The organism is Janthinobacterium sp. 344 (assembly GCF_900112025.1).
Lineage (GTDB): Bacteria > Pseudomonadota > Gammaproteobacteria > Burkholderiales > Burkholderiaceae_D > Janthinobacterium.
Map to the genome: position 1 here is coordinate 1 of NZ_FOKL01000013.1, position 113,939 is coordinate 113,939.

At 63.6% G+C, this 113,939-nt stretch carries 107 protein-coding genes and 1 riboswitch (1 of these 108 running past the window's edge); of the genes, 39 read left to right on the forward strand and 68 right to left on the reverse strand.

Going from position 1 to position 113,939, the window contains the following annotated elements:
- The 11 genes from BM193_RS25520 to BM193_RS25570 form a co-directional block, all read right to left on the reverse strand.
- Nucleotides 1-593: alcohol dehydrogenase catalytic domain-containing protein (locus BM193_RS25520; RefSeq protein WP_175533423.1), on the reverse strand; the 593-nt coding region annotated here is incomplete at its 3' end.
- A 202-nt stretch (nt 594-795) separates the two neighbouring features.
- Nucleotides 796-1,431: an ANTAR domain-containing response regulator gene (locus BM193_RS25525; protein WP_092803856.1), complete on the reverse strand. Its 636-nt coding sequence runs from the start codon at nt 1,429-1,431 to the stop codon at nt 796-798.
- A gap of 67 nt (nt 1,432-1,498) precedes the next feature.
- On the reverse strand, nt 1,499-2,134 hold the full coding sequence (thiE, locus tag BM193_RS25530; protein ID WP_092803854.1) for a thiamine phosphate synthase: 636 nt from the start codon (nt 2,132-2,134) through the stop codon (nt 1,499-1,501).
- A gap of 10 nt (nt 2,135-2,144) precedes the next feature.
- Nucleotides 2,145-2,912 (reverse strand): hydroxymethylpyrimidine/phosphomethylpyrimidine kinase, encoded by a 768-nt coding sequence (locus BM193_RS25535; RefSeq protein WP_254786420.1) that lies wholly within the window; start codon nt 2,910-2,912, stop codon nt 2,145-2,147.
- Nucleotides 2,909-3,703, reverse strand: coding sequence for a thiazole synthase (locus tag BM193_RS25540; protein ID WP_092803851.1), 795 nt, complete (start codon nt 3,701-3,703; stop codon nt 2,909-2,911). Before BM193_RS25540 ends, BM193_RS25535 begins: the two co-directional genes overlap by 4 nt.
- 25 nt (nt 3,704-3,728) lie before the next feature.
- On the reverse strand, nt 3,729-3,941 hold the full coding sequence (thiS, locus tag BM193_RS25545) for a sulfur carrier protein ThiS (RefSeq protein WP_175533424.1): 213 nt from the start codon (nt 3,939-3,941) through the stop codon (nt 3,729-3,731).
- 11 nt (nt 3,942-3,952) lie between these two features.
- Nucleotides 3,953-5,866, reverse strand: a complete 1,914-nt coding sequence (thiC, locus tag BM193_RS25550; RefSeq protein WP_092803848.1) for a phosphomethylpyrimidine synthase ThiC — start codon at nt 5,864-5,866, stop codon at nt 3,953-3,955.
- Nucleotides 5,867-5,943: 77 nt separating this feature from the next.
- A riboswitch (TPP riboswitch) is annotated at nt 5,944-6,059 on the reverse strand.
- 84 nt (nt 6,060-6,143) lie between these two features.
- Entirely contained in the window at nt 6,144-6,398 is a 255-nt protein-coding gene (locus tag BM193_RS25555) for a hypothetical protein (RefSeq protein WP_092803845.1), read from the reverse strand.
- Nucleotides 6,399-6,437: 39 nt separating this feature from the next.
- Entirely contained in the window at nt 6,438-7,244 is an 807-nt protein-coding gene (locus BM193_RS25560; RefSeq protein ID WP_092803842.1) for a response regulator, read from the reverse strand.
- 28 nt (nt 7,245-7,272) lie between these two features.
- Entirely contained in the window at nt 7,273-9,177 is a 1,905-nt protein-coding gene (locus tag BM193_RS25565) for a hybrid sensor histidine kinase/response regulator (protein WP_254786421.1), read from the reverse strand.
- Nucleotides 9,178-9,221: 44 nt separating this feature from the next.
- Nucleotides 9,222-9,962, reverse strand: coding sequence for a Crp/Fnr family transcriptional regulator (locus tag BM193_RS25570; protein WP_092803836.1), 741 nt, complete (start codon nt 9,960-9,962; stop codon nt 9,222-9,224).
- Nucleotides 9,963-10,198: 236 nt separating this feature from the next.
- Between BM193_RS25570 and BM193_RS25575 the strand changes: the two genes are divergently transcribed.
- A complete protein-coding gene (locus tag BM193_RS25575) occupies nt 10,199-12,295 on the forward strand; it encodes a putative bifunctional diguanylate cyclase/phosphodiesterase (protein WP_092803833.1) in 2,097 nt (698 codons plus the stop codon).
- A 7-nt stretch (nt 12,296-12,302) separates the two neighbouring features.
- Here the strand turns inward: BM193_RS25575 and BM193_RS25580 are convergent, their stop codons facing one another.
- A complete protein-coding gene (locus BM193_RS25580; RefSeq protein WP_092803830.1) occupies nt 12,303-13,343 on the reverse strand; it encodes a porin in 1,041 nt (346 codons plus the stop codon).
- Between the two features lie 505 nt (nt 13,344-13,848).
- Between BM193_RS25580 and BM193_RS25585 the strand changes: the two genes are divergently transcribed.
- The 4 genes from BM193_RS25585 to BM193_RS25600 all read left to right on the forward strand — a co-directional run bounded on the left by BM193_RS25585 (nt 13,849) and on the right by BM193_RS25600 (nt 20,995).
- Nucleotides 13,849-16,656 (forward strand): valine--tRNA ligase, encoded by a 2,808-nt coding sequence (locus BM193_RS25585; protein ID WP_092803827.1) that lies wholly within the window; start codon nt 13,849-13,851, stop codon nt 16,654-16,656.
- Nucleotides 16,657-16,768: 112 nt separating this feature from the next.
- Entirely contained in the window at nt 16,769-17,236 is a 468-nt protein-coding gene (locus tag BM193_RS25590; RefSeq protein ID WP_092803824.1) for a DUF2147 domain-containing protein, read from the forward strand.
- A gap of 284 nt (nt 17,237-17,520) precedes the next feature.
- Entirely contained in the window at nt 17,521-19,833 is a 2,313-nt protein-coding gene (locus tag BM193_RS25595) for an Ig-like domain-containing protein (RefSeq protein ID WP_175533425.1), read from the forward strand.
- Nucleotides 19,834-19,846: 13 nt separating this feature from the next.
- Nucleotides 19,847-20,995, forward strand: coding sequence for an OmpA family protein (locus BM193_RS25600; protein WP_092803892.1), 1,149 nt, complete (start codon nt 19,847-19,849; stop codon nt 20,993-20,995).
- A 52-nt stretch (nt 20,996-21,047) separates the two neighbouring features.
- Here BM193_RS25600 and BM193_RS25605 read toward each other — a convergent pair whose 3' ends face one another.
- The 11 genes from BM193_RS25605 to tyrS form a co-directional block, all read right to left on the reverse strand.
- Nucleotides 21,048-21,515 (reverse strand): YaiI/YqxD family protein, encoded by a 468-nt coding sequence (locus tag BM193_RS25605; RefSeq protein ID WP_092803818.1) that lies wholly within the window; start codon nt 21,513-21,515, stop codon nt 21,048-21,050.
- Between the two features lie 32 nt (nt 21,516-21,547).
- Nucleotides 21,548-22,603: a Holliday junction branch migration DNA helicase RuvB gene (gene ruvB / locus BM193_RS25610; protein ID WP_092803816.1), complete on the reverse strand. Its 1,056-nt coding sequence runs from the start codon at nt 22,601-22,603 to the stop codon at nt 21,548-21,550.
- A gap of 6 nt (nt 22,604-22,609) precedes the next feature.
- On the reverse strand, nt 22,610-23,188 hold the full coding sequence (gene ruvA, locus BM193_RS25615; protein WP_034784779.1) for a Holliday junction branch migration protein RuvA: 579 nt from the start codon (nt 23,186-23,188) through the stop codon (nt 22,610-22,612).
- A gap of 35 nt (nt 23,189-23,223) precedes the next feature.
- Nucleotides 23,224-23,763, reverse strand: coding sequence for a crossover junction endodeoxyribonuclease RuvC (gene ruvC / locus BM193_RS25620; RefSeq protein ID WP_092803813.1), 540 nt, complete (start codon nt 23,761-23,763; stop codon nt 23,224-23,226).
- 190 nt (nt 23,764-23,953) lie between these two features.
- The gene (gene purH / locus BM193_RS25625) at nt 23,954-25,540 is read right to left on the reverse strand and encodes a bifunctional phosphoribosylaminoimidazolecarboxamide formyltransferase/IMP cyclohydrolase (protein ID WP_092803810.1); all 1,587 of its coding nucleotides are present in this window, start codon (nt 25,538-25,540) and stop codon (nt 23,954-23,956) included.
- 92 nt (nt 25,541-25,632) lie between these two features.
- Nucleotides 25,633-25,866 (reverse strand): helix-turn-helix domain-containing protein, encoded by a 234-nt coding sequence (locus BM193_RS25630; RefSeq protein WP_008445162.1) that lies wholly within the window; start codon nt 25,864-25,866, stop codon nt 25,633-25,635.
- 169 nt (nt 25,867-26,035) lie between these two features.
- Nucleotides 26,036-27,088, reverse strand: coding sequence for a tRNA dihydrouridine synthase DusB (gene dusB, locus BM193_RS25635; RefSeq protein WP_092803807.1), 1,053 nt, complete (start codon nt 27,086-27,088; stop codon nt 26,036-26,038).
- 148 nt (nt 27,089-27,236) lie between these two features.
- Entirely contained in the window at nt 27,237-27,881 is a 645-nt protein-coding gene (locus tag BM193_RS25640; protein ID WP_092803804.1) for a histidine phosphatase family protein, read from the reverse strand.
- The gene (locus BM193_RS25645; RefSeq protein ID WP_092803801.1) at nt 27,878-28,519 is read right to left on the reverse strand and encodes a YbhB/YbcL family Raf kinase inhibitor-like protein; all 642 of its coding nucleotides are present in this window, start codon (nt 28,517-28,519) and stop codon (nt 27,878-27,880) included. Before BM193_RS25645 ends, BM193_RS25640 begins: the two co-directional genes overlap by 4 nt.
- Before the next feature lie 26 nt (nt 28,520-28,545).
- Nucleotides 28,546-28,995, reverse strand: coding sequence for a D-aminoacyl-tRNA deacylase (gene dtd / locus BM193_RS25650; protein ID WP_092803798.1), 450 nt, complete (start codon nt 28,993-28,995; stop codon nt 28,546-28,548).
- A complete protein-coding gene (gene tyrS / locus BM193_RS25655) occupies nt 28,992-30,257 on the reverse strand; it encodes a tyrosine--tRNA ligase (RefSeq protein ID WP_092803795.1) in 1,266 nt (421 codons plus the stop codon). The genes dtd and tyrS overlap by 4 nt, the downstream gene beginning before the upstream one ends.
- Nucleotides 30,258-30,411: 154 nt before the next feature.
- Here tyrS and BM193_RS25660 point away from each other — a divergent pair, with 154 nt between their 5' ends.
- Together BM193_RS25660 and BM193_RS25665 are read left to right on the forward strand one after the other, a co-directional pair.
- Complete coding sequence (locus BM193_RS25660; protein WP_092803792.1) at nt 30,412-31,779, forward strand: M23 family metallopeptidase; 1,368 nt, start codon at nt 30,412-30,414, stop codon at nt 31,777-31,779.
- Nucleotides 31,780-31,917: 138 nt separating this feature from the next.
- Nucleotides 31,918-33,012 (forward strand): anhydro-N-acetylmuramic acid kinase, encoded by a 1,095-nt coding sequence (locus BM193_RS25665; RefSeq protein ID WP_092803789.1) that lies wholly within the window; start codon nt 31,918-31,920, stop codon nt 33,010-33,012.
- Nucleotides 33,013-33,180: 168 nt separating this feature from the next.
- Here the strand turns inward: BM193_RS25665 and erpA are convergent, their stop codons facing one another.
- From erpA to rplM, 5 genes are all read right to left on the reverse strand, one after another.
- Nucleotides 33,181-33,543 (reverse strand): iron-sulfur cluster insertion protein ErpA, encoded by a 363-nt coding sequence (gene erpA / locus BM193_RS25670; RefSeq protein ID WP_029496047.1) that lies wholly within the window; start codon nt 33,541-33,543, stop codon nt 33,181-33,183.
- A 205-nt stretch (nt 33,544-33,748) separates the two neighbouring features.
- Entirely contained in the window at nt 33,749-34,138 is a 390-nt protein-coding gene (locus BM193_RS25675; protein WP_092803785.1) for a bactofilin family protein, read from the reverse strand.
- A gap of 90 nt (nt 34,139-34,228) precedes the next feature.
- Complete coding sequence (argC, locus tag BM193_RS25680) at nt 34,229-35,266, reverse strand: N-acetyl-gamma-glutamyl-phosphate reductase (RefSeq protein ID WP_092803782.1); 1,038 nt, start codon at nt 35,264-35,266, stop codon at nt 34,229-34,231.
- 169 nt (nt 35,267-35,435) lie between these two features.
- Nucleotides 35,436-35,828 carry a 30S ribosomal protein S9 gene (gene rpsI / locus BM193_RS25685; protein WP_010393285.1) on the reverse strand — a complete coding sequence of 131 codons (393 nt, stop codon included), beginning with the start codon at nt 35,826-35,828 and terminating at the stop codon, nt 35,436-35,438.
- A gap of 9 nt (nt 35,829-35,837) precedes the next feature.
- Entirely contained in the window at nt 35,838-36,266 is a 429-nt protein-coding gene (gene rplM / locus BM193_RS25690) for a 50S ribosomal protein L13 (RefSeq protein ID WP_010393282.1), read from the reverse strand.
- Between the two features lie 225 nt (nt 36,267-36,491).
- Between rplM and BM193_RS25695 the strand changes: the two genes are divergently transcribed.
- Nucleotides 36,492-36,914: an OsmC family protein gene (locus BM193_RS25695; protein ID WP_092803779.1), complete on the forward strand. Its 423-nt coding sequence runs from the start codon at nt 36,492-36,494 to the stop codon at nt 36,912-36,914.
- 79 nt (nt 36,915-36,993) lie between these two features.
- Here BM193_RS25695 and coq7 read toward each other — a convergent pair whose 3' ends face one another.
- Together coq7 and BM193_RS25705 are read right to left on the reverse strand one after the other, a co-directional pair.
- Nucleotides 36,994-37,638 (reverse strand): 2-polyprenyl-3-methyl-6-methoxy-1,4-benzoquinone monooxygenase, encoded by a 645-nt coding sequence (coq7, locus tag BM193_RS25700; RefSeq protein WP_092803776.1) that lies wholly within the window; start codon nt 37,636-37,638, stop codon nt 36,994-36,996.
- A gap of 85 nt (nt 37,639-37,723) precedes the next feature.
- Nucleotides 37,724-38,155: a hypothetical protein gene (locus BM193_RS25705; protein ID WP_092803773.1), complete on the reverse strand. Its 432-nt coding sequence runs from the start codon at nt 38,153-38,155 to the stop codon at nt 37,724-37,726.
- Nucleotides 38,156-38,264: 109 nt separating this feature from the next.
- Here BM193_RS25705 and BM193_RS25710 point away from each other — a divergent pair, with 109 nt between their 5' ends.
- The 4 genes from BM193_RS25710 (at nt 38,265) to BM193_RS25725 (ending at nt 44,948) form a co-directional block, all read left to right on the forward strand.
- Nucleotides 38,265-39,083: an ABC transporter ATP-binding protein gene (locus BM193_RS25710; protein ID WP_254786422.1), complete on the forward strand. Its 819-nt coding sequence runs from the start codon at nt 38,265-38,267 to the stop codon at nt 39,081-39,083.
- A 3-nt stretch (nt 39,084-39,086) separates the two neighbouring features.
- Nucleotides 39,087-40,283 carry an ABC transporter permease gene (locus BM193_RS25715; RefSeq protein WP_092803770.1) on the forward strand — a complete coding sequence of 399 codons (1,197 nt, stop codon included), beginning with the start codon at nt 39,087-39,089 and terminating at the stop codon, nt 40,281-40,283.
- Between the two features lie 182 nt (nt 40,284-40,465).
- A complete protein-coding gene (locus BM193_RS25720) occupies nt 40,466-41,359 on the forward strand; it encodes an ABC transporter ATP-binding protein (RefSeq protein ID WP_092803767.1) in 894 nt (297 codons plus the stop codon).
- 10 nt (nt 41,360-41,369) lie between these two features.
- Nucleotides 41,370-44,948 (forward strand): ABC transporter permease/M1 family aminopeptidase, encoded by a 3,579-nt coding sequence (locus tag BM193_RS25725; RefSeq protein WP_092803886.1) that lies wholly within the window; start codon nt 41,370-41,372, stop codon nt 44,946-44,948.
- A gap of 56 nt (nt 44,949-45,004) precedes the next feature.
- Here the strand turns inward: BM193_RS25725 and BM193_RS25730 are convergent, their stop codons facing one another.
- The 5 genes from BM193_RS25730 to BM193_RS25750 all read right to left on the reverse strand — a co-directional run bounded on the left by BM193_RS25730 (nt 45,005) and on the right by BM193_RS25750 (nt 49,672).
- Entirely contained in the window at nt 45,005-45,379 is a 375-nt protein-coding gene (locus BM193_RS25730; RefSeq protein WP_139176361.1) for a hypothetical protein, read from the reverse strand.
- A 172-nt stretch (nt 45,380-45,551) separates the two neighbouring features.
- The gene (locus BM193_RS25735) at nt 45,552-47,018 is read right to left on the reverse strand and encodes a catalase (protein ID WP_092803760.1); all 1,467 of its coding nucleotides are present in this window, start codon (nt 47,016-47,018) and stop codon (nt 45,552-45,554) included.
- 93 nt (nt 47,019-47,111) lie between these two features.
- Entirely contained in the window at nt 47,112-47,768 is a 657-nt protein-coding gene (locus BM193_RS25740; RefSeq protein ID WP_092803883.1) for a DsbA family protein, read from the reverse strand.
- Nucleotides 47,769-47,782: 14 nt separating this feature from the next.
- A complete protein-coding gene (locus tag BM193_RS25745; RefSeq protein WP_092803756.1) occupies nt 47,783-48,652 on the reverse strand; it encodes an MBL fold metallo-hydrolase in 870 nt (289 codons plus the stop codon).
- Between the two features lie 87 nt (nt 48,653-48,739).
- Nucleotides 48,740-49,672, reverse strand: coding sequence for a LysR family transcriptional regulator (locus BM193_RS25750; protein ID WP_254786423.1), 933 nt, complete (start codon nt 49,670-49,672; stop codon nt 48,740-48,742).
- Nucleotides 49,673-49,768: 96 nt separating this feature from the next.
- On the opposite strand from BM193_RS25750, the gene BM193_RS25755 reads away from it, so the two are divergent.
- From BM193_RS25755 to BM193_RS25785, 7 genes are all read left to right on the forward strand, one after another.
- Nucleotides 49,769-50,458: a hypothetical protein gene (locus BM193_RS25755; RefSeq protein ID WP_254786424.1), complete on the forward strand. Its 690-nt coding sequence runs from the start codon at nt 49,769-49,771 to the stop codon at nt 50,456-50,458.
- A 165-nt stretch (nt 50,459-50,623) separates the two neighbouring features.
- The gene (locus BM193_RS25760) at nt 50,624-52,024 is read left to right on the forward strand and encodes an alkaline phosphatase (protein WP_254786427.1); all 1,401 of its coding nucleotides are present in this window, start codon (nt 50,624-50,626) and stop codon (nt 52,022-52,024) included.
- A 29-nt stretch (nt 52,025-52,053) separates the two neighbouring features.
- The gene (locus BM193_RS25765; RefSeq protein ID WP_092803753.1) at nt 52,054-53,454 is read left to right on the forward strand and encodes an alkaline phosphatase; all 1,401 of its coding nucleotides are present in this window, start codon (nt 52,054-52,056) and stop codon (nt 53,452-53,454) included.
- 76 nt (nt 53,455-53,530) lie between these two features.
- Nucleotides 53,531-54,247: a hypothetical protein gene (locus BM193_RS25770; protein WP_092803750.1), complete on the forward strand. Its 717-nt coding sequence runs from the start codon at nt 53,531-53,533 to the stop codon at nt 54,245-54,247.
- 64 nt (nt 54,248-54,311) lie between these two features.
- Complete coding sequence (pcaC, locus tag BM193_RS25775) at nt 54,312-54,710, forward strand: 4-carboxymuconolactone decarboxylase (protein ID WP_092803747.1); 399 nt, start codon at nt 54,312-54,314, stop codon at nt 54,708-54,710.
- A gap of 293 nt (nt 54,711-55,003) precedes the next feature.
- The gene (gene hutH / locus BM193_RS25780) at nt 55,004-56,656 is read left to right on the forward strand and encodes an HAL/PAL/TAL family ammonia-lyase (RefSeq protein ID WP_092803744.1); all 1,653 of its coding nucleotides are present in this window, start codon (nt 55,004-55,006) and stop codon (nt 56,654-56,656) included.
- Complete coding sequence (locus tag BM193_RS25785; RefSeq protein WP_092803741.1) at nt 56,653-57,606, forward strand: porin; 954 nt, start codon at nt 56,653-56,655, stop codon at nt 57,604-57,606. Before hutH ends, BM193_RS25785 begins: the two co-directional genes overlap by 4 nt.
- A 59-nt stretch (nt 57,607-57,665) precedes the next feature.
- On the opposite strand, the gene BM193_RS25790 is transcribed toward BM193_RS25785, so the two are convergent.
- The 3 genes from BM193_RS25790 to dprA form a co-directional block, all read right to left on the reverse strand.
- Nucleotides 57,666-60,332, reverse strand: coding sequence for a DNA topoisomerase III (locus BM193_RS25790; protein WP_092803738.1), 2,667 nt, complete (start codon nt 60,330-60,332; stop codon nt 57,666-57,668).
- Nucleotides 60,333-60,624: 292 nt separating this feature from the next.
- Nucleotides 60,625-61,089, reverse strand: coding sequence for a Smg family protein (locus BM193_RS25795; RefSeq protein WP_092803735.1), 465 nt, complete (start codon nt 61,087-61,089; stop codon nt 60,625-60,627).
- A gap of 94 nt (nt 61,090-61,183) precedes the next feature.
- Nucleotides 61,184-62,287: a DNA-processing protein DprA gene (gene dprA / locus BM193_RS25800; protein WP_092803733.1), complete on the reverse strand. Its 1,104-nt coding sequence runs from the start codon at nt 62,285-62,287 to the stop codon at nt 61,184-61,186.
- 315 nt (nt 62,288-62,602) lie between these two features.
- Between dprA and def the strand changes: the two genes are divergently transcribed.
- Nucleotides 62,603-63,145 (forward strand): peptide deformylase, encoded by a 543-nt coding sequence (gene def, locus BM193_RS25805; protein WP_092803730.1) that lies wholly within the window; start codon nt 62,603-62,605, stop codon nt 63,143-63,145.
- A 241-nt stretch (nt 63,146-63,386) separates the two neighbouring features.
- Nucleotides 63,387-64,343, forward strand: a complete 957-nt coding sequence (gene fmt / locus BM193_RS25810) for a methionyl-tRNA formyltransferase (RefSeq protein ID WP_092803727.1) — start codon at nt 63,387-63,389, stop codon at nt 64,341-64,343.
- A 73-nt stretch (nt 64,344-64,416) separates the two neighbouring features.
- On the opposite strand, the gene BM193_RS25815 is transcribed toward fmt, so the two are convergent.
- Complete coding sequence (locus tag BM193_RS25815) at nt 64,417-66,897, reverse strand: IPT/TIG domain-containing protein (RefSeq protein WP_139176358.1); 2,481 nt, start codon at nt 66,895-66,897, stop codon at nt 64,417-64,419.
- A gap of 664 nt (nt 66,898-67,561) precedes the next feature.
- Between BM193_RS25815 and metH the strand changes: the two genes are divergently transcribed.
- Nucleotides 67,562-71,356 (forward strand): methionine synthase, encoded by a 3,795-nt coding sequence (gene metH / locus BM193_RS25820; RefSeq protein ID WP_254786425.1) that lies wholly within the window; start codon nt 67,562-67,564, stop codon nt 71,354-71,356.
- A 130-nt stretch (nt 71,357-71,486) separates the two neighbouring features.
- Nucleotides 71,487-71,858, forward strand: coding sequence for an SPW repeat protein (locus tag BM193_RS25825; protein WP_092803721.1), 372 nt, complete (start codon nt 71,487-71,489; stop codon nt 71,856-71,858).
- Nucleotides 71,859-72,060: 202 nt separating this feature from the next.
- On the opposite strand, the gene BM193_RS25830 is transcribed toward BM193_RS25825, so the two are convergent.
- The 8 genes from BM193_RS25830 to rsmB form a co-directional block, all read right to left on the reverse strand.
- Nucleotides 72,061-73,341, reverse strand: a complete 1,281-nt coding sequence (locus tag BM193_RS25830; RefSeq protein ID WP_092803718.1) for an EAL and HDOD domain-containing protein — start codon at nt 73,339-73,341, stop codon at nt 72,061-72,063.
- A 137-nt stretch (nt 73,342-73,478) separates the two neighbouring features.
- Entirely contained in the window at nt 73,479-74,258 is a 780-nt protein-coding gene (locus BM193_RS25835) for a class II glutamine amidotransferase (protein ID WP_092803715.1), read from the reverse strand.
- A gap of 86 nt (nt 74,259-74,344) precedes the next feature.
- Complete coding sequence (locus tag BM193_RS25840; RefSeq protein WP_076568283.1) at nt 74,345-74,602, reverse strand: BTH_I0359 family protein; 258 nt, start codon at nt 74,600-74,602, stop codon at nt 74,345-74,347.
- 152 nt (nt 74,603-74,754) lie between these two features.
- Nucleotides 74,755-75,144, reverse strand: coding sequence for a GTPase (locus BM193_RS25845; protein ID WP_092803712.1), 390 nt, complete (start codon nt 75,142-75,144; stop codon nt 74,755-74,757).
- Nucleotides 75,141-75,860 (reverse strand): response regulator, encoded by a 720-nt coding sequence (locus BM193_RS25850; protein ID WP_092803709.1) that lies wholly within the window; start codon nt 75,858-75,860, stop codon nt 75,141-75,143. Before BM193_RS25850 ends, BM193_RS25845 begins: the two co-directional genes overlap by 4 nt.
- 97 nt (nt 75,861-75,957) lie before the next feature.
- On the reverse strand, nt 75,958-78,255 hold the full coding sequence (locus tag BM193_RS25855; protein WP_092803706.1) for a sensor histidine kinase: 2,298 nt from the start codon (nt 78,253-78,255) through the stop codon (nt 75,958-75,960).
- Complete coding sequence (locus tag BM193_RS25860) at nt 78,255-78,761, reverse strand: DUF4390 domain-containing protein (RefSeq protein WP_254786426.1); 507 nt, start codon at nt 78,759-78,761, stop codon at nt 78,255-78,257. The genes BM193_RS25855 and BM193_RS25860 overlap by 1 nt, the downstream gene beginning before the upstream one ends.
- A 97-nt stretch (nt 78,762-78,858) precedes the next feature.
- Nucleotides 78,859-80,277: a 16S rRNA (cytosine(967)-C(5))-methyltransferase RsmB gene (gene rsmB / locus BM193_RS25865; RefSeq protein WP_092803700.1), complete on the reverse strand. Its 1,419-nt coding sequence runs from the start codon at nt 80,275-80,277 to the stop codon at nt 78,859-78,861.
- Between the two features lie 373 nt (nt 80,278-80,650).
- Between rsmB and argS the strand changes: the two genes are divergently transcribed.
- From argS to BM193_RS25900, 7 genes are read left to right on the forward strand one after another with little or no spacing between them, the layout of a single operon-like run.
- Nucleotides 80,651-82,360: an arginine--tRNA ligase gene (argS, locus tag BM193_RS25870; protein ID WP_092803697.1), complete on the forward strand. Its 1,710-nt coding sequence runs from the start codon at nt 80,651-80,653 to the stop codon at nt 82,358-82,360.
- Nucleotides 82,361-82,380: 20 nt separating this feature from the next.
- Nucleotides 82,381-83,100 (forward strand): SPOR domain-containing protein, encoded by a 720-nt coding sequence (locus BM193_RS25875; RefSeq protein ID WP_092803695.1) that lies wholly within the window; start codon nt 82,381-82,383, stop codon nt 83,098-83,100.
- 9 nt (nt 83,101-83,109) lie between these two features.
- On the forward strand, nt 83,110-83,781 hold the full coding sequence (locus BM193_RS25880; RefSeq protein WP_092803692.1) for a thiol:disulfide interchange protein DsbA/DsbL: 672 nt from the start codon (nt 83,110-83,112) through the stop codon (nt 83,779-83,781).
- A gap of 37 nt (nt 83,782-83,818) precedes the next feature.
- A complete protein-coding gene (locus tag BM193_RS25885) occupies nt 83,819-84,580 on the forward strand; it encodes an SDR family oxidoreductase (RefSeq protein ID WP_092803689.1) in 762 nt (253 codons plus the stop codon).
- 9 nt (nt 84,581-84,589) lie between these two features.
- Nucleotides 84,590-85,384 carry a biotin--[acetyl-CoA-carboxylase] ligase gene (locus BM193_RS25890; RefSeq protein WP_092803686.1) on the forward strand — a complete coding sequence of 265 codons (795 nt, stop codon included), beginning with the start codon at nt 84,590-84,592 and terminating at the stop codon, nt 85,382-85,384.
- 4 nt (nt 85,385-85,388) lie between these two features.
- The gene (locus BM193_RS25895) at nt 85,389-86,165 is read left to right on the forward strand and encodes a type III pantothenate kinase (RefSeq protein WP_092803683.1); all 777 of its coding nucleotides are present in this window, start codon (nt 85,389-85,391) and stop codon (nt 86,163-86,165) included.
- A complete protein-coding gene (locus tag BM193_RS25900) occupies nt 86,159-86,851 on the forward strand; it encodes an SPOR domain-containing protein (RefSeq protein WP_092803680.1) in 693 nt (230 codons plus the stop codon). Before BM193_RS25895 ends, BM193_RS25900 begins: the two co-directional genes overlap by 7 nt.
- Before the next feature lie 119 nt (nt 86,852-86,970).
- Here BM193_RS25900 and BM193_RS25905 read toward each other — a convergent pair whose 3' ends face one another.
- From BM193_RS25905 to BM193_RS25930, 6 genes are all read right to left on the reverse strand, one after another.
- Nucleotides 86,971-88,011: a septal ring lytic transglycosylase RlpA family protein gene (locus BM193_RS25905; protein ID WP_092803677.1), complete on the reverse strand. Its 1,041-nt coding sequence runs from the start codon at nt 88,009-88,011 to the stop codon at nt 86,971-86,973.
- Nucleotides 88,011-89,126, reverse strand: coding sequence for a rod shape-determining protein RodA (rodA, locus tag BM193_RS25910; protein ID WP_092803674.1), 1,116 nt, complete (start codon nt 89,124-89,126; stop codon nt 88,011-88,013). The genes BM193_RS25905 and rodA overlap by 1 nt, the downstream gene beginning before the upstream one ends.
- 67 nt (nt 89,127-89,193) lie before the next feature.
- Nucleotides 89,194-91,167 carry a penicillin-binding protein 2 gene (gene mrdA / locus BM193_RS25915; protein WP_092803671.1) on the reverse strand — a complete coding sequence of 658 codons (1,974 nt, stop codon included), beginning with the start codon at nt 91,165-91,167 and terminating at the stop codon, nt 89,194-89,196.
- 12 nt (nt 91,168-91,179) lie between these two features.
- Nucleotides 91,180-91,692, reverse strand: coding sequence for a rod shape-determining protein MreD (gene mreD, locus BM193_RS25920; RefSeq protein WP_092803667.1), 513 nt, complete (start codon nt 91,690-91,692; stop codon nt 91,180-91,182).
- A complete protein-coding gene (gene mreC, locus BM193_RS25925; protein ID WP_092803664.1) occupies nt 91,689-92,768 on the reverse strand; it encodes a rod shape-determining protein MreC in 1,080 nt (359 codons plus the stop codon). Before mreC ends, mreD begins: the two co-directional genes overlap by 4 nt.
- Nucleotides 92,769-92,872: 104 nt before the next feature.
- Nucleotides 92,873-93,916 carry a rod shape-determining protein gene (locus BM193_RS25930; RefSeq protein ID WP_010393186.1) on the reverse strand — a complete coding sequence of 348 codons (1,044 nt, stop codon included), beginning with the start codon at nt 93,914-93,916 and terminating at the stop codon, nt 92,873-92,875.
- Nucleotides 93,917-94,267: 351 nt separating this feature from the next.
- Between BM193_RS25930 and gatC the strand changes: the two genes are divergently transcribed.
- The 6 genes from gatC to BM193_RS25960 all read left to right on the forward strand — a co-directional run bounded on the left by gatC (nt 94,268) and on the right by BM193_RS25960 (nt 100,569).
- Complete coding sequence (gene gatC, locus BM193_RS25935; RefSeq protein WP_092803661.1) at nt 94,268-94,570, forward strand: Asp-tRNA(Asn)/Glu-tRNA(Gln) amidotransferase subunit GatC; 303 nt, start codon at nt 94,268-94,270, stop codon at nt 94,568-94,570.
- Nucleotides 94,571-94,633: 63 nt separating this feature from the next.
- Entirely contained in the window at nt 94,634-96,118 is a 1,485-nt protein-coding gene (gene gatA / locus BM193_RS25940; protein ID WP_092803658.1) for an Asp-tRNA(Asn)/Glu-tRNA(Gln) amidotransferase subunit GatA, read from the forward strand.
- A 34-nt stretch (nt 96,119-96,152) separates the two neighbouring features.
- Nucleotides 96,153-97,628 (forward strand): Asp-tRNA(Asn)/Glu-tRNA(Gln) amidotransferase subunit GatB, encoded by a 1,476-nt coding sequence (gene gatB / locus BM193_RS25945; protein WP_302847690.1) that lies wholly within the window; start codon nt 96,153-96,155, stop codon nt 97,626-97,628.
- A 191-nt stretch (nt 97,629-97,819) separates the two neighbouring features.
- A complete protein-coding gene (locus BM193_RS25950; protein ID WP_092803652.1) occupies nt 97,820-98,203 on the forward strand; it encodes a BlaI/MecI/CopY family transcriptional regulator in 384 nt (127 codons plus the stop codon).
- Nucleotides 98,200-99,447, forward strand: a complete 1,248-nt coding sequence (locus BM193_RS25955) for a M56 family metallopeptidase (RefSeq protein ID WP_092803649.1) — start codon at nt 98,200-98,202, stop codon at nt 99,445-99,447. The genes BM193_RS25950 and BM193_RS25955 overlap by 4 nt, the downstream gene beginning before the upstream one ends.
- An 84-nt stretch (nt 99,448-99,531) precedes the next feature.
- The gene (locus BM193_RS25960; RefSeq protein ID WP_092803646.1) at nt 99,532-100,569 is read left to right on the forward strand and encodes an oxidoreductase; all 1,038 of its coding nucleotides are present in this window, start codon (nt 99,532-99,534) and stop codon (nt 100,567-100,569) included.
- A 6-nt stretch (nt 100,570-100,575) separates the two neighbouring features.
- Here BM193_RS25960 and BM193_RS25965 read toward each other — a convergent pair whose 3' ends face one another.
- The 5 genes from BM193_RS25965 to BM193_RS25985 all read right to left on the reverse strand — a co-directional run bounded on the left by BM193_RS25965 (nt 100,576) and on the right by BM193_RS25985 (nt 103,512).
- Nucleotides 100,576-100,905, reverse strand: a complete 330-nt coding sequence (locus BM193_RS25965; protein WP_092803642.1) for a hypothetical protein — start codon at nt 100,903-100,905, stop codon at nt 100,576-100,578.
- Complete coding sequence (locus BM193_RS25970) at nt 100,905-101,369, reverse strand: carboxypeptidase-like regulatory domain-containing protein (protein WP_139176356.1); 465 nt, start codon at nt 101,367-101,369, stop codon at nt 100,905-100,907. The genes BM193_RS25965 and BM193_RS25970 overlap by 1 nt, the downstream gene beginning before the upstream one ends.
- A 66-nt stretch (nt 101,370-101,435) precedes the next feature.
- Nucleotides 101,436-101,627 carry a YqaE/Pmp3 family membrane protein gene (locus BM193_RS25975; RefSeq protein WP_092803636.1) on the reverse strand — a complete coding sequence of 64 codons (192 nt, stop codon included), beginning with the start codon at nt 101,625-101,627 and terminating at the stop codon, nt 101,436-101,438.
- Between the two features lie 76 nt (nt 101,628-101,703).
- Nucleotides 101,704-102,597 carry an alpha/beta fold hydrolase gene (locus tag BM193_RS25980; protein WP_092803633.1) on the reverse strand — a complete coding sequence of 298 codons (894 nt, stop codon included), beginning with the start codon at nt 102,595-102,597 and terminating at the stop codon, nt 101,704-101,706.
- Nucleotides 102,598-102,618: 21 nt separating this feature from the next.
- Nucleotides 102,619-103,512 carry a LysR family transcriptional regulator gene (locus BM193_RS25985; protein ID WP_092803630.1) on the reverse strand — a complete coding sequence of 298 codons (894 nt, stop codon included), beginning with the start codon at nt 103,510-103,512 and terminating at the stop codon, nt 102,619-102,621.
- A 124-nt stretch (nt 103,513-103,636) separates the two neighbouring features.
- On the opposite strand from BM193_RS25985, the gene BM193_RS25990 reads away from it, so the two are divergent.
- Complete coding sequence (locus tag BM193_RS25990) at nt 103,637-104,380, forward strand: sulfite exporter TauE/SafE family protein (protein WP_092803868.1); 744 nt, start codon at nt 103,637-103,639, stop codon at nt 104,378-104,380.
- Nucleotides 104,377-104,625, forward strand: a complete 249-nt coding sequence (locus BM193_RS25995; RefSeq protein WP_175533426.1) for a GNAT family N-acetyltransferase — start codon at nt 104,377-104,379, stop codon at nt 104,623-104,625. Before BM193_RS25990 ends, BM193_RS25995 begins: the two co-directional genes overlap by 4 nt.
- A gap of 67 nt (nt 104,626-104,692) precedes the next feature.
- Here the strand turns inward: BM193_RS25995 and pyrE are convergent, their stop codons facing one another.
- On the reverse strand, nt 104,693-105,355 hold the full coding sequence (gene pyrE / locus BM193_RS26000; protein ID WP_092803624.1) for an orotate phosphoribosyltransferase: 663 nt from the start codon (nt 105,353-105,355) through the stop codon (nt 104,693-104,695).
- Between the two features lie 119 nt (nt 105,356-105,474).
- On the opposite strand from pyrE, the gene BM193_RS26005 reads away from it, so the two are divergent.
- Complete coding sequence (locus tag BM193_RS26005) at nt 105,475-106,251, forward strand: exodeoxyribonuclease III (protein WP_092803621.1); 777 nt, start codon at nt 105,475-105,477, stop codon at nt 106,249-106,251.
- A 6-nt stretch (nt 106,252-106,257) separates the two neighbouring features.
- Here the strand turns inward: BM193_RS26005 and BM193_RS26010 are convergent, their stop codons facing one another.
- The 9 genes from BM193_RS26010 to gshB all read right to left on the reverse strand — a co-directional run.
- Nucleotides 106,258-107,157 carry an RluA family pseudouridine synthase gene (locus tag BM193_RS26010; protein ID WP_092803618.1) on the reverse strand — a complete coding sequence of 300 codons (900 nt, stop codon included), beginning with the start codon at nt 107,155-107,157 and terminating at the stop codon, nt 106,258-106,260.
- 1 nt (nt 107,158) lies between these two features.
- Complete coding sequence (locus tag BM193_RS26015; protein ID WP_092803615.1) at nt 107,159-108,061, reverse strand: M48 family metallopeptidase; 903 nt, start codon at nt 108,059-108,061, stop codon at nt 107,159-107,161.
- A complete protein-coding gene (locus BM193_RS26020; protein WP_092803612.1) occupies nt 108,042-109,301 on the reverse strand; it encodes an AmpG family muropeptide MFS transporter in 1,260 nt (419 codons plus the stop codon). The genes BM193_RS26015 and BM193_RS26020 overlap by 20 nt, the downstream gene beginning before the upstream one ends.
- Nucleotides 109,301-109,912, reverse strand: a complete 612-nt coding sequence (metW, locus tag BM193_RS26025; protein WP_092803609.1) for a methionine biosynthesis protein MetW — start codon at nt 109,910-109,912, stop codon at nt 109,301-109,303. The genes BM193_RS26020 and metW overlap by 1 nt, the downstream gene beginning before the upstream one ends.
- Complete coding sequence (locus tag BM193_RS26030) at nt 109,909-111,108, reverse strand: homoserine O-succinyltransferase MetX (RefSeq protein ID WP_092803606.1); 1,200 nt, start codon at nt 111,106-111,108, stop codon at nt 109,909-109,911. Before BM193_RS26030 ends, metW begins: the two co-directional genes overlap by 4 nt.
- A 133-nt stretch (nt 111,109-111,241) precedes the next feature.
- Nucleotides 111,242-112,984 carry a phosphoenolpyruvate--protein phosphotransferase gene (gene ptsP / locus BM193_RS26035; RefSeq protein ID WP_092803865.1) on the reverse strand — a complete coding sequence of 581 codons (1,743 nt, stop codon included), beginning with the start codon at nt 112,982-112,984 and terminating at the stop codon, nt 111,242-111,244.
- Nucleotides 112,985-113,028: 44 nt separating this feature from the next.
- The gene (locus BM193_RS26040) at nt 113,029-113,298 is read right to left on the reverse strand and encodes an HPr family phosphocarrier protein (RefSeq protein WP_092803603.1); all 270 of its coding nucleotides are present in this window, start codon (nt 113,296-113,298) and stop codon (nt 113,029-113,031) included.
- Between the two features lie 91 nt (nt 113,299-113,389).
- Nucleotides 113,390-113,794 carry a PTS sugar transporter subunit IIA gene (locus tag BM193_RS26045; protein WP_131376741.1) on the reverse strand — a complete coding sequence of 135 codons (405 nt, stop codon included), beginning with the start codon at nt 113,792-113,794 and terminating at the stop codon, nt 113,390-113,392.
- 34 nt (nt 113,795-113,828) lie between these two features.
- Nucleotides 113,829-113,939, reverse strand: partial view of a glutathione synthase gene (gene gshB / locus BM193_RS26050; protein WP_092803597.1) — the 3' portion only. It continues 846 nt past the right edge of the window; 111 of the gene's 957 nt are visible here — the last part of the coding sequence; its start codon lies beyond the right edge, outside the window; it ends in the stop codon at nt 113,829-113,831.

The following is a 113,939-nucleotide window of genomic DNA, read 5'->3' on the forward strand; positions in this document are numbered from 1 at the left end:
ATGCCGCCCAGGCCGAACACGGCCACGTTGGCGCCCGCCTCGACCTTGGCCGAGAACAAGACGGCGCCCACGCCCGTCGTCACGCCGCAGCCGATGTAGCAGACCTTGTCGAACGGCGCGTCTTCACGGATCTTGGCGAGCGCGATTTCCGGCACGACGATGTAATTGGAAAAGGTGGACGTGCCCATGTAGTGGAACAGCGGCTGGCCGTTCAGCGAAAAACGGCTGGTGGCGTCCGGCATCAGGCCGCGCCCCTGGGTGGAGCGGATGGCCTGGCACAGGTTCGTCTTTTGCGACAGGCAGAATTTGCATTGGCGGCATTCCGGCGTGTACAGGGGGATGACGTGGTCATCCTTTTTCAGGGTCGTCACGCCCGGGCCCACGTCGACGACGACGCCGGCGCCTTCATGGCCGAGGATGGCGGGGAAGATACCCTCCGGATCGGCGCCGGAGAGCGTGTAGTAATCCGTGTGGCAGATGCCCGTGGCTTTCAGCTCGACCAGCACTTCGCCGGCGCGCGGGCCGGCCAGGTCGACTTCTTCGATGGTCAGCGGGGCGCCCGCCTTCCAGGCAATCGCGGCTTTGGTTTTCATGTGTGTCCTGTCAAAATATAAGGTGCGCTACAGAGCGCCATCATTGACCATGATAGCAAGACAAATCGCCGATGACGAGCGCACGCGCGTTCGGAACGCCACGACCTCAGCCAAAATTGTAGCGCGCGGCTGTGCGTTGTGGCCGAGAAGCGCAGCTGTGCGCACATCGCCGGCCGCAAAGCGCACCGCGCAGCAGCGTTTCTCAGACGTTCTTCTTGGCCCGGTTCAAGAAGGCGCCGTGCAAGCCGTTCAGGGTTTCCTCGGCCAGCAGCAGCTGGCTGGCGATTTCATTGATCTTGCGGCGGCTGGAACGGGCATGGTCGCGCAGCACTTCAAAGGCCGTGTTGCGGTCCGTCTGGAACTTGCCCATCAGGAGACCCACGGCCAGGCTCGTCTCGCGGCCGGCGGCCAGGGCCGCGTTCAGGTTCAATTCCGTGCGCCGCAGCTGGCGGATTTCATCGGCGCGCGCCAGGCCCGCTTCGAACGCGGGCATCAAACGGCCTTCGTCGACAGGTTTCACGACATAGCCGACGGCGCCGTAGGCGGCCGCCTGCTTGCCCGACTCGCTGTCGCCGCTGCCGGACAGGAACATGAACGGCACGGCCGTTTCGCCATGCAGGCGCTTGGCCAGTTCCAGGCCGGACATGCCCGGCATGTGGATATCGAGCAAGGCCAGGTCCGGCTCGCGCTGGGCGATCAGCTGCAGCGCCACTTCGGCCGAATGGGCCAGGGCCGTCTCGTAGCCGGCATGGCGCAGGACTTCGCCGAGAAATTCCAACAGGAGCTGGTCATCGTCAACGATCAGGATAAGGCGTTTCGCGGCGGCTGGCTGACTCATGGGTAAAGGGACCTCGGTAATGAATGATGTTCTTATTATATGCCGATTATCCGCGAAATCCGCCCGCTCACGCCTCGCCTGCGCGCGCAAACAGCAGATTGAATTGCTGCACCGCAATATCCACATCGTCCGCCGGGTCTCCGCGGCCAAAGACGCTGCTGATCGCCGCCACCATGTCGGCGCCGCGCGCCACCAGCGGCGCCGCGTTCTCCGGCGTCATGCCGCCGATCACCACGCACGGCAAGGCGATGTCGCGCTTGGCTTGCAGCACGATATCGAGGGGGGTCGTGACCGGATACTTTTTCACCAGCGAGGGATAGAAACCGCCAAAGGCCACGTAGCTGGCCCCGCCCGCCTGCGCCGCATGCGCCAGCGCCAGGTCGCCATAGCACGAGGCACCGATGATCTTGCCGGCGCCGAGGCGCGCGCGCACCTGCGCCACGGACGCGTCCGTGCCGCCCACGTGCACGCCGTCCGCGTCCAGTTCTTCGCACAGCGCGACAAAGTCGTTGATGATGAACGGCACGCCATACTTGCGCGCCAGGGTCAGCAAGGCGCCCGCCTGCTCGCGCCGTTGTTCCGCGTCGGCGCTCTTGTGGCGGTATTGCAGCAAGGCCACGCCTGCCTGCAAGGCTTGCTCGCTCACGTCGAGCAGGCGGTCGGTGTCGTCCCAATTCGGGGTGACGAGATACAGTCCACGCATGATGTTTTCCTTATTGAATGAATCGTTGCGGCATGAGTTGACCTGGCGCAATCGCATACGCGCCGGCCAGGGCCGCATGGCAATAGCTTTGCCCCAGATCAAGCGCTTCAGGCAAGGCCTGTCCCAGCGCCAGGCGCGCCGCGATGGCGGAGGCCAGGGTGCAGCCGCTGCCGTGGAACTCGCCGGGCAGGCGCTGCCAGCGCCATGCGCGCGCGCCGCCGGCGCGATCGAACCAGCGGTTGATGATCGTCTCGCCCTCGCCATGGCCGCCCGTCACCAGCACGTTCTGACAGCCTTGCGCAAGCATGTTTTCCGCGCCGCCCAGCGCCAGCGCTTCCGGTCCGTTCGGTACGATCACGGTAGTCAGTGGCAGCAAGGGCGCCAGCGCCAGCACGGCATCGTCCCGGCTGAGCACGTCGCCATGGCCGCTGGCCAGCACGGGATCGAGCACCACGGGCAGGTTCGGCCGGGCCTGGCGCAACCGCGCAATCACGTCCGCGATGACGGCCGCATTCGCGGCGCTGCCGGGGATGCCGATCTTCACGGCATCGATGGCGATCTTGTCGATCAGCGCCTGCGCCTGGCGGCGCAGCCACTCGGGCGCCACCGCCTCCACGCCAAACACGCGGTCATTGTCCTGCACCGTCAGCGCCGTGATCACGGGCAAGGCATGCGCGCCCTGGGCCGCAATGGCCAGGATATCGGCGGCGATGCCGGCGCCGCCCGACGGGTCGACGCCGGCAAACACCAGCACCGCCGGCACGCGCCCCGCCGTCACGCCAGGCGGCCCGCCATCGGCGACGACGGCGAGGCGGCGAATTTACGGGGCATACGCCCGGCCAGAAACGCTTCGCGCCCGGCCCGCACGGCCAGCTTCATGGCGCGCGCCATGCGCACGGGATCGCGCGCGCCGGCAATCGCCGTATTCATCAGCACGCCATCGCAACCAAGTTCCATGGCGATGGCCGCGTCCGACGCCGTGCCCACGCCCGCATCGACCAGCACGGGCACTTTCGCCTGGTCGATGATCAGCGACAAATTCCACGGATTCAAGATGCCCATCCCCGAGCCGATCAATGACGCCAGCGGCATGACGGCCACGCAGCCGATATCTTCCAGAATCTTCGCCTGGATGGGGTCGTCGCTGCAATAGACCATCACATCAAAGCCATCCTTGACCAGCGCCTCGGCCGCGATCAGCGTTTCCGGCATGTGCGGGAACAGGGTCTTCTCGTCGCCCAGCACTTCCAGCTTCACCAGGTTGCGCCCGCCCAGCAGCTCGCGCGCCAGCTGCAGGGTGTAGACGGCGTCCTTGGCGTTGTAGCAGCCGGCCGTGTTCGGGAGAATCGTGTACTGGTCGGGCGGCACGAAATCGAGCAGGCTGGGCGCATTCGGGTCTTGCCCGATGTTGACCCTGCGGATGGCCACCGTGATGATCTGCGCCTCGGCCGCATCGGTCGCTTCGCGCGTCTGCGGCAAGTCCTTGTACTTGCCGCTGCCCACCAGCAAGCGCGATTGGTATTGCTTGCCTGCGATGGTCAGCAGGTCGTTGTTTGTTGCGGTATGCATGTTCTGTTCCTTGTCTTTTCTCAACTTAACCGCCGCCGATGGCGCGGACGATCTCCACCTGGTCGCGGGTTTCCAGTACCCGCTGCGGCCACGCCTTGCGCGGCACCACAGTGCGGTTGACGGCCAGCGCCAGCGCCTGGTTTTCCAGCGACAGGGCGGCGATCAATTGGTCCAGGGTTTGCCCGGGCGGCACTTGGTGCGGCGCGCCGTTGAGCGTGATGGATATCAATGCAGGCATCACGCTCTCCTTCAGACCTTGCGGTACAGCTCGGCGCCGTTCTTGATGAACTCGATGGCCTTGATTTCCATGCCCTGCTTGAGCGCCTTGTCCTCGGCGATGCCCATGCCGGCCGCGTATTCGCGCACTTCCTGCGTGATCTTCATCGAACAGAAATGCGGGCCGCACATGGAGCAGAAATGCGCCACCTTGGCCGAATCCTTGGGCAAGGTTTCATCGTGGAATTCGCGCGCCTTGTCCGGATCCAGGCCGATATTGAACTGGTCGTCCCAGCGGAATTCAAAGCGCGCCTTCGACAGGGCATTGTCGCGGATCTGCGCGCCCGGATGGCCTTTCGCCAGGTCGGCCGCATGCGCCGCGATCTTGTAGGTGATGATGCCATCCTTGACGTCATTCTTGTTGGGCAGCCCCAGGTGCTCCTTCGGCGTCACGTAACACAGCATGGCCGTGCCGTACCAGCCGATCAAGGCCGCGCCGATGCCCGACGTGATGTGGTCGTAGCCGGGCGCGATATCGGTGGTCAGCGGCCCCAGGGTGTAGAACGGCGCTTCGCCGCACTGCTCCAGCTGCAAGTCCATGTTTTCCTTGATCAGCTGCATCGGCACGTGGCCCGGGCCCTCGATCATCACCTGCACATCGTGCTTCCAGGCGATCTGCGTCAGCTCGCCCAGGGTTTTCAGTTCGCCCAGCTGTGCCTCGTCATTGGCGTCGTAGATGGAGCCGGGGCGCAAGCCGTCGCCCAGCGAGAACGACACGTCATACGCCTTCATGATCTCGCAAATCTCTTCGAAATGCGTGTACAGGAACGATTCCTGGTGGTGCGCCAGACACCATTTCGCCATGATAGAGCCGCCGCGCGAAACGATGCCCGTCAATCGCTTGGCCGTCATCGGCACATAGCGCAGCAGCACGCCGGCGTGGATGGTGAAGTAGTCGACGCCCTGCTCGGCCTGCTCGATCAGGGTGTCGCGGAAGATTTCCCAAGTGAGATCCTCGGCCTTGCCGTTGACCTTTTCCAGCGCCTGGTAAATCGGCACGGTACCGATGGGCACGGGGCTGTTGCGGATGATCCATTCGCGCGTCTCGTGGATGTGTTTACCCGTGGACAGATCCATGACGTTGTCGCCGCCCCAGCGGATGGCCCAGGTCATCTTTTCCACTTCCTCGCCGATCGACGAGGTGACGGCCGAGTTGCCGATATTCGCATTGATTTTCACCAGGAAATTGCGGCCGATGATCATCGGCTCGACTTCCGGGTGGTTGATGTTGGTGGGGATGATGGCGCGGCCGCGGGCGATTTCCTCGCGCACGAATTCGGCCGTGATCTCGGCGGGAATGCTGGCGCCGTAAGCCTGGCCCGGGTGCTGGCGGCCCATCAGCTCGGCCAGGCGCTCGCCCATGGGGCCGGACGCCTTGAGTTCGCGCAAATACTCCTGCCGGCGCATGTTTTCGCGGATGGCGACGAATTCCATTTCCGGCGTGATGATGCCTTGCCGGGCGTAATGCATCTGCGTCACGTTCTTGCCGGCGATGGCGCGGCGCGGCTTGCGGTGCAGGTTGAAACGCAGCTCGGCCAGCTTCGGATCGGCCAGGCGCGCGATGCCATAGTCGGACGTCGGGCCCGGCAATTCTTCCGTATCGGCCCGCTCCATGATCCATGGCAGGCGCGGCGTATCGAGGCCCGAGCGGATGTCGATCTGCACATCCGGGTCCGTGTAGGGGCCGGAGGTATCGTACACGTAGATGGGCGGGTTCTTTTCGCCGCCGAACGACGCTTCCGTGTCGGACTGGCTGATTTCGCGCATGGGCACGCGGATGTCGGGGCGGCTGCCTTGCACGTAGATCTTGCGCGAATTGGGCAGCGGCGCGATGGCGGCTTCGTCGACCGTGGCGGTGGCGGAAAGAAATTTCGGATTGGCGTTCATTTTGGCTCCTTGGCTAGACTTTTTTAAGCCTGGAGCCAGCTAAGGAGGTTCGGATGCGCGCACGCGGAACTGCAGGTGCGGTCATCCTAAAGCTTCCCTTCGCTGGCATTATCCAGATCAGGTTCGGAGGGTATTTCTCACCCGCGCTTGCACCGTGTTTCCACAGCGAAAGGCAGGACCCCTAGCGTTTGCCGCCTTGCGGCAGCGAGCCAATTATACGTGTTTCACGCAGCGTGGCCAGATAATTTCGTGCCGGTGTCGTCTTTGTGTCTCTGTCTTATTTTTTCTTGCCCCAGCGCCAGCGCGTCGGCTCGCCCTTCAGCCAGCATACGCCGACGAGCGCGCCGGCGATCACGGCTTCGTAGACGATGTACAGCGCCAGCGAGTCCTGCGGCGGAAACAGGAAGGCGCCGCAGGCGAACAGCCCCAGCGCGGCCAGGAAGACCAGCCAGCCCTGCCAGGTGATGGGCATGCCCCAGCCCCAGCCATAGGTCTTGGCGGGGAACCAGTATTGCGGCGTCTTGTCAGCCATGATGCTTTCCTTGTCGATATCGATACCGGCAAGTATAAATCAGCCGCGCCGCAGCCGTTCGCTGACATCGAGGCCGATGCCCCGGTAGCCGATGAAGCGGCTGCCATTGTCGAACATCGGCTCGCCGCTGACCTGCAGGTATTGCATGCTGCCGTCCGCGTTCGTGCGGCTGTAGATGAAGTCGAGGAACGGTTCGCGCGCGGCAATTTTCGCGTCGAGCAGCGCGCGCTCGCTGGCGTTCCAGCGCTGCGGCTCTTCCTCGCTGCCGATGCCCAGCATCTCGGCCACGGGGCCGGAGAAGCGCGTCAGGTTGCCGTGCGCATCCTGTTCCCAGTACCAGTCGGACGACAGTTCCGTGAAGCGCTGGAAGCGTGCTTCGCTTTCGCGCAATTCCGCCGTGCGCTCTTCCACCATCTGTTCCAGCGACTTGCTGTACTGGCCCAGCTTCTGGTACAGCAGGCGCACTTCCAGCATGTTGTGGATGCGCGTCTTGACTTCCACCAGGTCGAAGGGCTTGCTGACGAAATCCTTCGCGCCCGCCTGCAGCGCGCGCAGCTTGTGGCCGGGCTGGGCCGTGATCACCAGCACGGGCAGGTAGCTGCCCGCCTCGATGTCGCGCAAGCCTTCCATGACTTCGAAGCCATCCATTTCCGGCATCTGCAAGTCGAGCAGGATCAGGTCGTAGCGGTGCTGCTGGTGCAGGGCGCGCACGGCTCGCGGGTCCATGGTGGAGGTGATGCGCGTATAGCCGGCGCTGCGCAGCACCTGCTCGAGCAGCAGGACATTGGTTTCCTGGTCATCGACGATGAGGATGCTGGCGTTCAGGATCTCGGTGGCGTGAAGCATGGCGGTATTCCTAAAAATGAATGCTGAATCAGCGTATTGCGTGAGTGTCGTCGGCCAGGCCATGCGCGGCCGCATGGTGCAGGGCCACGTCGAGCGCGTCCATGAATTCGACGACCTTGATCGGCTTGGTCAGGTAGCGGAAGAATCCCGCCTGCAAGCCTTTTTCCACGTCGCGCGGCACGGCGTTGGCCGACAGGGCCATGACGGGAATATGGCTGGTCAGGGGATCGCCGTGCAGGATATGCAGGGCGCCAAAGCCACTGATGCCGGGCAAGTTAATATCCATCAAGATGACATCGGGCTGATAGGTGCGCGCCAGGTCGATGCCCAGGTGCGCATCGATGGCCGTCAGCAGCTTCAGGTCGCTGCGGCGGGCGATCAACTGCTCCACCAGCGCCAGGTTGGCGGGATTGTCTTCCACGTACAGCAAGGTGCGCAGGCTTTCCTGCGGTTCCTGCATCTGCGGCAGCGCGTCGCCATGGCCCAGCACCAGTTCCGGCGCGCTGCTGGCGGCCAGCTCGAACCAGAACGTGGTGCCCACGCCCACCGTGCTGTCGACGCCGATGGTGCCGCCCATCAGTTCGACCAGCTGCTTGGTGACGACCAGGCCGATGCCCGTGCCTTCTTCCGTGCTGTTTTCCTGTCCCAGGCGGTTGAAGGGCTGGAACAGATGCTTGAGCTGGTGCGCATCGAGGCCGGCGCCGCTGTCGCGCACGCTGACCCGCACGCGCTCGCCATGCAGGCCGCAGTCGACGGTGACGGAACCGCCGCCCTGGTTGTACTTGATGGCGTTCGACAGCAGGTTGATCATCACCTGCTTGACGCGCGTGCGGTCCGCATGCACGTAGAAGGCCTGGCCGCAACGGGGGAAATGCATGCGGATGCCGCGTTTTTCCGCCTGCGGCGCGATCATCGCCTGGCAATCCTGCAGCACATCGAGCAGCGACATCGCCTCTTGCGACAGCGTGACCTTGCCCGATTCGATCATGGCCAGGTCGAGGATCTCGTTAATCAGACGCAACAGGTACCAGCCGCCCTTGAGTATCTGCTCGATCGAGCGCTGCTGGGGCGGGCTCGGCGGCGGTACGTCGGAAGCCATCAGCTGGGCAAAGCCCAGCACGGCATTCAATGGCGTGCGCAATTCGTGACTCATGCTCGACAGGAATTCGGACTTGGCGCGGTTGGCCTTTTCCGCCACCTGGCGCGCTTTCTTCAGCTCGGCGTTATTGCTTTCCACCAGCGAGCGCGTGTATTCCTGCTGCTCGCGCAGGCGCTGGTCCAGCAGCGCCTGTTCCGCCTCGACCTGCTTGCGCGCCGTGTTGTCGGTGCCGATCAGCAGGTAGCCGATGACCTTGTTCTGCGCGTCGCGCAGGGCCGTCACGGAGACGATGGCGGGAAAGCGGCTGCCATCCTTGCGGATATACGTCAGCTCATAAATGTCTTCGATGCCGCGCTTGGCCTTGAAGACCAGCGCTTCCACGCCCGGCGTGATGGGCGTATCGAGTTCGGCGCTCAGGGCGGCGGCGCGGGCGATGATTTCTTGCGCGTCGGAAATGCCAGCCGGCGTCAGCTTGTCGACCACCTCGCTCGCCTCGTAGCCCAGGATGCGCTCGGCGCCGACGTTGAAAATCTGGATCACGCCCTGCGCATCCGTGGCGATGCACGAGAAATTGGCGCTGTTGAAAATCGCATCCTGCAAGGCGCCCGCCTTGAGCACCTGGCGCGGCAGGCTGGCCGCCAGGGTGCGCCGGTACAGCGCCACCAGCAGCAACAGCAGCAGGAACACCAGCGCATCGATCAGGTAAGCCGTCTCGACGGGGCCTTGCCAGGCCAGGATGCCAACGGCCAGCAGCACGGCGGCGCTGAACGAAAACGCCAGCGCCATGGGCCAGCGCGACGGCGCGCGGGGAGGAAAGTTATCAACTGTATGCATGCAATGGTCCGGCTGGAACGACGATAAAAGAACGGAAGGGGCGTTCACTTGCCCTGGCGCTGGCGCACGTCCGACAGCAGGCGCGCGAATTCCTTCTTCACGACGCCATAGCATTCGCACACATTGTCTTCGAGGCCGGCGCGGTCCTGCACCGTGATATGGCCGCGGCGGTAACTGATCAGGCCGCGCGCCTGCAAGCGCCCGGCCGCTTCCGTCACGCCTTCGCGGCGCACGCCCAGCATGTTGGCGATCAGTTCCTGCGTCATGGTCAGCTCGCGGTTCGGCAAGCGGTCCATGGTCAGCAGCAGCCAGCGGCTCAGCTGCTGTTCCACCGTATGGTGGCGGTTGCAGACGGCCGTCTGCGACATTTGCGTGATCAGCGCCTGCGTGTAGCGCAGCAGCAAGCGCATGACGGGGCCGGCGCGGTCGAATTCTTCCATCAGCAGGTGCGCCTTCAGGCGGAAGCCGATGCCGCCCGTCTGCACCACGGCGCGGCTGGGCGTGGAGTTGCCGCCCATGAACAGCGACACGCCCACCATGCCCTCGTTGCCGACGCCGGCGATCTCGGACGAGCCGCCATTCTCCAGCAGATAGTGGATGGATACGATGGCGGTGGTGGGGAAATACACATGCTGCAGCTTGTCGCCCGAGTCATAGATCACATCGCCCAACAGCATGGAGACTTGCTCCAGATGGGGGGCCAGGCGCGCGAAATCGGCGTCGAGCATGGCGGCGAGCAAATGGTTTTGATTCGGGTTGTGCAGCTGGGCATGCGGACTCGACATGGGCAGGTTTCCTGGTTTCCAGTCGTCAGCTAGGGGATAGATGAAAGACGTCCGAACGAGGGTCGCCATGTTGTACAGCGTAACACAGTGTCTGCACAATGACGCGACTATATTTCTTATGGGCATGATGGTCTGTTCGCCAGCGTACGGACGCTGACCGGCCCCGCGCCCTACAGTCAGTCACTGCCAGGGCTGCCTGAACATGGGCCGGCCCGGCGCCTCCACCGGACGCCATCATGCAATCATTCTTCAAGCGCATTTCCATATCCGTCTCCACTTCCGCCCTGCTGACCCTGGCGGTCGGCCTGTGCCTGACCGCCTTGTGCTATGTCTCGGCGCGCCAGATCGAAGCGGAAAGCGCCCGGCTGCTGTGGCAGCACCATGCCAGCGGCCACTCGCTGAGCGCCGCCATGCTGCCCGCGCACGGGCTGACCCTCGATGCGAACCGCCGCGGCTCGCTGTACGTGCTGCTGGGCGGAATGCTGTCGAGCCTGCTGGCCACGGCGTATGTGTACCAGCTGGTGTCGCGCAACAGCGTGATTGCCCGCATCACGGGCGAACGCACGGCGGCCCTGCAGTTTGCCAACCTGCGCCTGTCCGAGGACATCGCCGCGCGCATGCGCAATGAAAAGTCGCTGCGCTTGCGCGAACGCATCATCGAGGTGTCGTCCAACGCCATCATCCTGTGCAGCGCCGACGCGCCCGGCTACCTGATCGAATACGTCAATCCCGCCTTCGAGCGCATCACGGGCTACGCGGCCAGCGAGGTCATCGGGCAGCGCCTGGCGGACTTGCAGGGGCCGGAACACGCGCGCCAGGACATGCATGCCATCATCGATGCCTTGCAGGAACAGCGCGAAGGCAAGGCCATCGTGCGCAATTTCCGCAAGGATGGCAGCACCTACTGGAGCGAACTGTTCGTCGCGCCCGTGCGCGACGATGGCGATGGCCCCGTCAGCCACTTCGTGGTGGCGCAATACGACATCAGCACCGTCATGCGCTTCGAGCAGGAACTGGAATTCCAGTCGCGCCACGATATCCTGACGGGCCTGGCCAACCGTTTATTGCTGCGCGAACGGCTGGAGCAGGCGATGGCCGTGGCGCGCCGCAGCACCCTGCCCCTGTGGGTGGTCTTCATCGACCTCGACCGTTTCAAGTTCGTCAACGACACCCTGGGCCACGACGCGGGCGATACCCTGCTGAAACTGATCGCCGACCGCCTGCGCGCGGCCACGCGCGAAGTCGACACGGTGGCGCGCCTGGGCGGCGACGAATTCGTGCTGCTGCTGCCGCAACATGCCAACAGCGACCCGGGCCAGGTGATCCTGCAGCGCGTGCTGGACGCCGTGGCCCAGCCGCTGCAAGTGGGCGGCCATGAGTTCTTTCTCACGTGCAGCATGGGCGTGGCCGCCTATCCCGACGATGGCGACAGCGCGGAAACCCTGATCAAGCATGCCGACATCGCCATGTACCGGGCCAAGGAGCAGGGTCGCAACCATTGGCAAAGCTACGCGCCGGCCATGAATGCCAGCATGCTGGCGCGGCTGAGCCTGGAAAGCGAGTTGCGCCATGCGCTCGAACGGGGCCAGTTCCACCTCGTGTACCAGCCGCAGGTCGAACTCGACAGCGGCACGGTGGTCGGCATGGAAGCGCTGCTGCGCTGGCAGCATCCCACCCTGGGCGCCATCGCGCCGGGCGACTTCATCCACCTGGCCGAGGAAATGGGCTTGATCGTGCCGATCGGCGCCTGGGCGCTGCAAACGGCCTGCGCACAGGCAAAAGCGTGGCAGCGGGCAGGACTGGGCGGCTTGCGCCTGGCCGTCAATTTATCTGCGCGGCAATTCCGGCAAGGCGGCCTGCTGCAGTCGGTGCGGGAAATATTGGCCGTGACGGGCCTGGAGCCGCGCTTCCTCGAGCTGGAGCTGACGGAAAGCATGATGATGCAGGATGTGGATCAGGCGATCGCCACCATGGGCAAGCTCAAGGCGCTGGGGCTGCAATTGTCGATCGACGACTTCGGCACCGGCTATTCCAGCCTGGCGCATTTGCGCCACTTCCCCATCGACGTGCTGAAGATCGACAAATCCTTCGTCAGCGACATCTTATACAGCGCCGACGACGCGGCCATCGTGCAAGCCATCATCGCCCTGGCGCACAGCCTGCGCCTGAAAGTCATCGCCGAAGGCGTGGAAACGGCGCAGCAGCTGGCGTTTTTGCGCCAGCACGGCTGCGACCAGATGCAGGGCTATCTGTTCAGCCGCCCGCTGGCCGCGCCCGCTTTTGAACAACTCTTGCGCCAGGGCAGCATGCTGCCAGCCCTGGCGACAGTGTGACAAGACGTTAAAACGCGTGGCGCAAGCCGATGTTGAAGGCGCGGTCGCCGCTGCCCACTTCGGTCGCGTTGCCGACCATGTAGGCGGCGTCGTTGCGGTTGCGGATGTGCGCGTAAGCCACATACACCTTGCTGCGCTTCGACAAGGCATACGTGGCGCCGATGGCCAGCTGCTGCGCGTCGCGGTTGGCCGCATCGCGGTCATCCTTGTGGATGAACGAGGCCAGCAGGGTCGTCGCGCCCAGCGGCACGGAGACGCCGACGATGGCGTCGCGGCTGTCCGTGGACTGGGCCGGCGCCTGCGCCGCGCCGTACGGATTTTCCGCAAAGAACATCGAACTGCCGTCGCCCGTGTTGCGGCCATAGCCGGCAAACGCCGTGGCCACGCCAAAGTTGTAGTTGCCCGCCAAAATGGTGTTGTTGACGTCGGCCTTGCCGACATCGCCGCCGCGGCTCTGGCGCGCCAGGCGCAGGGTCAGGGGACCGTTGACATAGCCCAGGGCCAGGCCCAGCGAGCGCTGGTCGGCGGCGATCCCCGTGTGTTCGCCCACGCCGTACATCACCGTGCCCGTGACGCCGCGCCATTCCGGCGAGGTGTAGCGCACGGTGTTGTCGATGCGCGTGGCCGAATAGCCGGCCAGGTTGGTCGAGGCGCCGGCCATGCCGCCCTCGAACGGGTCGGCCACGTCGGTGAGCGCCTGGCTTTGCAGGTTGTACTGGCGGCCCACGGTCAGCATGCCCAGCGGGCTGTTGATGCCGACGAAGGCCTGGCGGCCGAACAATTGCCCCGCCTGGTCCGAACGGCCCGTGTCGCTGAGCAGGCCCGCTTCCAGGGTGAACACGGCTTGCCAGCCGTCACCCAGCGCTTCCGTGCCCCGGAAACCGAGGCGCGAACCGGCCGAGACGCCACTCGTGAGCTTGCTGATGCCGCGCTCCTGCACCAGGCCCGCATCCATCAAACCATAGAGATCGACGGACGACTGGGCGTGGACGGCGGGCAAGGCGCCGATGGTGCTGAACGTGGCGAGTACGAGACAGATCTTTTTCATGGTGGTTTCCTTATGCAGGCAAAACCGGGAAAGCGTGCGGCCATGGCACAGCCGCAGGCGGGCAAGGCGCGCCGTGGATCAGTGCCGTATCGAAAGACGACTGGCCAGATAACAACATTCCTGGCTAAGCTGTGGCGGCGCGGCCGATGAACGATGGCGCGCGGTGGTCCGCCGTGAATGGTGCACCGCTGGCGGTGCGCGTGGCTCAGGCGCCCGGCCCGCAGGGGACGCACTGAATTGGCCGGCATCGTTGATGCGCTGGCCTGGTGGCGCGGACGAGAGCTGGGCATGCAGCCTGGTACAACCGCGTCCGCTGGCGCCGTCCGCAACGTTGAGGCAGGAGGCGCCGAGGCCGGCATTATAACATCGTCAGCTGTTTTAGCCCCGTTCCGTTGCCCGGCCATGGTCCGCAAAGCCGCCAAAACACTGAAAAAGGCGGCCGGCCACGCTGCAGGCGAGGCCGCGTCATCTATAATGGTTCCTTTTGCCAATCACACGCCAAATCATGGAATTAGCCAAGTCTTTCGAGCCCGCCGACATTGAACAATTCTGGCGCACCGAGTGGGAACAGCGCGGTTACTTTACCGCCACCCTCGATGCGGGAAAACCTTCCTTCAGCATCCAGTTGCCGCCGCCGAACGTCACCGGCACCCTGCACATGGGCCATGCGTTCAACCAGACCATCATGGATGGCCTGACCCGCTACCACCGCATGCTGGGCCACAACACGGCCTGGATTCCCGGCACCGACCACGCGGGCATCGCCACGCAAATCGTCGTGCAGCGCCAGCTGGACGCGCAAAAGATTTCGCGCCATGACTTGGGCCGCGAGAAATTCGTGGAAAAAGTGTGGGAATGGAAAGAAAAATCCGGCTCCATCATCACCGGCCAGATGCGCCGCCTGGGCGCCTCGGCCGACTGGCAGCGCGAATACTTCACGATGGATGAACCGCGCTCGAAAGTCGTCACCGACGTCTTCGTGCGCCTGTTCGAGCAAGGCCTGATCTACCGCGGCAAGCGCCTCGTCAACTGGGACCCCGTGCTGGGCACGGCTGTCTCGGACCTGGAAGTGGTGTCCGAGGAAGAAGACGGCTCCATGTGGTACATCAAATACCCGCTGGCCGACGGCAGCGGCTTCCTGACGGTGGCCACCACCCGTCCGGAAACCATGCTGGGCGACGTGGCCGTGGCCGTCGATCCGACGGACGAGCGCTACACGGCGCTGGTGGGCAAGATGCTCAAACTGCCGCTGACGGACCGCGAAATCCCCATCATCGCCGACGAGTACGTCGACAAGGAATTCGGCACGGGCTGCGTCAAGATTACCCCCGCGCACGACATGAACGATTATGCCGTGGGCCAGCGCCACAAACTGGCGCAGATCGTCATCCTGACCCTGGACGCGAAAATCACGGACGACGCGCCGGCCGCCTATCGCGGCATGGACCGCTTCGCCGCGCGCAAGCAGATCGTCGCCGACCTCGACGCGCAAGGCTTGCTGGAGCAAGTCAAGCCGCATAAATTGATGGTGCCGCGCGGCGACCGCACGGGCGTCGTCATCGAGCCGATGCTGACGGACCAGTGGTTCGTCGCCATGAGCAAGCCGGCCCCGGAAGGCACTTTCTTCCCGGGCAAGTCGATCGCCGAGACGGCGCTGGACAAGGTCGCCAATGGCGAAATCAAGTTCGTGCCGGAAAACTGGAGCACCACCTACAACCAGTGGCTCAACAACATCCAGGACTGGTGCATCTCGCGCCAGCTGTGGTGGGGCCATCAAATCCCCGCATGGTACGACGACGCGGGCAATATCTTCGTTGCCAAGACGGAAGCGGAAGCCATCGCCAAGGCGCAGGCCGCCGGCAGCACGGGCCCCTTGAAGCGCGACGACGACGTGCTCGACACGTGGTTCTCGTCCGCCCTGGTGCCGTTCTCGACCATGGGCTGGCCGGAAGACACCCCGGACATGAAGGCTTTCCTGCCCTCGTCCGTGCTGGTGACGGGTTTCGACATCATCTTCTTCTGGGTCGCGCGCATGGTCATGATGACGGCGCACTTCACGGGCAAGGTGCCGTTTGAAACCGTCTACGTGCACGGCCTGGTGCGCGATTCGACGGGGCAGAAGATGTCCAAGTCGAAGGGCAACACCTTGGACCCGATCGACCTGATCGACGGCATCGACCTGGAAGGCTTGATCGTCAAGCGCACCACGGGCCTGATGAACCCGCGCGACGCGGAAAAGATCACCAAGGCGACGCGCAAGGAATTCCCAGAAGGCATTTCCGCCTACGGCACGGATGCCGTGCGCTTCACCATGGCCAGCTATGCGTCCCTGGGCCGCAACATCAACTTCGACCTGGGCCGCTGCGAAGGCTACCGCAACTTCTGCAACAAGATGTGGAACGCCACGCGTTTCGTCATGATGAATACGGAAGGCAAGGATTGCACGGCGAACGACGCCGACCTGTCGCAGGCCGACAAGTGGATCATTTCCTTGCTGCAAAAAGCGGAACTGGACGTGGCCAAGGGCTTCGAGGACTTCCGTTTCGACAATATCGCCGCATCGATCTACAAATTCGTCTGGGACGAGTATTGCGACTGGTACCTGGAAGTGGCCAAGGTGCAAGTGCAGCAAGGCACGGAAGGCCAGCAGCGCGCCACCCGCCACACCCTGCTGCGCGTGCTGGAAGTGGTGCTGCGCCTGGCCCATCCGATCATTCCGTTCGTCACGGAAGCCCTGTGGCAGACGGTGGCGCCTTTGGCCGGCAAGACGCTCAAGGCGGAAGGTGATTCGATCATGATGCAGCCGTATCCGATCGCCAACACCGACAAGATCGATGAAAGCGCCGAAGCGTGGATGCAGCAGCTGAAAGCCTTGACGGACGCGACGCGCAACCTGCGCGGCGAAATGCAGATTTCTCCTTCCGTGCGCGTGCCGCTGATCGTCGAAGCGGGCAATGCCAGCGAGAAAGAAGCGCTGACCTCGTACGCGCCGTACATCCAGTCGCTGGGCAAGCTGGCCGAAGTGCAGATCGTCGATGCGCTGCCGGACTCGCCAGCGGCCGTCGCCATCGTCGGCACCACCAAGCTGATGCTGAAAGTGGAAATCGACGTGGCTGCCGAACGCGAGCGCCTGGGCAAGGAAATCGCCCGTATCGAAGCGGAAATTGCCAAGGTCAACAGCAAGTTGGGCAATGAAAGTTTTGTCGCGCGCGCCCCGGCCGCCATTGTTGCGCAAGAAAACGAGCGCTTGCTCAGTTTTTCGGCGACAATTGAAAAACTGCGCGAACAGTTTGCTAAACTAGCTAGCGCATAAGGCAAGGCTGGAAGAATGGCGCGGCGTCCCCGTGACGCCGCGCAGCACTGCTGCTCTTGCCTTGGTATATATACTGTTCGTGACAGATCAAAAAAACCACAGGAGACTAGCGATGCGTACATTTCTAAAAGCAAGCGTTCAAGCAAGCGTACTGGTGGCCGCCCTGGCCATCGCCGGCAGCGCCACCGCGCGCGACGGCAACTACACCCCCGTGGGCACGTGGAAAACCATCGACGATGCCAGCGGCAAGCCGAAGTCCCTCGTTGTCATCACGGAAAACAATGGCGTCTTGCAAGGCAAGATCGAAAAACTGTTCCGTGGCCCGACTGAAGATCAGAATCCCAAGTGCGACAAGTGCACGGGCGCCAACAAGGACCAGCCCATCGTCGGCCTGGTCATCCTGACGGGCCTGAAATATGACGGCAAGGAATGGACGGGTGGCGAAATCACGGACCCGGCCAGCGGCAAGGTCTACAAGAGCAAGGCAGAACTGCAGGAAGGCGGCACCAAGCTGCAAGTGCGCGGCTATGTCGGCGTGCCGATGTTCGGCCGCTCGCAGACGTGGGTGCGCGAAGAATAATCATTCCACACAGCAATATCGAAGCCGGCCCCGCGCCGGCTTTTTTACGTCTGGCGCCAGCGCCGCAGTGGTGCGCAGTGTTGTATTGCGGGCCGAACTAGGCCTGTTTGAAAATATTTCCAAAAATCAAGAACCTATGCGCGCCACCGAACATACGTGTAATTTCCTAAATGAAATAGTGCAGGTCTGTGACGCCATCGCCCTGTAGCGACGGGCGGCATGGCTCTGCCGGATGACCTCATCTGCGGATGCCCGGCAATGATTGCCATGCACAAAGGAAATATATGAATCTCTTCAAGCGATACTTGAACCCGCTGCTCGTCTCGGCAGGTTTGCTGGCCATGGCCGCCCTGGCCGGTTGCGGCGGCGGAGGCGACCAGGGCCGCGAGCCCATCCTCGGCTTGCCGGGCGCCACCCTGTCCAGCCTGGCGGTCACGCCAGCCACGGCCACGGTCGCCATCGGCGCGGGCCAGCAATTCACGGCCATCGCCACGTATAGCGACGGCTCGTCGCAAGACGTCAGCGCCAAGGCCGCCTGGGCTTCGGCCACGCCGGCCGCCGCCACCGTCAATGCCAGCAGCGGTGTCGCCGCCGGCGTGACCGCCGGCGGCAGCAGCATCAGCGCCACCTTCGGCGGCAAGAGCGCCACGGCGCAACTGACCGTCTCGCCGGCCACCCTGACAGCCATCGCCATCACGCCACTGACGCCCTCCGTCGCCATTGGCGGCACGCAGCAATTTGCCGTAACGGGCAGTTTCAGCGACAACTCCACGCGCGATGTCACTGCCGTGTCGACGTTTGCCGCGGCGACCCCGGCCACGGCAAGCATCACCGCCGGTGGACTGGCGCTGGGCAAGGTTGCCGGCACCACGCAGATCACCGCCACCACGGGCACCCTGACCGCCAGCACCGTGCTGACCGTCACGCCAGCCGTGCTGCTGTCGATCGCCGTCACGCCGCAAAACCCGACCGTGCTGATCGCCGCGACGCGCCAGCTGACCGTCATCGCCACCTACTCGGACGGCACCACGCCTGACGTCAGCGCCAGCAGCAGCTACAGCGCCGCCAATGCGGCGTCGGCCAAGGTCGGCGCCAACGGCCTGGTCACGGGCGTCGCCGTTGGCAGCAGCGTCATGACTGCCAGCTTCGGCGACAAGACGGCCAACACCACCGTCACCGTGCCAGCCGCCACCATGACAAGCATCGCCGTCACGCCAGCCACGGCCAGCATCACCGTCGGCGCCGCGCAGCAATTCATCGCCACCGCGACCTATTCGGATAACTCGACCGCCAACATCACGGCCAGCGCCCTGTGGACCACCGCGGCGCCTGCCACGGCTACCGTACTGAACACGGGCATCGCGACGGGCATCACCGCCGGCGCCGCCACCATCACCGCCACCTCCGGCAGCCTGTCGGGCAACGCCATCCTGACCGTCACCGCCGTGGTCGTGCCGCCACCCGTGGTCCTCGTGTCGATCGCCGTCACGCCGCAAAATCCGACCGTGCTGATCGCCGCAACGCGCCAGCTGGCCGTCATTGCCACCTACTCGGACAGCAGCACCGTCGACGTCACGGCCGGCAGCGCCTTTGTTTCCGCCACGCCCGCCTCGGCCAGCGTCGCCAGCGGCGGCCTGGTCACCGGTGTCAGCGCCGGCACCAGCGTGATGACTGCCAGCTTCAACGGCAAGAACGCCAGCACCACCGTGACCGTGCCTGCCGCTACCCTGGTCAGCATCGCCGTCACGCCAGCCACGGCCAGCATCGCTGTCGGCGGCGTCCAGCAATTCGTTGCCACCGCTACCTATTCCGATAACTCGAACGCCATCATCACCAACAGCGCCACTTGGACTTCGGGCACCATCGCCAGCGCCACGGTGCTGAACACGGGCATCGCCACCGGCCTGACCGCCGGTACCAGCACGATCACCGCCACATCCGGCGGCCAGTCGGGCAGCGCGCTGCTGACCGTCACGGCAGTGGCCATCCCGCCCGTCATCAACCCGATCAACCTGGGCCGCGCGGCATCGTTCGGCGTACTGGCCGGCACCTCGATCACCAACAACTCGGGCGGCACCACCTTGATCACGGGCGACGTCGGTTCGCCATCGCAAACCGTCGATCCGACCCAGGCGGCCGGCTTCAACAACTACAAGTCGGGCGCCATCCTGGCCGGCGCCATGACGGACCTGCAAGCGGCAATCACGGACGGCAACAGCCGCATCTGCGACGTCACCTTTGCCGGCGGCATCGATCTGGGCGGCCTGACCTTCGGCCCCGGCGTGTATTGCTACGCCGGCACGATCAGCATCACGGGCACCCTGACCCTGAACGGTCCCGGCGTGTATATCTTCCGCACGGCGCTGACCCTGAACTCGACGGTCAACTCGGTGGTTGCCCTGAACAACGGCGCCACCGCCGACAACGTCACCTGGCTGCCTGTCGGCCCGACCACCCTGGCCGCGAACAGCGTCTTCAAGGGCAACATCCTCGGCGAATCGGCCGCCATCACGGTGGGCGACAACACGACCCTGCTCAATGGCCGCGTGCTGACGGCTGCCGCCGTGACCCTGCGCAACAACCAGATCACCAAATAAACGGGACATGACCATGACTATCGCAAACACACTGGGCGCCCTGAGCGTGATGGCTGGCGCCTTGCTGGCCTCCCAATCGGCGCAGGCGCAGGACAACACCTTCATCAACCCGGACTGGGCCAACAGCGCCTGGTACATCGGCGCCGGCGTGGGCCAGTCGCGCGCCACCATCGACGAGCCGCGCCTGCGCGCCAGCCTGGCCGCCAACGGCGAAACCGTCACCGGTTTTGCCAAGGACCAGCGCGACACGGGCTATAAATTGTTTGTCGGCCGGCAATTGAACCAGTACGTCGCCGTGGAAGCCGGTTACTTTGACCTGGGCAAGTTCGATTTCCAGTCGACCACCAGCGGCAACGGCGTGCTCAACGGTGAAGCGGGCTTTCGCGGCGTGAACCTGGACTTGCTGGGCCAGCTGCCGCTGTCGCAGCGTTTATCTTTGCTGGGTCGGGTCGGCATGCACTACACCAAGACCAGCACCGACTTCAGCGGCAACCGACTGCTGGGCTCGTCCAATCTGCATGCCAGCGAGCGCAAGCTCAATGCCAAGCTGGGCCTGGGCCTGGAATACAAGTTCAGCGAAGCGCTGGCCCTGCGCGGCGAAGTGGAGCGCTACCGCGTGAACGATGCCGTGGGCAACCGTGGCGACGCGGACCTGTATTCCGTCAGCCTCGTGTATAAACTGGGCCGCCCGGCCAGCGCCACGCCCGCCTACCAGCCGGCGCCACCGGTGGCATTGCCGCCCATCAGCGAAACCATGCCGGCCCCAGTGGCCGAGGTCAAGCCGGCGCCGACGCCCGTCTCGGAAAAAGTGTCGTTTGCCGCGGAAGCGCTGTTTGATTTCGATCAATCGACGCTCAAGCCGCAAGGCAAGGCGGCGCTGGACCAGTTGCTGGGCCAGTTGACGGGCATGGACCTGGAAGTGATCGTCACGGTGGGCCATACGGATGCCGTCGGTTCTGATGCCTACAACCAGAAGCTGTCCTTGCGCCGCGCCGAAGCCGTCAAGGCTTACCTCGTCTCGCAAGGCGTGGAAACGAGCCGCGTCTATACGGAAGGCAAGGGCGAAACCCAGCCCGTTGCCGACAACACCAGCGCCGCCGGCCGCGCCAAGAACCGCCGCGTGACGGTGGAAGTGGTGGGCACGCGCAAAGCCATGCGCTAAGTGGCATGCGCACAAAAAAACCGGCTCGCGCCGGTTTTTTTTCGTCCACGCATTATTGCGCGGGAGCGGGCTTGCGGTGATGCTTGCTCAGATGCCGGTCCAGGCTGTTGGCGAACTGCTGCCGGTCCGACTGGCTGAAGGCGGCAGGCCCGCCCGTGTCGACGCCGCCGCTGCGCAATTCTTCCATGAAGGCGCGCATCGTCAATTGCTGGGCGATATTGTCCTTCGTATAAAACTCGCCGCGCGGATTGAGCGCATAGCCGCCTTTCGCCAGCACGTCGGCCGCCAGCGGGATGTCGCCCGTAATCACCAGGTCGCCGGGATTGAGCAGGCGCACGATTTCCTGGTCGGCCACGTCCGCGCCCGACGGCACTTGCACGGTGCGGATGAAGCGCGACGGCGGCACGCGCAAGCCCTGGTTCGCCACCAGGGTGACAGGCAACTCCAGGCGGTCGGCGACCCGGTACAAAATTTCCTTGATGACCACGGGACAGGCATCGGCGTCGATCCAAATTTGCATACCCGGCATGCCCGGCCTTCCCTCTTCCGCCATCACAGTTCCCATGCTTCGCCGCCCGGGCCCATGCGCGGCGCGCTGACGCCGAAATGCAGGTAGGCGGCCGGCGTGGCGACACGCCCGCGCGGCGTGCGCTGCAGAAAGCCTTGCTGGATCAGATACGGTTCCAGCACGTCCTCGATGGTATCGGCCGCTTCGCCGATGGCCGCGGCCAAATTCCCGATGCCGACGGGGCCGCCGCCGAACTTGAACAGCACGGCTTCGAGCAGCTTGCGGTCCATCACGTCGAAACCGGCGGAATCGACGTCGAGCATGGCCAGCGCGCGGTCGGCCACCACCTTGGTGATCGCGCCATTGCTTTTGACTTCCGCGAAATCGCGCACGCGGCGCAGCAGGCGGTTGGCGATGCGCGGCGTGCCGCGCGCGCGCTGGGCGATTTCAATCGCGCCTTCCGGGTCGATCGGGGCTTTCAGCAAAGCGGCGCTGCGCGTGACGATCTTCGTCAGTTCGCCCGTGTTATAAAACTCCAGCCGCGCGACGATGCCGAAACGGTCGCGCAGCGGGTTGGTCAGCATGCCGGCGCGCGTGGTGGCGCCAACCAGGGTAAACGGCTGCAGATCGAGCTTCACGGAGCGGGCGGCCGGGCCTTCGCCGATCATGATGTCGATTTGATAATCTTCCAATGCCGGATACAGGATCTCTTCCACCACGGGCGACAGGCGGTGGATTTCATCGATGAACAGGACGTCGTTCGCTTCCAGGTTCGTCAGGATCGCCGCCAGGTCGCCCGGACGTTCCAGCACGGGGCCGGAGGTCTGGCGCAAATTGACGCCCATTTCGCGCGCGATGATGTGCGCCAGGGTCGTCTTGCCCAGGCCCGGCGGGCCGAACAGCAAGGTGTGGTCGAGCGCTTCCTTGCGCTGGCGCGCGGCCGTGATGAAAATTTCCAGCTGGTCGCGGATCTTTTCCTGTCCCACGTACTCATCTAACTGCTTGGGCCGCAAGGCCCGTTCGATCGCTTCTTCGTTGTGCGAGATGGGCGCCGCGTCGATGATGCGCTGTTCCGTGAAGCTGTCGGTCTGGATGCTCATGCCCTATCAGCCTTTCGACAGCGCTTTCAGCGCCAGTTTGATGCCGTCGGAGACGCCGCTGCCAGCCGGCACGTTCTTCACGGCGGCCAGTGCTTCCTTGTCCGAATAGCCGAGCGCCACCAGGGCATTCAAGATATCCGATTGCGCGTCCGGCGCCGCATGGGCGCCGAGCGGGCCGAGATCCGCGCCGATCTTGCCCTTCAGTTCCAGCAGCAGGCGTTCGGCCGTCTTCTTGCCGATGCCCGGCACTTTCACGAGGCGGCCGGAATCCTGCAGGGTGATCGCTTGCGCCAGGTCGGCGATCGTCATGCCGGAGAGAATCGACAGCGCCATGCGCGCACCCACGCCCGTGATCTTGATCAGCTGGCGGAACACGGCCCGCTCGGCCGCATTGCCAAAGCCAAACAGCAAATGCGCATCTTCGCGGATGGCCTGGTGCGTGAACAGCACGACTTTTTCCCCCACATGGGGCAGGTTGTAAAACGTGCTCATCGGCACGTCGACTTCATAGCCGACGCCCTGGCAATCGACCAGCAATTGTGGCGGATTCTTTTCAAGCAAAATACCGGAGAGACGGCCTATCATCGCGTGTTCCTAATGTTAAATTTCAGAGTGCTGCTTTATCCAACGAGGCGGCCGCGCTTCATGCGCAGCCCCTGCAACTGGGGCGCCAGCGCGCCGAGCATGGCCAGCGCATCGATGCTGTTGGCGTGGCAGATGGCCACGCCCAGTGCATCGGCCGCATCCGTGCCGGGCAGGCCGGGCAAGGACAGCAGGCGCGAGACCATGTCCTGCACCTGTTCCTTGGCCGCCTTGCCGTGGCCGGTGACGGCCTGTTTCACCTGCAGCGCCGTGTATTCGGCTACCGACAGGTCAGAATTAACGAGTGCACAAATGGCGGCGCCCCGTGCCTGGCCCAGCAGCAAGGTGGATTGGGGATTGACGTTGACAAACACTTTTTCGATGGCCGCGCAATCGGGCTGGTAGGTGCCGACGATTTCGCTCACGCCCTGCAGGATGATCTTCAGGCGCGGCGGCAATTCCCCGTCGGAACCCGTCTTGACGGTCCCCGACGCGATATAGCGCAGCTTGTTGCCGTGTTTTTCAATGACCCCAAAGCCGGTGGTGCGCAGGCCAGGATCGATGCCAAGAATAATCATCGCCAGATTCTATAATGAATACGGCAGGCACCGGTGAATAACCGGTGCCTGCCGTTTTGTCACATTCAAAGAAGGTGGGATAAACCGTAGCGAGCGGCGATGCGGCGTGGCCGAGAAGCGCAACTGTGCTGGAGCACAGTGAGCATCGCAGGCCGCGCCCCGCGCCGCGCAGTAGGTTTAGACCGCCTTCTTAATGACGGAAGTGACGCGTGCCCGTGTACAGCATCACGACGCCGCGCTCGTCCGCCGCGTCGATCACTTCCTGGTCGCGCATGGAGCCGCCCGGGTGGATGACGCAGGTCGCGCCCGCGTCGACGACGACGTCGAGGCCGTCGCGGAAGGGGAAGAAGGCGTCCGACGCCACGACGGAACCCGTCAGCGACAGGCCGGCGTTTTGCGCCTTGATGGAAGCGATGCGGGCCGAGTCGATGCGGCTCATCTGGCCGGCGCCCACGCCCAGGGTCATGTTATTGCCGCAGAAGACGATGGCGTTCGACTTGACGAATTTCGCCACTTTCCAGGCGAACATCAGGTCGGACAATTGCTGCGGCGTTGGCTGCAGCTTGCTGACCACGCGCAAGTCGCCGATACCGACATTTTTCGCGTCCGGCGATTGCACCAGCAAGCCACCACCGACGCGCTTGAAGTCCATGGCGTTGACGCCTGCGCCCAGCGGAATTTCCAGCATGCGCACGTTTTGCTTGCTCGACAGAATCTGTTTCGCTTCGGCGGAGAACGACGGGGCGATCAGCACTTCGACGAACAGCTTGGCGATCTCGCCGGCGGTGGCGCCGTCCAGTTCGGTATTAAACGCGATGATGCCGCCGAATGCGGAGGTCGGGTCCGTCTGCAGGGCGCGCGCGTACGCTTCGGCCGCATTCTTGCCCAGGGCCACGCCGCACGGGTTCGCGTGCTTGACGATGACGCAGGCGGCGCTTTGCTCGAAACCGCCCAGGCTCTTCACGCATTCCCAGGCCGCATCGGCGTCGGCGATGTTGTTGTACGACAATTCCTTGCCTTGCAGCTGGCGGTAGTTCGCCAGCGCGCCATCGGTGGCGGTCAGGTCGCGGTAGAAGGCGGCGCTCTGGTGCGGATTCTCGCCGTAGCGCATGTCCTGCACTTTTTCAAAGGCCACGTTGAGGATCTGCGGATAGGCGCCGCGCTCGGCGTGCACCTTCGTCGGGCCCAGGCTGGTCAGGTAGTTGGTGATGGCGCCATCGTATTGCGCCGTGTGCGCAAAGACTTTTTTCGCCAGCATGAATTTGGTGTCGTAGCTGACGTCGCCGGCCGTGCCGTCGGCCGAGCGGATTTCCGCCAGCACCGCGTCATAGTCGGTCGGGTCGCAGATGACGACCACGTCCTTGTGGTTCTTGGCCGCCGAACGCAGCATGGTCGGGCCGCCGATATCGATGTTTTCGATCGCGTCTTCCAGGGTGCAGTCGGCCTTGGCCACGGTGCCCTGGAACGGGTACAGGTTGACCACCACCATGTCGATGGTCGGCATGTCGTGCTCGACCAATTTCGACATGTGCTCAGGGAAATCGCGGCGCGCCAGGATACCACCATGCACTTTCGGGTGCAGGGTCTTCACGCGGCCATCGAGCATCTCCGGGAAACCCGTGTAATCGGCGACTTCCGTGACGGGAACACCGTTGTCTGCCAGCAATTTGGCGGTGCCGCCGGTGGACAGGAGGTTGACGCCGAGGGCGGACAGGGCGCGGGCGAAGTCGAGAACGCCGGTCTTGTCGGAAACGGAGAGGAGAGCTTGTTTGATCATGGCTGTGGCTAGGTGGTTAAGTGTTCTTGGCGAATGGCGCAGACGCTGAGGCTGCGGCGGATTCAAATCTTGGCGTCACTTGCATGCCGGCATTACAGCAAACCGTGCTCCTGCAATTTCTTGCGCAGGGTATTGCGGTTGATGCCCAGCATCTGCGCGGCATGCGACTGGTTGCCATCGGCGCGTGTCATCACGACTTCCAGGATGGGCTTTTCCACGGTCAGCACGACCATGTCATAGATATTCGATGCTTGCTGTTCGCCCAGGTCATTGAAGTAATCTTCTAGACTTTTCTGTACGACTTCCTGAATGCTTTCTTTGCTCATTTGTATGCTTCAACCGGCTGAACACCTGACAATCCACTGCCGCGGCGCTCATGCGGGCCGCTTGCTGCCATCTTGTCTCGGTGTTGTAATTAATATTGCATGACGCTCTGTATATAGGCGCTCGCCCTTGTTCTTACGTGACTTGCTGATGTACTGCGTTGCTATCTGCTCATGCTGCCGTGGCTGTAGGTTTGATCACATCGATCAGGCCACTTTCACTGGATTCGGAGAGGCGGTATTGTAACCGTTCGCCAAATTTCCATTGCGACTCAAAAAATTGATCCACGGCCAGCAGTTGCGCGTCCGTCGACTCCAGCAAGTTCATTTGCTGGCGGAACGCTTCGCCGCCTTCCAGATCCTTGACGTACCAGCCGATGTGCTTGCGCGCCGTGCGCACGCCGAGAAATTCCCCATAAAACGCGTAATGGGCGCGCAAATGCTCCTCCATCAGGGTGCGCACCTCATCCACGTACGGCGCCGGCAGCAAGGTGCCGGTACGCAAGAAATGGTCGATCTCGCGGCAAATCCATGGCCGCCCCTGCGCCGCGCGGCCGATCATGACGGCATCGGCGCCCGTTTGATCGAGCACAAAGCGGGCCTTTTCCGGGCTGGTAATGTCGCCGTTGGCCACCACGGGGATGCCCACCGATGCTTTCACAGCGGCAATAGTTTCGTATTCGGCATCGCCTTTGTAGCCATCGGCGCGCGTGCGGCCGTGCAAGGTCAGCATCTGGATGCCCGCTTGCTCGGCGATGCGGGCGATTTTCAGGGCGTTCTTGTTTTCGCGGTTCCAGCCCGTGCGAAATTTCAGGGTGACGGGCACGTCGACGGCATTGACGACGGCGTGCAAAATCTTTTCGACCAGGCTTTCGTTTTGCAGCAGGGCCGAACCGCACCAGCTGTTGCAGACCTTTTTCACGGGGCAACCCATGTTGATGTCGATGATCTGCGCGCCCCGGTCCACGTTGAACTTGGCGCAATCGGCCAGGTCTTGCGGATCGGCACCGGCGATCTGCACGGCTTTCGGCTCCATTTCGCCGTCGTGGTCCGTGCGGCGCGCGCTTTTTTCCGTCGCCCACAGGCGCGGATTGGACGCCGCCATCTCGGACACGGCGTAACCGGCACCCAACTGCTTGCACAACTGGCGGAAAGGCCGATCCGTCACGCCCGCCATGGGAGCGACGAAAACGTTGTTGCGCAGAATGTGAGGGCCGATTTGCACTGAGGAACCTGGAATGGACGGAGGAACCTGCTATTTTAACCGATTCCCTGCCTAATTAATAAGCACTATTTTTTTGCTTCAGTGCGCCTGGGCGAGCGCCGCGCTTGTGCAGTACAGCAAAACAAGGCGCCGGCGGACCGCCCCGCTCTTAGCCCAGCTCGTCCATCGCGGGCGCGCTCAGATGTTCGATATTGCCCCAATGCACCAGATGCAGCTTGCCATCGGCATACGAAAACCGGTTCACGCTGGCATTTTTCACCTGGAAGTCGCGTGGACTGTCGAGTGTCATGCCAACCGCTTCCCGGTAGGCGCATTCGAGCACGCCGCCGTGCGCCACGATGGCGATGGTCTGGCCGTCATAGCGTTCGGCCCAGCGGGCGATGGCGCCATTGGCGCGCATGTAAAACTGGCGGAAACTTTCCGCCTGGCGCTCGCCGGACGGCATCACGGCATCGATCTGGCGCGCTTGCCATTGCGCATATTCATGCGGATAGCGCGCGGCGATGTCGGCGTACAACAAGCCTTCGAAGGCGCCATAGCAGCGCTCGCGCAGCAAGGGGTCTATTTGCACGGGCAAGTGTTTCACGTCAGCGACGGCTTGCGCCGTCTGCCGCGCGCGCTGCAAATCGCTGGCGATGATGGCGGCCAGCGGCTCGTCCGCCAGCGCCTGCCCCAAGGCGGCCGCTTGCGCCAGGCCCGCCGCGTTCAGGGCGATGTCGATATGGCCCTGCAGGCGGCGGTCCGCATTCCAGGCCGTTTCGCCATGGCGTATCAGTAAAATGGTTGTGCTCATGTTTTCAAGGTAAGTGCCAGCTCGGGGTTGAGCGAATAGGCAACGACGAGCTGGGCTTCGTCGAGGATGTGGCCAAACATGGCGGCGTACGCCTGCTGGCCCGTAAAACGCTCGGGCAAATCCAGGCGCGGCACGTCGAGCGCGTACAGGCGAAAAATGTAATGGTGGATGCGTTCGTCATTCCACGGCGGGCAGGGACCATCATAACCGTGATAATCCCCGGCCATGGCGGCATCGCCGGCAAACCAGCCCGTATAGTCGTTGAGGCCCTGGCGCAAGGCCGGCGCACCGCTGTCGGCAGTCTTGCCGCGCGGCGTGATGCCGCTGGAAAACGCGCCGGCGGCAATCGCACGCATGGCCAGGGGAATATCGAGCAAGCTCCAGTGATAAAAGTCGCCGCGCGGCGCCGTCAACGGCAAGGACCGGCCTTCAACGTTGACCAGGCTGGCGTCCTGCGGCGCGTCGGGGTCGATGCAGAACAGGGCCAGCGACTCGGTGCCGTTGGGCACCTCGTCCCACGCCAGATGGGGATTGCGGTTGCCCGCGAGGCGCACGCGGCTGGCCGGATCGATCTCGGCAAACGCATACTCGGCCGGCATCAGGCCGCCATCACGAAACGTCTCGCTCCACAATTTCATCGCTTGCTCCTCTTTATATTTTTTAGTTATTGCTTTGCGTTTACTTGTAGCCAGAACGTGACGGGGCCGTCATTGGTGAGCGACACCTGCATGTCGGCACCGAACTGCCCCGTTTGCACGGTGGCATGGCGGCTGCGCGCCTGCTCCACGAAATGCGTGAACAGGCGCAAGCCGTCCTGCGGCGCGGCCGCGGGCGTGAACGACGGGCGCGTGCCCGACTTGGTATCGGCCGCCAGGGTGAACTGCGGCACCAGCAGCAGGCCGCCGGCCACGTCGGCCACGCTGCGGTTCATCTTGCCCGCCTCGTCGGCAAACACGCGATAGCCCAGCAGCTTGGTCAGCAAGGCGTCCGCTTCCTTCTCCGTATCGCCCCGCTCGGCGCACACGAGCACCATCAGCCCGGCGTCGATGGCGCCGATGGTGGCGCCGGCAACATCGACCTTCGCCTGGGTGACGCGCTGCAGCAGCGCGATCATGCCGTCAAGGTGACGCGCGCGAAACTGCGCTTGCCAACTTGCAACACAAATTCGCCGGCCGCCACTTGCAGAGCCTTGTCGCTGATGACGGTGCCGTCGATGCGCACGCCGCCCTGGTCGATCTTGCGCATGGCTTCCGACGTCGATGGGCACAGGCCAGCCTGTTTCAGCAATTGCGGGATGCCCAGCGGCGCGCCAGCCAGGGTCACTGCCGGGATATCGTCGGGAATGCCGCCCTTCGAGCGGTTGACGAAGTCGGCCAGCGCATCTTCGGCCGCCTGCTGCGAGTGGAAGCGGGCGACGATTTCTTGCGCCAACGCAACTTTGGCGTCGCGCGGATTGCGGCCCTCTTCCACTTCGCGCTTCAGCTGCGCCAGTTCGGCGATCGAGCGCCACGACAGCAGCTCGTAGTAGCGCCACATCATGACGTCGGAAATGCTCATCAGCTTGGCGAACATGGTGTTGCCCGGTTCCGTGATGCCGATGTAGTTATTCTTCGACTTGGACATTTTTTCCACGCCGTCCAAACCTTCCAGCAGCGGCATGGTCAAAATACACTGCTGTTCCTGTCCGTACTGCTTTTGCAGTTCGCGGCCCACCAGCAGGTTGAACTTCTGGTCCGTGCCGCCCAGTTCCAGGTCCGATTTCAGGGCCACCGAGTCATAGCCCTGCATCAGCGGGTACAGGAATTCATGCACGGAAATCGGAATGCCGCCCTGGAAGCGCTTGGTGAAGTCGTCGCGCTCGATCATGCGCGCCACCGTGTAGTGGGAAGCGAGCTGGATGATGCCGCGCGCGCCCAGCGGATCGCACCACTCGGAGTTATAGCGGATTTCCGTCTTGCTGGCGTCCAGCACTAAAGATGCTTGCGCGAAATACGTCATCGCGTTAATCTCGATCTGTTCCTTGGTCAGCGGCGGGCGCGTGACGTTGCGGCCCGAAGGGTCGCCGATCATGGAAGTAAAGTCGCCGATGAGGAAAATGACTTGATGGCCGAGGTTTTGCAGCTGGCGCATCTTGTTCAAGACGACAGTATGGCCCAGGTGCAAGTCGGGTGCGGTCGGGTCCAGGCCCAGTTTGATGCGCAGTGGAACACCGGTTTTCTCGGAGCGCGCTAATTTTTGCGCAAATTCGCTTTCGATCAAGAGTTCGTCGACGCCACGCTTGGTAATCGCGAGGGCTTCTTGTACTCTGTCCGACAGCACAAGCGCGGTCTGAGCGGCGTTAGCCTTTGTAGGCGATGCGGTGGTGTTGATTTCCATAAAATTTGACTATAAATCTCAAAATGGTGGTAGGTTTGCGGAGTTTGTTATAATGCTCGATCCCATCAATCTTGCCGTATGAAAACGAACCAAAATAACAATAACAAAGAGCACTAGTTCACGAATCGTTCAAGGGCAAATTTTAACTGATTGCATGAACCCTATACATAAAATCACAGGCTCACGCTTGTACACACAGCTGACGACGACGCGCAAGGCACGCATTATCAGCGTGTCGGCAGTGTTGCTCACCGTCGCCGCCTTCGGCGCAGTCGCGGTGTCGCCCATGGCGCCAGATGCGTCCGACCTGCCGGTCAAGTCGATCGCCCAGAACCTGGAAATGCCGGACCTCGCCTCGCAAATTTCCGCGATGGAACAGGTAGACCAGAATTTCACCCACGAAGAAAAAGTCCGCGCCGGCGATACCCTCGCCACCCTGCTGACCCGTCTCGGCGTGGATGATGCGGCGGCCGCCAATTTCATTAAATCCGACAAGATTGCGCGCGGCGTGATGTTGCTGAAATCGGGCAAGCGCGTACAAGCGCAAACCTCCGAAACGGGCGAACTGAACTGGATGCGCGCCACCCTGGTCGACGGCACGGACAAATCGGTCAAGAACATCCTGATCACCCGCAAGGGCGACAAGTTCGTGGCCACGGAAGTGGCAGCCCAGCTGGAACGCCGCGTTGAAATGCACGCGCGCAAGATTACGTCCACCCTGTTCGCCGCCACCGACTCCAGCCTGGACGGCACCCGCCTGCCAGACTCGATTTCCGCGCAAATCGTGGAAATGTTCTCCACCAATATCGACTTCCGTTCCGACTTGAAACGCGGCGACTCCTTCAATGTGGTCTACGAAACGTTCTGGCAAGATGGCGAATTTGTCCGAGCGGGCCGCATCCTGGCCGGTGAATTCACCAACCGCGGCACGACCTACCAGTCCGTTTGGTTCGAAGACCCAGCCAGCAAGCAAGGCGGCGGTTACTACAGCTTCGACGGCAAGTCCCTCAAAAAAGCCTTCCTGAAATCCCCCCTCGAATTCTCCCGCATCTCGTCCGGCTTCTCCATGCGCGTGCACCCGATTTCCGGCAACTGGAAAGCGCACAAGGGCATCGATTTCGCCGCAGCAACGGGCACGCCGATCCGCGCTTCCGGCGATGGCGTCGTCGATTCCGTCGGCAGCCAAAATGGCTACGGCAATGTTGTTGTACTGAAACACTGGGCCAACTACAGCACCGCCTATGCCCACATGAGCCGTTTCGCTTCCGGCCTGAAAAAAGGCCAGAAAGTGAGCCAGGGCGATGTGATTGGCTACGTCGGCACGACGGGCTGGTCCACGGGCGCCCATTTGCACTATGAATTCCGCGTCGGCGGCGTGGCCCAAGACCCAAGCAAGCTGAACGTTCAAGCTCAGGCGCCATTGACGGCCGCCGAACTGAGCCGCTTCCGTCTGGTGTCCAACGACATGATGCACCGCTTCACCCTGCTGCGTCCGAACGACACGGCACTGGCGTCGCGTTAAACGACTTGCCTTCGGGCAATACATAAAGGCACCGCCCATGCAGATGGCCGGTGCCTTTGTTTTATTCGGCGCGCGTTTGCGGCAGGCGCAAAATGCGGCACAATAAGCGCCTCACCTCTCTCGCCCCAAGGAATTCCCATGCTGTATATCGGTTTGATGTCGGGCACCAGCCTCGATGGCGTCGACGGCGCACTGGTCGACTTTGCCGACGACGGCGGCGTGCGCAGCCTGGGCGATGCATATATTCCATTTCCCGCCAGCCTGCGCGCCGACCTGATGGCCCTGCAACATGCCGGCCAAAATGAAATCGAGCGCGAAGCGCTGGCCGCCAATCAGCTCGTGCGCCATTATGCCGATTGCGTGGCCCGGCTATTGAGCGACGCGGGCATCGGCCCGGATGCCATCGCCGCCATCGGCGCGCATGGCCAGACCATCCGCCACCGCCCCGAGCTGGGTTTTACGCGCCAGCTGAACAACCCGGCCCTGCTGGCGGAACTGACGGGCATCGACGTCATCGCCGACTTGCGCAGCCGCGACGTGGCGGCCGGCGGCCAGGGCGCGCCGCTGGTGCCCGCCTTCCACCAGGCCATCTTCAATGCGCCGGGCCACGCGCGCGTGCTGGCCAATATCGGCGGCATCAGCAATATCAGCGTGCTGCACGCGGACGGCACGGTGACTGGCTACGACACGGGTCCCGGCAATGCGCTGATGGATGGCTGGATCTTGCGGCATCAGGGCCAGCCGTACGATGCCGACGGCGCCTGGGCCGCCACGGGCAAAGTCTTGCCTGCCCTGCTGGCGGATTTGCTCAATGATCCGTATTTTGACTTGCCGGCGCCGAAAAGCACGGGCCGCGACCTCTTTCACGCCGACTGGCTGCAAGCCAAGCTGGCGCATCACCGCGGTGCCCAGCCCGCCGACGTGCAGGCAACCCTGACGCAATTGACGGCGTCCAGCCTGGCGCACGCCATCGCGCGCGACGGCGCGCAGGCGGAAAACGTGTATGTGTGCGGCGGCGGCGCGCAGAACGCCAGCCTGATGGCGGCGCTGGCCCGGGCATTGCCGGGCATGGCGGTGACATCGACGCAAGACCTGGGCGTGGCGCCCAGCCAGGTCGAGGCGCTGGCGTTTGCCTGGCTGGCCTGGCGCTTTACGCAGCGCAAGCCGGGCAACTTGCCGGCCGTGACGGGCGCGCAGGGCTTGCGGGTACTGGGCGCGCTCTACCCGCGCTAAGCGGGCGCAGAAACACAAATAGCGGATCGATGATCCGCTATTTGTATGGTGCGCCTGAAAACCGGCGCGCCTGAAAAACGTTCAGGGCAAGGCGCATTGCCGACGACGGTACGAATAGTACGGCAGGCAATGCAACGCCGCCCTGGACGTTTTCTCAGGTGTGCTGGCTTATACCGAGAACGACGAACCGCAACCGCAGGTGGAGGTCGCTGTCGGATTCTTGATCACGAACTGTGCGCCTTCCAGGTCATCCTTGTAGTCGATTTCCGCGCCGACCAGGTACTGGTAGCTCATGGAGTCGATCAACAGCTGGACGCCGTTCTTGACCATGGTGGTGTCATCTTCGTTGACGATTTCGTCGAACGTAAAGCCGTACTGGAAGCCGGAACAGCCGCCGCCCTGCACGAAGACGCGCAATTTCAGGTCGGGATTGCCTTCTTCTTCGATCAGCTGCGCGACTTTTTCGGCGGCGCTATCGGTAAAGATAATAGGGGAAGGGATCACATCTTGCATTTCAGCGACGGCATTCATATCAGGCACTCCTACTAGAAAACATTAAGTCATTATAGACTGTTGGCGCAACTCGCGCTGCGGCCCACCGTCAAAACCTGCTGCGCGTCGCGCTTTGCGGCCTGCGATGCTCACTGTACTCTCGTACAGTTGCGCTTCTCAGCCACAAATCACTGCCGCTCGCGACGGTTTTGCCTGGCGGCCTGCAAAATAGTGTTGTTCCTGCTCACATTTCCGACACGGCCAGGTGCAGCACGGGGTCGGCGCTGTCGTGGCGACTGAGCTTGCCTTGCACCAATGCGCCGCTGTGCATTTCCAGCACCTTGTAATAGACCTCTCCTACAATGCGGGCCTTGGGCTGGATTTCAAGCATTTCGGACACATACACGGGGCCATTGATCTCGCCGCTGACGACCAGGCTCGAGCAGCGCACTTCGCCATCGATACGGCCCGCCTCGCCCAGCACCACATGGGTGGGATCGCCGGGCTCGCCCGTGACATTGCCACGCACGTGGCCATCAATGCGCAGGCCGCCGCAAAACAGCAAGTCGCCCTCGATCCGCGTCGAGGCGCCGATCAGGGTGTCGATGGGGTTTTTCGCGTTGCGCTCGAACATGAACGTCATCCTGTGGGGGTACGTGGCAGTCCAATTTATCACAGGTCCGGCAAAAAGGCGCCGAACCCGCGCAAGCGGCCGTGCCTATTTTTAAGGCATCACGGCGATATGTTGCAATCCGGCCGTTTCTTTCAAGCCAAACATCAAGTTCATGCACTGCACGGCCTGGCCGGAAGCGCCCTTGACCAGGTTATCCTGCACCACCAGCACGATGACGGTGTTGCCGCCCTCCGGGCGGTGCAAGGCCAGGCGCAGCATGTTCGAGCCGCGCGTGGAGCGCGTTTCCGGGTGCGAGCCGAAAGGCATCACGTCAACGAAAGGCTCGTCCTTGTATTGCGCTTCGAACAAGGCTTGCAGTTCTTCATTGCTGACATCCTTGTTCAGCTGCGCGTACAGGGTCGAATGCATGCCGCGGATCATCGGCACCAGGTGCGGCGTGAAGGTCAGCGCCACCTTGTCGTCCGTGAAGCGCTGCAGCTGCGCCGTCGTTTCCGGCAGGTGGCGGTGGCCGGCCACGCCGTAGGCCTTGAAACTGTCGCTGCTTTCCGAGAACAGGATGCCGATTTCCGCCTTGCGGCCGGCGCCCGACACGCCCGACTTGCAGTCGGCGATCAAGCCGCCCGCGTTGACCAGGCCTGCCTTGAGCAGCGGGTAAAAACCCAGTTGCATGGTGGTCGGGTAGCAACCAGGGTTGGCGATCAGCGTGGCCTGCTTGATGTCTTCGCGGTTCAGTTCCGGCAAGCCATACACGGCTTGTGCGATCAGCTCGGGCGCCGTGTGGGGAATCTTGTACCACTGCTCGAACTTGGCCTGGTCCTTCAGGCGGAAGTCGGCGGCCAGGTCGATGACTTTCACGCCGGCGGCCAGCAAGGCCGGGGCTTGCGCCATGGCCACACCGTGTGGCGTGGCAAAGAACACCACGTCGCACTGCTCCAGGTTGGCTTTATCTGGCGACGTAAACGCCAGGCTCACGTGGCCGCGCAGGGAAGGATACATGTCAGCAACGGGCAAGCCATCTTCCTTGCGCGAGGTAATCGCCGTCAACTCGACATCCGGATGGGTTGCCAGCAAACGCAGCAATTCCACGCCCGTGTATCCAGTGCCGCCGACGATGCCAACTTTGATCATGTTCTTTCCTTGTAGAGGTATTGCTTGGAGATGAGGGGAAATGTTCCCCATGGGGTTTTTCGCGTATTTTACAGCGCAACGGCGTAACCCGCTGAAATGCAAAAAAGCCGCGGGACGCAAGTCCAGCGGCTTTTCGACCAGCACCCCGGAAGGTGCTGTAGCGTAAGAATTAACGCTTCGAGAATTGCTTTGCGCGACGTGCTTTGCGCAGACCAACTTTTTTACGCTCGACTTCACGTGCATCGCGGGTCACGAAGCCGGCTTTCGCCAGTTCCGGTTTCAGCGCTGCATCGTAGTCGATCAGAGCGCGGGTGATGCCGTGACGCACTGCACCAGCCTGGCCCGACTCACCGCCGCCATGGACGTTGACTTTGATGTCGAAACGCTCGACATTGCCGGTCAGTTCCAGAGGTTGACGGATGACCATCAGACCCGTTTCGCGCGAAAAGTATTCGTTCGCTGGTTTGCCGTTAACAACGATCAAGCCTGTGCCAACTTTGATAAAAACCCGAGCCACTGCACTTTTGCGACGGCCGGTTCCATAATTGTAATTACCGATCATGTCAGTTCCTTAGAGAACAAGTGCTTTAGGTTGCTGAGCAGCGTGCGGATGGGAACCTTCCGCGTACACTTTCAGCTTCTTGATCATTGCGTAGCCGAGTGGGCCTTTAGGCAGCATGCCCTTGACCGCTTTCTCAAGCGCGCGACCTGGAAAACGCTGTTGCATTTTCTGGAAGTTGGTTTCGTAGATGCCGCCTGGATAGCCAGAGTGACGGTAGTAAATTTTCTCAGTAGCTTTGGTACCGGTCACACGCAGTTTGCCTGCGTTGATGACGACGATGAAGTCGCCGGTATCGACGTGAGGAGTAAATTCTGGTTTGTGTTTGCCGCGCAGTCGGAGTGCCACTTCGCTGGCAACACGTCCGAGGACTTTGTCCGTCGCGTCAACCACGAACCAATCGCGCTGGACTTCATGTCCTTTAGCGGAAAATGTTTTCATGTTGACTTCCTAATAGATTACACGCTCAAATGGTGGTTCCGCCGATGCTGCTATGCGGACTCTGCCTTATTTACTTTTCCTGAGCGAACGGAAAGCCGACAAGTATAAGCGGCTTTGGCCTGCCGCGTCAAGCCGCAATGCAGGCCGGCTGCGGCCCTGCGGCCGGCACATGGACAGGCATTCCTCTATTACAATACAAAACGCTTACAATTTTCGGAGAGTACGATGGAATGCAAAGTCAGCTGGAATGGCCCGTCGGGCATGAGTTTTCGGGCAGAAACGGGTTCCGGCCATCTGGTGACCATGGATGGCGCGCCCGACGGCGGCGGCCACAACCTGGCGCCACGCCCCATGGAAATGGTCTTGCTGGGCACGGGCGGCTGCACCGCCTATGACGTGGTGCTGATCCTGAAACGCGGGCGCGAAGCCGTCAGTGGCTGCGAAGTCACCCTGAAGGCCGACCGCGCCGAGACCGACCCGAAAGTGTTTACCAAGATCCACTTCCACTTCAGCGTGCGGGGCAAGGCCCTGAAACCGACGGCCGTGGAACGGGCCGTGGCCTTGTCGCATGATAAATATTGCTCGGCGTCCATCATGCTGGCCAAGACCGCCGAGATTACGCATTCCTTCGAGATTATTGAAGAGTAATGCTTACCCCAGCGACGAAATGCCGGGGTCGGACCCTGAGGGTCCGACCCCAGTTTTTGCGTCTGGGGTAAAGTAACGATTACAAGTAATACGCCGTTTTCGTCATCACTTTTCCCATCAAGCCCATCAGCGCCTTGACGGGCGCCGGGGTGTCGATGGCGCCCAATCGCTGGGCGGCGGCGCCATGTTCCACCTCGTCGATGGCCATCTGCTTGACGATGGCGCGCGACTTGGCGTCCTGCGGCGGCAATTCCTGCAAGTGGCTGGCCAGGTGCGCTTCCACCTGGCGCTCCGTTTCCACCACAAAACCCAGGCTGCGGCCGTCGCCCATGCGCGCGGCGATGGTGCCCAGCGCAAACGAACCGGCATACCACAGGGGATTGAGCAGGCTCAGACGCGAGCCCAGCTCCGTCAGGCGCTGCGCCGTCCAGGCCAAGTGATCCTCCTCTTCGCGGCCCGCCTCGTCGAACTGGGCGCGGATGGCCGCGCTGTGCGCATAGCGCGCCTGCGAGTTGTACAGGGCTTGCGCACAGACTTCACCGACATGGTTGACGCGCATCAGCCCGGCACTATGGCGCTGTTCGGCCGGACTCAGTTCCGCGTCGGGCGCGTGGGCGGCCGGCGAAGGGCGCGAGGCCGACGCCACGCCCGCCATCACGCGCAAGGCCTTGTCGGCGCCAACAATCAAACGATCCAGGGGGGCAAAGTAACGGTGGGCGGTCATCGTGGCTGTTCAGTTAAGGGAAAACATGAATTATAGGACGATCGAGGCCAGCCATGCCCACGTCGCGCGCAGGGCGAACGGGGCTTTATTGACTTGTGCGCGCTTTTTCCTGCTCGATCCAGTCCACCACGGGACCGACGGCATCGAGGCCGGACAGGCTTTTCGCCACGCCCAGGTTGAGTGAAATCAGGAAGGAAATGCTGTCGACGGGGATGTCCGGGCAGTATTCGGCAAACGCGGCGCGAAAACGCTCCGATTGCAGCACGCGCAAGACTTTTTCGCCGCTCATGAATTGCAGCACGCTGGCGATACTGTGCCCGCCACCTATCGAGTGATAGATAAAACGGTTGTACTTCGCGTCGATCAGCTTGAAATCGAGGGTTTCCTCCGTCATCAGGCCGGCCAGATAATACAAACCCAGGCTGACGCGGAAAAAACCGATGGCTTCGGCGCTGGTCATGCCGGCGCGTGCCACGGCCAGTATCTTGTCCTGCATCGCCTGATCGATCGTTTGCATTGCACTCTCCCGCGCCGTCCGCCAGCGCCCACCGGGCCAGCTTGCATGAAGATGCTGTTTTTTTCAATAGACCAAACGATATTTCCACCTTGCAAGTTACATTTTTTGCATGCTACTCTCGTTCTTCACCGTCGAATGGATGAAACACATGATAGAGGTCAAGCACCTGGCAAAACGTTTCCGCATGCCGCCCCACAAGGGCAAGGGCGTGCACGTCAGCGATCCGCGCGAACACGAGGGCTGGTTCCACGCCGTGCGCGACGTCAGTTTCAGCTGCGCCCCCGGCGAAGTGCTGGGCTTGCTGGGCCCGAATGGCGCCGGCAAGACGACCACCCTGCGCCTGCTGTCGACGGCCTTGCAGGCGGACGCGGGCAGCGCCCTCGTCAATGGCGTCGACGTGCTGCGCCAGCCGCTGGTGGCGCGCCAGAGCATCGGCTTCCTGTCCGGCTCGACGGGGCTGTATGGCCGCCTGACGGCGCGCGAGAACGTGGAATACTTTGGCCGCCTGCACGGCATGCCGGCCGACAAGCTGCAACGCCGCTGTGATGAATTGTTTTCCCTGCTGCAGATGGAAGAGTACGGCGGCAAGCGGGCCGATCAATTGTCGACGGGCATGAAGCAGAAGTGCGCGATCGCCCGCACCGTCGTGCACGCGCCGCAAGTGGTGATCCTCGACGAGCCGACCACGGGCCTCGATGTGATGTCGGCCAAGATCCTGCTCGACTTCATCGCCAGCTACAAGGCGCTGCGCGTGCCGCTGATCTTTTCCACGCACCACCTGCACGAGGTGGAAAAGCTGTGCGACCGGGTCTGCATCATCAACCGCGGCACCACCGCCTTCAACGGCACCGTCGGCGAACTGCGCCATCTGGGCGGCAGCGCCGACTTGTACGACGCCTTCGTCAGCGTCATCAACCAGGGAGCCTGAGCCATGTGGACCATTTATCTGAAAGAGCTGCTGGAGCTGACGCGCGACCGCAAGACCCTGATCTTCACGATCCTCATCCCCATCTTTGCCATGCCGCTGATCTTTGGCGGCTTTGCTTACGTTTCGAGCAATATGTTCAAGAACGCCAAGACGGCGGAAATGCGCTACGCCCTGTTCGGCAAGGACCATTCGCCGGGCCTGAGCGCGCGCTTTGCGCAGCAGCACAACTTGCGCGAAGTGCCGCTGGCCAGCGAGACGGAGATCCGCCGCGCCATCGGCGACGACACCATCAAGTTCGCCCTGGTCATCCCGCCGCATTTTGAGGCCTCGCTGCAGCAGCAACGGCAAGCCAAGGTGATCCTGCACTACAACAGCGCCAGCACGGTCGACGTGACCCAGCAAAGGGTGCGCGAGATCGTCGATGCCTACAATGCCGGCCTGCGCGAAGGCGCTTTATCGACCCTCAACCTGAGCCCGGCCCAGCTGGCCTATGCCCTCAATCCCATCGTGCTCGACAAGCAATCGACGGCCAACGAGCGCGAGCAGATGGGCGCCATCATCGGCGGCATGCTGCCGTATCTGCTGCTGATGGTCTGCCTGACGGCCGCCATGTACCCGGCCATCGACCTGGGCGCCGGCGAAAAGGAACGGGGCACCCTGGAAACCCTGCTGCTGGCGCCCGTGCCGCGCAGCGCCATCGTGCTGGCCAAGTTCCTCGTGCTGTTTACGGTGGGCATGACGTCGGCCGTGCTGATGGTGGGCAGCATGGGTGCCCTGCTGGCCATCTTCGGCAGCTCGCTGGAAGGCCACATGGCCATCCTGGTGCGCAGCATCGGCTTGCCCGACCTGGCCATGGTGACACTGATGCTGGTGCCGACGGCCGCCATCTTCGCCTCGCTGCTGCTGTCGATCTCGATCTATGCGAAAAGCTACAAGGAAGCGGCCGGCATGATCACGCCGCTGATGCTGTTTGTCATCCTGCCCACGGTGGCGGCCATGCTGCCCGGCGTCGAGCTGAACTGGATCTGGGCCATGGTGCCGCTGACCAACGTCTCGCTGGCCATGAAGGAACTGGTGAAGGGCACCATGGATTACCGCATGTTCGGCGTCATCCTGGCCTCGACCACCGTCATCGCGGGCGGCCTGCTGATGCTGTGCCGCTGGTGGTTTAACCGGGAATCGGTTTTGTTCCGCAACTGAGACGCGCCTGGCGCGGCCGCCAAGACCATCAGCGGCCCGCCGTCCACCCCCGCCAACTGCACTCTGGGCACGCGAAAATGCCGTGTATCGCATGCAACTGCCCAGTGCGTCTTAAATTCAATACAATGCCAGCATAGAGTAGCCCTGTAGCATCGGGCAGCAACGCATGAGTTAGGAGTTGTATGGAATTGCAGATCCGCAAATTGTCAAAGACCTACGCGAATGGCGTGGTGGCGCTGGACAACGTTTCGCTGACGATACCGCCAGGCATGTTTGGCCTGCTGGGGCCGAACGGCGCCGGCAAGTCGACCCTGATGCGCACCCTGGCGACCTTGCAGGAATGCGATTCCGGCTCCGTCTTCTTTGGCGACTACGACGTGCTCGACGACAAGGACGAAGTGCGCCGCATGCTGGGCTACCTGCCGCAGGACTTCGGCCTGTACCCGAAAGTGACGGCCTACGAACTGCTGGACCACTTCGCCACCTTGAAAGGCCTGTCGCAGCGCGCGCGCCGGCGCGAGGTGGTGGAAGGCCTGTTGCAGCAGACCAATCTGTTCGACGTGCGCCACCAGCGCCTGGGCGGCTTTTCCGGCGGCATGCGCCAGCGCTTCGGCATCGCCCAGGCCCTGCTGGGCGATCCGAAGCTGATCATCGTCGACGAGCCGACGGCCGGCCTCGACCCGCAGGAGCGCGTGCGCTTCCATAATCTGCTGTCCGACATCGGCGAAGACAAGACGGTGATCCTGTCGACCCACATCGTCTCCGACGTGGCCGACCTGTGCGCCAACATGGCCATCATCAACAAAGGCCATTTGCTGCTGTGCGGCAAAACCCAGGAACTCATCGACGAAGTCAGCTGCAAGATCTGGGCGCGCTTCGTCGAAAAGAAGGAACTGGCCAGCTTCCAGCAGCGCCACGCCGTCATTTCCACGCGCCTGCTGTCGGGCCGCACCCTGATCCACGTGTACAGCGACGACGACCCGGGCGATGGCTTCGAGGAAGCCATCGGCGACCTGGAAGACCTGTATTTCGCCACCATTGCCGGGCGCCACCACGTCGCCCCGCAGTGCGACTGAGGAGCGCGCCATGTTTGCCATCGCCCGCTTTGAAGCGCGACAGCGGCTCAAGCTGCTGTCCACCTGGGTGTATTTCGCCATGTTCCTGGCGCTGGCCATGCTGTGGATGGCCGCCGCGGGCGGGGTCTTCAAGGAAGCGAGCATCAGTTTCGGCGGCAAGTTCCTGATCAACGCGCCCCGCTCGCTGGCATTCACGTGCAGCGTGCTGGGCTGCTTCGGCGCCGTGGTGGTGGCCGCCATGATGGGACGCTCGGTGCAGCAGGACTTCGAATACGGCATGCAGCATTTCTTTTTCAGTGCGCCGATCCGGAAATACCAGTATGTTTTCGGCCGCTTCCTGGGCGCCTATCTGGTGCTGGCCGTGGTGTTCTCCAGCATCATGATCGGTGCCTGGCTGGGCGCCTGGCTGCCCGGCATCGATCCAGAACGGCTGGGGCCGCAACGCGCGCTGGCCTACCTGATGCCGTATGTATTTACCCTGCTGCCGAACCTGTTCATCTTCGGCGCCATCTTCTTTGTCATCGCCGCGCTGACGCGGCGCATGCTGCCTGTGTACATCAGCTCGGTGGTGATGCTGATCGGCTACCTGGTGGCACCGTCGCTGGCGCGCGACCTCGACTACAAGACCCTGGCCGCCCTGATCGACCCGTTCGGCACCACGGCGCTGATACGCCTGACGGAATACTGGCCGAACGCGGAACGCAACACGCGCCTGGTGACGCTGGAAGGCGTGTATCTGCTGAACCGCGCCATCTGGTCCGGCTTTGCCCTGGTGGCCTTGCTGCTGGGCTACTGGCGCTTCCATTTCCACGCCGCGCCGGACGTGGGCGCCAGCAAGCGCCGCAGCGACGGCGACGCGCCGCTGCGCCTGTCGAACACGTCGCTGGCCACGCAGGAGACGCCGGACTTCGCGCAGCGCAACCTGGTCGCGCTGCTCCTCCAGATGAGCTGGCTGAACCTGCGCGAAACCATCAAGAACATTTATTTTGTCGTCATCGTGCTGGCCGGCGTGCTGACCATGTATGCGGGCGCGCTGGACATGGGTTCCCTGTACGGCACGAATACCTATCCCGTGACGGAAAAGGTGCTGGAGATGGTCAGCGCCTCGTTCGCCCTGTTCATGCTGATCATCACCACCTTCTATGCGGGCGAGCTGGTGTGGCGCGAACGCGAAACGGGCATGCACCTGATGCTCGACGCCCTGCCCGTGCCGAACTGGCTGCCCCTGCTGTCGAAACTGTTTGCGCTGATCGGCCTGCAAGCCTTGCTGAGCTTTATCATCATGCTGTGCGGCATGTCGATTCAGATCTTCAAGGGCTATTACCGCCTCGATCCGGGCCTGTACCTGGAGTCGCTGTTCCTGTCGCACCTGCCGTACTACGCGCTGATCGCCGTGCTGGCCATCTTCGTGCAGGTGCTGCTCAACCATAAATACCTGGCGTATTTCGCCATGATTGTGTACCACATCGCCAGCATCAGTTTTTCATCGCTGGGCCTGGGCGATCCGCTGCTGCTGTACGCCAGCACGCCGGACTTCGTGTATTCGGCCATGAATGGCGGCGGCCACCATGTCTTGCGCGAGCGCTGGTACCTGCTGTACTGGAGCGGCGCGGCCGTCATGCTGACCGTGCTGTCCCTGCTGTTCTGGCCGCGCGGCGCGCAAGACAGCTGGCGCATCCGCCTGCGCCTGGCGCGCCATGGCCTGACGCAAGGCGTGCTGGCCAGCTTCGGCATCGGCCTGCTGGTGTTCCTCAGCGCCGGCGGCGTGCTGTTCTACACCTTCCACGTGGCCAACGATTACAAGTCCGACTACGCGCGCGACGCGGACCGCGCCAGCTTCGAGCGCCAGTACCGCAAATTCGCCGCCACGCCGCAGCCGCGCGTGACGGACGTGAAACTCGACGTGGCCATCTACCCGGCGCAGCGCAGCCTGGCCGTAAAAGGCCGCTACGAGCTGCAAAACAAGACCAACTTGCCCATCAGCCACATTTTCGTGCAGCAAGACCCGACCGCCACCATGCGCTTGCGTTTTGACGCGCGCGTGCATCCCGGCCTCGAGGACGGCAGACTGGGCTTTTATACCTACCGCCTGGCCACGCCGCTGGCGCCGGGCGCCACCCTGGGGCTCGATTTCGACATTGCCTACTCACCGCGCGGCATCTTTGGCCTGGGCCAGGACACGCCCGTGGTCGGCAACGGCACCTTCTTCACGAATGCCGTGCTACCGCACATCGGCTACCAGCCGCAGCTGGAGCTGACGGACACCCGCGACCGCAAGAAACACGGCCTGCCGCCGCGCGCACGGGCCCTGCCCCGCGACGATGCACAGGGACTGGCCGACAATTACATCAGCAACGACGCCGACCGCATCCGTTTTGACGCCACCGTCAGCACCGTCGACGGCCAGACGGCCATCGCGCCGGGCATGCTGGACAACGACTGGATCGCGAACGGCCGGCATTATTTCCACTACACGATGGACCAGCCGATCCTGAACTTCTATTCCTTCCAGTCGGCCCGCTACGCCGTCAAGCATGAGCGCTGGCAGGATGTTTCGATCGACGTGTATTACCATCCGGGCCACGAGTTCAACCTCGAGCGTTTCGTGCGCGGCAGCAAGGAAGCCCTCGAGTACTACACGAAAAACTTCGGGCCCTACCAGCACAAGATCCTGCGCATCGTCGAATTCCCCCGCTATGCCACCTTTGCGCAGGCGTTTCCGAACACCATCCCGTATTCGGAAGGGCTGGGTTTCATCGCCAGGGTCGAGGACAAGAATCCGAAAGATCTCGATTATCCGTTCTACGTCACGGCGCACGAAGTGGCGCACCAGTGGTGGGCGCATCAATTAGTCGGTGGCAACACGCGGGGCGCCACCGTGCTCAGTGAAACCCTGGCCGAATATTCGGCCCTGATGGTGATGAAAAAAACCGTGGGGCCGGCCAAGATGCGCCGCTTCCTGCGCTATGACCTGAACCAGTACCTGATGGGGCGCAGCGAGGAACGCCGGCAGGAATGGCCGCTGGCCGACAATGAAAACCAGGCCTACATCCATTACAACAAGGGCAGCCTGGCCATGTACTTGCTGCAGGACATCATCGGTGAAGACAAGGTCAACGGCGTGCTGCGCGACCTGCTCAAGACCCATGGCCAGAAAGGCCCGCCCTATGCCAGCGTGACGGCCCTGATCAACGGCCTGCGCCAGGTCACGCCGCCCGAACAGGCGTACCTGATCGATGACCTGTTCGAGAAAATCGTGCTGTTCGACAACCGCGCCCTGTCCGCCACGGCGACGAAGCGCGGCGATGGCAAGTATGCCGTCACCATCAAGGTGCAGGCGGGCAAGCTGACGGCGGGCGCCCAGGGCGAAGAGCGGGACGCCCCCCTGCACGACCTGATCGAGATCGGCGTCGACGACGCGAACGGCCATCCGCTGCTGCGCGAACGGCTGCGCATGACGGCGCGTGTAGCCAGCTATACGGTGCTCGTCAGTGGCCGGCCGGCGAAGGCGGGCATCGATCCCGACAACAAGCTCATCGACCGCAAGCCGGACGACAATATGGTCGGCGTCGAGATCGACGAGCCGTAACAAAAAATGGCCGCCCTTCAACCGGGCGGCCATTTTTACTTTATTGCATCAGTACCTCAGGCAGCGGCACGCGTCACCAGGCTCAGGCTGATGCCCATCTCCGTCAGGTGCTGCATGTCGGCCAGGCTCAAGTCCAGTGGCGCATCGAGCGTATCGTCGCCATTCAACTCCAGCTGCAGTTCGGCCACGATGCGCGGCATGCTGAACGTCACGCCGCGCGAACGGCATTCGGACAGGTAGCTGCGCACGCGCGAAGGCAGGACGTGCGACTTCGACGCCTGCGCGATCAGCACCTCGAAGCCGGAATCGAGATACACGCGGCCCGCTCCCTTCGGCTCGCCCTTGCGCCATTCGCGCTCGGGATCGGTGGGCAAGACTTCGAGGATGGATTTGAGCGTGGGGTCGTCCCCATGCACCGACAGCTTCGCCATGTTCATATTGCACAACTTTCTAGTCAGGACGCCGCCAGGAAGGCGGCGCGATCATCAGACCGACAAGTCTACGCATGGAAGGCAAATATGTCCATACGGCAATATTTGGTATTCGGCTCTAATTTGTGCTGTATCAATAAGGGGCGGAACCTGCTGGTTCCGCCCGCAACCATCACGCCACTGCCACGCCACGCGCCGTCAACGCCGCCCGCACGCCCGCGCCGTAAGCCGGGTCGGCCTTGTCGAAATGCCCCAGCTGGCGCTGCAGCGTGTCCGGCCGCACCTGGCTCAGCGGTCCAGCCAGGTTGTCGAACAGGTTCTGCTTGCCTTCAGCCGTCAGCAAGCGGAACAGGTTGCCGGCCTGGGTAAAGTCGTCTTCCGTGCCGCGGCCATCGTAGCGCGCCGCGCCGCCTTCCAGCGCCAGCGCCCCTTCGCCATGCCCCAGTCCTTGCGGCTGCGTGCCGGCCGCCACCACGTTGGCATAGTTGCGCGCCGCGCCGCCATTGTTGATGGCCATCGCGCCATCGCGCTGCTGGTTATGGAAGGGGCAGCGGGCCGCATTCACGGGCAGATGCTGGTGGTTCGTGCCGACGCGGTACAGCTGGGCGTCGTGATAGGCGAAGAGGCGGCCCTGCAGCATCTTGTCCGGAGAGTATCCCATGCCCGGCACGGCGTTCCCCGGCGAAAAGGCCGCCTGCTCGACTTCCGCATGGTAATTGTCCGGGTTGCGGTTCAGCTCGAAAATACCCACCGGCAGCAGCGGGAAGTCCGCATGCGGCCACACCTTCGTCAGGTCGAACGGATTCCAGCCCGTGCGCTGTTCCCAGGCATCCAGCTGCTCCTGCGTCGCCACCTGCAGCCTGACGTCCCACTGGGGGAACTCGCCCCGTTCGATGGCGCCGAACAGGTCGCGCTGGGCATAGTCGGGATCGGCGCCAGCCAGGCGGCCCGCTTCGGCGGCGGACAGATTCCGGATGCCCTGGCGCGTCTTGAAGTGCCATTTCACGTACACGCGCTGGCCGTCCGCATTGATCAGGCTATACGTGTGGCTGCCGAAGCCATCCATGTGGCGGTAGCCGTCCGGCGTGCCCCGGTCCGAGAACAGCATGGTGACCTGGTGCAGGCTTTCCGGCGCGTGGCTCCAGAAGTCGAACATCATCTCGGCCGATTTCAGATTGCTCTGCGGATCGCGCTTTTGCGTGTGGATGAAATCGGGGAACTTGATCGGGTCCTTGATGAAGAACATGGGCGTATTGTTGCCGACCAGGTCCCAGTTGCCCTCTTCCGTATAAAAGCGCAGGGCGAAACCGCGCGGATCGCGTTCCGTGTCGGCACTGCCGCGTTCGCCACCGACGGTGGAGAAGCGGGCGAAGGTCGCCGTCTGCTTGCCCACCTCATTGAACAGCTTGGCCTTGGTATAGCGCGAGATATCATGCGTGACAGTAAAGGTGCCGTAGGCGCCCGAACCCTTGGCGTGGACCACGCGCTCGGGGATGCGCTCGCGGTTGAAATGCTGGAGTTTTTCGATCAGGTGGAAGTCTTGCAGCAGCAACGGGCCACGGGGGCCGGCGCTGATGGAATTCTGGTTGTCGGCGACGGGAATGCCCGACGCGGTGCTGAATGGCGGCTGTTGACTCATGGCTGCTTTTCCTTCGTTGTTGACTGATGCAAACAGTGTAACGAGCACAACAACAAAGGAAAAGATAATTGATTTTATCGAACCGATAGCTATTTACAATGTGCAACCATGGGCATCGCACACGCCGCCCAGTTGCGCCTGCAACTTCGCCGGCTGGCCCAGGAATTGCCCGATATCGATGACGGACAAGGCACCGTTGCCGTCGTCGAGCACGAAGGTGGGAAAGCCCTGCCCGCCCACCTGCGCCAGCAAGGCGCGGCTGGCGACGATGTGCCGCTGCGTGGCGGCGCCCGCCTGGCGCGCATATTCCGCCTGGAACGCCGCGCCATCCATGCCCAGCTCTTGCGCCAGCGCCACCAGCACGGGCAGGTCGGCGATGCGCAAGCCGTCCACGTAATGTGCGCGCTGCACGCGCTGCAGCATGTCCAGGCCCTTGCCGGCCAAGACTTCCGCCGCCAGGATGGCCGTGATCGGTGGCTCGGAATCCAGCATGGCCGTGGTGTCGTTCAGCAAGCCGTTGATATAGGCGTCGCCGAAAGGCTGGCCCGACAATTGCTCGATGCGCCGGTCATGCGGCAGCACATAGCCGCGCCAGGCGGGCGTGATCTGACGGCGATTGCTGCCCGTCATCATGCCGCCGCCGTGGAAGGCCACCTGCAGCCCAGGCACGGCCCGGGCCGCCTCGACCAGCGGCGCGGCGCCGTAGCACCAGCCGCACAGGGGATCGAAAAGGTAATGCAGTGTGGGCATGCCGGCCTTGCCGCTTACCATGTCATTTCACCCTTTGCCACCTTGGCGCTCGTTTCTAACGCGCCATCGAGGCCGAGTTGCGGGTAGTGCTGTTTCATGGCGGCGATCAGCGCGGCCGAGTTGGCGGCCTTGGCCGTTTCCGCTTCGAACGTCACCAGGTAGTCGCGCGTAAAGCCGATGCTGTCGGGCGTCAGGGGCGAACCGACCTGGAAGTGGCCAGGCACGACGGTGACGGGCTTCAGCGCGGCAATACCATCAAGCGTCTTGCGCCAGTCCTGGCGCGATTGCAACGTTTGCGTATCGGCCGTCCACACGTGCAGGTTGCCAAACAACACCACGCCGCCGACGACGGCCTTGATCGACGGAATCCACACATAGGTGCGCGCTGGCGTCGGGCCGGCGATATCGAGCGACTGGCCTTCCAGGCTGATGCGCTTGCCCTTCAATGCTTCGGGAATGACGATGGCATGCGGCGCATTGTCCTTCAAGATCGGGCCCCAGTAGGCCACCTTGGCGTCAGCCTTGCGGCGGATTTCCGCGACGGTTTCCGCCGTGGCGACGATTTTTGCCTGCGGGAACGCAGCCTTGATCACGTCGAGGCCAAAGTAAAAATCAGGGTCGCTGTGGCTGATGTACACCGTCGTCAGTTTCTTGCCGCTGGCGCGGATCTTCTCCACCAGCTTTTGCGCTTCGGCGCGCGAAAACTGCGCATCGATCAGCACGGCGTCATGCTTGCCGGCCACCAGCACGGAAGCGACGGGGAAGATGGCCGCTTCGCCGGGATTGAATACTTCCAGGGTCAGGGGGGCGCTGGCGGCGGCCGAGGCGGCGCCGGCGGCAAACACGGTGGCAACAAGAATACTGGTCATGGATTGGGAGAACATGATGCGCCTTCACAAGAAGTTGGGATGAGTGCATCTTACGTTGCTTAATCCGGTAGAAAAACGGGGTATTTCGTAATAGTTTATTGCTTAATTCGATCCAATCGTCGCTGCCAGCGACAATTGCCCAGCCACCGCGTGCAGCCACTGCCCCGCCAGTGCGCCATCCCACACGAGCAGCACCTGCTCGCTGCATGCGACGGCGTCGGCCAGTTCGATCGACAATACATCGTGCTCGCGCACGGCGAAATCGGGCAGGTAGGCCAGCGCCCGGCCGGACTGCACATAGCCCAGCAGCAATTGCACGTCGTCGCTCCAGTAACGGATGATCCGCCCGGAAGCGCCGCGCCAGCCATCGGCATGGCGGCCCCGTTCCTCGCCGCACAGCAGCGAGTGCGTGGGACTGGCAAACGCATGCGGCAAGACCTCGTGCAGGCGGCACGGCAAGGAGGCGGACGCCGCCGGCACGCCGCGCGCCAGCGCATGCGAACGCCCGGCCGCCAGCCGCATGTGCATGCTGCCCAGCGCCGTGTATTGCCAGGAGGCAGGCAAGTCCGCGCCGCGCTGGGCGATGGCTTCCTGCGTCACCAGCGCCGCGTGGCAATCGCCGCGCGCCAGGGCTGCCAAGGCCGCACCCTCGAAAACGCTCTGCAGGCGCAGGCTGGCGTGCGGATAGGCATCCAGCGCCGAGGCCAGCGCTGCCGCATGGCGCCACAGCAGCAGGGCCGGGCCGGCGATGCGGGCATCGATGGCGCCCCGCTCGCCCATCACGTCCAGGCGCGCCTGCTCGGCCAGCGCCAGCAAGGTGTGCGCCCGCGCCAGCAGCAGGTGGCCGCTGTCGTTGAGCAGCAATTGCTTGCCGGCCCGGTCGAACAGGGGCGCGCCCACGTCCCCCTCCAGGCGGCGCAAGGCTTTCGACACGGCCGATGGCGTCACATGCAGTTCCAGCGCCGCCGCGCCCAGGGTCGGCTGGCGCGCGGCGCTGCAAAACACGCGCAGGTCGGCAAGGCTCATGCTCATCATGGTTTCCAAACAGGATACAAAAAGTGAAAAATGGTTGCTGTACCGTTCATGATAGCGCCTCTATCATCGCGCCATTCCAACTCATCGATCAATCCCATGCTGCGCACCCTCTTCCTGTCCCTGTTGCTGACGGCCTCTGGCCTCGCCCACGCCACGCCCCTGACCTGGGGCGTGCACGGCATGGTGCTGTTTGGCGGCAAGCAAGGGCTGTATGCCTCGCACCTGCCGATGTTCCATGCCCCCCACGATTACCAGGTGCTGCTGCAGGTGCGCCTGGCCGACCCCGCCCTCGACGCCCGGCTGCGCGCGCAACTCGCTGGCCGCACCGCACTGTGGACCTTGGAACCGGAGCGCTTCGAACTGGCGCGCCTGCTGCCGGACGCGCCGCAGCCGCTGCGCCAGTTCCATGCCAGCGTGGTGCGCGGGCATTTCGAAAAGGATGGACAGGCCGAGCCCGGCTACGGCGCTGCCGCCATCGTCGTCGAGCGCGTCCTGCTGATGCGCCAGCTGTCCGCGGCGCCCGCCGCCAGCACCAGCGCGCGCTACCTGCAGGTGGGCGACGGCACACAGCGCTTCCTCGTCAAGCGCATCGACAGCCGGCCCGACTTCGAGCATATCGTTGCCTGGACCAGCCCCGCGCAGGCGCCGCATGGCGACGTCGTCGTGGCGAAGGCGGGCGTGCGGGAGACGCCGGCCGCCACGGTGCGGCAAGCGTTGCGCGCGCAGGTGGCGGACAAGGCCGCCTTGCGCGGCACGGTGTATTTTTCCACCGAGGATGTGCGCTAAAGCAACATCACCGGCGGCGGCGTAGCACCGTCACCAAACATGACACAGCGTCATGAGGGTGTCACATTGAATTGTTATCTTGCCAGCTCTTTCAAACCTAGCCGGATGAACCACATGACACGCAGAAAAATTTCCGTCGCTGGCTGCAGCGTCGCTATCACCCTGATGCTGGCTGCCTGCGGCAGCGACAGCAAAAAAGACGACGTGGTGGTGGAAGCCCCACCAAAAAACGTCATCTTCTTCCTCGGCGATGGCATGGGCCTGACCACCATGACGGCCGCGCGCATCTATTCGGTAGGCGAAGAAGGCGCGCTGACCATGGACACCCTGCCGGAAACGGCCTTCGTCAAGACCTTCTCGAACGATGCGCAAGTGACCGACAGCGCACCGTCGATGGCCGCCTACATGACGGGCGTCAAGATGAACAATGAAGTCATCTCGATGTCGGCCAACACGGTCGCCATCGATCCGGGCACGGATGCGAATAACAACAAGCTGGTCAACAAGTGCGGCAGCGGCAACGGCACGCCTGCCACCACCCTGCTGGAACTGGCCAAGGCCAAGGGCTTCGCCGCCGGCGTCGTCAGCACGGCGCGCGTGACGCACGCCACGCCGGCCGCCACCTACGCGCACATCTGCCACCGCGATCTGGAAAACGATATCGCCGCGGCGCTGGTGCCGGGCGGCACGGGCTACAACAGCGCGCTGGGCGCCAGCGGCCTGGAAGTGGTCCTGGGTGGCGGCGCGCAATTCTTCAAACAATTCAAGGATGGCGGCAAGCGTTCCGACGGCCGCGACCTGATCGCAGAATTGAAAGCCAAGAGCTACACCATCGCCAATACGGGCGCCGATTTCAAGGCCGTCGACGCGGCCAAGACGGACCGTCTGTTCGGCGTGTTTACGTCGAGCCACATGAGCTACGACCTGGACCGCGATGCAAGCAAGGAGCCTAGCCTGGCGGAAATGACCACCAAGGCCATGGACGTGCTGGCTAAAAACAAGAAGGGTTATTTCCTGATGGTCGAAGGCGGCCGCATCGACCATGCGCTGCATGAAACCACGGCCAAGAAGGCCCTGCAGGACACCGTCGCGTTCGACAACGCCATCAAGGCCGCCATCGACAAAGCCAAGCTCACCGATCCGACCCTGGCCAACACCCTGATCGTCGTCACGGCCGACCACGACCACACCCTGGTGCTGAACGGCTATGCCAAGCGCACGGGCAAGACAGCCGCCGGCAACGCGGGCGTGCTGGGCGTGGTGAAAAACTACGTCACCGGCGCGGTTGAAAAAGACCTGGACGGCGCACCGTATTCGATCATCGGCTTCGGCAATGGCGAAAACCGCACGCAAGCTAGCCGCGCCGCCATGGCCAGCCTCGATGACACCGTCACCAGCGCCAACACCTACCACCAGGAAGCCGTGATCCGCACCTCGGCCGGCAATGAAACCCACGGCGGCACCGACGTCTTCCTGGGCGCCATCGGCAAAGGCTCGGAAACCTTCCTGGGCACCATCGACAACACCAAAGTATTCGGCCTGGTCAAGACCGCCGGCGGTCTGTAATCACCAAGACATCAGAACTGGACAAGCACATGAAACTTGCATTGAAACTCTCCTTGTTGACCACGCTCGTGGCCGCCAGCGTTGCCAACGGCGCCTACGCCGCCGACGCCAAGAACGTCATCTTCTTCCTCGGCGACGGCATGGGCCCGTCCGTCGTGACGGCGGCGCGCATCTACCAGTACAAGGAAGACGGCAGCCTGACGATGGACACGCTGGAGCGCACGGCGCGCATCAAGACGTTCTCGAACGATGCGCAAACGACGGACAGCGCGCCATCGATGGCCGCCTACATGACCGGCGTCAAGATGAACAATGAAGTCATCTCGATGGCGCAGGACACGATCGCCAAAGAGCCCGGCCGCGATGCCAACGGCAACCTGGGCGTGGACAATTGCCCGGCCGGCGGCAAGAGCGTGCCGACCATCCTGGAACTGGCGAAAGCCAAGGGCAAGGCCGTGGGCGCCATCACCACCACGGAACTGACGCATGCCACGCCGGCAACGACCTTCTCGCACATTTGCAACCGCAATGCGCAGTACGCGATCGCCGCGCAAACGGTACCAGGCGGTACGGGCTACAACGCCGCCCTGGGCGACGGCGTCGACGTGCTGATGGGTGGCGGCCGTAACCATTTCACGCCATGGTCGGCCAGCAACAAATATGGCCGCGCCGATGGCCGCAACCTGTTGACGGAATTTGCCGCCAAGGGCTACACCGTGGCCGCGACGAAAGCGGAAATGGCGGCAGCGCCAAGCGGCAAGAAGTTCATCGGCCTGTACAGCACCCGCAGCCACCTGGAATACGAGCTGGACCGCACCGCCACGCCGCCGCTGGGCGAAGGCGCGACCCAGCCCAGCCTGTCGGACATGACACTGAAGGCGATGGACTTGCTGTCGAAAAACAGCAATGGCTACTTCCTGATGGTCGAAGGCGGCCGCATCGATCACGCCCTGCACGGCATCAACGCCAAGCGCGCGCTGACGGACACCATCGCCTTCGACGACGCCATCAAGGCGGCCATCGCCAAGATCAGGGAAACGGATCCAAAGCTGGAGAACACCCTGATCGTCGTCACGGCCGACCATGACCACACGCTGGCGTTCAACGGCTACGGCAAGCGCGGCAACCCTATCCTCGACATCAACCGCGGCTACAAGGATAACCAGCCAAGCAAGGATGCCGATGGCAATACCTACACCACGCTGGTCTTCGGCAACGGCCCGAACCGCCCTGATTTGCGCAGCAACGTCGACAGCGCCACGGCCCTGAAGGACAACTACCTGCAAGAAACAGGCGTGCGCCTGGCCAGCGAAACCCACGGCGGCGGCGACGTCAAGCTGCTGGCCACGGGCGCCGGCGCAAAATCTTTCAAGGGCACCCTGGACAACACCAAGGTGTTCGACTTGCTGAAGGCGGCCTTCGGCTTCTGACCGGCAACGGCAGCGTAACCCCTGCGGGGCGGATGGCGTGTGCCCTCCGCCCCCTTTGCACAATAAAGGCCACACCATGAAATCGACCCTGATCGCCGTTCTCCTTGCCGCCGGCTTCGCTGGCACAGCCCAGGCCGCACCTGCGGCCCCCGCCGACCTGGACCTGGGCATCACCTACTACAGCCGCGTGCTGACGCCCGAGGGCGTGACGCGCGAAAGCCGCTACGCAGAAAAAATGCTGCGCCGCCCCGGCCACGTGTGGGTCGAGCGCGTGCTGGCGCCGGCAACGGACGCGCATGCGGGCCACAAGCATGGCGACAACACCAAGGTCGTGCTGAAAGCCACGCAGCATGAACACAAGCACTTCAATCCCGTGCTGATCCCCCGTCACGTGGTACTGGAAAAGAACACGGTGCGCGTGGAATACATCGACGCGCATGACAAGATCGTCGTCTCCATCCCCAAGGCCGAATACGAAAACGTCAATTTCGACGGTTCCTGGGAAAACAGTTTTTATCTGCTGGACCCGAAACTGGTGGCCGCCATGCCCCTGTCGAAACAGGCATCGAACGTGCCGGGCGCGCGCTGGCGCGAAGTGGAAAAGAATGGCGTGTTCCAGCGCATCCTGTGGGATGAGCAAAAGCAGATTCCCCTGGTCATCGAAAGCGGGGACCGCGCGAACACCTTCTACCGCCGGGTCGACGTCAAGCTGGAGCCCACCGTCAGCAAGGCGCAGCCGTGGGCGAATGTGCAGAATTACGCGCAGCGCGAATACTCCGACTACCTGGACTAAATGCTTGACCACCGCCATGCCCGCTCGCTAGTATCTGAAGAGTACCTTCCACAGGGAGCGCGGCATGGATGAACAGTTCGAAAATGGTTTGCGCATGCGCAAGCAAGTGATGGGCGACGCCTTTGTCGAGCGCGCCTTTGCCCAGGTCGACGCCTTCACGGCGCCGCTGCAGGACTTCGTCACCCGCAACGCCTGGGGCACGACCTGGTGCCGCGACGGCCTGGACCTGAAAACGCGCAGCCTGGCGACGCTTGCCATGCTGACGGCCCTGGGCCGCGCCCAGGAACTGCGCGGCCACGTGCGCGGCGCCGTCAACAATGGCGCCTCCATGCAGGAAATCCAGGAAGTGCTGCTGCACGCCGCCGTGTATTGCGGCATGCCGCTGGCCATCGACGCCTTCCGCTCGGCGCATGAAGTCCTGAAAGAAATGGGCCTGGTGGAAGCGGCCCCGCCGCCAGCCTGATCCCCCGCTCATCCCGGCGCCGAGCGCCGTCTTGCGGCGCGCCGCCGCGCGTGCCGCCGCTTGGCCATCCTTAACATCATGTTATGCACAGCCCACAAATCGGCACGCGACATGCTATGAATTCCTGCCTACTATCGCTGTCAGCCGTCACACAATGACGCGCCTTTCCACCCCGCCGTCACCACGCGGCCACCGGTAAGCCCCGGCGCCAGCGCCAACCTGGCGTGCCGTGCGCACGCACGCAAACAGTCCAGACACGCCTTACAACAATAACCAATATCTCGGGAGTACCCATGCCTGTTTCATCTGTATTGCCACGCCGCGCGCTGCATGCCGGCCTCTTCGCCGCGATCCTGCTGGCGCTGCCGTCGGCCCGCGCCGAGGTTGAACTCGACGGCCGCCAGGCCAGCCCGGAAAGCATCGCCCGCATCGCCCGTGGCGAAACGCTGCGCATCGCCCCCGCCGCCCTGGCCAGGGTGCGCCAGTCGCACGAGGTCTTGCTGGCGGCCGCCCGCGCCGGCCAGAAAATCTACGGCCTGACGGTGGGCGTGGGCCTCAACAAGGACCGCGACATGGTCGACGCGCACGGCCAGCTGAGCGCCGACATCATCGCCGCCTCGCGCCGCTTCAACGTGGGCCTGCTGCATGCGCATGGCGGCGGCGTAGGGGCCGACGCGCCCGTGGCCGATGTGCGCGCGGCCATGGCCACGCGCCTGAACGCCATGCTGGCCGGCGGCAGCGGCGTGCAGGAGCACATCGTCGACACCTACGCGCGCTTCCTGAACCAGGGCGTGACGCCCGTCATGCCGTCCGCCGGCTCGCTGGGCGAAGCGGATATCACCCTGCTCAGCCATGTGGGCCTGGCCATGCTGGGCGAAGGCGAGGTCATCTATCAGGAACGGCGCCAGCCGGCCGCCGCCGTCCTGAAAGCAACGCGCATCGCCGCCATCATGCCGTTCGGCAAGGACGCCCTGTCCATCCTCAGCTCCAACGCCTATGCGGCCGGCATGGCGGCACTGGCCCTCGACGACCTGGCGCGCCTGAACCGCGCCACGCAGCTGGTATTCGCGCTCAGCCTGCAAGCCTTCAATGGCAATGTCTCGCCCTTCCTGGAAGACACGCTGGCGCTGCGGCCATTCCCGCAAACCCAGCACACGGGCGCCGAACTGCGGCGCCTGCTCGACGGCGCCAGCCTGTGGCAGCACGATGCGGCGCGGCCGCTGCACGACCCGCTCAGCTACCGCAGCGGCGTGTATCTGCTGGGAGAACTGGACCGCAGTTACCGGCAAACCCTGGCGCAGCTGAACGTGCAGCTCAATTCCTCGGACGACAATCCCGGCGTGGCGCTGGACGTGACGGCCAGGTCGGCGCGCTGGCAGGAGCGGCAGGGTTATGTGGCAGGCCAGGGCGCGGTGCTGCCGACGGCCAACTTCGAGCCCCTGCCGTGGGTCCTGGCCTTCGAGGAAACGGGGCTGGCGCTGGCGCACAACGCGCTGGCCTCGGCCCAGCGCATCATCAAGCTCAACGATCCGCACCTGACCGGCCTGCCCCGCTTCCTCGGCACGCCCAACAGCGTGCATGCGTTCGGCGCCATGGAAAAGCCGGCCGTCGCGCTGGCGATGGACAGCAAGATGCTGGCCCAGCCCGTCTCGCTCGACTACTTGCCCGTGGCCGGCAATATCGAGGACGTGGCGACAAATGCGCCGGCCGTGGTGCAGCGCGTGCGGCGCCAGATCGAGAATGCCTACCTGCTGCTGGGCATTGAACTGATCCATGCCGCCCAGGCGGCCGAATTGCGCCGCGCCCAGGACCCGTCGTTCACCCTGTCGCCGCCGACGCGCCAGCTGTTCGACGCCTTGCGCCAGCGCGTCGCCTTCCTCGACCAGGACCGGCCATTGACGGGCGACTTCCGCACCGCCGCCGGCGTGCTGCGAGGCCTGCCATGAAGCGCCGCCTTGCCGCCGCCGCGCTGCTGGCCGCCAACGCGGGCTGCGCCTGGGCACAAACGCCGGCGGCCAGCATCAACGTCTACGGCTTCATCGATGCCAGCGTGCGCTACCAGCATGGCGCGGAGGGCGCCGCGGTGTCGGTGGTCGATGGCAGCGAATATGGCTGGGCCGGCAGCCGCTGGGGCATCAGCGGCAGCGAAGACCTCGGCGGCGGCCTGAGCGCCATCATGAACCTGGAGAACGGCTTCGCCATCGACACGGGCGAGGCGCGCCAGGGCGGGCGGCTGTTCGGCCGCACGGCATTCGTCGGCCTGCGCGGCCGCTACGGCGAACTGACCCTGGGACGCCAGTACAACGCCCTGTACTACACGGGCTCCTGGCACAGCGATCCCACCTATGTATCGAGCTGGTCGCCCAGCGTGGTCCACCAGCTCGACTACGCGTGGGACAACGCCATCGCCTACACGGGCCAGCTTGACGACGTGATCGTGCGCGCCACCTACGCGCCCGGCGAAAAGGCCGGCACGACGCGCGGCGCGCGCCAGGCCGTCAGCGTGCTGTACAACGGACAGCCGTTCGGCCTGGCGCTGGCGTATGGCGGCGCCGATGGCCATGGCTTGCGCACCTTCAACGTGGGCGGCTATTACACGGCCGGTGCGTGGACCGTGCAAGCGACGCACTATTTGACGCGCAACGAACCGTACAGCGGCGCGCGCCGCGTCGCCACGCATGGCCTGGGCGCCATCTGCCTGGCCACGCCGGCGCTGGAACTGACGGGCGCCTGGTGGCGCACGGACAGCGACGGCAGCCGGGAAAACAAATACCTGGCCGTGGCCCGCTACAGCCTGTCCAAGCGCAGCAAGCTCTATGTGGAGGGGGACACGGCAACCAGGCAGGGCAAGCGGCGCATCAGCGGCGTGCAGGCAGGTATGCAATTCACGTTCTAGGTCACGGACAAAAAAAAAGCCAGGGAGCGATCCCTGGCTGTCGTCTGGCTGGCGCCGGATTACTCCGCCGCTGCCGCTTTCTTCGCCGGCGCCTTCTTGGCGGCCGGCTTTTTCACGGCCGCGGCCTTTTTCGCCGGCGCCTTTTTGACGGCTGCCGCTTTCTTGACGGCCGTTTTCTTCGCTGGCGCCGCGCCTTCTTCGCCTTCGACCTCGGCGGCTGCTGCCTTGGTCTTCGCGCCCGGCTTGGCCTTGCGCTCTTCAAACTCGAAGCTCACCTTGCCATCCTTGCCGCGCACGAGGAAGGCCTTGAACGGACGGCGGGTACGCTGCGATACGAACCCTGGCAGCAAGTCCGTCTTGCCATCGTTGAGCAGTTTTGCCATTTGTTCCGGCAAGATTTCCTGCTGCAAGATGATGCGGCCGCTGCGGAAATCGCACGTCTTCGGCTTGGCCACGCTGTGTTCGCACACATAGGCCAGGCCCATTTCGTACACGCCGGCGTTGCACTTGGGGCACGGTCCCACGGGCGTCTGGCCCGTGAAATCGACGCCTTCGCCATCTTCGCTCTCGTCGTTCTGGCCGAAATCGAATTCCAGCTTGAAGTTCTTGATCTCTTCATCGCGCACGATGCGCAGGATGGCGGCGAACGGACGGCCCATCTTCGAGCGGAAGCCTTGCAGCGGGCCGATGGTGCGGTCCTTCAGCAATTGTTCCACTTCGGCGATTTCGAACTGGCGCGAACCGGGCGTCTTGCTCATCGAGAATTCGCACTTGGTGCAGGCGAAACGGCGATAGTTTTCCTTCACCACGCCGCCGCAGTTCGGACACGGCGTTTCCAGGGTCGCATAGTCGCCGGGAATCGTGTCGTTATCGTATTCCTTGGCGCGCTTGACGATGATTTGCGTCATCTGCGCGATTTCGCGCATGAATTCTTCGCGCGAAATCTTGCCTTTTTCCATCTGCGACAGCTTGTATTCCCACTCGCCCGTCAGCTCCGGCGCCGTCAATTCATTGACGCCCAGGCCTTTGAGCAAAGTCATCAGCTGCGACGCCTTGGCCGTCGGAATCAGTTCGCGGCCTTCGCGGATCAGGTAGCGTTCCGTCAGCAAGCCCTCGATGGTGGCGGCGCGCGTCGCTGGCGTACCGAGCCCCTTGCCGGCCATCGCATCGCGCAGCTCGTCGTCGTCGATCAGCTTGCCGGCGCCTTCCATGGCCGACAGCAAGGTCGCTTCCGTGAAGCGCGCGGGCGGTTTCGTCACCAGGCCATTCGCGCTGACGCTTTCCGTCTGCACTTTCTCGCCCTTGGCCACTGGCACCAGGTTGCCGTTGCCATTGCTTTCCTTGTCGGCGTCCGTCGACGCTTCCTTGCCGTAGATGGCCAGCCAGCCCGGATTGGTCATGACCTTGCCTTCAGTCTTGAACTGATGGCCGGACACTTCCGTGTAGCGCGTGGTGACCTGGAATTCCGCAGGCGGGAAGAACACGGCCATGAAGCGGCGCGTGACCAGGTCGTACAACTTCTGTTCCGGCTCGGACAGGTTCTTCGGCGCGATCGTCGTCGGGATGATCGCGAAGTGATCCGAGATCTTCGTGTTGTCGAAGATGCGCTTGTTCGGCTTGACCCAGCCCTTGTCGATGATCTGCTTGGCGAACTGGTGGTAGTTGCTGTTTTCCTTGACCGTTTCCAGCGCCTGCAGCACGGTCGGCATGTAGTCTTCCGGCAGGTGGCGCGAATCGGTACGCGGATACGTCAATACCTTGTGCTTTTCATACAGCGCCTGGGCCAGGCCCAGGGTGTTCTTGGCCGAGAAGCCGAAACGCGAGTTCGCTTCGCGCTGCAGGCTGGTCAGGTCGAACAGGCCCGGCGCCATCGAGGTGGTCGGTTTCGATTCTTCCGTGACGATGCCTTGGCGGCCGCGGCAGGCGGTGGCGATCGAGTCGGCGGCGGCCTTGCTCCACAGGCGCTCGGCGCGCTTCTCGGGGTCGTTCTCGTCCTTCTTGAATTTCGTGTCGAGCCAGCGGCCTTCATAGATGCCGGCCGCGCAGACGAATTCGGCGCGCACTTCCCAGAAGTCGCGCGGGACGAATTTCTTGATCTTGTCTTCGCGTTCGACGACGATGGACAGCGTTGGCGTCTGCACGCGGCCCACGGTCGTCAGGTAGAAGCCGCCCTCTTTCGAGTTGAACGCCGTCATGGCGCGCGTGCCATTGATGCCGATCAGCCAGTCGGCTTCCGAACGGCAGCGGGCCGCGTCGGCCAGCGGCAGCATTTCCTCGTCGCTGCGCAGGTGCGCGAAACCGTCGCGGATGGCGCCCGGCGTCATCGACTGCAGCCACAGGCGCTTGACCGGTTGCTTGGCCTTGGCGTTTTGCGCGATCAGGCGGAAAATCAGCTCGCCTTCTCGCCCCGCATCGCATGCGTTGATGAGGGTGGAAACGTCTTTACGTTTGATCAGCTTGTTTAATACTTTGAGGCGCGCTTCCGTCTTCGGGATGGGATTGAGCGCGAAATACGGTGGAATCATCGGCAAGTGCGCGAAACTCCATTTGCCGCGCTTCACGTCGAATTCTTCCGGTACGGCGATCTCCAGCAAGTGGCCCACCGCCGACGACAGGACGTATTCATCCGATTCAAAGTACTCATCGTGCTTGGTAAAGCCGCCAAGCGTCTTCGCGATATCGTTCGCGACAGAAGGCTTCTCGGCGATGATGAGGGTTTTTGTCATATTTTTTAGTCTCGAAAAATGCTCTAGGATAGTTTCAGCATGCGCATCATACAGTGCATTGCCAGGCGCCGACGCTTTTGTCTGCGCAATGGCTTGTGACTTGTGGTCTTGTCAAGCGGCCAATGATAAGCGCCTATTGAAGAATTCAGCAAGTTATCTGCAAGCAAGAATGCGCAGGCGCAAACGCGGTGTCAAGCGTGCCCGGTGGTGCCGTGCATCTTAAAGGGGATGGCGCGGCAGCGGCGCCAGGGTCGGGCAAGCGGCTGCAGCGGCAGCCTATGACGATACTATATTAGTGCAACAGGCGCGGGGGAAGATCGTCGTCGTCGACAAACAGGTCGTCGAACATCAGGGCATCGGGCTCCTTGCCCTGGCTCCACAGCAGCATCAGCACGATGACTTTCAGCTTGCCCAGCGAGACGGGCGCCTCGTCGAGCGCCAGCGCCCGTTCGATGACGATTTCGCGCTGCAGCGGCGAGAGCACCTTGGCGCTTTCGAGGAACTGGATGAAACCGATGGCGGCCGTGCCCAGCACGTCGCTTTCCTGCTGCACATAAAAACGCGTGCCCGTGGAACCGGCCGTGAGGGTTTGCTCGACGCCGGCCATGGCGTTCAAGTCCGTCAGCCAGACGAGCGCTTCGGAAATCTCCACATCGTCGAAACCGACGGCCGACAGTTTGCGCGCCAGGACTGCCGGCTCGGGGCAGGCATCGGGGCGATAGTAAGTCTCGTAGAGGTACACCAGGATATCGAACATGGCTCTACTCTAGCAGCTAAGTTCGCTGGCGCACAAGGGTGCGCACCGACAAAGGCCAAGCGTGCGGCGTGGCCGCCACACACGTGACAAGCTGTCATTTGCAGCGTTGAAACAGTCCTCCCGGCAAGCGTTCCACCCGGCCCGCCAGTTCCAGCGCCAGCAATTCACCCATCAGTTCTCCCATGGCCAGGCCGCTGCGCGCGGCCAGGGTATTGGCATCGTGGGGGTCGTGGCCCAGCGCGGCCAGCAGCGGCGTGTCGGCCGCTTCCTGGACCACCGCGCCTGGAACGCCGCCCAGCCACTGCAGCTCCTGCAGCACGTCATCGGCCGACTCGACGAGCTTGGCGCCCTGCTTGATGAGTGCATGACACCCCTTTGCCAGGGTGGCATGGATGGAACCGGGCAAGGCATACACGTCGCGCCCCTGCTCGCCGGCCAGGCGCGCCGTGATCAATGAGCCCGACTGCGCGGCCGCTTCGATCACCAGCACGCCGCGCGCCAGGCCGCTGATCAGGCGGTTGCGCCTGGGGAAATTACCGGGCATGGCGGGCAGGCCCAGCGCGTATTCGCTGACGATGCAGCCTTGTTCGGCGATTCTTTGCGCCAGATCAAGGTTACGTCGCGGGTACACGAGATCCGCGCCCGTGCCGATCACGGCCACGGTGGCGCCCGCGCCGCGCAAGCCGCCCTCGTGCGCGTGCGTGTCGATGCCCAGCGCCAGCCCGGAAATGATGGTCAGGCCCGCCGCGCTCAGCGCTTGCGCGAAGGCGGCCGCGTTCTGCATGCCTTGCCCGCTGGCATTGCGGCTGCCGATGATGGCCACGCCGGGACGCGACAGCAGCTCCGCCCGCCCCCGCACATATAACAACAGCGGCGGATCGGCGATTTCCAGCAGCAGGGGCGGATATGCGGGGTCGGCCAGGGTCAGCACGGCATTGCCGGGGCGCTGCAGCCACTGCAGGGTGAGCGCCAGCTGGCTGTTGGCCAGCGGCTTGGGCGGCTGGACGATGGCGCGCGCCACGCCGGCCGGCACCACCTCGCGCAAGGCGTCGAACGGCGCGGCAAAGATCCGCGGCGGCAAGCCGAAGCGGGCCAGCAAGGCGCGCGCCGCCACGGGGCCCACGCCGGGCAAATACTGCAGGCGCAGCCAGCCCGCCAGTTCCGTGGCCGTGTCTGCCGATGTTGCAAGTGCATGCATGACAACCCCGCTGCGTGCCGTGTCATCCCATGCTAGCGGCCTGGCACGCACGCGATGCCGACGCGCGCAAGGAAAGCGTGCAATGGCCGATAAAACGGCCCGCCATCCACAGCGCCATGGGGGTCTGTGATAAAATTTCCCTTTGGGGCAGACAAATCGACGCTCTGGCAAACGCATCTGCCGCGCCGTTGCGCCACACGCACCATAGCGTACTCAACTCAATAACTGACCGCCCATACCGCCGTGCCATCGTCCGCATGGCGCAGGCATGAATAATCCGGCGCACCGGCGCCCACCTTAACCAGTCGAATTCGTATGTCCATCTTAAATATCCTGCGCTACCCCGATCCACGCCTGCATACGGTGGCCAAGCCCGTCACCGTCTTTGACGAGCGCCTGCAAACGCTGATCGACGACATGGCGGAAACCATGTATGACGCCCCTGGCGTCGGCTTGGCCGCGTCGCAAGTCGACGAACACATCCAGATGATGGTGATCGACATCACCGAAGAGAAAAACCAGCTGCAAGTCTTCATCAACCCGGAAATCACCTGGGCCAGCGAAGAAAAGCAGGTCTACGACGAAGGCTGTTTGTCCGTGCCTGGCGTCTACGATGGCGTCGAGCGCCCGGCCCGCATCAAGGTGCGCGCCCTGGACCGCCACGGCAAGCAGTTCGAACTGGAAGCGGACGGCTTGCTGGCCGTGTGCATCCAGCATGAGATGGATCACTTGCTGGGCAAGGTATTCGTCGAATACCTGTCGCCGCTCAAGCGCAACCGCATCAAGACCAAGATGATCAAGGAAATCCGCGGCCTCGAACGCGAAGCGAGCTTGCGCGCGCAGAACCGCCGTTTCTGATAACACCTGACCAAACCTACTGCGCGTCGCGACTTGCGGCTTGCGATGCTCACTGCCTCGGCGGCCCCGTGCCCAGCACAGTTCCGCTTCTCAGCCACAATTCGCTTCCGCTCGCTACGGTTTTGTAAGGTGTTAAAGGAGTTTTTGCAGTACTGCTGATAGACTAAGCAACAGTCGTCGTAACACCACGCCAGCCTGGCGCCTCCGGCGCGGGCCTGCGCACCTCACGTCAAGGAATAATATGAAAGTGATCTTCGCAGGCACGCCTGAGTTCGCCGCCACGGCCCTGAAAGACTTGCACGAAGCGGGCTTCGAGATTCCCCTGGTGCTGACCCAGCCCGACCGTCCTGCCGGACGCGGCATGCAATTGCACGCCTCGGCCGTCAAGCAGTATGCGCAGCAGCATGGCATCGAGGTGCTGCAGCCGCTGTCCCTGCGCCTGGACAGCAAGGACCCGCAGCGCGCCGCCGAAGCGAAAGCGGCTCACGAGCGCCTGCTGGCCACCGACTACGACGTGATGGTGGTGGCGGCGTACGGCTTGATCTTGCCGCGCAGCACACTCGACATCAAACCGTGCATCAATATCCACGGCTCCCTGCTGCCGCGCTGGCGCGGCGCGGCGCCCATCCACCGCGCCATCGAGGCCGGCGACGACGAGACGGGCGTGACCATCATGCAGATGGAAGAAGGCCTCGACACGGGTCCCATGCTGGCCATCGAACGCGTCCCCATCGAAGCGGCGGACTCCACCGCCACCCTGCACGACAAATTGGCCAAGCTGGGCGGCAGGATGATCGTCGAGACCCTGCGCAAGATGCAGCAGCAGCCGCTCGAAGCCGTGCCGCAGCCGGAAGCGGGCGTCACCTATGCGGCAAAGATCGCCAAGGAAGAAGCGGCGCTCGATTTCAGCCAGCCGGCCCTGGAACTGGGCCTGAAGATCCGCGCCTTCAATCCGTTTCCCGGCGCCTGCGGCCAGGTCGATGGCACCACCATCAAGATCTGGGCCGCCGAGGTGCTCGAAGCGGACAGCAAGGAAGCGCCGGGCCAGGTGCTGGCGGCCGACGCCCAGCACGGCATCGTCGTGGCGTGCGGCAATGGTTCGCTGCGCCTGACGGAACTGCAAAAACCGGGCGGCAAGCGCCTGCCCGCAGCCGAGTTCATCAAGGGCTTCCCGCTGGAAGGCAAGCGTTTCGTTTGATTCGGCACGCATGCCTGTGCCTATAAAAAAGGGCTTGCCGCGGCAAGCCCTTTTTTGCATCCGGCTGCGTCGCCTAGCGGCGCGAGACCTTCATCAGGCGCGCGCCCAGGGTGGACGACAGGCTGACCTCGAAGCGGCCACCGGCCGGCAAGGCGCTGACGTCGACGCTGGCTTTGCCACCCGTCAAGTCACTGGCGACCACCGTCTTGCGGCCATCGGCGGCCACGTGCAGCACGGCGGCGTACGGTTCCGCCTCGGCATTCCAGGCCAGCGCCAGCTTGCCGCCGCTTTGCGCCGCATCGAACGTGGCACCGTTGGCGGCGGCCTTGCTGCGACGCGCCGGACGTTCCAGCTTGGCCAATGCCTTGCCGTTTGCCAGCACTTGCACGTCGCTGATGTCGCCCGGGTTGGCGAAGCTGACGCGGAAATGGCTCATGGCGCTGCCGCCGTGATCGGCCAGGGCGACGGCATCGAAGGGCAAGTCGATAGTCTGTCCTGACGCCGTCAGCACGCGCAAGGTATACGCGTGTCCGCTGCCGCTGGCGGCGTCACCGATGCGCGCCGACGAGGCAACGGCGGGACGCAGGCCCACGCCGGCTGGCGTGATGCGGCCGGAAATAGTCAGATACCCGTTCTCGGCAACGGACATGCTGGCGGCCAGCACCATGCCGCCCGTCTGCTGCGTGCTGCGCTTCTCCAGGAATTGCTGCACCCGCGCATAGCTGTAGTCGGAGAACCAGGCACCGCTGCAATAGCTCATCACGTCCTTCATCGGCGTGCCGGCGCCATATGCCGCCTTGCTCAGCTGGCCGATGTTGTCCGCATAGCTGCTGTTGTACAGCGGCTGCGGTCCCAGGTTGCCGTTCGCATACGGATAGTCGGTGGCCGCGCCGGCAGGACCGCCGCAGGCAACGTGCTGCAGCGAGTGGTTGTGTCCCAGCTCATGCACAAGCGTCGTCAGCCATTCAGGCCAGCTATTGCCGAACGGATCGAGCGAGGCGATATTCCTGAAGCTGGCGTCCACGCCGATGGCCGCCGTGAAATCGCCGCCACTGGTGCGCGGATTGATGTACGCCAGGCCGGCGGCGCGTGTGGAGGACATGCGCGGCACGAAACCATAATAGTAGGCGCCGCTGTCTTCCTGGGCCCGCTTGTCGTTCAGGGTGGCCAGGGTCGTGTTCCACCAGCTGTCGGCCGTGCTGCTGCCCGGCACGCTCAGTGCGGCGCGCGTGGTGATGCTGATATTTTCCGCCGCATAGGGATACACGCGGGTCAGCGCCGTACGGATCACCTCGGCGTCAGGCAGCTGCGCCACGCCATCATCGGTGCTCAGCGGCACCAGCACCAGGCGGATTTTCGCCGCGCTGGCAACGACGGGCGCCGCCTCCTGGCTCACTTGCGTGCCATCATTGCCCACGGCGGTCACGCGCACGCGCACGCCGGGCACGATCCAGCTGGCTGGCAAGACGGCGCTGAAGTTGCCATTGAAACTGTAATCGCTTTTCTCTGTCGGCAGGACGGCCGGACCGCTCATGGGAACATTGCCCAGGTTGCTGCCATTGGCGGACGTGGCGCTCAGGGTCACGACCGGGCTGCTGCGTCCCGCCTGCGTGCCCAGCACGGACACGCGCACGGCGGCCGACTTGCCACGCGTCAGGCGCAAGGCCGTGTCGCTGGCGTTCAGGTTGAGTACCTGGGCGAAATCAATGCTGCCCAGGGTAAAGGCCGACACCGTGCCCGCATTGACGGCAACGCGCGACGCGGCCGACAGCAGCACATTGCCCGTCGCCGACGCCGGCGCGGAGAGGACCAATTGGCTGGCACTGGCGCTGGCGATGGTCGCCGGCGTGCCGCCCACGGAGGCTGCGCTGACCTGGTCCAGATGAGTGCCCTGCACCGTGACCGACATCGTCTGGCCACTGATGGCCGTGGTGATCGACGTTACTGTCACGCTGGCCAGCAGCGTATAGCTATCGGCGCTGGCCACATCGTTGTATGGACCGCGCACGGTCAACGGTCCCGTGGCCGCGCCCGCAGGCACCACGACCGTCACGCTGGTCGCGCTCTGGCTTTCTGGCGTGGCCGCCGCGCCGCTGCCGAACTGCACCGCCGTGACGGCGCCCATGCCGCTGCCGGCGATGGTGACGCTGGAACCGACGCCGCCCGTTGCCGGCGCCACGCCGGTGACGCTCAGCGGCACATACACATTCAGGTTGTAGCTGGTGGCCGACGTGCCACTGGCGCTGACGAGGCTCAGGGCGCCGGACACGGCCACGCCCGGCATGGCCAGGGTGATGCTGGAATCGCTCGCGGCGCTGGTGGCGAGTGTCACGCCGCCCACCTGGAAGGCCGTGGCGCGGCTCAGATTGCTACCTGTGACCACCACGCTGCCGCCAACGGCGATATTCGTCGCCGACACAGCCGTGACAGCAGGCAGCACGACGGGACTACCCGAGGTGGTCGCCACCACGGTATCGCCACCGCCCCCCCCGCCGCCACCGCAGGCGGACAGGCCCAGCATGAGAAACAATGCAACAAGCAAATGGTTTTTCATGGCCGGCAACCATGGTCGAACAGCGCAAGGCTGGATGAGACGCGAGGGAAATGTGACATATTGGTGACTTTTGGTGAGAATTTCATTTCGAAGAACCAATATTATCGATGAATTTAATTCCGAAAGACAACTATTAATGCTTTTGATTCAATTGGTTTTGATAATAATTAAGGTATCTACATTGCAATCTTTATTTAAAGCATTTTTGAAACCGGCAGCGCTTCACTCTGCATTGTTTCAAATCAAGTTTGTTTCCAACAATCGCTATTGCCATTCGATCCATGAAAAAAAAAGGCGAGCGCGCGTAAATAATGTGGAAAATTATCCACACGCTAGAGAGCATGCATTCTCACCAACTTTGTTGGAAGAATTAACGTTTTCAGTAAGATTTTCAGGAATGTAATTTTTAGCGGTGGTCCTGATGCGGACGGCGTGGCGCGCAATGTGTTGCAGGAATGGCAGCAAGGCGGCGAGCGGCCGCTTTTGCCCAAAACCAAAGCAGCCTGATGCCGTATAATTTTAGACCCGGTGAAATCAGGCGATTGCCACCTTCTGCCTGCCCTACCCGGGCCGGCACGCTCCGTCAGCGGATCCTGCTGGCCCGCAACCGCCTCGTACAGTCTTGTCACCGCGCCGCCGCCCGTTTGCCTATTGAAAGCATGAAATGAACGATACCGTGATCCCCGCCATGTCCCCGACCGAAGCCACCTTGCGCGCCATCCTGGCGCAGCGGATCATGATCCTCGACGGCGCCATGGGCACGATCATCCAGCAATACAAGCTTGACGAAGCAGCCTACCGTGGCGGCCCCGCCGGCCGCTTCATCGATTTCGCCGCGCCGGCCGACAGCGGCGCGCGCGAACTGTTCGTCAAGGGCAACAACGAGCTGCTGACCCTGACGCAGCCGCACATCATTCAGGAAATCCACGAACGCTACCTGGCGGCCGGCGCCGACCTGATCGAAACGAATACCTTTGGCGCCACGACGATCGCGCAAGACGATTACCACATGGCCCACCTGGCCTACGAAATGAACGTGCAGGCGGCAAAACTGGCGCGTGCCGCCTGCGATAAATATTCCACGCCGGACAAGCCGCGCTTCGTCGCCGGCGCCCTGGGCCCCACGCCGAAGACGGCGTCGATCTCGCCGGACGTCAACGACCCCGCCGCGCGCAACGTCACCTTCGACCAGCTGGTGGCGGCCTACCTGCAGCAGACGCAGGGCCTGGTGGAAGGCGGCGCCGACGTGCTGCTGGTGGAAACCATCTTCGATACGCTCAACTGCAAGGCGGCGCTGTTCGCCATCGACCTGTTTTACGAGCAAAACCCAACCGTCGTGCGCCTGCCCCTGATGATTTCCGGCACCGTCACGGACGCCTCGGGCCGCATCCTGTCGGGCCAGACCGTGCCTGCCTTCTGGAACTCCGTGCGCCACGCGAAGCCGCTGACCATCGGCCTGAACTGCGCGCTGGGCGCCGCCCTGATGCGTCCGTATGCGGAAGAGCTGGCGAAGATCGCCGACACGTTTGTCTGCATCTACCCGAACGCGGGCTTGCCCAACCCCATGAGCGACACGGGCTTCGACGAGTTGCCAGCCGATACGTCCGCCCTGCTGCGCGAATTTGCCGACGCGGGCTTCTTGAACATGGCCGGCGGCTGCTGCGGCACCACGCCCGAGCATATCGCCGCCATCGGCCAACTGCTGGCCACCACGCCGCCGCGCACCGTGCCGGCACCGTCGCACGACTTGCGCCTGGCCGGCCTGGAGCCGTTCGTCATCAACGATGAATCGCTGTTCGTCAACGTGGGCGAGCGCACCAACGTCACGGGCTCGAAGGCGTTTGCGCGCATGATTCTCAACGAGCAATACGATGAAGCCTTGTCCGTGGCGCGCCAGCAGGTGGAAAACGGCGCGCAGGTGATCGACATCAACATGGATGAAGCCATGCTCGATTCGCTGGCCGCCATGACGCGCTTCCTGAACCTGATCGCTTCCGAACCCGATATCTCACGCGTGCCCATCATGGTCGACTCGTCGAAATGGTCGGTCATCGAAGCGGGCCTGAAATGCGTGCAAGGCAAGGCCATCGTCAATTCCATTTCCATGAAGGAAGGCGAAGAGGAATTCCTGCGCCAGGCCAAGCTGTGCCGCCGCTATGGCGCGGCCGTCATCGTCATGGCTTTCGATGAAAAAGGGCAAGCCGACACCTTCGAGCGCAAGATCGAGATCTGCGCGCGCGCCTACCATTTACTGATCGATGCGCTGGACTTCCCGCCGGAAGACATCATCTTCGACCCGAACATCTTTGCCGTCGCCACCGGCATCGAAGAGCACAATAATTACGCCGTCGACTTCATCAACGCCACGCGCTGGATCAAGGAAAACTTGCCGTACGCGAAGATCTCGGGCGGCGTGTCGAACGTGTCCTTCAGTTTCCGCGGCAACGATCCGGCCCGTGAAGCCATCCATACCGTCTTCCTGTACCACGCCATCAAGGCGGGCATGACCATGGGCATCGTCAACGCCGGCATGGTGGGCGTGTACGACAACCTGGACCCGGAATTGCGCGAGCGCGTGGAAGACGTGGTGCTGAACCGCCGCGAAGACTCGACCGAGCGCATGATCGAATTTGCCGGCACCCTGAAGGCAGGCGGCAAGGCCGAGGCGCAAACCCTGGCCTGGCGCGAAGGAACCGTCCAGGAGCGCCTGTCGCACGCGCTGGTGCACGGCATCACGCAATTCATCGTGGAAGACACGGAAGAGGCGCGCCAGCAGCTGCTGCACAATGGCGGGCGCCCCATCCACGTGATCGAGGGCCCCTTGATGGCCGGCATGGACGTGGTGGGCGACCTGTTTGGCCAAGGTAAAATGTTCCTGCCGCAAGTGGTGAAATCGGCGCGCGTGATGAAGCAGGCCGTGGCCCATTTGATCCCGTTCATCGAGGAAGAAAAGCTGCTGGAAGAGCAGCGCACGGGCATCGTCGCCAAGCCGAAGGGCAAGATCATCATGGCCACCGTGAAGGGCGACGTGCATGACATCGGCAAGAACATCGTCACCGTCGTGCTGCAATGTAATAACTTCGAAGTGGTGAACATGGGCGTGATGGTGCCGTGCTCGGAAATCCTGGCCCGCGCCAAGGTGGAAAACGCCGACATCATCGGTCTTTCCGGCCTGATCACGCCATCGCTGGAAGAAATGGCCTATGTCGCCAAGGAAATGCAGCGCGACGAACACTTCCGCATGCTCAAGATTCCCCTCCTGATCGGCGGCGCCACCACCAGCCGCGCCCACACGGCCGTGAAGATCGCCCACAACTACGAAGGCCCCGTGATCTACGTGCCGGACGCGTCGCGTTCCGTGTCCGTGGCGCAATCCTTGCTGACGCCGGAGCAGCGCGACAAGTACGTGGAAGACATCGAACTCGATTACGCGCGCATCCGCGAACAGCACGCCAACAAGAAGGCGCTGCCGATTTTGCCGCTGGCGCAGGCGCGCGCCAACAAGATGCTCGTGCCCTTCGACGGCCCGTGCACGCCCGTGAAACCGAAGTTCATCGGCCGCCGCGTGTTTAAAAATGTCGACCTGGCCACCCTGGCCAACTACATCGACTGGGGCCCGTTCTTCCAGACCTGGGACCTGGCCGGCCCCTTCCCCGCCATTTTGACGGATGCCGTGGTGGGCGACGCGGCCACCAAGGTCTACGCCGAAGGCCAGGCCCTGCTGAAAAAACTCATCGACGGACGCTGGCTGACGGCCAACGGCGTCGTGTCCCTGCTGCCGGCGAACAGCGTCAATGACGACGATATCGAGGTGTACACGGACGATACGCGCAGCACCGTCGCGTTCACCTACTACGGCATGCGCCAGCAGGGCGTGAAACCCGTGGTCGACGGCGTGCAGCGGCCGAACCAGTGCCTGGCCGACTTTATCGCGCCGAAGGCATCGGGCGTGAAGGATTACATCGGCATGTTCGCCGTCACGTCGGGCCTGGGCATCGAAAAGTATGAAAAACGCTTCGAGGATGCGCACGACGACTACTCGTCCATCATGCTCAAATCGCTGGCCGACCGCCTGGCCGAGGCGTTTGCCGAATACCTGCATGAGCGCGTGCGCAAGGACTTGTGGGGCTATGTGCCGGACGAGCAGCTGAGCAACGACGACATGATCGCCGAGAAATATGTCGGCATCCGCCCCGCGCCAGGCTACCCGGCCTGCCCCGAGCATACCGTCAAGAAAGAGATGTTCGAGGTCATGCAGGCCGAGGAAATCGGCATGCAGCTGACGGAATCGTATGCCATGTTCCCCGGCGCGGCCGTCTCCGGCTTCTATTTCGCCCACCCGGAGTCGAAATACTTCGTCGTTGGCAAGATCGGCATGGACCAGGTGGAAGACATGGCCAAGCGCCGCGGCGCCAAGGTCGAGGACGTGGAACGCTGGCTGGCGCCGAATCTGTCGTAAGCGCTCTGCTGATGCCCTCACTGGCGGACGGCGCGCGGAACTTTTCGCGCGCCGCGGCGCACTAACGCAGTATGCCGGCGGGCATGCTGCATGCCCGCTCCGGCCCGTTTCAAACTGGCAAGGAGGTAATATGGCAAGCAATTTCAAACTCAAACGCTGGCAGGATCAAATCATCCTGTTGCTGGGCCTGTGGCTGGTCGTCTCGCCTTGGGCCTTTTCCTATCCCGAAGGCTCGCCGCAGATGATCAATGCCTTTGTCTCCGGTCTGGTGATCGCCATCCTGGCCGCCTTCGACCTGTACAAGACCTATTTCTGGGCCGTCGTCGTCAACCTGCTGGTGGGCGTCTGGGTCGCCGCCTCGCCATGGATACTGCGGCTGGCCGACCAGCGCGTGATGATGTGGAACGAGCTGATCGTCGGCATCGCCGTCGTCGTGCTGGCCCTGTGGGAACTGCGCACCGACCCCGAGCTGCACAAGCACTGGCCCGGCGCCGCCGCGTAGCGGCGCAAAAAAGCCCTGCCACGGCTAAGCCGTGCAGGGCTTTTTAAAATACGAACAGCACCGCAGATACGCGACGTCTCAGCACCTGACAAAACCGTAGCGAGCGGAAGGAAGAGGTGGCCGAGCAGCGCAGCCGTACTCTGGTACGGTGAGCATCGCAAGCCGCCTATGCCGACGCGCAGCAGCTTTGGCCAGGTGCCAACTACAGAGCGTAGCGGACGACGTTATCGCTCCATTCGTAGGCGGCCATTTCCAGTTCCACCAGGTCGTCCGGCGACATGGCCAGGTCGCGCAAGGTCGGCACGATCTCGCCTTCCATGTCCTCGATGCGTTCGATGCATTCGGCCAGGCGCAGCAAGTCGCCATAGAAGCCTTCGCGCGACAGCAGCGCTTCGGCCACTTCGTCGATCACTTCGATCTGCTTGAGGATTTCCGACATCGGCACGGCGAACAAGGTATCCATCAGGGACATGATGCCCACCGTAAAGGCGATATCGGCCGAATGCGCGTGGTTCGGACGCAGTTTATGCGCCAGCAATTCCAGCAGGCGGCCGCGCGTGGTGGCCAGCATCAGCAGCGGCGTCATGCTATGGCCGCGCTTGCTTGGTTCCGCATACAGCATGATTTGCAGCCAGCGCTGCAGCTGGCGGCGGCCCAGCACGGTCACGGCCTGGCTCAGCGAATCGATGCGCTGGCGCGCGCCCACGGCTGGCGTGTTCACCAGGCGCAGCAGGTTCAGGGCCAGCGACACGTCGCGCTTGATGGCGCGCTCGATCTCCATGTTGTCCGCATCGGAAGTGACCAGGGTCATCAGTTCCATGACGGCCAGCTGCGATGGCGAGAGTTTCTTGCCCGTCATGATGGCGGGCTTGGCGAAATAATATCCCTGGAAATAATCGAAGCCCAGGTCCAGGCCCGACTTGAATTCTTCGCGCGTCTCGACCTTTTCCGCCACCAGTTTCTTGTTTTCCTGCTTGAAACGCGGCGCCAGCGCTGCCAGCACTGTCGGATCGACCGTGCTCATGTCCATCTTCACATATTGCACCAGCGGCAAGAGTTCCTGGACCTGCGTCGTGTCGGACACCACGTTTTCCAGGGCGAAGGTGAAGCCATGGCCCACCAGTTCGCTGATGCGCGTGCGCACTTCCGGCGTGACTTTCATCGACTCGACCACTTCCAGCACGACTTTTTCGCGCGGCAGGAAGACGAAGATATCGCTCATGATCACATCGGCATCGACGTTGACGAAACCGAGCGCGTCGCCGATGACCTTTTCCATGCCCAGCTGCGAAGCATGGGCAATGACGGACGCCGTGGCGGACAAATCACTGGTAATGTTGGCGGGCCCGACCGGGGCGTTGCGAAAAAGCAACTCATAGCCGAACAGGGCCTGGTTGCGGTCAAGGATAGGCTGTCGCCCCAGATAAAACTCGCGCACGCGCAAGGGTTTTGGGGTGATGTCGTTGCTGGAAATATCGATCATTAACTCTTCATCAATCACGTCGAGTGATACCGGCCGCGCCGCGCCTGCATCAAGGTTCACTATTGACAATACTTTAGCTGAATTCCGCCCGCGCTGTGGGTATTTTGGCAGTAATACGGCGTATTGTCGTCAACAAATTAGGCCGCTGGGCTTTCTTGCACCATCCCATCGACAAATAGCTTCAATTCTCCCGGCACGAATGCCGTCCATTGCTCGTTGGTGGTCAGCGGCTGGGTGACGATCACGGCCACGCGATCGTGCGGCGTGGTGACCTGGGAAAAGTCGACGCTGAGGTCTTCATCGGAGAGTTTAGCAGTTGGAAACGGATGTTGTCGCACCAGATAGTGCAGGCTGGTGGAACAATGGGCAAACAGCGCCTCGCCGCTGGACAGCATCATGTTGAAAGTGCCGTGGGCGGCGATGCCCGGCAACAGCTGCGCCAGCGCCACATGCAGGGCGGGCAAGGCGGGCGGGGCATCGCCAAAGCGCGCATGCAATTCCTGCAGCAGATAGCAGAATGCCAGCTCGCTGTCCGTGCAGCCGACGGGACGGTAGCTGCCCGTCAGCACGGGATGGAAGGCCTTCAGGTCGCCATTGTGGGCAAAGACCCAGTAGCGGCCCCACAGCTCGCGCACGAACGGGTGGCAGTTTTCCAGCGCCACCTGGCCTTGCGTGGCCTTGCGGATGTGCGCGATGACATTGCGCGATTTGATGGGATAGCGTTTGATCAGCTCGGCCACGGGCGAGGCGATGGCCGCCTGGTGGTCGACGAAGTGGCGCACGCCGGCGCCCTCGAAAAAGGCGATGCCCCAGCCATCGTGGTGGGTATCCGTATGGCCGCCGCGCATGGCGAAGCCGGTAAAACTAAAGACAATGTCCGTAGGGACATTGCAATTCATTCCGAGAAGTTGGCACATGATCTGTTTGCGGCGGGGTAACCCAGCCACCATACCATGCCGGCTTGCCAATTGGTATGGTGGCGATCGCCATCAGGCAAAGAGCATCAGTGCAGCAGGACAGGCTGGCTCATGAGGGAATCATAGCTGCCGAGGAATTCATCGATCTCTTCCATGCTGGGTTCGCTGGCGATCAGTTCCGTGACGTCGCGGCGGAAGTTTTGCGCAAGGACTCCCGCGATGAACGTCTCGCGCTTGCCGCCCTTGTCGACGATTTCATAGCCGCCGAAGCGCAAGGCTTCCAGGTCGACATCGGCGCCGAATTCCACGACGCTATATTGCTCGCTGTTATAGATCAGGTTCATTTTGCATCCTTCGCTCAAGCAGGAGAAACTCCTGCGGTGTCAGAACAGAGGTGGGGCTGATACGGCGCCATTTCAAGCGCCATGCCACCCGGCGGGCTACAGAGTTGTAACGAGATGCAAATTGCGACTGCGGTAATACGCTCAGAAAGTCGTCAGGAAACCAGCAAGTCCGCTTGCAGCGCCAGCAGGACATCGTAGGGACTGGCGGTCAGCCAGGTGCGCAATTGTTCGATGTGCGTGGCGTCGGCCAGGCTGATGAACAAGTGCGCGGGCGGATGGCGCAACAGACGATTCAATGTTACACGCAATACGAGATTGCCGCTGCAGCACAGGCAACCGGGCGCGATGCGCAGCAATTGCAAGGGGGATGGGGGGTGTTCGGCCAGGTCGGCCAGGATGGAGTTGCCGTCAGCCAAGCCTTCCAGGATGACGGCGGTGGCTTGCCAGGGCCGCAAGGCGTGCGCGATGGCAGCCTCGCGGTCGGCGGCACGTCCGCCGCTGACCAGGGTCAGTGGCGTCGCGTGCCGCAGGGGCGATGTCACAGGCTTTTCTTGGCCAGCTTGCCCGGCTCGACGCCCAGCTGTTTCAACTTGCGGTACAGATGGGTACGTTCCAGGCCCGTTTTTTCCGCCACGCGCGTCATGCTGCCGCCTTCACGGCCCAGGTGATGTTCGAAATACATGCGTTCGAACGCGTCGCGCGCCTCGCGCAGGGGCAAGTCGAACGACAGGTTGTAGCCATGGCCTTCGGCCACGGCCGGCACGGCGATGCCTGGACGCACCATCAGCTGCTGTGGCGCGCTGCCGCCAAAACTGGGCACGGGATGGCTGCTTTCCTCGGCCACGACGGGCGCCGCGGGACGCGGTGCCACGCTTGGCGCACGCACGGTTTCCTGTGCCCGCGTCAAGCCTTGCTGGACTGCCTTCAACAGTTTCTGCAGGGCAATCGGCTTTTCCAGGAAGTTCAGCGCACCGATACGCGTCGCTTCGACGGCCGTATCGATGGTGGCATGGCCCGACATCATGATCACCGGCATGGTCAGCAAGCCATCGCGCTGCCACTCCTTGAGCAAGGTAACGCCGTCCGTGTCGGGCATCCAGATATCCAGCAACACCAGATCCGGCGCACCGGCGGCGCGCGCTTCGCGCGCCTGCTGCGCATTTTCGGCCAGCTGGATAGCATGCCCTTCGTCGCCCAATATTTCCGAGAGCAACTCACGGATACCCATTTCATCATCCACTACGAGTATGTTTGCCATTCGTGTCTTGCCTTCCTCATTTCGCCGGCCGTCGCGCACGAGATGCACGCGCGGACAACTATGATTTTATTAGTGTTTTAAATACTAAACCAGACCCTCACGCCAGGATTTCCTGGGCGGGAGCGTCGGGAGCTAACTTTAACAGCAAAATGACCACCGAAGCGCCATTGCCGTCGACCCGATTCTCGATATCGATGCGTCCACCGTGTTCATCGATGATTTTCTTCACCATCGCCAGGCCCAGGCCCGTGCCGCGCGCCTTCGACGTGACGTAGGGTTCGAAGGCCCGCGCCAGGATCTTCGGCGCGAAACCGGGGCCATTGTCGGTGATGGCCAGCCGCACGGCGATGTTCACGCCGCCGTCCGCACTGCGATAATGAATTGCTTCCGTCCTCACGTCAATCCGCGGATGCGGCGAGTCCGCCGGCAAGTCCGCCATGGCGTCCTGCGCATTCTGCAACAAGTTATGGATCACCTGGCGCAATTGCGTCGGATCGCCCATCACCATCGGCAGGTTCGGCGCCAGCTGCGGATGGATGATGTCGCCATCGTCGCCGCGCAAATACAGGTTCAGGATCTCTTCGATCAGCTCGTTCAAGCGCAGCGGCACCAGCACGGCTGGCGGCGTGCGCGCATAGTCGCGGAAGTCGTCGACCATGCGCTTCATGGCGTCGACCTGCTTGACGATGGTGGTGGTGGCGCGGCTGAGCAAATCGGCGTCAGGCTGTTCCAGCTTGCCTTCGAGCTTCATTTGCAGGCGCTCGGCCGACAGCTGGATGGGCGTCAGCGGATTCTTGATTTCATGCGCCAGGCGGCGCGCCACCTCGCCCCAGGCGATCGAGCGCTGCGCGGAAATCACGTCGGAAATATCATCGAACACGACGATATAGCCGCTGCCGGACTCCAGCGGCAAACGCGAGCCGCGCGCCAGCAAGGTGATATCGTGCTCGTCGGCACTGCTGCCCAGGCGGCGCGGAATCTCGATCTGGCGCTGCCAGTGCAGGCGCTGCTGGTTGCGGCCCGACGCCGATTGCGCGCTCTGCGCCGTGAAGGCGCTGATGATGGCGCCGCCGAATTCCTCCATTCCCGCGATGTTTGCCAGCGGCTGGCCCACCATGCTGGCCCCCGAATGCTGCAGGATGCGCTCCACCGATTCATTGCAGGTGACTAATTTAAAATCGCCATCGAGCACCATCACGCCGGCCGACATGTTCGCCAGCACCGATTCCAGGTGGGCCTTGGCGTTTTGCAGCGCGGCGCGGTTGCTTTCCACGGCCGTGCGCGCATCGAGCAGCTGGCGCGTCATGATGTTGAACGATTGCGTCAGGGTGCCCAGTTCATCCTTGGTGGCGACGATGGGGCGTGGCGACAGGTCGCCCTCGGCCACGGCGCGCGTGCCCTCGGCCAGCAGCAGCAGCGGCTGGGCCAGGTTACCGGCGATCAGGAAGGCGCTGCCGATGGCGCCAAAGATGGCCAGCAGCAAGGTCAAGGTGAGGATTTCCATGTACATCTTGCGCAAGCCCACGCGCGCGACGAACCGTTCCTTGTATTCGCTGTAGGCGGCGCGCAGCATTTCACCGTTGGTCGCCAGCTTGGGCGGCACCGATTGCAGCAATTGCAGGTAGCGGGGCGACACGGACGGCCCCGGCACGGCGACGAGCACGCGCAGGCGCAGGCTGGCGGCCGCGTCGATGACGGCTGGCGGCCCGGCGCGGCTGCCGCCACCGCCCGACTCCATGCTGTCGTCATGCAGCTCCTGCCCGCCTTCCGCGGAGGCGTAGCCGGCTGGCAAGGCTGCCTGCGCCAGCATGGCCGGCGTCGGCAAGTCGGCCGCGCTGTGCGGACCGGCGCTGGCCAGCAACACGCCGTCGCCGCTGACGACCATGACATTTTGCATGCCCTCTTCACGCAACAGGCTAGTCAGCACCGCGGGACCGGCCACGGGATCGGCGCCCAGTTCCTCGACGGCCTTGTGGCCGCGGTGATCGAGTTCGACCAGGGCGGCATCGAGGCCCGCGCGGCCCAGTTCCAGGCCCGATTCCAGCGCCGCTTCGATCTTCACGTTGAACCACGATTCGATGGAGTGGGAAACGAATTGCACGGAAACGAGGAAAATCACCAGGCCCGGCAGGATGCCGACGGCGGCGAACAGCATCACCAGGCGCGTCATCAGCTTGGAGCCGAATTTACCGCTCTTGTAGCGCGCGTACAGGCGCCCCAGGGAAATGCCGACCAGCGCCAGCAAGGAGACGGCCACGGCGGCGTTGAGCCCCAGCAGCCAGGAATAATAACGGTCGAAAAAGCCGGAATTGTCGGAGGCCGACGCCAGCAAAAACAGCAGGATACTGACAATGCCGCCGCCCACCACCAGCAGATAGCGCAATGCTTGACTCACTACTCCGCCGTATACAAGAAGGTTTTTTTATTCGAAGCCAGGCGCCAGTCGCTGTTATTGAAGGCGTTGACCTGTATCGGCTTGGGCAGGTAGTCGCGGTCCATGCCCATGCGCAAGGTCACGTTATACGTCTGCCCCACTTTCAGCTCGCCGCGCCGCGCCACCAGCCAGCGGCTGGGACGGCGGATCAGGAACAGCGCGTCGTCGAGCGTGGCAAAGCTTTGCTGCAAGCCGCCGCCCGACACGTGATACTGGCGCGTCAGCACGTTGTACGACAGGCGGCTGGTCTGGCGCGCGACGATGGCCTTTTCATCGAACCAGTACCAGCGGGGCCGGGTCAGTTCGATTTCTGTCGTGAAAAACAGCGGCACACCGTGCTGCACGGCATCATCGAGGTCGTGATTGAGCTCGAAGGAATAGGTGGCGGCCAGCTTGTAGCCCTCTTCACTAGCCTCGATGTAGGCGCGGGTGATCTCGACCATATCGGTGGCATGCGCGCGTGGCATGCTACACGCCAGCAGCAACAGCAGGGCCAGGAGTCGGAAGAGTCGTGTTGTCACAAGTGTGCCGATAGTGTCCGTAGGAAAGGTATCAACGAATCGTTCAAGCCGCATTTTTTTGGAATAGCGCATAGAACAAACCGTCATGGTCCTGCTCCGCGCTGCCAGTCGGCAACAGCTGGCCAGGCGCTGTCAAACGGGTCGCATTATTGCGCACCGCAAATGCCGCCGCCTGTGCTTCGGACTCTTGCGGCCACAACGAACAAGTCACGAACAGCAATTTACCATCGGGGCGCAGCATCTGCCACAGGTTGTCCAGAATTTTGGATGAAAGTGTTGCAAGTTGGAACGCGTCGCCCTTGCGGCGCAGCCAGCGGATGTCGGGATGGCGGCGCACGATGCCCGAGGCCGTGCACGGCACGTCGGCCAGGATGCGGTCGTACTGCTGGCCGTCCCACCACGCGCTCGATTGCGCATCCTGCGCCTTCAGGGTCGCTTCCAGGCCCAGGCGCTCGAGGTTTTCCGCGATGCGCGGCAGGCGCTTGGCATCGGCGTCGATGGCCGTCACGTGCACGTCGGCCAGTTCCAGGATATGGCACGTCTTGCCGCCGGGCGCGGCGCAGGCGTCGAGCACGCGCATGCCGTCCTGCAAGTCCAGCAGCGGCGCGGCCAGTTGCGCGCCCGCATCCTGCACGGAGACGACACCCTGTTCGAAGCCGGGAATCAGGGCCACGCCGATCGGCTTGTCCAGGCGCACGGCGTACGGTCCCACCTGGCGCGCGGCGATGCCCGCCTCCGCCAGCACGGCCAGATACGCTTCCACCGTGCTCTTGCGGCGATTCACGCGCAAGGTCAGCGGCGGCACGGCATTGCCGGCCGTCAAAATGGCTTGCCAGTCGCGCGGATAGGCCAGGCGCAGCGAGTCGATCCACCACTGCGGGTAGTTCCATTGGGCCAGCGGCTGCTGCAAGGCCGCTGCCAGCAAGGATGTGCGTTCACGCAGGAAACGGCGCAGCACGGCATTGACCATGCCCTTGGCGTGCGCCAGGTCAGGGTGCGAGGTGGCCACCGTGACAGCCTGGTCGACAACGGTAAACTCTTCATACGGCTGCTCGCCCGGCTCGGCCGACATCAAGGACAGCGCGCAGCACAGCAGCGCGGCCAGCATCGGCGGCTCGGGCGCTTTCGAGGTCATCAGGCCGACCAGGGTTTCGCTGCGGCCCAGCTGGCGCATGGTGCGGTAGGAAATATCCTGGATGGCGCCGCGCGCCTGCGGGCTGGCGTTCGATTGCGCGAACACCTTGGCCAGCGCCTGCGGCAACGCCGTGCCGGTGCGCACTTGCGCCACGGCATTGGCGGCGCCCAGCAGGCAAAACGCCAGCGAGTCGGCGCGCAAATCGGGTTGGAAGCCTGGCTGCAAGACCGGTTTCAGGTCGGGATGGTAGCTGGGACGCAATTTCGGCGCGACGGCCGGGCCTGGCGCCGGCTTGGTTTTCAATTTCAGCGTGGGGCGCTTGTTCATAAATTATCCGGTGTGGCTGCGCGCGGCTGGCGGCAGGGTGCACTCGCGGCCGCGCGTCATCAATAAAGGGTCGATTGTAGCGTTTGTGGCGCCCTCTGACCCAGGCGATTGCAGCGATAAAGGTAAATCGCGGCAAAAAACTGCATATATACAAGCAGAAAGCAGCATGCTGATGTTTTCATGCACCAACATCGGCATGCCATCCTGATAATATCGTGAAACGCGCCAGCGCGGGGCGGCTGCCGGCAAGCGTATTGTTCCCGGCAGCAAACCAGTATAATTAACGCAGTCTGGGCGGCGATGTCATGGCCGTCCGTTTTGCTTTTTGATTCATTCTATTCATTCTTAACGCGGTTCCGCCGCCATCCTGCTCATGCTCGCCCAACAGAAACAAGAAATCATCGCCCTGTTCCAGGCCGCCCTCGCTCCCGTCCTGGCCGGCACTTCGCTTGCGCCGTCCGTGGTGCTCGAGCGACCACGCGACGCATCGCACGGCGACGTCGCCTGCAACATCGCCATGCAACTGGCCAAGCAGCTGAAACAGAATCCGCGCGAACTGGCGCAAACCATCGTCACGGCCGTGCTGGCCAACCCGGCCGGCAAGGGCCTGGTCGAAGCGGTGGAAATCGCCGGCCCCGGCTTCATCAACGTGCGCGTCTCGAATGCCGCCAAGCAAGCCGTCGTGAAAACCATCCTCGGCGAAGGCGACCGCTTTGGCCGCAGCACGGCCGGCGCCGGCAAACAGGTGATCCTGGAATTCGTCTCGGCCAACCCGACCGGTCCCCTGCACGTGGGCCACGGCCGCCAGGCGGCCCTGGGCGACGCCCTGTCGTCGCTGTTCGACGCGCAAGGCTACCAGGTAACGCGCGAGTTTTACTATAACGACGCTGGCGTGCAGATCCAGACCCTGGCCAATTCCGTGCAGGCGCGCGCGCGCGGCTTCAAGCCGGGCGACGCCGAATGGCCCGAGTCGGCCTACAACGGCGACTACATCGCCGATATCGCCAACGACTTCAAGGCCGGCAAGACGGTGTCCGCCAGCGACGGCCTGCCAGCCACGGCGAATGGCAACGTGGACGACATCGATTCGATCCGCCCGTTCGCCGTCACCTACCTGCGCAACGAGCAGGACATCGATTTGCAGGCGTTTGGCGTGAAGTTCGACAATTACTATCTGGAATCGTCGCTGTACGCGGACGGCAAGGTCAACAGCGCCGTGGAAACCCTGATCCAGGCCGGCCACACGTATGAGCAGGATGGCGCGCTGTGGCTGCGCACCACCGACTTCGGCGACGACAAGGACCGGGTCATGCGCAAGACGGACGGCACCTACACGTATTTCGTGCCGGACGTGGCGTATCACCTGGTGAAATGGCAGCGCGGCTTCGTGCAGGCCATCAATATCCAGGGCAGCGACCACCATGGCACCATCGCCCGCGTGCGCGCCGGCCTGCAAGCCGTCGACATGGGCATCCCGCAAGGCTACCCCGACTACGTGCTGCACAAGATGGTCACCGTCATGAAGGATGGCGAAGAAGTCAAGATCTCGAAACGCGCCGGCTCCTACGTGACCGTGCGCGACCTGATCGAATGGTCGGGCGGCGGCGATATCGCCAAGGGCCGCGACGCCGTGCGCTTCTTCCTGATCTCGCGCAAGGCCGACACGGAGTTCGTCTTCGACGTCGACGTGGCGCTGAAAACCACGGATGAAAACCCCGTGTATTACGTGCAGTACGCGCATGCGCGCATCTGCCGCATCCTGGAAAACTGGGGCGGCGATGAAAGCACGATCGCCGATGTCGATCTGTCGCCACTGACGGCGCCGACCGAAGCGACCCTGCTGGCGACCCTGGCCGCGTATCCGGAAACGCTGGCGCGCGCGCAAGCGGAACTGGGACCGCATCAAGTCGCCTTCTACCTGCGCGACCTGGCGGCCAACCTGCACAGCTTCTACTTCGCTGAAAAAGTGCTGGTCGAGGACGAAGCCGTCAAGCTGGCCCGCCTGGCCCTGGTGGTCGCCGCGCGCCAGGTGCTGCGCAACGGCCTGGCACTGATTGGCGTATCCGCGCCAAGCAAAATGTAATCGCGAAGGTCTAACCGCACATGAATCACGCATCTCCTTGCGCTTCCCGCTTTTCCCCTGCCCGGCGCCAGCAGGGCAATACCCTGGTCGGCATCATCATCGGGCTGGTCATCGGCCTGGGCATCGCCGTGGTGGTCGCCCTGGTGATCACCAAGGGTTCCTCGCCATTTACCGACAAGTCGGGCCGCGCCGGCAAATCGGCCGAACCGACGGCTGGCCAGATCGCCGACCCGAACAAGCCGATGTACGGCAACAAGGAAGCGGCCAAGGAAGCGGCGCGCGACTTCTCCAGGGAGCCGCGCGAAATCACCTCGCCCACGCAGCCGGCCGCGCCGGCGCCTGCGCCGGCACCGGCACAGCAGCCGAAAGCGCCGCCACCGGACGCGCTGCAGGAACTGATCGGCACCTTGAAGGACAAGCCGGCGCCGAAGACACCGGCGGCGCCCGCGCCGCAAGCCAAGGCCGAGACGAAAGCCGAAGCGAAGGCCGATGCAGCCGGCGACAAATGGATTTATTATCTGCAGGCCGGCGCCTTCCATGACATGGCAGACGCCGAAAGCACGCGCGGCAAACTGGCGCTGCTCGGCTTCGAAGCGGCCATCAGCGACCGCAGCACCGATGCCGGCGTGCTGCACCGCGTGCGCATCGGGCCGTTCAACCAGCTCGAAGCGATGAACCGCGCGCGCACCAAACTGTCCGAAAACGGCATCGATGTCGCCGTCGTCCGCAACCAGAAATAAGGAACCAGCATGCGTTTTCTGAAAAAAGTCCTGTTTGCCGCCGCCCTGTGCGGCATCGCCCTGGGCGCGTCGGCCTCGCCGGCCGAACCGAAGAATGGCGTCGAATACGAAACCCTGGCCACGCCGCAGGCCACGGAGCCGGGCAAGAAGATTGAAGTGACGGAGTTTTTCGCCTACTACTGCCCCCATTGCAACGTGCTCGAGCCGCAGCTGGCGGCCTGGGTCAAGAAACAGGGCGACAACATCGTCTTCAAGCGCGTGCATGTCTCGCGCGACGACAGCGTGGCGCCGCAACAGCGCCTGTTCTTCACCCTGCAAGCCATGGGCCTGCTCGACAAGCTGCATGCCAAGGTATTCAATGCCATGCATGTGGAGCGCAACCGCCTCAATACCGACGAGGCCGTGTTCGACTTCGTCACCAAGCAGGGCGTGGAGCGCCAGAAGTTCATCGACACCTACCGTTCGATGGGCATCTCGGCCCGCATGCGCCATGCCGATTCGATGATGCAAGCGTATAACGTCACGTTCTGGCCCATGATCGCCATCGACGGCCGCTACATCACGTCGCCATCGCAAGCGGATCAGGGCAGCAAGTCGGCCAAGAACGAAGAGCAGCTGAACGCCCAGGCGCTCACCGTGATGGACGTGCTGGTCGCGAAAGCCAAAGCGGAAAAGAAATAAGCATGGCCACTTCCCTGGCGCGCCCGGGCATCGCCTGATGCACCGCGTTTTCATCACGGGCGCGTCGAGCGGATTGGGCGCCGCCCTGGCGCAGCAGTACGCGCGCCAGGGCGCCCAGTTGGGCTTGCTGGCGCGCCGCGGCGACACCCTGCGGCAACTGATCGCCACCCTGCCCCATCCTGAGCGCCACCGCGCCTATGCCGTCGATGTGTGCGACCACGCCGCCCTGCAACGCGCGGCCCATGACTTCATCGCCACTGCCGGCGGCATCGACGTGGTCATCGCCAGCGCCGGCGTTTCCTATGGCACCCTGACCGAACACGCGGAAGACCTCGACGCCTTCGCCCGTTTGATGGCCATCAACGTGACGGCCACCGTCGCCACCTTTGCCCCCTTCATCGCCGCGATGCAGCGGCAAGGCAGCGGACGCCTGGTGGGCATCGGCAGCGTGGCCGGCATCCGCGGCCTGCCCGGCGCCGAAGCCTACAGCGCGTCGAAGGCGGCCGTGATCAGCTACTGCGAGTCGCTGCGCCTGGAATTGAAACCTGCCGGCATCCAGGTCGTCACCATCACGCCCGGCTATATCGACACGCCGATGACCCGGCATAACGCCTACCGCATGCCTTTCCTGATGCCGGCCGATAAATTCGCCGCGCGCGCCGCGCGTGCCATCGCCGACGGCGACAGCTACCGCGTGATCCCATGGCAGATGGGCGTCGTCGCCAAGTTGCTGCGCGCGCTGCCCAATGCCGTCTACGACCGGGCCTTCGCGAATGCGCCGCACAAGGCGCGCAACTGAACCATCACCATGACGAAGCACTCAGATCTGAACAGCGCGGCCATCGCCGCCCATTGCGCCACGGGCGCCGCCCACGTGGCCATCGAAGTGGTCGACGAAACGGGATCGACCAACGCCGACCTGCTGGCGCGCTGCGCCAGCCTGGCCGGGCCGACCCTGCGCATCGCCGGCCAGCAGACGGCCGGACGCGGGCGCGCAGGACGGCCCTGGGTGTCGCAGCCGGACGCCAGCCTGATGTTTTCGCTGGCCTGGCCCTTCAAGGGCCCGCTGCACCGGCTGGTCGGCTTGCCGCTGGCCGTCGGCGTGGCGCTGGCCGAAAGCATGACGGCGCTGGGCGTGCCGGTGCAATTGAAGTGGCCGAATGACCTGCTCAAGGATGGCCACAAGCTGGCCGGCATTCTCGTCGAGACGCAGCAGGCGGCGGATGGCGGCGCCTGGGCGGTGGTCGGCTGCGGCATCAACCTGTTGATGCCCGACGCGCTGGAACAGCAGATCGGGCGCAGCGTCTCGGCCGTGCCCTGGCTGGCGCAGATGGAGCGCAACACCCTGGTCGCGGCGCTGTTGAGCCGCCTGGCCGGCGTGCTGGCCGAATTCGACGACACGGGCTTTGCGCCGTTTGCGGAACGCTGGAATACGCTGCACGCCTGGCAGGGCCAGCACGTGAAAATCCTCGACAACGGCCAGCTGCTGCAGCAAGGGGTGGCGGTCGGCGTGGACGAACTGGGCCGGCTGCTGTTGCGCGGCGAGGATGGCCTGCAAACCATCCTGTCCGGCGACGTTTCCCTGCGCCTGGCCCGGGAGTAAGCGCATGCTCTTGCTGATCGACGCCGGCAACACGCGCATCAAATGGGCCCTGGCCGCACCTGCCGCGGCAGCCGGCGCCTGGCTGGCCAGCGGCGCCGTGGCGCATGCGCAGCTCGACACGTTGAAAACGGCCTGGAGCGGCCTGGCCATTTCCGACGTGCTGCTGTCGAACGTGGCAGGCGCCGTGATCGGCGCACGCCTGCGCGCGCAGCTGCCCGCCAGCGTGCCGCCGCAAGCCGTCGCCGCCTTCGCGTCGCTGCCGCTGCTGGCCGGCGTGACGAATGACTACCGCGATCCGTCGCAGCTGGGCTGCGACCGTTTTGCCGCCGCCATCGGCGCGCATGCGCTGGCGCCGGGCCAGGCCGTCATCGTCGCCAATTGCGGCACCGCCACCACCATCGATGCCCTCACGGCCGACGGCGTTTTCCTCGGCGGGATGATCTTGCCGGGGCTGGGCCTGATGGCCAGCTCGCTGGCGCGCAATACGGCGCAATTGCCGCAGATCGCCAGCAGCAGCCCCCTGCCGGCCGGTTTCGCCGATAACACGGACGACGCCATCCTCTCCGGCTGCCTGGCGGCGCAAGCGGGCGCCATCGAACGGGCCGTGCGCATGCATGGCGCCAGCGCCTGTCTGCTGTCGGGCGGCGCCGCGCCGCGCATCGCGCCAGCCCTGGCCTTGCCCGTGCCGCTGCACCTGGTGGACAATATCGTCATGCTCGGCCTGCAGGCGGCCGCGCGCGCGCAAGCGCAACCTGGAACTGATGGAGAACACCGATGCTGAAATTCGTCTTCTGGCTGCTGGCCGGCGTGAACCTGCTGGTGTTTGCCATCGGCCAGGGCTACCTGGGCAGTTTTCGCAGCGAGACGCGCGAACCGGCGCGCCTGAAAAATCAGCTGCAGGCGAATAAACTCACCTTGCTGACGCCGGAGCAGGCCACGGCGCCAGCCGCGCCGCCGGCCAGCGAAGAAGCGGCGGCGCCTGCCGCAGCGGCGCCAGCGCCATCGTATGCGTGCACGGAAGTGGGCAATTTCGTGCTGGCCGATGGGCGCCGCTTCGAGGCGCAAGTGGCGGCGCTGGACCTGGGCGACCGCCAGTCGCGCCGCAACGTGGCCGGCCAGGACATCTCGAGCTATATGGTGTACATCCCGCCGCAGGGCAGCAAGGAAGGCGCCGACCGCAAGGCCGGCGAATTGAAGCAGCTGGGCGTGACGAATTACTTCATCATGAATGAAAGCAGCCCGATGCGCTGGGGGATTTCACTCGGCGTATTCAAGTCGGAAAGCGGCGCGCAGACGCAGCTGGCATCGCTGAACAAGCAGGGCGTGCACAGCGCCCGCATCGCCCCCCGCTACAGCGCCAGCAAGCAGCTGGCCTACCAGTTCCGCGATCTCGACGCGGCCACGCGCGCGCGCCTGGAAAAGATCAAGACGCAGTTCCCCGAGCAGGAACTGCGCAACTGCAAATAAGCACCTGACCAAACCTGCTGCGCGTCGCGCTTTGCGGCCTGCGATGCTCGCTGTGCTCCAGCACAGCTGCGCTTCTTGGCCACAAATCACTGCCGCTCGCTACGGTTTTATCAGGTGCTTTATCGTTGGATCACGATGGGCTTGATGCCGGTCGACTCAGGCAGGCTGGCCGCCGCCCGCGCCGCCTCGGCGCGGCTCGGGAACGGGCCGCCGTACAGGCGGAACAGATTACCCGCCTGCACCACGCCCAAGGTGCCCAGGGCCGTGTACGGCGCCAGGCGCGCGCGGCCCGTTTCCGCGTTGTCGGCGCGCGAATAGGCGCCCAGCTGCAGATAAAAACCGCTTTCCAGCGCCGCCGGCGCGGGTGCCGCGACGGTCGCGTCGACGGGCAGCATCTGCGATGACACGACAGGCTGCACCACCTCTCCTGTTTCCACCGGCGTATCGATGGAGATGGCGACGACGGACGGCACCGGCTTCGGCGCCGCCCTGGCGGCCAGGATGGCGTCGATATCGGCCGGCAGCAGGCGCTCGACCACCACCTGGTGGCTGCCCTTGCCCAGGAAACCCAGCTTCAGCGCCGCCGTGTACGACACATCGATCACCCGCGTGGCGTGGAACGGTCCGCGGTCGTTGATGCGCACGATCACCTGCTCGCCGCTGTCGATGCTCGTCACGCGCGCATACGAGGGAATCGGCAAGGTCGGATGGGCCGCCGTCATCTTGTACATATCGTAGATTTCGCCCGAGGAGGTGCGCTGGCCATGGAATTTCTTGCCATACCAGGTGCCCGTGCCGCGCTGCGTAAACGGTTCGTTGTCGGTGATCGGCGTGTAGGTCTTGCCGAAGACGACGTAAGGACGGTTCGAGCGCGTGGAGTATGGCTCGTTGCGCACTTCCGCATCGGGCACGTCACGCAGATTCGGCGGCGGATTGTCGCCCGGGCCGTCATCCTTGTAATAGCCGCCGCGCCCGGAACCGGCGGCCGGCAAGGCCGGCAGCGTGGGGTCCTGGCGCACGGGCACCTTGACCTTGCCGCCGGACGGCAGCGGCACGTTGTTCGACGCGGGCTTTTGTGGCGTGGTGCCGCAGGCGGCCAGGGTAAGCAAAACGGCCAGGCCCAGTCCCCGCATGGCGAAGGTATCAACCGGCGCGCGCATCAGGTCTGCACCAGCTTGCGATGGCGCTGAATGCTCATCAGGATGCCGGAGGCGACGCCCAGGGTCAGCAGCGCCGTGCCGCCGTAGCTGAGGAATGGCAAGGGCACGCCGACCACCGGCAGGATGCCGCTGACCATGCCCATGTTAACAAAGGCGTAAGTAAAGAAAATCATGGTTATCGCTCCTGCCAGCAGGCGAGTGAAAAAACTGGGGGCGTTGGCGGCGATCATCAGCCCCCGTCCCACCAGCAGCAAATACATCAGCATCAGGATCAGGTTGCCGACCAGGCCGAACTCCTCCGAATACACGGCAAAGATAAAGTCGGTGGTGCGCTCCGGAACAAACTCCAGGTGGGCTTGCGTGCCGTGCGTCCAGCCCTTGCCCGTCATGCCGCCGGAACCGATGGCGATGATGGACTGGATGATGTGGAAGCCCTTGCCCAGCGGGTCCTTGGTCGGATCGATCAGCATCATCACGCGGTCGCGCTGGTAGTCATGCATGTGCGACCAGGCGACGGGCAGGTAACAGCCGACGACGAGGAACAGCCCCAGCATCACTTTCCACGACAGGCCGGCCAGGAAGATGACGGTAAAGCCGGCCGCCACCACCAGCAGCGCCGTGCCCAGATCGGGCTGGCGCGCGATCAGGTAGACGGGCACCAGCAGCAGCACGGCGGCCACGGCGAACGACTTCCAGCGCAAGGCGCCCGCATTGTGCTGGAAGAACCAGGCCAGCATCAGCGGCGTGGCGATCTTCAGGAATTCCGACGGCTGGATGTCGATCACGCCGATATGCAGCCAGCGCCGCGCGCCCAGCTTGATGGTGCCGAACAGCGCCACGGCCACCAGCAGCAGCACCGATACCGTGTAGGCCGGCACGGCGATGCGCATCATCATCTGCGGCGTCACATTGGCCGCCAGCCACATGACGAAAAAGCACAGCAGCATGTTGCGCAGATGGTCCTCGATCTTGCCGGGGATGCCGATGCTGGCCGAATACAGGGTCAGCAAGCTGGTACTGAGCAGCATCAGGATGATGAGCATCAGCGGCACGTCAAAGACCGCCAGATAGGGCTTGGCGCGCCGCCACAGCGAGCGCCTCTCGTTAATGGGCATGTGCTTCCTTATTGCCTTGATGTCTGGCGCGCCGCCATGGCGAGCGCCTCGCGTAATGAGAAACGGTTCATTGCTGCCTGACAGGCGCCACCGGGGCGGCCTGCTCGTCCGTGATTTCTTCCAGGGTGCGCACTTCGTCGACATCTTCCTTGGGCACCTTGGTGGTGTCCCTTTCCTTGTCGCTCGGGCGCTTGCCCAGCAAGTAGTAGTCCAGCGCCTTGCGCGCGATCGGCGCGGCCACGCCGGCGCCGAAGCCGGCGTTTTCCACCACGATGGCAATCGCGATGCGCGGCTTGTCGGCCGGCGCGAACGCGGTAAACAAGGCGTTGTCGCGCAGGCGCTCGGCCAGCAGCTTGGCATTGTACTTCTCGTTTTTCTTGATGCCCACCACCTGCGCCGTGCCCGTCTTGCCGCCCACGGTGTACTGCACGCCGGCGAAGATGCGCGCCGCCGTGCCGCCCTGCTCGCTGGTCACGCCGACCATGGCGCGCTTGATGGTGTCGATGTTCTCCTGCTTGAGCGGAATGCGGTAGCTTTCCTTCGGCACCGTCAGCGTGCGCGCGCGCGTGTTGGCGTCTTCGATGATTTTCACCAGATGCGGCTTCATCACCACGCCATTGTTCGCCAGGTTGGCCGTGGCATGGGCGATCTGCAGCGGCGTATACGAGTTGTAGCCGGAGCCGTTACTCACCGAAATCGTGTCGCCGCCCACCCATTTTTTCTGCTGCGGCGTCTTGAAGCGGTTGCGCTTCCATTCCGTCGACGGCAGCACGCCCGTCTTTTCATTATTCAGGTCGATGCCCGTCAGCTGGCCGAAGCCGAACGGCTTCATGAAGTCGTGGATGGCATCGATGCCCATGTCGCGGCCCAGCTGGTAGTAATAGGTATTGCACGACACGACGATGGACTTGTGCATGTCCACCGTGCCATGGCCGCCGACCTTATCGTCGCGGAACATATGCCCGCCCAGCATGAAAAAGCCGGGGTCGGAAATCGACTGGCTCGGCGTGCGCTTGCCCAGTTCCAGCGCGGCCAGCGCCATGAAGGGCTTGAAGGTCGAGCCGGGCGCGTAGGTGCCGGACAGGGGACGGTTGACCATCGGCCGGTCCAGCGAGGTATTGAGTTCGTTCCAGCTTTGCTGGTCGATGCCGTCGACGAACAGGTTCGGGTCGTAGCCGGGCTTGGAAACATAGGCCAGGATGTCGCCCGTGGCCGGGTCGATGGCCACGGCCGCGCCGCGCCATTCGCCGAACGCTTCCTCGACCACCTTCTGCAATTCGATGTCGATCGACAGGATCAGGTTATTGCCGGGGATGGCGGCCGTGCGCGACAGCGTGCGCATGGCGCGCCCGCCGGCCGACACTTCCACCTCTTCATAGCCGGTGGTGCCGTGCAGCTGCTTCTCGTAGCTTTTTTCCAGGCCTTCCTTGCCGATATGGTCGGTGCCGTTGTAGTTGGCGGCGTCCTCGCCCTCTTCCAGCGCCCTGGCCTCATTGCGGTTGATGCGGCCGATGAAGCCCACCACGTGCGAGGCCACCTCGCCCATCGGATACTGGCGGAACAGGCGCGCCTGCACTTCCACGCCGGGGAAGCGGAAACGCTGCGCCGTGAAACGCGCCACTTCCTCGTCCGTCAGGCGCGTGCGCAGCGGCACGCTGACGAAATTCTTCGACTCTTCCAGCAGCTTCTTGAAGCGGCGGCGGTCCTTGATGTCGACCTGGATCAGGGTCGACAGCTCGTCGATCACGGAATCGAGGCTGGCGCTCAATTTGGAGGGCGTGATTTCCAGCGTGTAGGCCGAGTAATTGCGCGCCAGGACCACGCCGTTGCGATCGAGGATCAGGCCGCGCGTGGGCACGATGGGCACCACGGCGATGCGGTTGTCCTCGGCCTTGGTGGCGTAATCCTCATGCTTGATCACCTGCAGCCAGATGAAGCGCGCCAGCAGCAGCGAAAAGCAGAAGAAGACGAGTGCGCCCAGCACGGTCAGGCGCATGCGGAAAAAATGCAGTTCGCGCTCGGTATTTTTCAGTTCGGTCATCGCGGGCGCTCGTCAGATCGGGCGGTTGTGGTCGCGGTCCACGGCGCGGCGCTGCGGCGCCAGCAGGATCCAGGTAACGATGGGCCACAGGGCGACGGCGACAAAGCTCTCGATGAAATTGAGCCAGCCGGGGAAGCGGCCCGAGACGATCAGACGTGTCAGCAATTGCAGCGCCTGCGTCAGCAGCAGCAGCGGCAGCACGTGCAGGGCCTGCGTCATGACGGGGAACCACAGCACGCGGCGATGCATCATGATGGCGAAATACGACAGCAAGGTGTAGGCCAGCGCGTTCTCGCCCAGCAGGGTCGAGTCGTGCACGTCCATCATCAGGCCCATGAAGAACGCCACGCCGATGCCGACCTTGCGCGGCTGGTGGATGCCCCAGAAGACCAGCACCAGCGCGACGAAATCGGGCACGCCGACGAAATGCCCCCATGGCAGCAAATTGAGCAGGAAGGCGCACAGCAGGCTGAAGCCGATGAACAGGGGACTGACCGGCAGCAGGATGTAATGCGGGCGGTTCATCGTGTCGCCTCCTTCGGCGGCACGGCGGACGGCGCCGCTGCCGGTTTCGCTGCGGGCGTGGCCGCAGGCGCGGTGCCGGCTGGCGCTTTCGCCGCTGGCGCGGCAGGCGCTTTCGCGGCCGGCGTGGTCGTGGCAGGCGCCGCCGCAGCGGCAGCTTCCTTGACCGGATCCTTGATCGGCGCCATCTTGCCGGCGATCTTGCGGCCCGTCTTGACATCTTCGGCGGGCGGGCGTGGCGGTATGTCGGGCGATGTCATCAAAATGAGCAGTTGGGTGTTGCGTTCGATGCCGGCCAGCGGCTGGCACACGACACGGCCGAACGGGCCGTGCGCATTGCGTTCGACCAGGGTCACGCGCGCCACGGCCAGGCCGGCGGGATACAGGCCATCGAGGCCCGAGGTGATGACGATGTCGCCGATCTGGATATCGGCGCTGGGCGCCGTGAAACGCAGCTCCATGGTGCCGGATTTGCCGCGGCCGATGGCCACGCTGCGCACGCCATTGCGCAGCAGCTGCACGGGAATGGCCTGTTCCTCATCGGTCAAGAGCGTCACTTCGGAAGTGAACGGGAACACGCGCGTGACCTGTCCCACCACGCCCAGGTTGTCGATCACGGGACGGCCCAGTTCGACGCCGTTCTGGATGCCGCGGTCGAGCACAATCTTGCGCGTGGCCGAATCGCGCGTGTCATACAGCACTTCGGCCATCATGGTCTTGACGGGCACGCGCTCGCGCGCCTCCATCAGTTTGCGCAAATGGTTGTTCTCAACGATGTTGAGCTGCGCCTGCTGCAGGATCTGCGCGGAGGCGATCTGTTCCTGTTTCAGGTCGCGCACCTGTTTTTCCAGGGCCGACAGCGAAGAGAAGTAATTGCCGACGCCTTGCGCCACGTCGCGCGGCACCAGGGCCGCCATCTGCACCGGATACAGCACGGTGCCGACGGCCTGGCGCACGGCCGTCAGCGCGTGCATGCGCGAATCGACCAGCAGCAGGGCGATAGAAATGCCGGCGAACACCATCATCTTGACGCGGGCGGAGGCGCCTTGTTTGAAAAGTGGCGGAGGACTGTATTCCATGACATCCAATAATCAGGCGCAGTGCGCCAACGTGCAAGCCCCGGTCAAACGCCGGTGCCAAAACCAAAAAAAGGCCGGAGATGGTTTCCGGCCCTTCTGTCAGATTATTCGTAGGAGAAGATCGAGCCGAGCTTGTCCATACGTTCCAGTGCCATCCCGGAGCCGCGCACCACGCAGGTGAGCGGGTCCTCGGCCACCAGCACCGGCAGGCCGGTTTCCTCCATCAGCAGGCGATCCAGGTCGCGCAGCAGTGCGCCGCCACCCGTCAGCATCATGCCTTTTTCGGCGATGTCGGCGCCCAGTTCCGGCGGCGTCTGTTCCAGCGCGTTTTTCACGGCCGAGACGATGTTGTTCAGCGGGTCCGTCAGCGCTTCGAGGATCTCGTTGCTGGAGATGGTGAACGAACGGGGGATGCCTTCGGACAGGTTGCGGCCCTTGACTTCCATTTCCTTCACTTCCGAACCAGGGAAGGCCGAACCGATGGCCTTCTTGATGGCTTCGGCCGTCTGTTCGCCGATCAGCATGCCGTAGTTGCGGCGGATGTAGTTGACGATGGCTTCATCGAACTTGTCGCCGCCGACGCGCACGGAACCCTTGTAGACCATGCCGCCCAGCGAGATGATGCCCACTTCGGTCGTGCCGCCGCCGATGTCGACCACCATCGAGCCGGTCGCTTCGGACACGGGCAAGCCCGCGCCGATGGCCGCTGCCATCGGTTCCTCGATCAGGTACACCTGCGAGGCGCCGGCGCCCAGGGCCGATTCGCGGATCGCGCGGCGCTCGACCTGGGTCGAGCCGCACGGCACGCAAATGATGATGCGCGGCGATGGACGGAAGAATTTCGAGTCGTGCACCATGCGGATGAATTGCTTGAGCATCTGCTCGGTCACGGTGAAGTCGGCGATCACGCCATCTTTCATCGGACGAATCGCTTCGATATTGCCCGGCACCTTGCCCAGCATCTGCTTGGCTTCCTTGCCGACTGCCTGAATGGTCTTCTTGCCATTCGGACCGCCTTCCTGGCGGATGGCGACGACGGATGGCTCGTCCAGGACGATACCGAGGCCGCGTACATAAATAAGGGTGTTGGCCGTGCCCAAGTCAATGGCCAGATCGGTGGAGATATACCTGCGTAAAAAACCAAACATGAGTGTCCTGTAGCGCATCGAGCTGCGCAAAAGCTGTTTATGGGGAGTTTCAAAGCGGGCGCTTTCAGGCACCCTGAAAATCCATGACGGCGATTTTTCCGGGTTTCGCTTGGCGCTTGCGCAATCTTTTCTATGCTGCGGCAGCGGTCCATCAGCGCCGGCAACGCATTAACCCGCCATTCTACCTTATAATTTGAATGCGATTTGCTCAAAAACCATGGAAAAGTGCGACTCTTGCAGCCGCGAGTTACGCGGCATTCCTCGGTTTTTGTGAGCAAAAGAGCAGTAAATACCCGCGTTTTATCAAAACGCCAACTTAATACTAATGCGCGGCACTCCGCGCCATTCGCCATGTCCCTGACACTATCCGACGTAAAACGCATCGCCCATCTGGCGCAACTTGAAATGGCCGACGACCAGGCCGTCAATTCGCTGGAGCAATTGAACAAGATTTTCGCCTTGGCCGAGCAAATGCAAGCCGTCAATACCGATGGCGTGGCCCCTCTGAGCCACCCGCTGGCTGCCCATATGGACAATATCGCCCTGCGCCTGCGCGAGGATATCGCCACGGAACAGAATCGCCGCGACGCCTACCAGGCCGTGGCGCCGAAAGTCCAGGATGGCCTCTATCTCGTGCCAAAAGTGATCGAATAAGCATCTTTCGCGTTCTCGCTGAGTACGCTCGTCTTCCGCCGAATAAAATCAAATAGAAACGCCATGCATACAAAATCCATCAAACAGCTGTCCACGCTTTTGCAGAACAAGGAAATTTCCGCCGTTGCACTGGCGACGCATTTCCTCGACCGCATCGAAGCGGACACCTCGAACGCCTTTTTGCACGTCGACCGTGCCCTGACCCTGGCGCAAGCCGCGCAAGCGGACGCGCGCATCGCCGCCGGCACGGCCACGCCATTGACGGGCGTGCCGATCGCGCACAAGGACCTGTTCGTCACGAAAGGCTGGCGCACGACCGCCGGCTCGAAGATGCTGGCCAACTACGCCAGCCCGTTTGACGCCACCGTGGTGGAAAAATTCCAGGCGGCCGGCATGGTCACCCTGGGCAAGGTCAACTGCGATGAATTCGCCATGGGCTCCGGCAACGAGAACTCGGCCTTCGGCGCCGTGCACAACCCGTGGGATAAAACAGCCGTGCCGGGCGGCTCCTCGGGCGGTTCGGCCGCCGCCGTCGCCGCCGGCCTGGCGCCAGCGGCGACCGGCACCGACACGGGCGGCTCGATCCGCCAGCCGGCCGCCTTTTGCGGCATCACCGGCATCAAGCCGACGTATGGCCGCGTTTCGCGCTTCGGCATGATCGCCTTTGCCTCGTCGCTGGACCAGGGCGGCCCGATGGCCCGCTCGGCCGAAGACTGCGCCCTGCTGCTCACCGCCATGGCCGGCTTCGATGAACGCGACTCGACCAGCCTGTCGCCGGAACAGGGCGGCGTGGCGGAAGATTTTTCGCGCGACCTGGATCAACCCCTGACGGGCTTGCGCATCGGCGTGCCGCGCGAGTATTTCGGCGAGGGCCTGGCCAAGGACGTGGAAGCGGCCGTGCGCGGCGCGCTGGCGCAGTATGAAAAGCTGGGCGCCACCCTGGTCGACATCTCGCTGCCGAACACCGCCCTGTCGATTCCCGCCTACTACATGATCGCCCCGGCCGAAGCGTCGTCGAACCTATCGCGCTACGACGGCGTGCGCTACGGCCACCGCGCCACCGAGTACAAGGACTTGCAGGACATGTACAAGAAGTCGCGCGCGCAGGGCTTCGGCCCCGAAGTGCAGCGCCGCATCATGGTCGGCACCTATGTGCTGTGCCACGGCTACTACGATGCCTACTACCTGAAGGCGCAAAAGATCCGCCGCCTGATCGCGCAGGATTTCGAGGCCGTGCTGAATGGCCCGAACGCCGTCTGCGACGTCATCATGGGACCGGTCGCGCCGACTGTCGCCTGGGACCTTGGCGACAAGACGGATGATCCGGTGGCGAACTACCTGGCCGACATCTACACCCTGTCGACCAGCCTGGCCGGCCTGCCCGGCATGTCGATCCCGTGCGGCTTCGGCGCCGGCGAGAAGAATGGCAAGCGTCCCGTCGGCCTGCAAATCATCGGCAATTACTTTGGCGAAGCGAAGCTGCTGAACGTGGCCCACCAGTTCCAGCAAGTGACGGACTGGCATACGCGCAGCCCTGCCGGCATCTAAGAACACACGCGCCGCCCAGGCGGCGCCAACAAAAATAAGCGAGAACACTATGCAATGGGAAGTCGTCATCGGTCTTGAGAACCACGTGCAGCTCACGACCGAATCCAAAATTTTCAGCGGTTCGCCGATCAAGTACGGCGCCGAAGCCAACACGCAGGCCAGTCCCGTCGACCTGGCCCTGCCAGGCGTGCTGCCGGTGATGAACAAGCAAGCCGTCGACCGCGCCATCCGTTTTGGCCTGGCTGTGGGCGCCACCGTGGCGCCGCACTCGGTCTTCGCCCGTAAAAACTATTTTTATCCGGATTCGCCCAAGGGCTACCAGATCAGCCAGTTCGAGGACCCCGTCGTCATCGGCGGCGCCCTGACCTTCGGCTATGAAAAGGATGGCGAATTCGTCACCAAGACGGTCAACCTGACGCGCGCCCACCTGGAGGAAGACGCCGGCAAATCGCTGCACGAAGACTATGCGGGCATGAGCGGCATCGACTTGAACCGCGCCGGCACGCCGCTGCTGGAAATCGTCTCGGAGCCGGAAATCCGCAGCGCCGCCGAAGCCGTGGCCTACGCCAAGGCCCTGCACTCGCTGGTCATGTGGCTGGGCGTTTGCGACGGCAACATGCAGGAAGGCTCGTTCCGCTGCGACGTCAACGTCTCCGTGCGCCCGGTCGGCCAGAAGGAATTCGGCACGCGCTGCGAAATCAAGAACCTGAACTCGTTCCGCTTCATCGAGGAAGCCGTGCATGTGGAAGTGCGCCGCCAGATCGAGCTGATCGAAGACGGCGGCAAGGTCGTGCAGGCGACGCGCCTGTACGACCCGGACCGCAAGGAAACGCGCGAAATGCGCAGCAAGGAAGACGCCCAGGATTACCGCTACTTCCCGGATCCTGACTTGCCGCCACTGGTCATCTCGCAAGCGTGGATCGACACGGTGAAGGCGTCGATGCCGGAACTGCCGGCCGCCATGCGCGCGCGCTTCATCAGCGAATACGCGCTGCCGGAATACGATGCCCTGGTGCTGACGCAGTCGAAGGCCATGGCCACCTACTTCGTCGCCGTGGTGGACAAGGCGGGCAAGGAAAACGCCAAGGCCGCCGCCAACTGGCTGATGGGCGATGTGTCGTCGACGCTGAACCGCGAAGGCGTGGATCTGGACGACGCGCCCGTCTCCGCCGCGCAGCTGGCCGCCATGCTCAAGCGCATCGCCGACGGCACGATCTCGAACAAGGCCGCGAAGGAAGTCTTCGCCGGCATGTGGGAAGCGAAATCGAACGACGAGCACCTGGTCGACGCCATCATCGATGCCAAGGGCCTGAAGCAGATCTCGGACTCGGGCGCCCTGGAAGCCATCGTCGATGAAGTGCTGGCGGCGAACGCCAAATCGGTGGAACAGTACCGCGCCGGCAAGGAAGCGGCGATCAACGCGCTGATCGGCCAGGCCATGAAAGCGTCCAAGGGCAAGGCCAACCCGGCCCAGCTGACGGAACTGCTGAAAGCCAAGCTGGCGGGATAATTCCCACGCCCCCAAGGAAAAGACGCTGCGGCGTCTTTTTTTTTGCCTGGCCGTTCCACTCATAAACAAGCTTGTCTAGTTTTTTTCCCATTCCTGGAAGGCGCTTATGGGGCACATAAAATTAAAGTATACATTTCTGTCTACAACGATTAATCTAGCTACATTGAAATTCCAGCAAGAGGAAAAATAGCATGGCCAAGACTCCCGATATCCCGAAACCGACGGCAGCCGAGCTCGATCTGCTGCAGGCGCTGTGGCCGCTGGGCGCCGCCACGGCCAAGCAGGTACACGAGGCGATGGCATTGAGCAAGCCGGCCATCACCTATGGCACCGTGCTGCGCCTGATGCAGATCATGCACGGCAAGGGCCTGCTGATCCGCGATGCAAGCCAGCGCTCGCACGTGTATGCGCCGGCCCAGGCACAGGACAGCCTGCAGACGAATCTGCTGAAGGAACTGATGCAGAAGGCCTTCGCCGGTTCGGCCAAGGCGCTGGTGCTGGCGGCGCTGCGCACGGGCGTGTCGCGCGCCGAACGCGAGGAAATCGAAAAAATGCTCAAGGAGGATCAGGCATGAACGGCTTCGTGCAGGCACTGGGCTGGACCTTGCTGCACTTCCTGTGGCAGGGCATCCTGATCGGCTGCGCCACGGCGCTGGCGTGGGCCGCCTTGCGCCATGCCCGTTCGGAAGCGCGGTATGCCGTCGGCTGCGGCGCCCTGCTGGCCTGCCTGTGCTGGCCTTTGGTGGGGCTGTCGCTGCGCCTGGCCAGCGGCGACGCGGCCAGCCCGGCGTTTGCCGGCCCCCTGCTCCCGACAACGCTGCTGGCCCCCGAAGGCTTGCCTGGCCTGCAGACTGCGCTGAGTGTCATCGTCAGCGTCTGGGCGCTGTGCGCCGCCGTCCTGGCCTTGCGCATGGCGCTGGGCATGCTGTGGATAGAGCGCAGCGCCCGCCGCACTCGCGCCACGCATCCGGCATGGCAGGCGCGCTTGCTGCGGATGGCGCAGGCGGCGGGAGTGACGCGGGCCGTGCGGCTGCGCGTGCTCGATGGCCTTGCCAGCCCTGTCACGGCCGGCATCTGGCGCCCCGTGGTGCTGGTACCAGCCTCGCTGGTCACAGGCATGCCGCCCGACCTGCTGGCAGCACTGCTGGCACACGAGCTGGCGCATATCCGGCGCCACGATTATCTGGTCAACCTGCTGCAAAACGTCATCGAGGCGCTGCTGTTCTTCCACCCTGCCGTCTGGTGGATTTCACGCGGCGTGCGCCTCGAACGGGAACACATTGCAGATGATTTCGCAGCAAGACAACTGGGCGAACCGCGGCGTCTGGCTCTTGCACTCTCGGAACTGGAACGTCTCCAGTTCTCAACCCACCACCTGGCCCAGGCGGCCAACGGAGGAGATCTTATGTCACGTATCAAACGATTGCTGCGCCCCGCACCACCAACCCTGAACTGGAAGGCGGCCGTGCCCCTGCTGGCACTGGCAGGCGCCTGCCTCGGCCTCTACGGCCAGGCCGTCGCCGCGGCCAGCGCACCGGCACTGGAGCGCCGTCCCGTCATCGACTTTGGCGTCTGCGGCAAACCGCTCTACCCCGCCGCATCGCTGCAGGCCAAGGAAACGGGCACGGTCGACATGTCCTTTGATGTCGACGCCACCGGCAAGGTCCAGGGGTCGAGCGTGGTCAAGAGCAGTGGCCATCCGGCCCTCGACGAAGCGGCGCGCACGGGCATTGCCAAGTGCACGTTCAAGCCGGCCCTGGCTGGCGGCAAGCCTGTCAGCGCCAGCGTCAAGGTGCAATACGTCTGGCGCCTGAACTAATGTCTGCGCGGCGGCAGGCAGCAGCGCTGCCGCCGCCGCTTGCGGGTATGATCATGGATTCTTCCACGCCTCTGTGAACACGCCATGAACAAGATCAAAACCGGCCTGGTCGGCTACGGCTTCGCCGGCTCCACCTTCCACGCTCCCGTCCTGTCCACCATCGATGCCCTGGAACTGGCCGCCGTCGCCTCCAGCAAACCCGACCTCGTGCGCAAGGACTGGCCGCACGCCACCGTCTACGCGGAACCGGCGCAGCTGTTCGCCGACGCCTCGATCGAGCTGGTGGTCATCGCCGCGCCCAACGAAGCGCATTACAGCCTGGCGCTGGCAGCCCTGCAGGCGGGCAAGCACGTGGTGGTCGACAAGCCCTTTACCATTTCCAGCACCGAGGCGCAGACCCTGATCGCCCTGGCCAAGGAGCGCAAGCTGGTGCTCAGCGTGTACCACAACCGGCGCTGGGATGGCGATTTCCTGACGCTCCAGGCGCTGCTGGCGCAAGGTACCCTGGGCCGCATCGCCAGCGTCGAATCGCATTTCGACCGCTTCCGCCCCGAGATCCGCCAGCGCTGGCGCGAGTCCGCCGCGCCCGGTGGCGGCCTGCTGTACGACCTGGGGCCCCACATGCTGGACCAGGCCGTGCAGCTGTTCGGCATGCCGGAAAAACTGTATGCCGACATCGCCCTGCAGCGCGATGGCGCGCAGGCGGTGGATTATGTCCACCTGGTGCTGTATTACGACAGGCTGCGCGTGGTGCTGCAGGCGGGCTGCCTGGTGAAGGCACCGACGGCGCGCTTCGCCGTGCATGGCGACAAGGGCAGTTTCGTGAAGTTCGGCCTCGATCCGCAGGAAGACGCCCTGAGGGCGGGCGGCAAGCCGGGCCAGCCCGGCTGGGGCGTGGACCCCGTGCGCGGCGCGCTGCACCTGGGCACCCAGCCCGACGGCCACTGCGAGCACCTGGCGATGCAGCCGGGGCGCTACCAGGATTTTTACCAGGGCATGGCCGACGCCATCCGCCACGGCGCGGCAGCGCCCGTGGCGGCCGAGGATGCGGCGGCGACGATACGCCTGATCGAACTGGCGCTGCAAAGCGCCGCCGAAGGCCGCGTGCTGACGGTCAGCTGATCGGCATCAGTTGATGATGAAGGCCAGCACCACGGCGCCCAGCGCCAGCATGGCCAGGCCGCAGATGAACACCAGCTCGCCCCACCATTCGTAGCGCAAGCGCGACTGGCCGGGGCGCAGCGATAAAAAAGACAGCACGGCGCTGACGAGAAAAATGAGGGCATCGACGGCCAGCAGCTTGTCGATCACCACGCGCACATCGCCGCGCGGCGCCAGGTGCCCGATCGACAGCACCGTCATGCACACGCCGATCATCGTCGCCGAGGTGGGCAGGATATGCGCCGACAAGCCCCGCGCCGGCAAGCCCCGTTCGGGCGCCGTGCCGTCGCCAGACATCAGGGCTGGCCCTGATTCGTTCCCGCCGGCCAGACCAGCTCCACGCGCGCGGAACCGCCGGCCTTGATTTGCACCTTGCGCTCGAGCGTCTTGCCGGCCAGGCTGGCGCGCAGACTGTAGCTGCCCGGCGGTAATTTCGCCAGCAGGAACGGTCCGCTGGCCGTCGTTGCCAACACCTGCGCGCCCTTGGCGTCGCGGATCTCCAGCTTCACGTCGGAGGCAAATTCCGCCTTGCCCGGCGCTTGCACGGAAAACACCAGGCTCAATGGCCAATGCCGGCTGGCGCTCTTGATGGCCGTCGATTCATCGAGGCCGATGCCGCCGCTCAGGTACTCCACTGCCCCGCTCTTCTGCACGGGTGGCAGTGCGCTTTCGCTCTGCGCGTGGGCGGCGCCTGCCAGCAAGACCCCCGCCGTGAAGATTGCCGCCATCAAACGGGGGGTACCGCGTCTGTCATATGCCATGTCAGTCTCCATCAACTCAGTTGTATCAAGATAGGAAGCGCAGCTTAGGCCGGACTTAGTGTCACGTCAGCGCCGGCGCATGGCGTCGGCGATCTTCTGGTCCGTCTTGTACTGGCTCAGCGCATACACGGCCCAGATCGTGGCTGGCAGCCAGCCGATCAACGTAATTTGCAGGATCAGGCAAATGATGCCGGCGATCGGGCGGCCGATCGTGAAAAAGGTCAGCCATGGGAGAATCAGGGCGATCAGCAAGCGCATCTTTATTTCCTTGAATATTCCCCTGTGCCGCGGGGACCGGGCCGGCCTGCGCCGGCGGTAAAGTCCATGCCTGCGATTATAGCGATACTGGCGCCTCGCGCCGGTCCTGCGCCAGCAGTTTTTCCATCCAGGCTAGGATGGCGGCAAAGATGGCATCGCGGTTCACTTCGTTGAAGTTTTCATGGTAGTTGGCCGGATAAAAATGGTACTCGAGCAAGCCTTCTGGCACGCTGCGCAGCATGCTTTCCGTGGCGCGGCTGCTGGCCAGCTTGTCGTCGCCCGCCACCACGGCGAACAGGGGAAAGCGCCAGCCGGACAGGCCGCCGGCCAGCGCCTTTTGCGCCGACAGCAAGGCATGGGCGAAACGCACCGTCGCCGCGCTGGCGCGGATGCCGTCGCGCTCGTCCTGGAAATGGCGCGCGGTAATCGTCTGGTCGTGCGTCAGCAGCATGGTCAAGTTACCCAGCGGCACTTTCATCGTGGGAAAATGCCTGGCCAGCCAGCCGGACAGCACCTGCATCAGCTTGGGCACGGGGATCGCATTCACGTAGTACGGCGACGAGAGAACAAAGCCCTGGATGGCCGGCTCGCCCGCGAAACGCCGCAGTCCCAGGTGCGTGGCGATCAGGCCGCCCATCGAATGCCCCATGACGAAAATCGGCACGCCCGGATACGTGGCCTTGACCCAGGCGAGGAACAGCTCCTCGTCGTCGAGGAAGGCCTCGAACGAGGGGATGTCGACCTTGCGCTTGCCATCGTGGCCCACCATGTCGAAGCTGACGGTGGCGATGCCGTGCTGGCGGAAGAACAGCGCCGGCGTGACGTAGTCGCCCGCATGCGCCATGCCGCCGTGGATCGCCAGGATCACGGCGCGCGGCTGCCCTGGCGCTGCCGGCTGCCAGATGTGGATGGGCCGCTCGACCTGGTCGCTGCACAGCAGGCTGGCCATCTTGTCTTCTGAAAATCGCATCGCTGCTCCTGTCATGCCCTGTCACGCCTTCAGATGATCGATCAACTGGCGCGCATACAGGGGTAGTTCACTGAACTGGCGCACGCAGAGGGTGAGATTGCGTACCGACCAGGGATCGGATAATTCCATGCAGCGCAGCGCCATCGTCTGCTGGCAGCGGCTGGCCGCCGCCAGCGGCACCACGCTCACGCCCACGCCGCTGGCCACCATGCGGCACACGGCGTCGAAGCTGCGCAGGCGCACGCGCACTTTCAGCGGGCGGCCCAGGCGCGCCGCGTGCAGGCCCAGGTACTGCTGCATCGCGCTGTCGTCGGCCAGGCCGATGAAATCGTGATCGAGCACGCTGGCAAAGTCGACGACGCCATCCTGGCCCAGGGCGCGGTGGTGCACGCCGTCCGCCGCCGCGATCACCACCAGCCGGTCGGGGCGGAACAGAAACGTCTGCAAGCCGCGCATGTCCACCGAATCGGAGACGATGCCCATGTCGGCCAGCCCTTCCGACACAGCCTTGACGATATCGTAACTGAGACGCTCTTCCAGGTCGATGGTCAGGTTCGGATGGCGGTCGAGGAAAGCGCCGAGCGCCTCGGGCAGGAACTCGCTGAGCGCCGCCGTATTGCACAGCAAGCGCAGCTGCCCTTTCAAGCCGCGCGCAAATTCACCGAGTTCCCCGCGCATTTTCTCCATTTGCAGGGAAACGAGGCGCGCGTGATGCAGCAGGGTCTGGCCCACCGGCGTCGGCTCCACGCCGCGCCGGCCGCGCAGCAGCAGCGGCATGCCCAGCATCTCTTCCATGCCGCGCACGCGCGCGCTGGCCGACGCCAATGCCAGATGGCTGCGCGCCGCGCCCGCCGTCAGGCTGCCCGCCTCCACCACGTTGACAAACAGCTGCAAGTCGACCAGATCAAAGCGCATGGCGCCCTCCTTTGCGCCATCTTACCAGCCTTCGTATTTCACTGAGGCTCGCTCTCGATAATCCGCCTTGGCGAAAGCGCGCGCGGCGCGCAAAATCGCTGCAAAATCACTGTGGGATAAACAGATGGAAACCTCGTTTTTATTGGTCGTCGGCGCCAGCTTCATCGCCGCTGGCTTCGTCAAGGGCGTAGTGGGTCTGGGGCTGCCAACCGTCGCCATGGGCACGCTCAGCCTCGTCATGGCGCCCGTGCAGGCGGCGGCGCTGCTGATCGTGCCGTCGATGGTGACGAATGTGTGGCAGCTGGCGGCCGGCCCCGGCCTGCGCGCCCTGCTGCGGCGCCTGTGGCCCATGCTGGCCGCCGTCATGGCCGGCACCCTGGCGGGCGGTGCCCTGCTGCCGAAGGACGGCGGCGCCTGGGCCGTCGTCGCACTGGGCGTGGCGCTGATGCTGTATGCGCTGGCCGGCCTGTTCTCGCTGCAGCTGCGCGTGCCCGCCCGGCACGAAGCGTGGCTGGGCCCCGTGATGGGCGCGGCGACGGGCCTGGTGACGGCCGCCACGGGCGTGTTCGTGATCCCCGCCGTGCCGTATCTGCAGGGGCTGGGATTGGCGCGCGACGCCCTGATACAGGCGCTGGGCCTGGCGTTCAGCGTGTCGACGGTGGCGCTGGCGGCCAGCCTGGCGCTGCACGGCGACTTCAGCCTGGGCGCGGCGGGCGCCTCCGCGTATGCGCTGCTGCCCGCGCTGGCCGGCATGCTGGCCGGCCAATGGCTGCGCGCGCGCATCTCGCAGCAGGTGTTCAAGCGGTGTTTTTTTGTCGGGCTGTTCGCCCTGGGCCTGCATGCGGCGGTCAAACCATGGCTGGGATGATGCAGATCGATTGGCAGGGCGACCACGCCCTGTGTGCCTGGATCGACGGCCAGCAGGTGGCCATGCTCGACTTGAGCAGGATTGCGGACGAGGTCACGGTGAACATGCTGTTCGTGAAACCGCCGTTCCGCCGGCGCGGCATCGGCGGGGCGCTGCTGCGGCGGCTGTTGCACGACCATCCATCGGCGAGCGCCGCCTGCAGACACCCGCGGCTGCGGGCGCTGCTGGAGAGTCAACCTATTTAACGTGCTCAGGGCAAGGCGCGGCGCGGCAGACAGCACGCTAGTGCGGCAACGCGCCGCCATGGGCGCTTTAAATGCCGTAGCGCGCGCGGTAGGCGGAAACGGCCTCTTTATGCTGCAGCAATTCCGGATCGGCGCCAGCGCCGTTCAGGTAGCCGAACAGGTCGTCCAGGTTGCCGATCGAGATGACAGGGATGCCATACTGTTTCGACACTTCCTGCACCGCCGAACTTGGCGACAGCTGGCCGTCCGGGCCGGAACGCTCCATGCGGTCCAGGGCGATCAGCACGGCGCATGGCTCGGCGCCGGCGGCGCGGATCATGTCCACCGATTCGCGCACCGAGGTGCCGGCCGAGATCACATCGTCAATGATGACAACCTTGCCATGCAGCTTGGCGCCGACGATGGTGCCGCCTTCGCCATGGTCCTTGGCTTCCTTGCGGTTGAAGGCGAACGAGGTGTTGCGGCCCTTGCCGGCCAGCGCCACGGCGGTAGCCGACGCCAGGGTGATGCCCTTGTAGGCGGGGCCGAACAGCATGTCGAATTCCACGCCCGAGTCGAGCAGGGTCTGCGCGTAGAACTGCGCCAGCTCGGCCAGGGTGGCGCCGTCATGGAACAGGCCCGCATTGAAGAAGTACGGCGACTGGCGCCCGGCCTTGGTGGTGAACTCGCCGAACCGCAAGACTCCCTTGGATACTGAAAACGCGATAAACTGCTGGCGTAAATTATTCACATTAGCCTCATTTTTTAAAAGTGCCTGTATTTTAATCCGCGCGCAGCGGCGAGACAATCGCCATGCCGCGCGGCCGGCCCCGTCCAGCGCCGCTGGCGCTCACCATTGACTCTCACTCTATGCCAAAAATTATCTCCGCCAATCTGAACGGCATCCGTTCCGCCGCCAAAAAAGGCTTTTTCAACTGGATGGGCACGCAGACGGCCGATTTCATCTGCGTGCAGGAATTGAAGGCGCAGTTGCCCGACATGACGCCGGAATTCCTCAATCCGCACGGCTACCATGGCCATTTCCACTACGCGGAGAAAAAGGGTTACTCCGGCACGGGCGTGTACAGCAAGGCCGAACCGGACGCCGTGCATATCGGCTTCGGCAGCCCGGAATTCGATGCCGAAGGCCGCTACGTGCGCTGTGATTTTGGCAACCTGTCCGTCATTTCCGTGTATTGCCCGTCCGGTTCGTCCGGCCCGGAACGCCAGGAAGCCAAGTTCCGCTTCATGGAACTGTTCCTGCCGCACCTGCTGGAACTGAAGGCGCTGGGCCGCGAAGTGGTCATCTGCGGCGACTGGAATATCGCCCACCACGAAATCGACTTGAAGAACTGGAAGGGCAACAAGAAAAATTCCGGCTTCCTGCCCGAAGAACGGGCATGGCTGACGCGCGTCTTCGACGAAGTGGGCTTCGTCGACGTGCATCGCGGCCTGGACAAGCGCGAAGACCAGTACACCTGGTGGAGCAACCGCGGACAAGCCTACGCGAAGAACGTGGGCTGGCGCATCGACTACCACGTCGCCACGCCCGGCATCGCGGCCCAGGCGCATACGGTCAGCGTCTACAAGGACGAGCGTTTTTCCGATCACGCGCCGTTGATCATCGATTACACGATCAAGGCATAAGCACCGCTACAGGCTGCGCCGGCTTTCAAAGTGGCGCGGCTCGCCCGTCAACGGGTCCGTGAAATCGATGGCGCGCGCCAGCAGCTGCAAGGGCTGCGACATGTCGTCTTCCTTGCACGGCAGCGCCACGGGATAAAACGCGTCGTTGACGATGGGGATGCCCAGCGCCGCCAGGTGCACGCGCAGCTGGTGCTTGCGGCCCGTGTGCGGATGCAGGCGGTACAGATTCAGCGCACCGCGCCGCTCGATCACGTCGATGACGGTTTCCGAGTTCGGCTCGCCGTCCTCCTCGCGCATGAGGAAGAACTGGCCGCCCTCGACCATGCGGCTGCGGTAGGTGAACGGGAATTCGCGCGCCGCCAATGCCGGCGCCAGCGCCTCATACGTCTTGCGCACTTCGCGGCGCTGGAACAGCGACTGGTAGGCGCCACGACTGGCTATCTGGCGCGAAAAAATCACTACGCCGGCCGTCTCGCGGTCGAGGCGGTGGATCGGCGTCAGCTCGGCGCAGTCCAGGCTTTTCTTCAGGCGCGTCAGCAAGGTCTCCTGCACGAAGCGCCCGCCCGGCGTCATCGGCAGAAAATGCGGCTTGTCGACCACCACCAGGTGCTCGTCCTGGTACAGGATGGCTTCCTGGAAGGGGATCGGCGTTTCGCGTTCCAGCTCACGATAGTAAAAAATGCGCATGCCGCGCCGGTAGGCGCTGTCCGGCCCCAGCACGGCGCCGTCGCCATCGACCACTTCCCCGCGCGCCATGCGGTCCAGCCACTGCGCGGCGCCGATCTGCGGATAGCGCTCGACGAGGAAGGCGAGCATGCCTGGCCACTGCCCTTCGGGCAGCCACAGGTAGCTGGGCGCCACGCCGTCGCGCATGGGCAACGGGGCGGCGGCGTGGCGCTTGGCCATCCTAGCGCGCCGCGATGGCGTTGCTGCGGTATGGCGGCAAGGCGTCCACGCTGACGCCCTTGCTGCGCGCGTACAGCGGCAGCACTTGCGCCATGTGGCTGTTCATCTGCGAGATGCGATCCTTGCCCGACGGGTGCGTCGAGAGGAATTCCGGCGGCGCGCCCTTGCTCACGGCGGCCATCTTCTGCCACAGCACCACGCCGGCGCGCGGGTCGAAACCGGCGCGCGCGGCCAGGTCCATGCCGATCAAGTCCGCTTCGCGCTCGTCGTCGCGCGAGAACTTCAGCATCACGCCCTGCGCCGCCATGTTGGTGGCGGTGCTGGTGATGTTCGGATCGACGCCGAGCCAGGCCGACAGTCCGGCGCCCACCAGCTTCGAGCCGACGGCCGCCAGGTTGCCCTTGCCGGCCTGCGCCTGCGAGTGTTCGCGCAGCGCGTGCGAAATTTCATGGCCCATGACGACGGCCACTTCATCGTCGGTCAGGTTCAGCTTGGTGATGATGCCGCTGTAAAAAGCGATCTGCCCGCCCGGCATGCAAAAGGCGTTGACCTGGTCGGAATTGAGCAGGTTGATCTGCCAGTTCCAGCTGGCCGCCGCCTCGTTCCAGCGCGTGGCGAACGGGATGATGCGCTGGGCGATGGCGCGCAGGCGTCTCACTTGCGGGTCGCTGTCGGGCACCAGGGCATTTTTTTCCTTCGCCTCGTTGACCAGCTGCGCATATTGCTGCTTCGATTGTTCATTGAAATCGGCGCCGCCGGCAAAGATGCGCGAGGTCGACAAGGGACGTACCTTGATGCCATCCTGCACCGTCGCCTGCTGGGCGACGGCCGATAGCGGCGCCAGCGCGGTGGCCGCGCACAGGCTGGCCAGCGCGGCGTAATGTTTAAGGGATATTGGTGCCATTGGCAGACCTCCATGGAGCGATTTTAGGCAGCATCATCATGGCCGGGAAGGCCAGGAAGAAGCACACGATGAAAAAAGAAAACCAGCCCAGCTCGGCGACGAGGAAGCCCACCGAGGCATTGATCAGGGTGCGCGGCACGGCGCTCAGGCTGGAAAACAGGGCATATTGCGTGGCTGTATAGCGCGGGTCCGTAGTGCGCGACAGGAACGCGACAAAGGCGGCCGCGCCCAGGCCCAGGCTGGCGAATGCTTCAAAGCCGATCACGGCGCTGAGCAGCATGGTATTCGGCCCCACCTGCGCCAGCCAGGCGAAACCCAGAATCGCGATCGCCTGCAGCGCGCCGAAGACCCACAGACCCCGGTTGATGCCCAGCTTGAGCATCCACACGCCGCCCACCACGCCGCCGGCCAGGCTGGCCCAGAATCCCGTGGTATTGGCGGCCAGGCCGATCTGCGTCATGGAAAAACCCAGGTCGAGATAAAACTTCGTCGCCAGCGCCGTGGCCATGCTGTCGCCGATTTTGTAGAGTAGTACGAAGGCGAGAATCCACATTGCGCTACGCCAACCATCGCGCGCGATGAATTCCTGGAAGGGCAAAATGATCGCTTCGCGCATGGTCTTCGGCGGCGAGCCGTATACGGTGGGTTCCTTGATCAGCAAGGTGCAGACCAAGCCCGGCAGCATGAAGGCGGCCGTGATCCAGAAGACGGGCTGCCACGGCATGCGGTCGGCCAGGATCAGCGACAGCGCGCCCGGCACCATGCCCGCCACTTTATAGGCGTTGACGATGACGGCGGCGCCCAGGCCCTGCTCGTTATCGCTGAGGATTTCGCGCCGGTAGGCGTCGATGACGATGTCCTGGCTGGCCGACAGAAAGGCCACGCCGCCGGCAGCGGCCGCGATCAGGCCGATCTGCGTGAGCGGATCGAGCATGCCCATGGCGCCGATGGAAAAGAACAGCGCCACTTGCGTGAGCGCCATCCAGCCGCGCCGGCGTCCCAGTCCCAGGATGCGGTAGCGGTCCATCAGGGGCGCCCACAGGAATTTCCAGATGTAGGGAAACTGCACCAGGGCGAACAGCCCCAGCGCCTTGACATTCAGGCCCGACTTGGCCAGCCATGCTTGCAGCAGGTACAGCAGGATGAACAGGGGCAGGCCGGAACTGAAGCCCAGCACCAGCACGGCCAGCATGCGGCCGTTGGCGTAGCTACGCCAGCCTGGCGCCGGGATTGTGGTCATCAATGCACCGCTTTTTTACGCAGGCGGAAGACGGCCAGGTCGCCGCGCAGGTTGGGCAGCACGGAGACCATCCGGCCTTCGGCCAGGGCCACGCATTCGATCACTTCCAGGCCGCATTCCTCGGCCAGTTCGCGGAAATCATTGATCGTCGCGCAGCGCACGTTGGGCGTGTCGTACCACTGGTAAGGCAGCGATTTCGACACGGGCATGCGCCCTTTCAGCAGCGACACGCGGTGCGGCCAGTAGGCGAAGTTGGGGAACGAGACGATGGCCTCGGCACCCACGCGCACGATATCGCGCAGCAGCGGCTCGACCTGCTTCATCATCTGCAGCGAGGACAGGCACAGCACCGTGTCGAAGCTGTTGTCGCCGAAGATCGCCAGTCCCTTTTCCATGTCCTGCTGGATCACGTTGACGCCGCGCCGGGTGCTCGCCAGCACCTTGTCGTCGGCGATCTCGATGCCATAACCGCTGCACTCCTTGTCACTTTGCAGATACTCGAGCATCACGCCGTCGCCGCAGCCCACGTCCAGCACATGCGCGTTGTCCGGCACCCAGTGGGCGATGAAGGCCAGGTCGGGGCGCAGCGCGCTCAATTCGTCAAACGTCATGCGATCTCCTTCGCGCCCTGGCGGACGGCGGTGTTCTGTACTGTGGCGGGCGCGCCCGCGGCGATGTCATTCCATACCTGGCCGTAGTAGGCGCGCACCATGTTCATGTAGCGCGGATCCTCCAGCAAAAAGGCGTCGTGGCCGTGCGGCGCGTCGATCTCGGCATACGTGACCTGGCGGCGGTTGCACACCAGCGCTTCGACGATTTCTCGGCTGCGCTCGGGCGAAAAGCGCCAGTCGGTGGAGAACGAGGCAAGGAAGAACTTGGCCTTCGTGCCCGACAGGGCCTTGGCCAGGTCGCCGCCATGCGCGCGCGCCGGGTCGAAATAGTCGAGCGCCTTGGTGATCAGCAGGTAGGTGTTGGCGTCGAAGTATTCGGAGAACTTGTCGCCCTGGTAGCGCAGATACGATTCGATCTCGAAATCGATGCCGAAGCCGAATTTGTAGTCGCCCGTCTGCGCCGCGTCGCGCAGCTTGCGGCCGAATTTCTCGGCCATGTCGTCGTTCGACAGATACGTGATGTGGCCCACCATGCGCGCCACGCGCAAGCCGTTCTTCGGCACCACGCCGTGCGCATAGAAGTCGCCGCCGCGGTAATCGGGATCGGACAGGATGGCCTGGCGCGCCACGTCGTTGAAGGCGATATTTTGCGCCGACAGCTTGGCCGTGGAGGCGATCACCACGCAGTGGCGCAGCCGCTCGGGAAACATGATGCTCCAGGCCAGCGCCTGCATGCCGCCCAGCGATCCGCCCATCACGGCGGCGAACTGGGTGATGCCCAGCTCGTTGGCCAGGCGCGCCTGCGCGCTGACCCAGTCTTCCACCGTGACGACGGGGAAGCTGGCGCCATACGGCTTGCCGGTGGCGGGATTGGTATGCATCGGGCCCGTCGAGCCGAAGCAGGAACCGAGGTTGTTGACGCCGATGACAAAGAATTTATTGGTGTCGAGCGGCTTGCCGGGACCGACCATATTGTCCCACCAGCCCGTGCTCTTCGGTTCGTCCGCGTAGACGCCGGCCACGTGGTGCGAGGCGTTCAGGGCGTGGCAGACCAGCACCGCGTTCGATTTGTCGGCGTTCAGGGTGCCGTAGGTTTCATACATCAACATATAGTCCTGCAGCGAGGCGCCGCTTTGCAGCTGCAGGGGTTCCGCAAAATACATGGTTTGCGGCGAAACGATTCCAATGGATGACATGTGTGTCGGTTTATAAAAGGGGGGCGGCCCCACGGGCCATGGTCGATGCAGCACCGCGATGATAGGTGCTGCAACTTTAACACCAGGACACATCATGCCGCGCGCGATGTGTCCTGGTGCCTACGGTGACAGTTTACATGAGCTGAAGTTGATGGACAGCTTCCGCGATCACATTTGGTTCCATCGAGCGCATAATTTTGCGCATTTGTGGTGCGATCAGCCCCAGGTCGCTGTTGAGGATCTCTTGCTTGACCGCCAACAGCTGCGCCGGGTGCATGGAAAACTCGCGCAGTCCCATGCCCAGCAGCAAGCGCGTGAGCTTCACGTCGCCCGCCATCTCGCCGCAGACGGCCACGTCGATGCCCGCCTTGTGGCCGGCGGCGATCGTCATGGAGATCAGCTGCAGCACGGCCGGATGCAGCGGATTGTACAAATGCGCCACTTCGTAATCGACCCGGTCGATGGCCAAGGTGTACTGGATCAGGTCATTCGTGCCGATCGACAGGAAGTCCATGCGCTTGACGAACATGGGCAGGGCCAGCGCGGCGGCGGGAATCTCGATCATGGCGCCCACTTCGACTTCGTCGTCGAACTTGACGCCTTCCTCGCGCAGGCTGGCCTTCGCCTGCGCGATCATGGCCAGCGACTGGTCGATCTCGAACGCATGCGCCAGCATGGGAATCAGGATGCGCACCTTGCCAAAGGCGGAGGCGCGCAGGATGGCGCGCAGCTGGGTCAGGAACAGTTGCGGCTCGGCCAGGCAATAGCGGATGGCGCGCAAGCCCAGGGCGGGATTCAAGGCCGTATGGTCCGACTGGTCGAGCGGCTTGTCGGCGCCGATGTCGAGCGTGCGGATCGTCACGACACGGCCCTTCATCGACTGCACCGTGTTGCGGTAGGCCTCGAACTGCTCGTCCTCGGTGGGGATCTTGTGGGCGCGGCCCATGAACAGGAATTCGGAGCGGAACAGGCCCACGCCGCTGGCGCCCGACTCCAGCGCAAACGCGCAATCCTCGGGCAATTCGATATTCGCCAGCAGGGTGATGGGCGTGCCGCACTTGGTGACGGCCGGCGTCTTTTTCAGCTTGCCCAGTTTTTTGCGCGCGCGCTGCATGGCCGTCTGGCGCTCGCGGTACTGCTCCAGCACCAGGGCGCTGGGGTTGGCGATGACCACGCCGGCGTCGCCATCGATGATCAGCCAGTCATCCTGGTCGATCAGCATCGACGCCTGCGACATGCCGACGGCGGCCGGAATGTCCAGGCTGCGCGCGACGATGGCCGTGTGCGAGTTCTGCCCGCCCACGTCGGTAATGAAACCGATGAAGGAGCGGTCGCGGAACTGCAGCATGTCGGCCGGCGAAATGTCGTGCGCGACGACGATCATCTGCGCCATCAATTCATCTTCGGCGGCCGCCTTGGGCAGCAGCTGTTGCGTGCCCAGCAAGACTTTCAGCACGCGTTCGGCCACCTGCTGGATGTCGGCCTTGCGCTCGCGCAAATACGGGTCTTCGATTTCGTCGAACTGCGCCGACAATTCATCGATCTGCGTCAGCAGCGCCCATTCGGCGTTGTAATGGCGCTTGCGGATGATGTCGAGCGGGGCCTCGGAAATCATCGGGTCGGAGAGGATCAGCGCATGCACGTCGATGAAGGCGCCCAGCTCCGTGGGCGCATCCTTGGGCAGCTCGTTCCACAGGGTTTGCAGTTCCTTGTGGACGGTGGCGATGGCGCTTTGCAGGCGCTGGACTTCCGCCTCGATCTGCTCCTGGGCAACCAGGTAATGTTTGACGTCAAGGGCGGCCGGCGCCAGCAGATGCGCGCGGCCGATGGCGATGCCGCGGGAAACCGGGATGCCGTGGAGCGTGAAGGATGCCATGGGTTGACCTGTCGGAATGCGGCTGCGGCTGCGTTCGGCGGACATTACTCGCCTTCGCCAAACCTGTCATTAATCAGGGCGGTGAGCGCATCGACACATGCCTGCTCATCATCGCCGTCAGCTTCCAGGGTCACTTTCGCGCCCTTGCCGGCGGCCAGCATCATCACGCCCATGATGGACTTGGCGTTGATGCGGCGCGCGTTGCGGGTCAGCCAGACGTCGCTCTTGAACTTGGCGGCCAACTGGGTAAATTTAGCGGAAGCGCGTGCGTGCAGTCCCAGCTTGTTGATGATTTCGAGTTCTTTTTGAATCATTTTTATATAGTCTTTATCCCTGAATGCACTGCGCTGATGACAATCTTGGCCTATACCACCCGCCGCCTCCAGGGCGGCGGCCTTGCACTTCCTACTCGCCCACGCGAATACGGTTATCCACGCGCACGGCGCCGCTTTGCGCGCCGGCCAGGGCCATCTCCACCACCACGTCGAGCGAGTCGCGGCGGTAGGTGATGGCGCGCAGCAGCATCGGCAGGCTGATGCCGGCGATGACTTCCACGCGTCCCGCATCGGCCAGCTTGTTGCAGCAGTTCGATGGCGTACCGCCCTTCACGTCCGTAATGACCAGCACGCCGGAACCATCGTCGAGGCGGCAGATGGCTTCCGAGGCCAGCTTTTGCACTTCGGCCAGGTCCTGGTCGGCGACGACGTCGATGGCTTCAAAGCGTTCCGTTGGCCCGCGAAACACATGCGCGCAGGCGGCGATGAATGCCTGCCCCAGCGGTGCGTGTGTCATGAGCAAAATCCCTACCATATGCATTTACCTTGTTATTGTTACCTGGCGCCGCTTAGCGCTGCTGCGTCTGCGCAACGCCATGTTCGACGGCGTCGATAAACATGGCGGCCACGTCGAACCCGGTCTGCTGCATGATTTCCTGGAAGCAGGTCGGGCTGGTGAC

Bases quoted from the DNA above. Each gene is read 5' to 3' on its own strand.
- BM193_RS25525 (WP_092803856.1), bottom strand. From the start codon at position 1,431: ATGAGTCAGCCAGCCGCCGCGAAACGCCTTATCCTGATCGTTGACGAT.
- thiE (WP_092803854.1), bottom strand. From the start codon at position 2,134: ATGCGTGGACTGTATCTCGTCACCCCGAATTGGGACGACACCGACCGC.
- BM193_RS25540 (WP_092803851.1), bottom strand. From the start codon at position 3,703: ATGCATACCGCAACAAACAACGACCTGCTGACCATCGCAGGCAAGCAA.
- thiS (WP_175533424.1), bottom strand. From the start codon at position 3,941: ATGCCTGCATTGATATCCATCACGCTCAACGGCGCGCCGCACCAAGTG.
- thiC (WP_092803848.1), bottom strand. From the start codon at position 5,866: ATGAACGCCAATCCGAAATTTCTTTCCGCCACCGCCACGGTCGACGAA.
- BM193_RS25555 (WP_092803845.1), bottom strand. From the start codon at position 6,398: ATGGCTGACAAGACGCCGCAATACTGGTTCCCCGCCAAGACCTATGGC.
- BM193_RS25560 (WP_092803842.1), bottom strand. From the start codon at position 7,244: ATGCTTCACGCCACCGAGATCCTGAACGCCAGCATCCTCATCGTCGAT.
- BM193_RS25565 (WP_254786421.1), bottom strand. From the start codon at position 9,177: ATGCATACAGTTGATAACTTTCCTCCCCGCGCGCCGTCGCGCTGGCCC.
- BM193_RS25570 (WP_092803836.1), bottom strand. From the start codon at position 9,962: ATGTCGAGTCCGCATGCCCAGCTGCACAACCCGAATCAAAACCATTTG.
- BM193_RS25575 (WP_092803833.1), top strand. From the start codon at position 10,199: ATGCAATCATTCTTCAAGCGCATTTCCATATCCGTCTCCACTTCCGCC.
- BM193_RS25580 (WP_092803830.1), bottom strand. From the start codon at position 13,343: ATGAAAAAGATCTGTCTCGTACTCGCCACGTTCAGCACCATCGGCGCC.
- BM193_RS25585 (WP_092803827.1), top strand. From the start codon at position 13,849: ATGGAATTAGCCAAGTCTTTCGAGCCCGCCGACATTGAACAATTCTGG.
- BM193_RS25590 (WP_092803824.1), top strand. From the start codon at position 16,769: ATGCGTACATTTCTAAAAGCAAGCGTTCAAGCAAGCGTACTGGTGGCC.
- BM193_RS25595 (WP_175533425.1), top strand. From the start codon at position 17,521: ATGAATCTCTTCAAGCGATACTTGAACCCGCTGCTCGTCTCGGCAGGT.
- BM193_RS25600 (WP_092803892.1), top strand. From the start codon at position 19,847: ATGACTATCGCAAACACACTGGGCGCCCTGAGCGTGATGGCTGGCGCC.
- BM193_RS25605 (WP_092803818.1), bottom strand. From the start codon at position 21,515: ATGCAAATTTGGATCGACGCCGATGCCTGTCCCGTGGTCATCAAGGAA.
- ruvB (WP_092803816.1), bottom strand. From the start codon at position 22,603: ATGAGCATCCAGACCGACAGCTTCACGGAACAGCGCATCATCGACGCG.
- ruvA (WP_034784779.1), bottom strand. From the start codon at position 23,188: ATGATAGGCCGTCTCTCCGGTATTTTGCTTGAAAAGAATCCGCCACAA.
- ruvC (WP_092803813.1), bottom strand. From the start codon at position 23,763: ATGATTATTCTTGGCATCGATCCTGGCCTGCGCACCACCGGCTTTGGG.
- purH (WP_092803810.1), bottom strand. From the start codon at position 25,540: ATGATCAAACAAGCTCTCCTCTCCGTTTCCGACAAGACCGGCGTTCTC.
- BM193_RS25630 (WP_008445162.1), bottom strand. From the start codon at position 25,866: ATGAGCAAAGAAAGCATTCAGGAAGTCGTACAGAAAAGTCTAGAAGAT.
- BM193_RS25640 (WP_092803804.1), bottom strand. From the start codon at position 27,881: ATGAGCACAACCATTTTACTGATACGCCATGGCGAAACGGCCTGGAAT.
- BM193_RS25645 (WP_092803801.1), bottom strand. From the start codon at position 28,519: ATGAAATTGTGGAGCGAGACGTTTCGTGATGGCGGCCTGATGCCGGCC.
- dtd (WP_092803798.1), bottom strand. From the start codon at position 28,995: ATGATCGCGCTGCTGCAGCGCGTCACCCAGGCGAAGGTCGATGTTGCC.
- tyrS (WP_092803795.1), bottom strand. From the start codon at position 30,257: ATGGAAATCAACACCACCGCATCGCCTACAAAGGCTAACGCCGCTCAG.
- BM193_RS25660 (WP_092803792.1), top strand. From the start codon at position 30,412: ATGAACCCTATACATAAAATCACAGGCTCACGCTTGTACACACAGCTG.
- BM193_RS25665 (WP_092803789.1), top strand. From the start codon at position 31,918: ATGCTGTATATCGGTTTGATGTCGGGCACCAGCCTCGATGGCGTCGAC.
- erpA (WP_029496047.1), bottom strand. From the start codon at position 33,543: ATGAATGCCGTCGCTGAAATGCAAGATGTGATCCCTTCCCCTATTATC.
- BM193_RS25675 (WP_092803785.1), bottom strand. From the start codon at position 34,138: ATGTTCGAGCGCAACGCGAAAAACCCCATCGACACCCTGATCGGCGCC.
- argC (WP_092803782.1), bottom strand. From the start codon at position 35,266: ATGATCAAAGTTGGCATCGTCGGCGGCACTGGATACACGGGCGTGGAA.
- rpsI (WP_010393285.1), bottom strand. From the start codon at position 35,828: ATGATCGGTAATTACAATTATGGAACCGGCCGTCGCAAAAGTGCAGTG.
- rplM (WP_010393282.1), bottom strand. From the start codon at position 36,266: ATGAAAACATTTTCCGCTAAAGGACATGAAGTCCAGCGCGATTGGTTC.
- BM193_RS25695 (WP_092803779.1), top strand. From the start codon at position 36,492: ATGGAATGCAAAGTCAGCTGGAATGGCCCGTCGGGCATGAGTTTTCGG.
- coq7 (WP_092803776.1), bottom strand. From the start codon at position 37,638: ATGACCGCCCACCGTTACTTTGCCCCCCTGGATCGTTTGATTGTTGGC.
- BM193_RS25705 (WP_092803773.1), bottom strand. From the start codon at position 38,155: ATGCAAACGATCGATCAGGCGATGCAGGACAAGATACTGGCCGTGGCA.
- BM193_RS25710 (WP_254786422.1), top strand. From the start codon at position 38,265: ATGCTACTCTCGTTCTTCACCGTCGAATGGATGAAACACATGATAGAG.
- BM193_RS25715 (WP_092803770.1), top strand. From the start codon at position 39,087: ATGTGGACCATTTATCTGAAAGAGCTGCTGGAGCTGACGCGCGACCGC.
- BM193_RS25720 (WP_092803767.1), top strand. From the start codon at position 40,466: ATGGAATTGCAGATCCGCAAATTGTCAAAGACCTACGCGAATGGCGTG.
- BM193_RS25725 (WP_092803886.1), top strand. From the start codon at position 41,370: ATGTTTGCCATCGCCCGCTTTGAAGCGCGACAGCGGCTCAAGCTGCTG.
- BM193_RS25730 (WP_139176361.1), bottom strand. From the start codon at position 45,379: ATGGCGAAGCTGTCGGTGCATGGGGACGACCCCACGCTCAAATCCATC.
- BM193_RS25735 (WP_092803760.1), bottom strand. From the start codon at position 47,018: ATGAGTCAACAGCCGCCATTCAGCACCGCGTCGGGCATTCCCGTCGCC.
- BM193_RS25740 (WP_092803883.1), bottom strand. From the start codon at position 47,768: ATGCCCACACTGCATTACCTTTTCGATCCCCTGTGCGGCTGGTGCTAC.
- BM193_RS25745 (WP_092803756.1), bottom strand. From the start codon at position 48,652: ATGTTCTCCCAATCCATGACCAGTATTCTTGTTGCCACCGTGTTTGCC.
- BM193_RS25750 (WP_254786423.1), bottom strand. From the start codon at position 49,672: ATGATGAGCATGAGCCTTGCCGACCTGCGCGTGTTTTGCAGCGCCGCG.
- BM193_RS25755 (WP_254786424.1), top strand. From the start codon at position 49,769: ATGCTGCGCACCCTCTTCCTGTCCCTGTTGCTGACGGCCTCTGGCCTC.
- BM193_RS25760 (WP_254786427.1), top strand. From the start codon at position 50,624: ATGCTGGCTGCCTGCGGCAGCGACAGCAAAAAAGACGACGTGGTGGTG.
- BM193_RS25765 (WP_092803753.1), top strand. From the start codon at position 52,054: ATGAAACTTGCATTGAAACTCTCCTTGTTGACCACGCTCGTGGCCGCC.
- BM193_RS25770 (WP_092803750.1), top strand. From the start codon at position 53,531: ATGAAATCGACCCTGATCGCCGTTCTCCTTGCCGCCGGCTTCGCTGGC.
- pcaC (WP_092803747.1), top strand. From the start codon at position 54,312: ATGGATGAACAGTTCGAAAATGGTTTGCGCATGCGCAAGCAAGTGATG.
- hutH (WP_092803744.1), top strand. From the start codon at position 55,004: ATGCCTGTTTCATCTGTATTGCCACGCCGCGCGCTGCATGCCGGCCTC.
- BM193_RS25785 (WP_092803741.1), top strand. From the start codon at position 56,653: ATGAAGCGCCGCCTTGCCGCCGCCGCGCTGCTGGCCGCCAACGCGGGC.
- BM193_RS25790 (WP_092803738.1), bottom strand. From the start codon at position 60,332: ATGACAAAAACCCTCATCATCGCCGAGAAGCCTTCTGTCGCGAACGAT.
- BM193_RS25795 (WP_092803735.1), bottom strand. From the start codon at position 61,089: ATGTTCGATATCCTGGTGTACCTCTACGAGACTTACTATCGCCCCGAT.
- dprA (WP_092803733.1), bottom strand. From the start codon at position 62,287: ATGCATGCACTTGCAACATCGGCAGACACGGCCACGGAACTGGCGGGC.
- def (WP_092803730.1), top strand. From the start codon at position 62,603: ATGTCCATCTTAAATATCCTGCGCTACCCCGATCCACGCCTGCATACG.
- fmt (WP_092803727.1), top strand. From the start codon at position 63,387: ATGAAAGTGATCTTCGCAGGCACGCCTGAGTTCGCCGCCACGGCCCTG.
- BM193_RS25815 (WP_139176358.1), bottom strand. From the start codon at position 66,897: ATGAAAAACCATTTGCTTGTTGCATTGTTTCTCATGCTGGGCCTGTCC.
- metH (WP_254786425.1), top strand. From the start codon at position 67,562: ATGAACGATACCGTGATCCCCGCCATGTCCCCGACCGAAGCCACCTTG.
- BM193_RS25825 (WP_092803721.1), top strand. From the start codon at position 71,487: ATGGCAAGCAATTTCAAACTCAAACGCTGGCAGGATCAAATCATCCTG.
- BM193_RS25830 (WP_092803718.1), bottom strand. From the start codon at position 73,341: ATGATCGATATTTCCAGCAACGACATCACCCCAAAACCCTTGCGCGTG.
- BM193_RS25835 (WP_092803715.1), bottom strand. From the start codon at position 74,258: ATGTGCCAACTTCTCGGAATGAATTGCAATGTCCCTACGGACATTGTC.
- BM193_RS25840 (WP_076568283.1), bottom strand. From the start codon at position 74,602: ATGAACCTGATCTATAACAGCGAGCAATATAGCGTCGTGGAATTCGGC.
- BM193_RS25850 (WP_092803709.1), bottom strand. From the start codon at position 75,860: ATGGCAAACATACTCGTAGTGGATGATGAAATGGGTATCCGTGAGTTG.
- BM193_RS25860 (WP_254786426.1), bottom strand. From the start codon at position 78,761: ATGCCACGCGCGCATGCCACCGATATGGTCGAGATCACCCGCGCCTAC.
- rsmB (WP_092803700.1), bottom strand. From the start codon at position 80,277: ATGAACAAGCGCCCCACGCTGAAATTGAAAACCAAGCCGGCGCCAGGC.
- argS (WP_092803697.1), top strand. From the start codon at position 80,651: ATGCTCGCCCAACAGAAACAAGAAATCATCGCCCTGTTCCAGGCCGCC.
- BM193_RS25875 (WP_092803695.1), top strand. From the start codon at position 82,381: ATGAATCACGCATCTCCTTGCGCTTCCCGCTTTTCCCCTGCCCGGCGC.
- BM193_RS25880 (WP_092803692.1), top strand. From the start codon at position 83,110: ATGCGTTTTCTGAAAAAAGTCCTGTTTGCCGCCGCCCTGTGCGGCATC.
- BM193_RS25885 (WP_092803689.1), top strand. From the start codon at position 83,819: ATGCACCGCGTTTTCATCACGGGCGCGTCGAGCGGATTGGGCGCCGCC.
- BM193_RS25890 (WP_092803686.1), top strand. From the start codon at position 84,590: ATGACGAAGCACTCAGATCTGAACAGCGCGGCCATCGCCGCCCATTGC.
- BM193_RS25895 (WP_092803683.1), top strand. From the start codon at position 85,389: ATGCTCTTGCTGATCGACGCCGGCAACACGCGCATCAAATGGGCCCTG.
- BM193_RS25900 (WP_092803680.1), top strand. From the start codon at position 86,159: ATGCTGAAATTCGTCTTCTGGCTGCTGGCCGGCGTGAACCTGCTGGTG.
- BM193_RS25905 (WP_092803677.1), bottom strand. From the start codon at position 88,011: ATGCGCGCGCCGGTTGATACCTTCGCCATGCGGGGACTGGGCCTGGCC.
- rodA (WP_092803674.1), bottom strand. From the start codon at position 89,126: ATGCCCATTAACGAGAGGCGCTCGCTGTGGCGGCGCGCCAAGCCCTAT.
- mrdA (WP_092803671.1), bottom strand. From the start codon at position 91,167: ATGACCGAACTGAAAAATACCGAGCGCGAACTGCATTTTTTCCGCATG.
- mreD (WP_092803667.1), bottom strand. From the start codon at position 91,692: ATGAACCGCCCGCATTACATCCTGCTGCCGGTCAGTCCCCTGTTCATC.
- mreC (WP_092803664.1), bottom strand. From the start codon at position 92,768: ATGGAATACAGTCCTCCGCCACTTTTCAAACAAGGCGCCTCCGCCCGC.
- BM193_RS25930 (WP_010393186.1), bottom strand. From the start codon at position 93,916: ATGTTTGGTTTTTTACGCAGGTATATCTCCACCGATCTGGCCATTGAC.
- gatC (WP_092803661.1), top strand. From the start codon at position 94,268: ATGTCCCTGACACTATCCGACGTAAAACGCATCGCCCATCTGGCGCAA.
- gatA (WP_092803658.1), top strand. From the start codon at position 94,634: ATGCATACAAAATCCATCAAACAGCTGTCCACGCTTTTGCAGAACAAG.
- BM193_RS25950 (WP_092803652.1), top strand. From the start codon at position 97,820: ATGGCCAAGACTCCCGATATCCCGAAACCGACGGCAGCCGAGCTCGAT.
- BM193_RS25955 (WP_092803649.1), top strand. From the start codon at position 98,200: ATGAACGGCTTCGTGCAGGCACTGGGCTGGACCTTGCTGCACTTCCTG.
- BM193_RS25960 (WP_092803646.1), top strand. From the start codon at position 99,532: ATGAACAAGATCAAAACCGGCCTGGTCGGCTACGGCTTCGCCGGCTCC.
- BM193_RS25965 (WP_092803642.1), bottom strand. From the start codon at position 100,905: ATGTCTGGCGACGGCACGGCGCCCGAACGGGGCTTGCCGGCGCGGGGC.
- BM193_RS25970 (WP_139176356.1), bottom strand. From the start codon at position 101,369: ATGGCATATGACAGACGCGGTACCCCCCGTTTGATGGCGGCAATCTTC.
- BM193_RS25975 (WP_092803636.1), bottom strand. From the start codon at position 101,627: ATGCGCTTGCTGATCGCCCTGATTCTCCCATGGCTGACCTTTTTCACG.
- BM193_RS25980 (WP_092803633.1), bottom strand. From the start codon at position 102,597: ATGCGATTTTCAGAAGACAAGATGGCCAGCCTGCTGTGCAGCGACCAG.
- BM193_RS25985 (WP_092803630.1), bottom strand. From the start codon at position 103,512: ATGCGCTTTGATCTGGTCGACTTGCAGCTGTTTGTCAACGTGGTGGAG.
- BM193_RS25990 (WP_092803868.1), top strand. From the start codon at position 103,637: ATGGAAACCTCGTTTTTATTGGTCGTCGGCGCCAGCTTCATCGCCGCT.
- BM193_RS25995 (WP_175533426.1), top strand. From the start codon at position 104,377: ATGATGCAGATCGATTGGCAGGGCGACCACGCCCTGTGTGCCTGGATC.
- BM193_RS26005 (WP_092803621.1), top strand. From the start codon at position 105,475: ATGCCAAAAATTATCTCCGCCAATCTGAACGGCATCCGTTCCGCCGCC.
- BM193_RS26010 (WP_092803618.1), bottom strand. From the start codon at position 107,157: ATGGCCAAGCGCCACGCCGCCGCCCCGTTGCCCATGCGCGACGGCGTG.
- BM193_RS26015 (WP_092803615.1), bottom strand. From the start codon at position 108,061: ATGGCACCAATATCCCTTAAACATTACGCCGCGCTGGCCAGCCTGTGC.
- BM193_RS26020 (WP_092803612.1), bottom strand. From the start codon at position 109,301: ATGACCACAATCCCGGCGCCAGGCTGGCGTAGCTACGCCAACGGCCGC.
- metW (WP_092803609.1), bottom strand. From the start codon at position 109,912: ATGACGTTTGACGAATTGAGCGCGCTGCGCCCCGACCTGGCCTTCATC.
- BM193_RS26030 (WP_092803606.1), bottom strand. From the start codon at position 111,108: ATGTCATCCATTGGAATCGTTTCGCCGCAAACCATGTATTTTGCGGAA.
- ptsP (WP_092803865.1), bottom strand. From the start codon at position 112,984: ATGGCATCCTTCACGCTCCACGGCATCCCGGTTTCCCGCGGCATCGCC.
- BM193_RS26040 (WP_092803603.1), bottom strand. From the start codon at position 113,298: ATGATTCAAAAAGAACTCGAAATCATCAACAAGCTGGGACTGCACGCA.
- BM193_RS26045 (WP_131376741.1), bottom strand. From the start codon at position 113,794: ATGGTAGGGATTTTGCTCATGACACACGCACCGCTGGGGCAGGCATTC.